This is a genomic window from Bariatricus sp. HCP28S3_F11 (assembly GCF_052065395.1).
Lineage (GTDB): Bacteria > Bacillota > Clostridia > Lachnospirales > Lachnospiraceae > Allocoprococcus.
Map to the genome: position 1 here is coordinate 1 of NZ_JBQHUC010000008.1, position 111,751 is coordinate 111,751.

The window sequence follows — 111,751 nt, forward strand, 5'->3', positions numbered from 1 at the left end:
CTCATGCACGGTTTGAGGTGGCAGGCGATGGAAACGGAAACTACCGCGCCATCGCTTGACCCTACCCGAACATGCCCAGGTAGTGGGAAATGTATAGCCGAACAGCAAGGGTGTCCATCGTGAGGTGGAATCTGAAGGAAGCTGCAGGCAAATCTCTGGTCCGACGAACAGAAATCACATATAAGGCTAGGCTACGAGAGATAAGTTGGCTTAATTCAACAAAGTCTAATAACTACCACTTTTGTAGTAGCAGAGTAAATGTGGCGGATATATGGAGAGAAAGAGCGTGCACCTTAAGCGTGGAGGTCTCACAGAGGTTCCATTAGCCTAGTAACAACGAACTGTGAGAAGTCAGCCGAGCCTATAGTAGTGAAGAAGTTTCTGTAATGGAAATGGAGCAAAGGGGCGAACAATCAATAAGTTTGAGTATGTCGCGTATTGCAGAGATGACAACATCTGCCGTAACCAATCGGGTAAAAGGTGGTCAAATCAAGCGAGACGGAAAGGAATGAACTGTTTCTTTGTATCCTTGGAGCGATCGCACAGGATGAAAGCAGAGCCATCAGCGACCGGATCCGTCGGTACTGTATCAAAGTTATTATTTTTCGAATGAACATGAACTCATCATAGAGAGGGAACTATGGGAGCGGGGCAAGATCATGGATGAAGATGTTAAAGTGAAGCGGATAAATCGTTAAGAACATGTGCTGTTTCTTGAATAAAATGGTCTGTTATGATAAGATGGAAACAAATTTATCGGTGGAATGATTGATGAGAATGAAAACGGAAGGAGAAGCTATGAACAACAAATGTTTTAAATATCTCCCGGATGGATCACAGTCCTACCTTTCGCTGAATGATTATATTGTAAGTTTTGATCGTGATTATAATAAGAGTGATTTGCCATCGCTCCGGGCATTGGATGGTATTAAAGGAAGTGATATCTATGCCTATCGTCATCTGGCTGACGAAGTGAGCAGCGAATTTCCTGCTTTTCATGATGTGGAAGATCATAATATTGCAAGTTTTCTGAATGAACAGCTCGTAGAATCCGATGAGAACCGGAAGAAAGCGGAAAGAATTTTGGATCGTCTCAGCCTGGGTCTCGCTTGCATGATCTTTTCCTTAAAAGAAGGAACAGAAGGCCGAAAGAAGAATGAACTTACGGAAGCTGACTGGCGCTTCTGGGAATCTTGTACGCATGTCTTTTTTGTCGGGAGAGTTGCCGCAGGAGAAACCGGAGCATTTCTGGAGCATAAAGTCATGGAATATCTGAAATATTTATCTGAATTTCAGAAAACAAAATGGCAGTTTCCGACGATACGTTTTTGTTGCAATGAGACAGTCAAGACGATTTCTCTGATGGGATGTGCGAAGGCGCAGGGGATTACCGGAGAGACGGTGTATGTCTTTGATTTTGGAAATACAGCGATCAAGCGCGGCAGAGCGATCCGTAAGGGAGAGGATTATGAACTGGCAGAACTCTCGAACCGGCTGCATGAGGATTTCAGCAGTATGCCGGATACGATCGGAACTGCCGAATGTATTCATAAAGTAATCGTAGATACGGTCTGCGATACAATGAAAGCATTCGGGGAGGATTCCGAAAGCTGCGAGGTCAGTATCTGCATGGCTAATAATCTTCTTGATGGGAAGATTGCAGACAGAGGGTACTACAAAAGTCTCAGACTTCTGGCGGAATTTTACGGGGAATATCTGGAAAATGAACTTTCTGAAATTTGCGAAAGACAAGTGACGGTCTTCATTACAAATGATGCCCAGGCAGTCGCAAATCTGTTCGGAACGTATTCGCCGAATGCGGCAGTAGTCACGCTGGGGACCAGAATGGGGATTGCGTATCCATAAAAACGGTCATGAGACCCGGATATCCTTTCACAATTCTATTGATTTTTAGAACAATGTTTAGTATTATAGTTTTTAGTTGTAAAGCATATCAAGATCGGGCTTTGTACCGGTCCAGATATGTCAGGAGGTAACAGTATGAAGGAAATGACAAAGATCGCAGTGGATGCGATGGGTGGAGATAACGCACCGAAGGATATCATAAAAGGTGCAGTCGAAGCTGTGCAGAAGCGCGACGATATTCAGGTAATTCTGACAGGAAAAGAAGAAGTCATAGCAGACGAACTTGCCGGATATACTTACAACAAAGAACAGATCACCATTGTGAACACGACAGAGGTGATTGAAACCGCGGAACCGCCGGTCATGGCGATCCGAAGGAAGAAAGACTCATCCATAGTGGTCGGGCTGAAACTTGTGAAGGAGAAGAAAGCAGACGCGTTTGTTTCGGCAGGAAGCTCCGGAGCAGTGCTGGCCGGAGGGCAGCTTCTGGTAGGACGCATCAAGGGAGTCGAAAGGCCGCCCCTTGCACCGCTGATTCCAACGGAGAAGGGATTTGCTCTTCTGATCGACTGTGGAGCGAATGTGGATGCAAGACCATCGCATCTGGTACAGTTCGCAAAAATGGGTTCCATTTACATGAAACACGTGATGGGTGTCAAGAATCCAAAGGTTGGAATCGTGAATATCGGTGCGGAAGAAGAAAAAGGGAATGCGTTGGTGAAGGAGACATTTCCGCTTTTGAAAGAATGCAGGGATATCAATTTCACGGGAAGTATTGAAGCGAGAGAGATTCCGCATGGTCAGGCCGATGTGATCGTCTGTGAAGCGTTCGTCGGCAATGTTATTCTGAAACTGTACGAAGGAGTCGGTTCTGTTCTGATCAGTAAGATGAAGAAAGGAATGATGACGAGCCTCCGCAGCAAAATTGGCGCACTTCTGGTGAAGCCGGCGCTGAAATCCACGATGAAGGATTTTGATGCCAGTGAATATGGAGGCGCTCCGCTGCTTGGTCTTAACGGACTGGTTGTGAAGACGCATGGAAGTTCCACTTCTAAAGAAGTCTGCAATTCTATTTTACAGTGCGTGACATTTAAGGAACAGCGTATCAATGAAAAAATCAAAGAATGTATTCAGGCTGGTGAAGAACCGGTTAATATGTAAGGAAAGAAAGGGCAACAGTTATGGAATTTGAGAAATTAAAAGAAATTATCGCCGATGTATTAGGATGCAACCCGGATACAATTACTCCGGACACAACATTTGTGGACGATCTGGGAGCAGATTCCTTGGATATTTTCCAGATTATTATGGGAATTGAAGATACTTTTGATATTGAAATTGATAACGAAGATGCGGAGAAGATTGCAACTGTCGGTGACGCAGTTGAGCAGATTAAGAACGCAATTAATTAGGCATAATAAAGGAAAAGCCCGTAATAGGGCTTTTTCTTTTAGAAGAGGATAATATGAGCAGAAATTTAAAAGAATTGGAGAAAAAAATCAGTTACAGTTTTTCGGATGAAGGTCTTCTGAAACATGCGATGACGCACAGCTCTTATGTGAACGAAAAACGCCTGAAAAAGACAGACTGCAATGAAAGGCTGGAATTCCTGGGGGATGCAGTACTGGAACTGGTCTCAAGTGAATATTTATTTTTCGAAAATCCAAAGATGCCGGAAGGGGAGCTGACGAAGCTTCGTGCCAGTATGGTATGTGAAAAGGCGCTTGCTTTCTGTGCGCGTGATCTGGATCTGGGAGATTTCCTTCTGTTGGGAAAGGGAGAAGATGCAACCGGGGGAAGGAAGAGGGATTCAATCACTTCGGATGCGCTGGAGGCCTTGATCGGCGCTATATATCTGGATGGTGGTTTTGCTAATGCAAAAGAGTTCATTTTGAACCATGTGTTAAATGATCTGGAAGGAAAAAGACTCTTTTATGATAGCAAGACTATCTTGCAGGAACTTGTCCAGGGAAATTCAGAGAAGGGAATCTGTTACGAGCTTGTCGGTGAAGTGGGACCGGATCACAATAAATCCTTCCAGATGGAGGTCCGGATCGGGGATACGACTTACGGACAGGGAATCGGCCGCACCAAGAAGGCTGCGGAACAGGAGGCTGCTTATCAGGCGATTTTGAAACTGAAAAACAGAAAGGCTTAGCAGGTGAAGCATGTATTTAAAAAGTATAGAGATACAGGGATTCAAATCGTTTGCGAATAAGATTGTATTTGAGTTTCATAACGGTATTACTGGAATCGTGGGTCCAAACGGGAGCGGAAAGAGCAATGTATCGGATGCCGTTCGTTGGGTTCTTGGAGAACAAAGAGTTAAGCAGCTTCGCGGAGGAAGTATGCAGGACGTTATTTTTTCGGGGACAGAGAACAGGAAACCGCTCAGCTATGCGTCGGTTGCCATTACACTGGATAATTCGGATCATAAACTGCCGGTGGACTTTGAAGAGGTCAAGGTTACGAGAAAACTGTATCGTTCAGGGGAAAGCGAGTATCTGATCAATGGAAGCGCCTGCCGTCTTAAGGATATTAATGAGATGTTCTACGATACGGGTATCGGTAAAGAAGGATATTCGATCATCGGGCAGGGACAGATTGATAAGATTCTGAACGGTAAACCGGAAGAACGAAGAGAACTCTTTGATGAAGCGGCTGGTATCGTAAAGTTTAAACGACGGAAAAATATGTCTCTGAAAAAGCTGGAAGAAGAGCAGCAGAATCTGGTTCGTGTCAATGATATTCTCGGAGAGCTGGAGAAACAGTTCGGGCCTTTGCAGAAACAGGCAGAGACAGCGAAGATTTACTTGAAGAAGAAAGAAGAACTGAAGCGGTACGACATCAATATGTTTCTTATGGAAACGATGCGTCTGAAAGAGCAGATGAAAGATGTGGACCAGAAGCTTACAATTGCAAAGAATGAGCTTGATGAGGCAAATCAGCAGTATGAGGATATGAAGAACGAATACGAGCTCATTGAGAATCAGGTAGATGAGATCGATGCGTCTATTGAGAAGGCAAAGAGTCAGTTGAATGAGACGACACTCTTGAAGCAGCAGCTGGAAGGCCAGATCGAGCTCCTTAAGGAGCAGATCAAGAGTGCCCGCATGAATGATGAACATTATGAGAAGCGGGCCAGAACGATTGATCTCGAACTGGAAGAACGTATAAAACAGAAAAAGACACTGGAAAAAGAACATAAAGAAATCGCAGAGAAGCTGTCTTCGGAAGAGGCAAGGCAGGAACAGGCTAAGACTGTACTTGTTTCAGTTCAGTCCCAGATTGCACAGATCACCGCGAAGATTGAACACCATCAGAATGAAATCATGGAAGTACTGAACGGCCGAGCTTCTACGAAAGCGAAACTCCAGCATTATGATACGATGCTGGAACAGATCAAGGTGCAGAGAGCGCAGCTTTATAAACGACTGGTAGAAGCTGAGAGTGATGCCCAGCGGCATCGTGACGAGCGTAAGATCTATGAGGATGAACTGAGACGCATTTCCCAAAAAATCGTAGATTCTGTGAATAAAGTGAAAGCTTATGAAGCTGATATTGAGAGAATGCAGAAGGAAATTGCGGATAAGAATGAAAAACTCCGGATTGGGCAGACTGCATTTCACAGGGAACAGTCCAGACTTGAGTCTCTGAAAAATATTACCGAACGCTATGATGGATACGGAAACAGCATCCGGAAAGTTATGGAGAAAAAAAGCAGTGTTCCGGGGCTCGTCGGAGTTGTTGCAGATATCATCAAAGTAGATAAAAAATATGAAATCGCTGTCGAGACGGCTCTTGGCGGAAGTATCCAGAACATTGTAACTTCGGATGAAGAAACTGCTAAAGAGATGATCGGTTATCTGAAGAAAAATAAATTCGGACGTGCAACCTTTCTCCCACTGACTGCTATCCGGCCCGGACAGGGAATCGGGAAACCGGAAGTATTAAAAGAAAAAGGTGTGATCGGAACAGCAGACACACTGGTCAGCGTGGAGCCGAAGTTTGAAAAACTTGCAGCTCATCTTCTGGGGCGAACGCTTGTGGTGGACCATATTGATACTGGAATTGCACTTGCAAGGAAATACCATCAGACTTTGCGAATTGTAACTCTGGAAGGAGATCTTATGAACCCGGGCGGTGCTATGAGTGGAGGGGCATTTAAGAACAGCAGCAATCTGCTCAGCAGAAGGCGCGAAATCGAAGAGTTTGAGAAAACAGTACTGCTCCTTGAGAACGAGATGAAGGAAGCACAGGCGGAAGTCGATGCTGCCCGTTCGAAGCGTGCGGAGCTTTATGCTAAAGTAGAAGAAATACAACAAAACCTGCAGAAGGATTATGTCGAACAGAATACTGCAAAAATGAATCTGGATCAGGTGGATGCGAAACAGAAGTACACCAGAGAAAATACAGAAGGCATGCATAAAGAGCGGGAAGAACTGGAACACCGCGTGCATGAAATCGAAGAAAACCAGGAATCTATTCAGGTAGAACTGGAAACCAGTGAGCAATTGGAAAAAGAGCTTTCAACAAAAGTCGATGAACTGCAGATGCAGTTGGAAAAAGAGCGAGCGGAAGAAAGCACTGCCGTACAAAAAAATGAAAATATCCATCTGACTTATGCAGCCCTGGATCAGAAGAATGCATTCATTGAGGAGAATCTGAATCGTATCAGTGAAGAAATTGTGAAATTTGAGGAAGAACTGGCATCCTTAGATGCAAGCAAGGGCGAGAACTCCGGTGAAATTGAAGAGAAAGAAAAGCAGATCGCAGAAATTCGAAAGACCATCGATGATTCAGGAGAACTCTTTACGGAATTGAAAACCCAGATTGAAGAATCGCGTGAAAAACGCGAGAAACTGAATCAGAAGAACAAGGCTTTCCTTGGAAAAAGGGACGAATTGTCGAAACATATGGCAGAACTGGACAAGGAAGTTTTCCGTCTGGACAGCCGGAAAACCGGCTATGAGGAAGCATCTGAAAAACAGATCAATTATATGTGGGAAGAGTATGAACTTACTTACAACAGGGCTCTTGAGATACGAGATGAAAATCTGACAGATCTGTCTATGATGAAGAAGCGGATCCAGGAATTGAAGGCAGAAATTAAAGCACTCGGTTCGGTCAATGTCAATGCAATAGAGGATTTTAAAAATCTTGCGGAACGATATGAGTTCCTGAAAGGTCAGCATGACGATCTGGTCGAAGCGGAGACAACACTTACGAAGATTATCGAGGAACTGGATGAAGCGATGAGAAAACAGTTCACCGAGCAGTTCGGGCGTATCGCGCAGGAATTCAATCAGGTTTTCAAAGAACTATTTGGTGGAGGAAAGGGTACACTGGAGCTGATGGAGGATGAAGATGTTCTGGAAGCGGGCATCCGGATCATCGCACAGCCACCGGGCAAGAAACTGCAGAATATGATGCAGCTTTCCGGTGGAGAGAAGGCGTTGACCGCGATTGCGCTGCTTTTTGCGATCCAGAATCTGAAACCATCGCCCTTCTGTCTGCTGGATGAGATCGAAGCAGCACTGGATGATTCCAATGTAACCAGATTTGCACAGTATTTACATAAACTTACAAAATATACACAGTTCATTGTGATCACGCATCGTAGAGGTACCATGACGGCGGCAGACCGCCTCTACGGTATTACCATGCAGGAGAAAGGCGTGTCTACGCTTGTGTCTGTCGATCTTCTGGAAAATGAACTGGATCAGTAGGAATGGGAGGCATTATATGGCTGAAGAGAAAATGGGATTTTTTAAACGACTTGTGTCCGGGCTTACTAAGACCAGAAACAATATTGTATCGGGCATTGACAGTATTTTCCACGGATTTACCAATATTGACGAAGACTTTTATGAAGAGCTGGAAGAAATTCTGATCATGGGAGATCTGGGAGTAAAGGCCACTTATGCGATTCTTGAGGATCTGCGCAAAAAAGTTAAAGAGCAGCACATCAAAGAGCCGATCGCATGTAAGCAGCTTCTGATCGACAGCATCAAAGAACAGATGTATGTAGGAGAGACGGCTTATGAATTTGAAGAAAGAACATCGGTAGTTCTGGTGATTGGAGTAAATGGGGTTGGCAAGACGACAACCATTGGAAAGCTAGCGGGAAAACTGAGAGACCAGAACAAAAAAGTTGTCCTTGCGGCAGCAGATACATTCCGTGCGGCAGCCGGTGAACAGCTGAGAGAATGGGCAAACCGTTCCGGGGCCGATCTGATCGGCGGGCAGGAAGGAGCGGATCCGGCAGCCATCGTTTATGATGCGGTCCAGGCTGCTAAAGCGAGAAAGGCCGACGTACTGCTGTGTGATACGGCGGGAAGACTTCATAATAAAAAGAATCTGATGGAAGAGCTGAAGAAGATCAATCGTGTGCTGGAGAGAGAATATCCGGAAGCGTACCGCGAGACTCTGGTCGTGCTGGATGGAACGACCGGTCAGAATGCACTTGCACAGGCCAGAGAATTCAGTGAAGTTGCAGACATTACCGGTATCATTCTGACGAAGATGGACGGTACCGCAAAAGGAGGAATTGCCGTTGCGATTCAGGCAGAACTCGGAATACCTGTTAAATATATCGGAGTGGGAGAATCCATTGATGATCTGCAGAAATTTGATTCAGATCAGTTTGTAAACGCTTTATTTACGACAGAAGAAGGAGAAGAGACATGTTAACGTTAGAGAAATTTGAAGAAGCAAGCGAGATTGTAAAACGGGTCACCAAACCTACCAAACTGGTTTACAGTGAGCATTTAAGCGCACAGACCGGAGCTAAAGTATATCTGAAACCGGAAAACATGCAGTATACAGGTGCCTATAAGCTCAGAGGCGCTTATTATAAGATCAGTACCTTGTCAGAGGAAGAACGCGCCAGAGGACTGATCGCTGCATCCGCAGGAAACCACGCACAGGGTGTCGCATATGCCGCAAAAGCCTTTGGATGTAAGGCTACCATCGTTATGCCGACCGTTACCCCACTCATCAAAGTCAATCGTACCAAGAGTTACGGAGCGGAAGTGATACTTCACGGAGATGTCTATGATGATGCCTGTGCAAAGGCTTATGAGCTGGCGGAGGAGCACGGCTATACATTTGTTCATCCGTTTGATGATCTTGATGTTGCAACAGGACAGGGAACGATCGCGATGGAAATCGTGCAGGAACTTCCGACGGTCGATTATATCTTTGTGCCGATCGGCGGAGGCGGACTGATCACGGGTATTTCTACACTTGCGAAAATGCTGAATCCTAAGATCAAAGTGATCGGTGTGGAACCGGCAGCAGCAGCCAGTATGAAAGCGGCCGTAGCGGCAGGCCATGTTGTGACTCTTCCGAGCGCAAATACGATCGCAGATGGTACCGCTGTAAAAACAGTTGGTGAAAAGACGCTTCAGTATGTTATGGAAAATGTAGACGATATCCTTACAGTAGAAGATGATGAACTGGTCGGTGCATTCCTTGATATGGTCGAGAATCACAAAATGGTTGTCGAAAACTCAGGACTTCTTTCTGTGGCTGCTTTAAAACAGATGGATCTGACAGGCAAAAAGGTTGTTTGTATCTTAAGCGGCGGTAATATGGATGTCATTACCATGTCATCCATCGTACAGCATGGATTGATTCAGAGAGACCGTATTTTTTCTGTATCCGTACTTCTTCCGGATAAACCGGGTGAACTTGTGCGCGTCGCAAAGACAATTGCTGATGAACAGGGAAATGTAATTAAACTGGAGCATAATCAGTTTGTCAGCATTAATCGAAATGCTGCCGTTGAACTCAGAGTCACCATGGAAGCATTTGGAACGGAACACAAAAACAGAATTATTCAGGCATTGGAGCGAGAAGGATTCCGTCCTAAAACAATCAGTGCCAAACTCTATTAGATAAGGGATGAGAATCATGAAACAAGGCAGAATGCCGAAAGTCGGTGAGTGTTACAGACATTTTAAAGGGAATCGTTATCGCGTACTTGCAATTGCAAAGCATACAGAGCGTGCAGAAGAGCTTGTCGTCTATGAAGGACTTTACGGAGAACATCCGGTATTTGCACGACCTTTGGAAATGTTTCTGGAGCAGGTCGATAAGAGAAAATTCCCGGATGCAGATCAGGAATATCGGTTTGAACTGGAGGAAGAGACCGCAGTGGCGGATGAGGAGGAACAGAGTCTGATCATGCGATTTCTTGATCTGAGCAGCAACGAAGAAAAACTGCGGTTCCTTCAAAAATATAAAACAGAACTCACAGATGAATTCCTTTCCGCCGCTGCGCAGAGTATGGATTTTACAGAAAATGCACAGACGATGGAAATGCGATACCAGCAGTTGGTAAAATACATCAAGACATTGATGAAGTATGAAAAACGGATGTAGCAGAAAAAATAATCTAGCCTATTGACAATAAATGTATCGTTGTATACAATGATACAAAAATGGGCCAGGTTTACTTGGGTCAGATTTTATATTGACCCCAACAAAAAATATAGTTTTCAGGAGCAGAATTATGGATAAATATTCACTGAGGGGACAGGTTTTTCAGGAGATCCGCGAGGACATTCTGAAAGGCAAATTTAAGGAAAATGAAGAATTACGAGAAGCAACACTGGGTAAGGAACTTGGAGTCAGCAGGACGCCGGTTCGGGAAGCACTCCGTCAGCTGGAGCTGGAGGGGCTGGTTCACATTATTCCGAACAAAGGGGCCTATGTGACGGGCATTACGGAGAAGGACGTGCATGATATTTATATGACGCGTTCCATGCTTGAAGGCCTATGTGCACGTTGGGCGGCTGAGCACATTTCAGAGGAGCAGATTCAGGAAATGGAAGAAGTCCTGCTTCTTACAGAATACCACTTGGATCGTGGAAATGCCGAACAGCTTGCAGAACTTGACGGAAAGTTTCATGAGGTTCTTTATGACGCAAGTCAGAGCCGGATACTCAGACATATTCTTTCTGATTTTCATAAATATGTTCAGGTGGCAAGAAAACGATCCGTGAAGAAAGAAGACAGGGCAAAAAAATCTCTGGAAGAACACCGGGAGATCCTGAATGCACTACGGACCGGAGATGCGGACCGTGCAGAAGAACTGGCACATATTCATATCCTGAATGTTATGGAGAATCTTCATATTGAGCAGGAATAACAGGCAAAAGAAAGGAAGAGTAAGCATGAGCAAGATTCAGATGACGACACCAATTGTTGAGATGGACGGAGATGAGATGACAAGGATCCTGTGGAAGATGATCAAGGAGCATCTTCTTCTTCCGTATATTGATTTGAAGACAGAATATTATGATCTGGGCCTGAAACACAGAGACGAGACAAACGATCAGGTTACTGTGGATTCTGCAATCGCAACGAAGAAATATAAGGTTGCAGTAAAATGTGCAACGATCACTCCGAACGCAGCCCGTGTGAAAGAGTATAATCTGAAAGAAATGTGGAAGAGCCCGAATGGAACCATTCGTGCGATCCTTGACGGTACTGTATTCCGTGCACCCATCGTTGTAAAAGGAATTGAACCTTGTGTAAAGAACTGGAAAAAGCCGATCACGATTGCAAGACATGCTTACGGGGATGTTTACAAAGGTTCTGAAATGAAGATCCCGGGTGCCGGAAAGGTAGAACTGGTTTATACCGCAGAGGACGGAACCGAGACGAGAGAGCTGGTTCATAATTTTACCGGATCCGGAATTGTTCAGGGCATGCATAATATTGATCAGTCAATCGAGAGTTTTGCAAGAAGCTGTTTTAACTATGCACTGGATACGAAACAGGATCTCTGGTTTGCAACGAAAGATACGATTTCCAAGAAATACGACCATACCTTTAAAGATATTTTTCAGGAGATTTTTGATGCAGATTACAAAGAGAAGTTTGAAGAAGCCGGAATCGAGTATTTCTATACGCTGATCGACGATGCCGTAGCACGTGTGATGAAGTCTGAAGGCGGTTATATCTGGGCATGTAAGAACTATGACGGTGATGTGATGAGTGACATGGTTTCTTCCGCATTCGGATCACTGGCCATGATGACTTCCGTGCTGGTATCTCCGGAAGGATACTATGAATATGAGGCAGCACACGGAACGGTACAGCGGCACTATTACAAGCACCTGAAAGGAGAAGAAACATCTACTAACTCCGTGGCAACGATCTTTGCATGGACGGGGGCACTCAGAAAACGTGGTGAGATGGATGGAAATCAGGAGCTGATGGATTTTGCCGATAAGCTGGAAAAGGCAACGATCGATACAATTGAAAGCGGAAATATGACTAAAGATCTTGCACTGATCACGACGCTTCCAAATCCGACTGTATTGAACAGCGAAGATTTTATCAAAGCGATCGCTGAGAGATTGTAAATAAAAACAGGAAAAACGCGCCGATAAGGCGCGTTTTTAACAGTTATTCAGCCAGCTCTTCCCATTTTTCATAGAGCTCTTCCAGCTCTTCTTCATTTGCAGCCTTTTCCTTTGCCAGTTCCTGACACCGGACGGAATTGGTATAGATTTCTTCCTGCATAAGAAGCGTATCGATCTCCTGGTTTCGTTCTTCCAGCCGGGTAATGCGTTCTTCCGTCTTTTTCAGTTCGTTCTGACGCTTCCGGATTCTTGCTTGTTCTTCTTTCTGTTCCTGCCAGCTCATTTTGGACTGGGACATTGAAGAAGTGCCTTCATTCGTAGATTGCTTGTCTGAAATATTGCCACCGGCGTATGCCGTCGTGAGTTCCTCTTTCTTTTCGAGATAGTAATCGTAGTTTCCAATATAATTTACAAAAGTATGGTTCACCAGGTCAAGAATACGCGTGGCTGTCTGGTTGATGAAATAACGGTCATGGGACACATAAAGTACGGTTCCGGTGTACTCATTCAATGCATTTTCCAAAATTTCTTTCGAAGCGATGTCCAGGTGGTTCGTAGGCTCGTCCAAAATCAGGAAGTTCGCCTCGGAGAGCATCAGCTTTGCAAGAGATACTCGTCCGCGTTCTCCGCCGCTCAAATCACCGATCATCTTAAATACATCATCGCCTGTGAATAAAAATGCAGCTAGAACATTCCGGATCTGTGTATTCGTAAGTGTCGGATAATCATCGGAGATCTCTTCAAAGATCGTTTTTTCCATGTGAAGTACGTGATGTTCCTGATCGTAGTAACCGATATGTACATTGGTTCCCAGTGTAAAGCTTCCCGAATCCGCCGCGATCACATTGTTCAAAATCTTAAGCAGTGTCGTTTTCCCTGTTCCGTTATCGCCTACGATGGCTACATGTTCACCTCGCTTAATCTCGAAGCTGACATCCTGAAAAAGGACCTGGGGAGCAAATGATTTTCCAAGGCCTTCAACGCGAAGCACGTCGTTCCCGCTCACACAGGAAGGCTCCAGGCTTAAATGAATATCGGTATTCAGCTCAACCGGTTTTTCAACAGGTGTGATTTTGTTTAACAGCTTTTCCCGGCTTTCCGCACGTCGGATTGATTTCTCCCGATTGAAGGAACGAAGCTTTTCGATGACTGCCTCCTGATGCTTGATTTCCCGTTGCTGATTCAGATATTCTTTCAGCCTTGCGTCTCTGAGCTGCTGTTTCTTCTGGGCATAATCTGAATAATTTCCCATATATGTCATCAGTGTACCGCTTTCAATCTCCAGCACTTTCGTTACGACACGATTCAAAAAATAACGGTCGTGGGAGACGATGAGCACTGCACCGGAGTAATTCAGCAGGTAGTTCTCAAGCCATGCGATTGAATTCATATCCAAGTGATTGGTAGGCTCATCCAGCAGTAAAATATCCGGTTTCGTCAGCAGAAGTTTGCCGAGGGAAACACGTGTCTTCTGGCCGCCGGAAAGGGCGTCCACCGGTTTCTGAAATTCATCCTCAGTAAACCCAAGGCCTTTAAGAACACCGACCAGTTCGCTTTTATAAGAATAGCCGTCAGCACGTTCAAATGCAGCGGTAAGTCTATGATAAGTGTCAAGTTTCATCTGAAGTGCGTCACCGGTCAGCGTACTGATTTCCAGTTCCAGTGCACGAATCTGACGTTCCATTTCGATAATCTCAGATTTGGCGGTGCGGACTTCTTCGTAAATGGTATTCCCGCTCATCAGGTCCTGGTGCTGGGCAAGATAGCCCATTGTTTTTCCTTTGGTAAGAATTACATCACCGTCATCACTATTCAATTCACCGACGATCATTTTCAAAATTGTGGATTTCCCGGCGCCGTTCAGACCGACCAGCGCCGCTTTCTCACGGTCTTCTATATGAAAGGAGCCTTTATTCACAATAACCTGCTCCCCAAAGGATTTCGTTAAATTGTGGCATGCCAGTATCATTTTCAAACCTCCTTATACTGTAGAAATAGGTACTGTCTACCTCATTATATCGGAAATACAATAAAAAACAACTATTAAGTTTGACTTTTTTATGTCATTTTTATATAATGAAATTTAGAATAAGAATGGAAGGTGGATGTCAGGTGGAAGAAAGAGAAATATCTCAGGCAGTAATCAGAAGACTTCCGAGATACTATCGTTATCTTGGCGAATTGCTGGAACACGGTGTGGAACGAATATCCTCCAACGATTTGAGCAAGAGAATGAAAGTAACTGCATCCCAGATTCGTCAGGACCTTAATAATTTTGGTGGATTTGGACAACAGGGATACGGGTATAATGTAAAATACTTATATACGGAAATAGGGAAAATTCTGGGACTGGACAACCAACATAACATGGTCATTATCGGTGCCGGTAATCTTGGACAGGCACTGGCTAATTATGCAGCATTTGAAAAAAGAGGTTTTGTATTAAAAGGATTATTTGACGTGAATCCACGACTTGTGGGAATTACGATCCGCGGTGTGGAGATCCGGATGATGGATGAACTGAGTGATTTTATTCAGAAGAATGATATTGAAATCGGAGTACTTGCGATTCCGAAGACAAGAGCCATAGATGTTGCGAATGTTCTGGTTGATAATGGTGTGCGGGCGATCTGGAATTTTGCACATACAGATTTGAATCTTCCGGATAATATTATTGTTGAGAACGTGCATTTATCGGAGAGTCTGATGAGACTTTCATACAATATAACACGTTATAATATGGAACATACAGATAATTCATAATTCGACAGAATGTGTTACACACATTTTGCCTGAATCGGCGTAATGAGAGAAGAGTTCCGGCTGCGGGGCTCTTTATTGCGTATTGGAAGGTGAGAATATGAAATATATATTGACGGCTAAACAGATGAAAGCGGCGGACGGAAGAATGATCCATGAGATCGGGATTCCTTCGCTGGTACTGATGGAACGTGCGGCGCTTCAGTGTATGGCTGCAATGAAAGAAGAGCAGATTGATCTGTCCTATGCACTGGTGGTATGCGGCTCCGGCAACAACGGTGGAGACGGATTCGCGGTGGCAAGACTGCTTGCCGAAGAAGGAAAAAGGGTCGATGTGTGTTTTGCCGGAAAATTGGAATCCAGGAGTGAAGAAACGAAGCAGCAGATGCATATTCTGGAAAATCTGGGCGTGTCTGTAGGAAACACTTTACCGGAGAAGGAATATAGTGTTATTATAGATGCCGTATTTGGAATCGGGCTTTGCCGAAATATCGAAGGACATTACCAGAATGTGATTGAACAAATGAACCGGTATCAGGGATACAAAGTTGCGATTGATACTCCGTCCGGAATTTCCGCTGACACCGGGGAAGTACTGGGATGTGCGTTCCGGGCTGATTTGACAGTCACGTTTGCATACGCTAAGGCAGGTCAGGTTTTCTTTCCGGGTTCCGAGTATGCGGGGAAAGTACTGGTAAAGGATATCGGCATTACGGATCCGGGCTTTGAAAACCGGGACGATCTTTATTTTATGCTGGAAAAACAGGATGTGATTTCCAGGATGCCGGAGAGAAAGCCGGATTCCAATAAAGGAAGCTATGGAAGGGTTCTTCTTATTGCCGGAAGTAGGGGAATGTCGGGGGCAGCGTACTTAAGTGCCCATGCGGCGTACATGGTAGGCGCAGGCCTTGTACGGATATACACGGAAGAATCCAACAGACAGATTCTTCAGCAGCTTCTGCCGGAAGCTATTATCACGACTTATGATGAGATGGCCTTAGATTGTTTCCGGGAACTTCCAGATCTGCTTCAATGGGCAGATGTGGTCTGCATCGGATGCGGACTTGGAATTTCAGAGTATTCGCGGAGACTTTTTAAAATGACGCTGGAAATGAACCGGAAGCCGTGTGTGATTGATGCGGACGGTCTCAATCTTCTTGCGGAATTTACCGAAGAAGAGCGAAGAAAATGGGCGCGCCAGAAAGAACAGTATGTGCTGACACCTCATATGAAAGAAATGTCAAGATTGACAGGATATCCTGTTGCAGAACTAAAGAATCATAGGAACGCTCTTCTACGTGAGTTTGTTGAAAAAATGCAGGTCGTTTGTGCCATGAAAGACAGCAGAACACTCGTCGCAGCTTGCGGACATCCGACGTTTCTGAATTCATCCGGAAATGCAGCAATGGCGAAGGCCGGTTCCGGTGACGTGCTGGCAGGAACGATTGCCGGCCTGATGGCTCAGAACCTCCCGACTTTTGACGCGGCTGTGTTGGGAGTATATCTGCACGGCCTTGCCGGAGATACGGCAAGAGAAGAATGTGGATCCTACAGTGTGCTTGCTGAAGATCTCATCCGGGGGCTTGGCAGAACACTAAAAACTTTGGAGGAAAACTTGAAATGAAGACATATAACAGACTGCGTGCAGTGATCGATCTTGATGCAGTAATGTATAACATGCAAATGATGTATCGTAATATTAAAAACGATGCGCGGATGATCGTTGTCGTGAAAACGGACGGATACGGACATGGTGCCGTACCGATTGCAGAAATGTTAGAAGATGTGGAGTACGTATGGGGATATGCTGTGGCAACATTGGAAGAAGGGATCCTGCTTCGAAAAGCTGGGATTGGAAAACCGATTCTTTGCCTCGGATGCATTTTCCCGGATCAGATGGAAGCGATGATTCGGCATCAGATCCGTATGACGGTCTATGACGGTGAACTGGCAGCTCTGGCATCGGCAAAAGCAGAAGAACTGGGAATGAATGCAATCTTTCATATTAAGATTGATACCGGAATGTCCAGACTCGGATTTGCGCCGGATGACGTAAGCGTGAACGCAATCGAAAAGATCAGTCATCTTCCATGTGTAGAGCTGGAAGGAATGTTTACACATTTTTCGCGGGCTGATGAGAAAAATAAGGAGATCACAGATCAGCAATTTACTTCATATATCCGGGTTAAAGAAGAACTGGAGAAAAGGGGTATCCATTTTCCACTACTTCATGTATCAAACAGTGCTGCGATCATCGATCAGCCGGAATTGAATCTGAATCTTGTGAGAGCGGGCATATCTACTTACGGTATGTACCCTTCTGAAGAAGTGAGAAAAGATTCGGTTCCATTGAAACCGGCTATGGAATTGATTTCCCATATCACATATTTGAAATGGATTGAAAAAGGGACTGCCGTCAGCTATGGTGGAACCTTTGTAGCGGATCGGAGAATGCAGATTGCAACAGTACCGGCCGGGTACGGTGACGGGTATCCCAGGAGTCTGTCCAATAAAGGATATGTTTTGATTCATGGGAAGAAAGCGCCGATCGTTGGAAGAGTCTGCATGGACCAGTTCATGGTTGACGTGACAGATATTCCTAATGTGAAGTTTGAAGATAAGGTTACCCTGATTGGTGAAAATGAAGGGGTGTATCTTCCGGTTGAAACGTTAAGTGAATTATCCGGAAGGTTTAATTATGAATTTGTCTGTGACATCAATAAACGTGTTCCCCGGGAATATATTCGCGGCGGAGAGGTAGTAAGGCAGATAGATTATTTTGAATAGAATATTATAAGAATGAAAAGTATGCATGGAATACTTCTGATGAAAGATGGGAATACTTCTTGTATCTTGAAATCGGAGAGTGAATGAAGTGCAGGTAAGACGTGGAGATATCTATTATGCAGATTTAAGTCCGGTAGTCGGCTCAGAACAAGGAGGCATCCGTCCGGTGCTGATCATCCAGAACGATATAGGCAACAGGCACAGCCCAACTGTAATTTGTGCAGCTATAACATCCCGAATGAATAAGGCAAAACTGCCTACACATGTTGAAATCGATTCGGGACGGTACAAAATCGTGAAGGATTCTGTAGTCCTGCTGGAGCAGATACGCACAATCGACAAGCAGCGACTGAAAGATTTAGTCTGTCATGTGGACCGGGAACTGATGAGAAAAGTTGATGAGGCATTGTGTGTCAGTCTGATGCTTCATACATAGTAAAGGAGAAACTGAAATAATTATGGAAGAAGGCAATAGTTTACTTCAGAAAATGAGAAGAGTCTTTTCGGAAAATGAAGATCAGGAGCGGGTGGCTGAAGAAATTATAGAGAAGATTGAGGAAGGCTATCAGAAAGGTGTTCTTGCAAAGCGCGAAATGAAGATGATCTGTAATGTTTTCGGATATATGGATTCTGAAGCAAAAGATATCATGACCCATCGTAAAAATATTGTGGGCCTGGACGGAAATACAACACTTTCAGATGCAATCAGATTTATTCTTGAAGAGAATAATTCCAGGTTTCCGGTCTATGAGGAGGATATTGACAATATTATCGGGATCGTCCATCTCAGAGATGCCATGAAATGTTATCTGGATGATTCTTTAAGAAATGTCCGGATCAAGGATCTGAAAGAGATCATCCGGCCGGTAAGCTTTGTCCCTGAGACAAAAAGTATCGATAAGTTGTTTCAGCAGATGCAGAAAGACAAACGGCATATGGTCATCGTTCTCGATGAATACGGACAGACCGTGGGAATTGTTACGATGGAGGATATCATCGAAGAGATCGTCGGCAATATTCAGGATGAATATGATGAAGAAGAGGAGCTGATCACAAGTCAGCCGGACGGTACATATATCGTAGACGGAATGGCACAGCTTGAAGATCTGGAAGAAATACTGGGCATTAATTTTGAAGAAGAGGATTATGACACGATCAATGGTTATCTGATCGATTGCCTTGACAGAATTCCCTCTGAAGACGAAAAATGCACGGTACAATTTGAAGGATATGTGTTCCAGGTACTGTCAGTTGATAACAATACCATCCGCAAAGTACGGATTATGAAGATGAAGTAACAGTTGGTTCTTGTCAGGAACCGAAAAGAGTGCTAAAATAAAATGATTAATATTTTAGTGAATACTATACGAACAGAGAGGTAAATACAATGTCTGGACATTCAAAGTTTGCGAATATCAAGCATAAAAAAGAAAAAAATGATGCTGCGAAGGGAAAAATCTTCACGAAGATCGGCCGTGAGATTGCAGTTGCTGTAAAGGAAGGCGGCGGAGCTGATCCTGCAAATAACAGCAGACTTCGAGATGCAATAGCAAAAGCAAAGGCAAATAATATGCCGAATGACAATATCGAACGAAGCATCAAGAAAGCAGCGGGAGATGGAGACGCGAACAATTATGAACATATCGTTTATGAAGGATATGGCCCGAACGGTACAGCAATCATTGTCGATGCGCTGACTGACAATCGTAACCGTACCGCGTCAAATGTACGAAGCGCTTTTACGAAAGGAAAAGGCAATATCGGAACCTCCGGCTGCGTTTCCTTCATGTTTGACAAGAAGGGACAGATCATTATCGATAAGGAAGAATGTGAACTGGATGCGGATGATCTGATGATGCAGGCACTGGATGCAGGTGCAGAAGATTTCTCAGAGGAAGAAGACAGCTTTGAGATCCTTACTTCACCGGATGATTTCAGTGAGGTCCGTCTTGCACTTGAGGAAGCAGGAATCCCGATGGCAAGTGCGGAGGTGACCATGATCCCGCAGACATGGGTGACACTGGAAAGTGAAGAAGATATCAAAAATATTCAGAAGACCTTAGATCTTCTTGAGGATGATGACGACGTGCAGGAAGTGTACCACAACTGGGAAGAATAATTCCGGAACGGAGGAATCAGATATGACTCATAACACAAAGGAAGAACTGGAGAGATTGTTCGAACTGGCTGTTCCTCTTGCGAAGGAATTTAACAAACGTACATATTCTGATTTGTTCCAGAGCAAATATGAGGAATTTAAGCCCCTTTTTGATGCAATCGAACGGGAGTGTGCAGAAGCTGATAATCCGGATGAGGCGGTGGAAGAGGTAGCATCCGTGATTCCCGATGCCATGCATCAGATTCTGGAAAAAGCCGGATCCAAACGTAAGAAAGAACAAATTCTGATGAATTACAATATGGGAATGGTGTCTTTCATTATCCCGATGATGCGTTACGGCAGGACACCTGTGTGTGAGAAAGTCGTAGACCGTATGATTGTTTTGTGGAACGATAACGGGCTGGAGATGGATCTTGGCAAATCATCATATGAAGATATTGAGGGCGGATTCAAAGCACGGATGTGCTATATAACCACTGCAGTCTGTGAGGGCCTCGGCAAGCCGGATCATTGTTATGAACTGGAAACACTGAGAAATTACCGTGACGGATATCTGGCAAATTCCGAAGGTGGTATGCAGATCATTCGAGAATACTATGATATAGCGCCGACTATTGTTAAGAGGCTTGGACGCAGCACAGATGCGGGAGAGGTTTATCTGGAAATCTGGAAACAGTATCTTGAACCATGTGTCAGGCTGATAGAGGATGGAAAACCGGCAGAGTGTAAGGAAGTGTACATCGATATGGTACGCACTCTGAAGACAAAATATTTATATTCTTAGGGGGACTCAACATGAGCGATTACAGAATTGAGACGAAGTGTATTCAATCAGGATATACACCGAAGAACGGCGAACCGCGTGTTCTGCCGATTTATCAAAGTACAACATTTAAATATGACGACAGCGATCAGATGGGAAAATTGTTTGATCTGGAAGCTTCCGGATATTTCTACACAAGGCTGCAGAATCCAACCAATGATGCTGTCGCAGCAAAGATCTGTGATATGGAGGGCGGATATGCAGCGATGCTGACGTCATCCGGACAGGCGGCAAATTTCTACGCAATCATGAATATTGCGGAAGCAGGAGATCATATTATCTGTTCTTCTGCCGTATATGGCGGTACATACAATCTTTATGCACATACCATCCGCAAGATGGGCATCCAGGCAACTTTCGTTGATCCGGACTGCACACCGGAAGAACTTGATGCAGCTTTCCGGGAGAACACGAAAGCTGTTGTCGGTGAGACGATTGCCAATCCGGCACTTACTGTACTGGATATTGAAAAATTTGCCAAAGCAGCACATGCACATGGAGTCCCGCTGATCGTTGATAATACATTTGCAACACCGATCAACTGCCGCCCGTTTGAATGGGGCGCGGATATTGTTACACATTCCACCACCAAATATATGGATGGTCATGCATCCTGTGTCGGCGGTGCGATCGTTGACAGCGGTAACTTTGACTGGACAAAATATGCGGATAAGTTCCCGGGACTTACCACTCCGGATGAGACATATCATGGGCTGGTTTATACGGAGCGTTTCGGTAAAGGAGCATACATTACAAAAGCGACTTCCCAGATGATGCGAGATCTTGGATCTATCCAGTCACCGCAGAATGCGTTTCTTCTCAATATCGGCCTGGAGACACTGCATCTTCGTATGCCCAGACATTGCGAAAATGCGCTGAAGGCTGCTGAGTTCCTGAAGAGCCAGGAAAAAGTTGCATGGGTGAACTGCCCATCTATGGAAGGTGATAAATATTATGATCTTGCCAAGAAATATATGCCAAACGGTACTTGCGGTGTCATTACATTCGGTCTGAAAGGTGGTCGCGATGCAGCTGTGAAGATGATGGACAGTCTTAAGATGATTGCGATTGTGACTCATGTCGCAGATGCGAGAAGCTGTGTTCTTCATCCGGCAAGCCATACACATCGTCAGATGAATGATAAAGAACTTCTGGAAGCAGGAGTACAGCCGGATCTGATCCGTTTCAGTGTGGGCATTGAAAATATTGACGATATTATTGATGACCTGAAACAGGCACTGGAAGCAGTATAGTTAATAAAATGATTTAGGGAGATTGTGAAAAAGCAGTCTCCCTTTTTGTTGCCATGCAGATGAGAAAAATGATCCCGCGAACCATTTTTGAGTATAGTATTTCCTTCCCCTGTGCATACTTTTATTTGCAGAGAACCGTGTTCTGAATGAAATGTGTATAGAAAGAGAGGGAGCAATAATGGAAGACAGTGATGTGAAAGAATATCAGATACGTAAGCGATCCAACATGAGTGAGACAGAGGCAAATGACAAGAAAGAACCGGAAAATCTATCGGAGGAAGACATTCATATCCGGGAAATGGGAACACTTCCGCTTGAAGAAGGTCATGCACACCGGATTGAACTTCTGACGGTGATAGGAGAAGTTGAAGGACATGAAGCGGTGTCCGGAAATACGAAGGCAACCAAATATGAACATCTTCTACCTAAGCTGGCCCAGATCGAAAATAGTGAGGAAGTTGACGGAGTACTGATCCTTCTTAATACACTCGGAGGTGATGTGGAGGCAGGATTAGCCATTGCAGAAATGATAGCTTCCCTCAGTAAACCGACCGTTTCGCTGGTACTTGGCGGCTGTCATTCTATTGGAGGGCCACTGGCGGTTTCGGCGGATTATTCTTTCATTGTTCCGAGTGGCACCATGATCATTCATCCAGTCAGAACCAGCGGTATGTTTATCGGTGTCATGCAGAGCCTTCGAAATATGGAGAAGACGCAGGATCGGATTACCGGATTTCTGGCTGCCCACTCAAAGATGAGTCAGGAACGCATTGAAGAACTGATGCTGGATCCGACACAATTGGTAAAAGATGTAGGTACGATGCTCGACGGAGAGCAGGCCGTGAGAGAAGGTCTCATTGATGAAGTAGGCGGAATCAGTCAGGCTTTGAAAAAATTGCATGAAATGATCCGGGAAAAACAAAAAAAGTCTGATGAAAATTAAGTAATGACACGAACGGCGGCTAATGCTATAATAGTATAGTATGTATAAAATCAGCCGATTATTAAACCGGCAAAGATAAAAGGGGTATATTTGATAAGGGGGAAGTTTTATGGCTTCAAAAACAGAGGGAAAGAAAAAAACGTCAAGGACTTCCACCTCTTCTAAATCGAAGGGGAGAAGTCAGACAAAAAAGAAAACAGGGAATACCGGGGGAGCAAAAAAGACAAAAACAGCTGCAGCTGCCTCTCAGAACAGTTTTATTGCAGGAGAGATTCTGATTTGGGTGACATTGGCAGTGAGTATTCTCCTTGTAATCAGTAATTTCGGGCTGGCAGGATTTGTCGGAGCGAAGATCGCTGGAGTGATGCAGAAATATATCGGATGGATGGCGTATGTATTTCCGATCCTGTTATTTTGCGGAGTTGCTTTTGTGGTTTCTAATAGAGGAAATTCGGTTGCATATATAAAAATATCGGCCGCCGCCGTACTTACAATTCTGTTGTGTGTGCTTCTCCAGCTTCTGAATGACAGAGGCGGACTGATTGGTGAAGGTATTGCAGATCTGATGGTGCCTGCGATCGGAGTGGCCGGTACATATGTTGTCGTAGTGATTCTGATGATCATCTGCATTGTGTTGATCACAGAACGCTCTGTTTTACGCGGAGTGAGAAAGGGAAGCGAGAAGGCTTATGACCGCGCGCGTGAAGATATGCAGCGTCACAGAGAAGAATCTATCGAGAAGAAGATGCAGAAGGAGCAGATTCGCGAACAGGAAAGGGAACAGAAGCGGATGGATCACCAAGTCTCCGGTGTGTCGTTTAATACCACACTGGACAGGAAGCTGGAAGAGCCGAAAACCGAATCGGAAACCGATAAGAAAGAACAGAAAAAACGCACATCGAGAGTGAAAGCAACAAAGCGTTCGAAACAAGATGTTAACACGGTGATTGCAGGGGCGGAAGAGGCAGCAGCGAAGCATATCATGGAGCAGACTGGTCAGATTGCACTTGACGATGTTGTAATTAACCGTGCAATGCCGCTTTCTGCAGTAGAGTTGAAACCGGAGCCCGAACCGGAACCGTCTGTAAATCCGGCTGAGCATGTCCCGGATTTCCTGAAAGATGCGATGGAAGAAGCAAAGGCAGCATCCGGGAAAACACAGCCGGAGACTGTTTCAGAAAGAATCACAGCTCAGGATCATACGGCGGATGTTCCTCAGAATAAACGCAATTCATCAAAAATGAAGGCAGATGTCTCGAAAGAAACAGCGGATGTGGAACAAATCATATCACAGACACAGATGCCGAAAGAGTACAGCTTCCCACCCATTTCTCTTCTTAAGAAGGGATCAGGAAGCGGCGGGGATTCCGATAAGCATCTTAGAGAGACTGCCATGAAGCTTCAGAAGACACTCCAGACATTCGGGGTCAATGTTACAATTACGAACATCAGCTGTGGACCTTCTGTTACCAGATATGAACTGCAGCCGGAAATGGGCGTGAAAGTCAGTAAAATCGTTGGCTTGGCCGATGATATCAAGCTGAATCTTGCTGCTGCCGATATCCGAATAGAAGCACCGATCCCGGGAAAAGCGGCGGTTGGAATCGAAGTTCCGAATAAGGAAAATTCTACAGTCATGCTGCGTGATCTGCTGGAGTCTGATGAGTTTAAAAAGAATAAATCAAAAATTGCATTTGCTACAGGTCGGGACATTGCCGGAAAGGTTGTTGTGTCTGATATTGCGAAAATGCCGCATCTTCTTGTAGCAGGAGCAACCGGTTCCGGAAAATCCGTCTGTATCAATACATTGATCATGAGTATTCTTTATAAAGCAAAACCGGATGAAGTAAAACTGATTATGGTAGACCCGAAAGTAGTAGAACTAAGTGTCTATAACGGGATTCCGCATCTTCTGATCCCGGTTGTAACGGATCCCAAGAAAGCGGCAGGTGCGCTGAATTGGGCGGTTGCAGAAATGAATAAGCGGTATCAGCTTTTTGCTGAATACAATGTAAGAGATATCAAAGGTTTCAATGACAGAGTAGAAAATATCAAAGATATTGACGATCCTGATAAGCCGCAGAAGATGCCGCAGATCGTGATTATCGTAGATGAGCTTGCAGATCTCATGATGGTTGCACCGGGAGATGTGGAAGAATCGATCTGCCGTCTTGCCCAGCTTGCACGTGCAGCCGGAATCCATCTGGTACTTGCGACACAGAGACCATCGGTTAATGTCATTACCGGTCTGATCAAAGCAAATATGCCGTCAAGAATCGCATTTTCCGTCTCATCGGGGGTCGATTCCAGAACGATTATTGACATGAACGGGGCAGAGAAACTTCTCGGAAAAGGTGATATGCTTTTCTATCCGGCAGGATATCAGAAACCTGTGCGTGTTCAGGGAGCATTTGTTTCTGACAAAGAAGTACAGAATGTTGTCGAGTATCTGAAAGAAAACAGTGGCAAGATCACTTACAACGAAGATATCCAGAACCACGTTAATCTGAATCCGTCGGCTGCTCAGGCATCCGGAGGAGCGGATGACCGGGATGTTTATTTCGTGGAAGCAGGCAAATTTATTATTGAGAAAGATAAAGCATCGATCGGCATGCTTCAAAGAGTATTCAAGATTGGATTTAACCGTGCAGCACGAATTATGGATCAGCTTGCAGAAGCTGGGGTTGTAGGCGAGGAAGAAGGAACAAAACCAAGAAAAGTGCTGATGTCGATGGAAGAATTTGAACAATATATAGAAGAATACGTTTAGAAAAACGGAAGGAGACGAAAGACAATGAAATGTATGAACTGTGGAGCGCAAATCCCGGACGATCGTCTGATCTGTCCCCGATGCGGCCGGGAAATACAAATCGTGCCTGACTATAATCCGCTTGATGACGTACTCGCAGCTCAGGTAAAAGGTGCTGTAACGGAATCATTTGATCCGGTAGGACACGCAAGGGACGGAAGAAGGAGTACCTCGGAGAGAACTTCAGCCGGTCAGGTAAGCAGCGGGAAAGCCAATCCTCGCAGAAATACGGGAAAAGGTCGTAGCGGTAATTTGACTCCGGAAGAACTCAGAGATCGAAAGAAGAGAATAGAACGAAAGAAACAGATTGCAAAGAAAAAGAAAATCCGAAAACGAATCATTTTATTTTCCGGGGTTATCCTGGCTTTGATCGTCGGTGTAATTGTATATTTGAATTCTTATACCGGTAAAGTGAATAAAGGCTACCGGATGTTGGAAAACGGCAAATACAAGGAGGCACTTCTTTGCTTTGAAAAGGCTGTTTCTAAAAATGAGAAGCGTGGTGAGGCCTATGAAGGACTTGCGAAGGTCTATCTGGCACAGAATGATACAGAAAGCGGAGAAAAGGTTTTTCTGAATGCAATCAAAGAACAGCCTTCGAACACGGAAATTTATCAAAAAGCGATTCAATTCTACATAGATACGGATCAGAAGATGAAGGTGTCCGTTCTTCTTGATCAGTGTACAAGTGAACAGGTTCTCTCAGCATGTAGTGATTATATTTCGGAAGAACCGGAATACAGTCTGGATGAGATGAAAGAATATGAAGAAATTCAGGCATTGGAACTTACCGGCACAGGAACGGCCATCTACTATACGACCGATGGAACCGATCCGACTCAGAATAGTCTGAAGTATACGGAACCGATTCGGCTTGACGAAGGAGTAACGGAGATCAGAGCAATTTCCGTAAACGAAAAAGGAATTCCCAGTCTGGTTGCCAGGAAGACCTACACGATCGAGTTTCCGATTGAAGATGCGCCGTCTGTGACGCCGTCAACGGGATCGTATGATACCGTGCAAAGCATTGAAATCGTGGTACCTGAAAACTATGAAGGTTATTATACGACGGATGGAAGTGATCCGGATCCATCGTCTTCCACTACGGTGAAGTATACAGGTCCGATCACGATGCCTGAGGGAAGTATTACCTTTAAAGCAGTGCTTGTAAATAAAAAAGGACGGATCAGCGATGTCACGATTCGAAAATATGAGTTGATTTTATCAGAATAAAAGTAGAAGAAGTACTTGATATTTAATTGTTTATAATTTATCATAAAGAGAGTAAAACAATTAGGAGGCATAAGCAATGTACAAGATAACAAAAGCTGAAAAATTAGCTGATAAGATTTATCTTATGGATGTTGAAGCTCCTCGTGTTGCAAAGCATTGTGAACCGGGGCAGTTTGTAATCGTTAAGATGGATGACAAAGGGGAAAGAATTCCGCTTACGATTTGCGATTACGACAGAGAAGCAGGAACCATCACGATTGTATTCCAGTCAGTTGGCGCTTCTACAGAGAAGATGGCATCATTAAAAGAAGGGGATTATTTCAGAGATTTCACAGGTCCGCTTGGATGTCCATCAGAATTTGTAAAAGAAGATCTGGAAAGCCTGAAGAATAAGAAAATCTTATTTGTTGCCGGTGGTGTAGGTGCTGCACCTGTTTATCCGCAGGTTAAGTGGATGAAAGCACACGGAATCGATGTAGATGTTATTGTCGGAGCAAAGACAAAGGACATGCTGATTCTTGAGAAAGAAATGGAAGCCGTTGCCGGAAATTATTATCCATGTACAGATGACGGAACATACGGACATGCCGGAATGGTAACAACCAAGATCGAAAAACTGATCGAAGAAGGCAATAAGTATGACGTTTGTGTAGCAATCGGACCGATGATCATGATGAAATTTGTCTGCCTGCTTACCAAGAAACTGGAGATTCCTACCATTGTAAGTATGAATCCGATCATGGTAGACGGTACAGGAATGTGCGGCGCATGTCGTCTGCATGTTGGTGATGAGATCAAGTTCGCATGCGTAGACGGACCGGAATTTGACGGACATCTTGTAAACTTTGACGAAGCAATGAAGAGACAGCAGATGTACAAGACTGAAGAAGGCAGAGCATTGTTAAAATTACAGGAAGGTGACACACATCACGGTGGATGCGGTCATTGCGGAGGTGACGAATAATGGCAGACGTATTAAAGAAAGTACCTGTAAGAGAACAGGATCCGAAGGTACGTGCAACAAATTTTGAAGAAGTATGTTATGGATATAATCAGGAAGAAGCTACAGCAGAAGCTTCCCGTTGTATCAACTGTAAGAATGCACAGTGTGTAAAGGGATGTCCGGTAGGAATCAATATTCCTGGATTCATTCACGAAGTAAAAGAAGGCAATATTGAGGAAGCTTATAAGATTATCGGACAGTCTTCCGCACTTCCGGCTGTTTGCGGACGTGTATGTCCTCAGGAATCACAGTGTGAAGGTAAATGTATCCGCGGTATCAAAGGTGAGCCGATCTCAATCGGTAAACTGGAGCGTTTCGTAGCTGACTATGCGCTGGAACATGATATCAAACCGGTTGGAGCAGAAGTCAAGAACGGACACAAAGTAGCTGTAATCGGCTCCGGTCCAGCAGGTCTTACCTGTGCCGGCGACCTTGCTAAATTAGGTTACGATGTAACTGTATTTGAAGCACTTCATGAACTGGGCGGTGTACTGGTATATGGTATTCCGGAATTCCGTCTTCCGAAACAGAAAGTTGTTGCTAAAGAAATCGATAAAGTGAAAGAGCTCGGTGTTAAATTCGAATCCAACGTTGTAATCGGCAAATCTACAACGATCGATCAGTTAATCGAAGATGAAGGATTTGAAGCAGTATTCATCGGTTCAGGAGCAGGTCTTCCGAAATTCATGGGTATTCCAGGAGAAAACGCGAACGGCGTGTTCTCAGCAAATGAGTACCTGACAAGAAGTAACCTTATGAAGGCGTTTGATGATTCTTACGATACTCCGATTGTAGCAGGAAAGAAAGTTGCTGTAGTCGGTGGTGGTAACGTAGCAATGGATGCTGCAAGAACAGCACTTCGTCTTGGCGCAGAAGTACATATCGTTTACCGTCGTTCTGAAGAAGAACTTCCGGCACGAGTAGAAGAAGTACATCATGCAAAAGAAGAAGGTGTTCAGTTTGATCTTCTTACTAATCCGGTAGAGATCCTTGAAGAAGACGGATGGGTAAAAGGAATCAAGTGTGTACGTATGGAACTTGGTGAGCCGGATGCATCCGGAAGAAGACGCCCGGTAGCTGTAGAAGGTTCTGAATTTGTGATCGATGTTGACACAGTTATCATGTCACTTGGTACTTCTCCGAACCCGTTGATTTCTTCTACAACAGAAGGTCTGGAAGTTAACAAGTGGAAATGTATCGTAGCAGATGAAGAAACCGGAAAGACCTCCAAAGAAGGTGTTTATGCCGGCGGTGATGCTGTTACAGGTGCAGCAACTGTTATCCTTGCAATGGGTGCTGGTAAAGCAGGAGCAAAAGGTATTCACGAATTCCTTTCAAACAAATAATCTGAATGATTCATAATCGTGATCAAATGAGTCTCTCTTCAAAAGAGAGGCTCATTTTTTACAAGGTGAGTATAATGGACAATTTATCGGAAAGAATAAAATCGGAACTTCTTGAAAAAGCAGATCCAAAGTACAGGGAATTTTATTCGGGACTGGTGCCGGGAACAGAAAATATTATGGGAGTACGCATTCCCGAGCTGCGTAAAATTGCAAGAAGTGCCGCTAAAGAGGATTGGAGAAATTATTTAGAGAAGTATTGCCCTGACACCTACGAGGAAGTGATGATCCGTGGTATGATTATCGGGTACGCAAAGATGGATGATGAAGAAAGAATGCAGTATCTGAACCGGTTTGTACCCGAGATCGACAACTGGGCCGTCTGTGACAGCTGCATGAGCACTTACAAATTCATGCAGAAAAAACCAGAAATATGGTATTCTTATCTGCGGCAGAAAGTCGAGGAGGGTACCGAGTTCAGCATCCGTTTCGGTGTTGTTGGGCTTATGGATTATTTTATAAATGAGGAATACATAGATCGTTTGTTGAAAATCTTTGATAAGATTCAACATGAAGGATATTATGTAAAAATGGCAGTTGCCTGGGCGATTTCCATGTGCTATGTGAAATTCCCCGAAAAAACCAGAGCATTTCTGGAGCACAACCATCTGGATACATTTACACAGAATAAAGCAATCCAGAAAATAAGAGAATCCTACCGGGTTTCTCAAGAGGAAAAAGAAGAATTAAAGAAATTGAAAGTACCGAGCAGGAAAGAGGAAAAGAATGAAGTTTAAATATATTTTATTTGATCTGGACGGGACGATTACAGAATCCGGTCCTGGAATCATGAATTCGGTGGCGTATGCGTTGGAGAAAATGGGGTATGAGGAAAAAGACAGAGAAAAATTAAAAAGATTTATCGGTCCGCCACTCACCGATTCGATGATGAAATACTATGGAATGAGTGAAGAAGATGCCGCGAAAGCTGTCAGGTATTATCGAGAATATTATACAGAAAAAGGTATCTTTGAAAATTCTGTATATGACGGATTTGATGAGAGTATAAAAAGATTGAAGGAACAAGGACTCATATTGGCAGTGGCAACTTCGAAACCGGAACCGTTTGCGAGAAGAATTGCAGAGCATTTCGGATTTACCGGGGATTATGCCTGCGTGTGTGGCGCAACCATGGATGAGGCGCGTATCCGGAAAGCTGATGTGATCCGATATGCGCTGAATACGTTAGAAATCACGGAAGAAGAAAAGCATCAGGTACTTATGGTCGGAGACCGGGAGCACGATGTCCTAGGAGCAAAAGAAAACGGATTATCCTGTATGGGGGTCTTATACGGGTACGGTGACCGGAAAGAACTGGAAGAAGCCGGAGCGGACTATATTGCCAAGACAACTGCAGAAGTAGCAGAAATCATCTTGAACGCATAAATTCCTACCAATTTTGTATTGAATTTAGTACAATTATTTTAGTTATTCTTATTGCGTTAAATATTTAACAGATATATAATATGGTTAAAATATTAACAAAGAAAAGGAGATGCTAATAATGAGCAGATTTACTTTACCAAGAGATGTATACCATGGAAAGGGCTGCCTGGCAGAACTGAAGAACTTAAAAGGGAAAAAAGCCATCCTTGTAGTAGGCGGAGGTTCTATGAAACGCCAGGGCTTCCTTGATAAAGCTGTAAGTTATTTAAAAGAAGCAGGCATGGAAGTCAGACTGTTTGAGGGTGTGGAGCCGGATCCGTCTGTAGAAACCGTTATGAAAGGCGCAGAAGTTATGCGCGAATTCGAGCCGGACTGGATCGTATCCATGGGCGGAGGTTCTCCGATCGATGCTGCAAAAGCAATGTGGGCATTCTATGAATATCCGGATACGACATTTGAAGAGCTTTGCATTCCGTTTAATTTCCCGGAATTAAGACAGAAAGCAAAATTCTGTGCTATCCCGACAACATCCGGAACTGCTACAGAAGTAACAGCATTCTCTGTAATTACCAACTATCAGACAGGCGTGAAATATCCGCTTGCTGACTTCAATATTACACCGGACGTTGCAATCGTTGATCCGGAACTTGTTGAAAAACTTCCTGTTAAACAGGTTGCTTACACAGGAATGGATGCACTTACCCATGCTATCGAAGCCTATGTATCTACATTGAACGGACCTTTTACAGACCCACTTGCGCTTCAGGCAATTGAAATGGTGTTTGATTATCTTCCGGCTTCTTACAACTGTGATATGGATGCCAGAGAACAGATGCATTATGCACAGTGCCTTGCAGGTATGGCATTTTCCAATGCTTTACTTGGTATCGTACATTCTATGGCACATAAGACAGGTGCTGCATTCTCAACAGGACATATTCCACACGGATGTGCAAATGCAATTTATCTGCCGTATGTAATCAAATACAATGCACATGACAAAGTCGCGGCAGGACGCTATGCAGAAATAGCACGCAGAATGGGACTTCCGGGAACCTCTGAAAAAGCTCTGATTAACAGCTTATGTGAAAAGATCGATGCATTTAACGTCAAACTGAATATCCCGAAGACTCTGAAAGAATTCGGAATCAATGAAGAAGAATTCAAAGAAAAAGTTGCTAAGATTGCCGAGCTTGCAGTTGGAGATGCCTGCACAGGATCCAACCCAAGAGCGATCGATCCGGAAGCAATGGAAAAACTTCTGACATGTACATACTACGGAACAGAAGTAGATTTCTAATTGAACATTGCGATTGAAACATATAAAAGAGAGGTACAGTTTTAAAGAGATCTGTATCTCTCTTTCTGTCTTGGAACATATTGTTATCGTTATGCAACAACTGAAGATTTTACATTGCCAGCCTATATGGTTTCATGTATAATATGATTGGGCAAAAATAAAATGATACATATAGGAGGAAACGAGTATGTCAAAGAGGGAAGACATCCATAAAGTACTGATCATCGGTTCAGGGCCGATCATCATCGGACAGGCGTGTGAGTTTGACTATTCAGGCACACAGGCATGTAAGGCACTCAGAAATCTGGGGTATGAGATTGTACTTGTTAATTCAAATCCGGCTACAATTATGACAGATCCGGAGATTGCGGATGTTACGTATATTGAACCGCTGAATGTGGAACGGCTGGAACAGATCATTGCGAAGGAAAGACCGGATGCACTGCTCCCAAATCTTGGAGGACAGTCCGGACTGAATCTTTGTTCCGAGCTTTCACAGAAAGGAATACTTGATAAATATAATGTAAAAGTAATCGGTGTACAGGTAGACGCAATAGAACGTGGGGAAGACCGTATCGAGTTCAAGAAGACAATGGAAGGCCTTGGAATCGAGATGGCAAGAAGTGAGGTTGCCTATTCGGTTGATGAAGCACTTGCGATTGCTGATAAACTTGGTTATCCGGTGGTCCTTCGTCCGGCTTATACGATGGGCGGCTCCGGCGGCGGACTTGTATACAATGTAGAGGAATTGAAAACGGTCTGTGCTCGTGGCCTTCAGGCGAGTCTTGTAGGACAGGTGCTGGTCGAAGAATCGATCCTCGGCTGGGAAGAATTAGAGCTGGAAGTGGTGCGTGACTCTGAGAATAACATGATCACCGTATGTTTTATAGAAAATATAGACCCGCTGGGTATCCATACAGGTGATTCATTCTGTTCCGCACCGATGCTTACGATTTCCGAAGAAGTTCAGAAACGTCTTCAGGAGAAGTCCTATAAAATCGTGGAATCCATCCAGGTCATCGGTGGAACCAACGTGCAGTGGGCACATGATCCGAAGACCGATCGTGACATTATCATTGAGATCAACCCGAGAACATCCCGTTCTTCCGCGCTTGCTTCCAAAGCAACCGGATTTCCGATCGCTCTTGTTTCAGCAATGCTGGCAACCGGCCTCACGCTGAAAGACATTCCTTGCGGAAAATACGGCACATTGGATAAATACGTACCGGACGGCGATTATGTCGTGATCAAATTCGCACGCTGGGCATTTGAAAAATTCAAAGGTGTGGAAGATAAACTGGGCACCCAGATGCGCGCCGTCGGTGAAGTCATGAGTATCGGTAAGACTTACAAAGAAGCGTTCCAGAAAGCAATCCGAAGCCTGGAAACAGGGCGCTACGGACTGGGGCATGCGAAAGACTTCGACAGCAAGTCAAAAGAAGAACTCCTGAGACTTCTGATCACTCCGTCCAGTGAAAGGCATTTTGTGATGTATGAGGCACTCCGGAAAGGTGCAACAGTAGAAGAAATTCATGAAATTACGAAAGTAAAACATTATTTTATAGAGCAGATGAAGGAACTCGTGGAAGAGGAAGAGGCTTTGATGCAGAATAAAGGCCAGCTTCCTTCTGATGAAGCGCTGATCACGGCAAAGAAAGATGGATTTTCCGATAAATATCTGAGCCAGATTCTGGAAGTTCCGGAAGAAGACATCCGGAACAAGCGAATCAGTCTCGGCGTGGAAGAGGCATGGGAGGGCGTTCATGTAAGCGGTACCAAGGACAGCGCATATTACTACTCCACCTACAATGCCGAAGATAAGAATCCGGTAAATAATGACAAGCCGAAGATCATGATCCTCGGCGGCGGACCGAACCGCATCGGACAAGGAATTGAGTTTGATTATTGCTGTGTACATGCGTCCCTTGCACTGAAGAAGCTTGGATTTGAGACGATCATTGTCAACTGTAATCCGGAAACTGTTTCTACGGATTATGATACCTCTGACAAACTGTATTTTGAGCCGCTTACACTGGAAGATGTACTCAGCATTTACAAAAAAGAGAAACCGGTCGGTGTAATCGCACAGTTCGGAGGCCAGACACCGCTGAACCTGGCTGCGGACCTGGAGAAAAATGGTGTGAAGATTCTCGGAACTGCTCCGTCTGTAATCGATATGGCAGAAGACCGGGATTTGTTCCGTGCAATGATGGAGAAGCTTGAGATCCCGATGCCGGAGTCCGGAATGGCGGTTACGGTAGACGAAGCACTCGCTATTGCTGAAGAAATCGGTTATCCGGTAATGGTACGTCCTTCCTACGTACTCGGCGGACGTGGAATGGAAGTCGTTTATGACGCAGAAAGTATGGTAGAATATATGCAGGCTGCAGTCGGTGTGACACCGGACAGACCGATCCTGATCGACCGTTTTCTCGGACATGCAACCGAATGCGAAGCCGATGCAATCAGCGATGGAACCCATGCATTTGTTCCGGCAGTTATGGAGCACATCGAACTTGCAGGTGTACACTCCGGTGATTCTGCATGTATCGTTCCATCTAAATACATTTCCGAAGAAAATGTACAGACGATCAAGGAATACACCAGAAGGATCGCAGAAGAAATGGGTGTCCGCGGCCTTATGAATATGCAGTATGCGATCGAGAACGGCAAAGTATATGTGCTCGAAGCAAATCCTCGCGCATCCCGTACGGTACCGCTCGTATCCAAAGTATGCAACATCCGTATGGTGCCGCTGGCCATCGATATCGTGACATCCGAACTGACCGGAAGACCGTCACCGGTACCGGCACTGAAAGAGCAGAACATTCCGTATTACGGAGTCAAAGAAGCCGTATTCCCGTTCAATATGTTCCAGGAAGTTGACCCGGTACTCGGACCTGAAATGCGGTCTACCGGAGAAGTGCTCGGACTCTCCAGATTTTACGGAGAAGCCTTCTTCAAAGCACAGGAAGCTACCCAGACCAGACTTCCTCTGGAAGGCACTGTACTGATCTCCGTAAATGATAAGGACAAACCGGAAGTTGTCGATTTGGCACGTGAATTTACAGAAACCGGCTTCAAGATCATCGCTTCCAGACACACCTGCGAACTTCTTCGCGAAAACGGAATCGAGGCGGAGATGATCAACAAGCTGCAGGAAGGAAGACCGAACATGCTGGATCTGATCACAAACGGAAAGATCGATCTGATCGTGAATACCCCGATCGGAAAAGACCGGATCTGGGATGACAGCTACCTGCGAAAAGCGGCAATCAAGAAGAAAGTACCGTACATGACGACAATTGCGGCAGCAAAGGCAACCGTAAGCGGAATCAAATCCATGAAGAAGCAGGGATGCGGAGAAGTCAGATCCCTTCAGGAACTTCACTGTATGATTCATGATAAATAAATAGATAGTATAAAGGTATCGGTAGTTTTACTGATACCTTTTTTCTGCTATAATTAGTTCCGGACTATATGAAAAAGGATGGTAAAATATGAAAATTACGTTACTTACAGTAGGTAAAATAAAAGAAAAATACTTGAAAGACGCAATCGCAGAATATTCAAAACGGCTGAGTAAATATTGCAAGCTGGAAATCATCGAAGTGGCAGATGAAAAAACTCCGGATAATGCAAGTGAAGTTGTAGAAAATGTAATACGGGATAAAGAAGGAGAAAGACTTCTGAAATATGTCAAAGATGATGCATTTGTGATTACGCTAGAAATTAAAGGGAAAATGATGACTTCTGAGGAATTGGCAGAGAAGATCGATACTCTGGGAATACGCGGAGTCAGTCATATTATGTTTATTATCGGCGGGTCGATCGGACTCGGGGAAGATGTGATAAAACGGTCGGATTTTGCGCTTAGTTTTTCGAAAATGACGTTTCCGCATCAATTGATGAGGGTGATTCTGCTGGAGCAGATTTACCGGAGCTACAGGATTATTTCGGGGGAGCCGTATCATAAATAATAGCGAGAAAATCTACTATAAAATTTGATTATACTGCCCAATCCTTGTCAGGTTTCTCCCTCTTTTTTGTACATTTTACACCTTGTTATTTAAAAAAATGAGACTATAATAGAGAATGTTAAAAGATTAACAAGCGAGGAGGCATTTGTAATGGCAAGACTTAGAATGATGCGTGCACCACAGAAATATGTGCAAGGAAGAGATGCTCTTTTCAAATTTCATGAAGAGATGAAAGAACTGGGAGATAAATGGTTATTTATCTGTTCAAAAAGTGGGCATAAGATGTGCCATGACAAAATTGAAAAGAGTTTTGATGGAACGGAGGATCTTCGCGTTTATGAAATCTTCGGTGGAATTTCCAGTACCGGTGAGATTGAAAGAATGCGTAAACTCGTAAAAGAGAATGGAATCAATGTTGTTGTGGGTGTTGGTGGAGGATCAGCAATCGATACTGCAAAAGCTACAGCATATTATGAAAAATTACCTGTTGTGATTGTTCCTACCGTGGTAGCAACGGATGCTCCTTGCACAGGACTTTCCGTAATATATAACGATGATGAAACGTTTAACAGTTATTTGTTCTATCCAAAGAATCCGGAAGCTGTCATTGTAGATAGTGATATAATTGCAAAAGCACCTGTGAAATTCCTGGTTGCAGGTATGGGGGATGCACTTGGTACTTATTTTGAAGCAAGAGCATGTGAAAGAACAGATGCGCCAAGCCTTGAATTTGGCGGAATTACCAGATCTGCAATGGCGCTCTGCAAGCTTTGTTATGAGACATTGAAAGAATATGGAGCAGCAGCAAAACATGCATGTGAGAATCAGGTAGTAACCCCTGCGTTGGATGCAATTATTGAGGCAAATGTATATTTGTCAGGTGTGGGCGCTGACAACGGAGGACTTGCAGTAGCCCATTCATTTTACAATGGTCTAACAGCACTTGGAGGACACAGTGCACCGCATGGTAATTGTGTTGCATTTGGAACGTTGGTACAGCTTGTCCTGGAAGGTGCTTCAAAAGAAGAGTTCAAAGAAGTACAGGATTTTTGCCGGGAAGTAGGACTTCCGGTTACGCTGGAAGAAATTGGAGTGACTACCAAAGAAGAAATCAAAGTAATTGCAGAAAAATCTTGTGTGGAAGGAGAATCCATCCATAATATGGTAGCAGATGTTACTCCTGCACAGCTTTATGATGCGATTGTTGTGGCTGATTCTTTGGGAAGAGCGGTATTGCAGAAGAATTAATTGAAAGAAATACAGACGAAAAGAGAGGAAGCGCATTCAATATCATTAAGTAAAGATATTGGGGCTGCGCTCCCTCTTTTTTCTCTGTTTTCAGCATTACAGAGGCGTGTGGCTATGAGTAACTTTACATAAAGATATGATTATATATAGATATATTCTATATATAAATAGAAATTAATAATTGGACTATAGAGTGCCGTAATGATATGATTTTTTATGACAAAAAATAATCATAAAGGAGATTAAAGGAATGGAGAAAAAATTCAACACAAAAGAAGTTGTCATTGTAGCTATGGTTGCTGCTGTAATTGGAGTAATTTATACATTGCTCGATTACGCTTATATGCCACTATCTGCTGTATTAGGAACTGTATTCATGGAACTTACGTTCGGTATTTATTTGCTTTCTGCTTCAGTGCCTATGTATCTGGTAAGAAAACCTGGGTTTGCTATTTTTGGGGGCCTTGTAACGGCTGGTGTTAACCTTTTACTTGGAAGTCCATATGGCTTACAGTTGGTTCTGGCAGGACTTTTGCAGGCAATCGGAATGGAAATTGCATATGCAATTGGAAAATATGACGGATCCATTAAAACAATGGTAATTGGTTCTATTCTTTCCGCAATATTGGTATTATGCAGAGATACATTTTTCTGGAATTCACCATGGGGCTATGGAATTACAGTTGCTATCGGAGTAGTTGTTGTTCGTTTGTTAAGCGCAACAGTTATCGGAATTCTTTTAGTTAAGATAATCGCTGCAGCATTACAGAAAACAGGAGTATTAAAAGGATTTGCATGTGTAAAATAGAGAATACAACAAATAAAAAAATTCTTGAATTACAAAATGTGACTTACACGTATGAAGGAGAGAAGCTTCCAGTTTGGAAGTTTCTCTCTTGTGCCTTTTTTGAAGGAAAAATACATGCAATTAGTGGCCCAAGTGGGTGCGGTAAAAGTTCTATTTTGTATTTGATTAATGGATTAATTCCACACATGTATGAAGGAAAACTGGAAGGAAAGATTCTCTTGGATAATGAGAATATTACAGATATGCTTCCGCGATATCGTTGTGAGAAGATTGGGTTTGTAATGCAGAATCCGGAAAGTCAGTTTTGTACTTTTACAGTAGAGGAAGAATTAGCATTTGGAATGGAAAATCTAGGTGTTTCACAAGAAAAAATGGGAACCAGAATCAAGGAAGTGCTGAAATATATTGGAATGCAAGGGTATGAAAAAACGGAATTAGACAACTTATCTGGTGGTCAAAAACAGAAGATCGCCATTGCTTCCGTTCTTGTTACAAAACCGAAAGTACTTCTTTTAGATGAGCCGACAGCAAATCTTGATCCGGAAAGCAGAAGGCAGATTTTTGATCTTATTGTAAGATTATCAAAGCAGGAAAATATTACAGTAATTATTGTCGAACACAATATTATGGAAATCATTGATGAAGTGGATTATTTTTACGCTCTTGATAAAGAAGGAAACTTAGAAATAAACTGTCAAAAAGGTGATTCGAAAGTTCTTGATTGGAAGAAAAAGAATTCTTTTGATTTTGAAATAAAAATAAAATCATCTATTATAAGAAAAGAATCCCCGATTGTTGAAATCAATAATCTTGCATTTGCTTATCCTATACCGGGAAAGAAAAAAGAAAAAGGAAAGGCCATTATAAAGGATTTTAATTTAAATATTTATAAGAATGAGCTTCTTGCTATTGTAGGGGAGAACGGTGTAGGAAAATCAACTCTTATGAAATTGATTTTTAAAGTGAATACGCCGGATAGTGGAACAGTGTCTATTTTGGGAAAACAATTAAAAGCTTATAAAAATAAAGAATTGTACAACAAAATCGGTTTAGTTTTTCAGAATCCGGAGAACCAATTTGTCACCAATACTGTTTGGGATGAAATGATGTTCAGCCTAAAAAGAATAAAAATCTCTAAAGAAGAAAAAGAACAACTTGTGCAAAAAATGTTGGAACAATTTCATCTGGAAGAAGAAAAGGAAAAAAGCCCATTTGTTTTAAGCCAGGGACAGAAGCGACGATTGAGTGTTGCCAGTATGCTGCTTACAAATCAAGAAATTTTATTTTTAGATGAGCCTACATATGGTCAGGACTTTGAAAATAGGCAGGAACTTATGAAAGATATGGAGAAACTTCTCGAACGAGGAATAACGATCGTTATGATTACGCACGACTTACAGTTGGTAAAGCAATATGCGACAAGGGTAGTAGAAATCAAAAACGGAACGATTGTGAAAGATGTCTCTACGTCAGATTTTTTTGAGATTAACAGAGGATAAAATATGTTTGCTTATATTGAATTAGATTCGTTTTTACATCGTAGAAATCCAATGATTAAACTAGTTGTGATAGCATTTATGACGATTTTGGTGTGTTTATCATACTATCCGGTTTTTCCGATTCTAACGTTTATCTTGGCTTTTTTTACTATTTGGATCGGTGGAAGGATTCCAATCGACAATCTGATTAGAAGATTATTCATGTTTATTGTCATTAGTTTTTTATTTATGCTGTCAATGCTAATATTAAGAGGATTTGATAATGAACCAGGAATCATATTAACTTTAGGGATTCTTAAATGGACAGAAAAAGACATTGTGCATGCAATCACTTTGGGATTTCGAATTCTTGCACTTGTTACAATGTCTATGGGATTTGTATTAACAACTCGTCCACGAGATTTAGTACTTAGTCTGATTATGCAATGTAAAATATCAATTCTTCATGGATATGCAACAATGGCAACCTATCGGTTCCTTCCAGAACTTCAGTCTCAGGTTGACACGATTCATTTGGCACAAGAAATCAGGGGGATTCCGTGGAATAAAGGCATTATTTCGAGATTTTCTTCCCCCTTCAGAGTAGCACTTCCCCTGTTTTGTGTTGCTGCAAGAAGAGGAGAACGAATAGCTTGTGCAATGGAAAGCCGTGGACTAGGAAGAGAGAATGAACGTACGTTTTATAAAAAAATCTGTATCGATAAAACAGACTGGATATTTTTAGCCGTATCGGTATTGATATATGCTGCAATTGCATTTATTTTGATGAAATTGGATTTATTTAAGTTTAATATTGCATCAATAAAATAAAGGAGGATCATAAACTATGCCATACAATCATCCAAACATAAAATATGGATTACCACATGAAGAATATCCAAGAGAAAGAATCAATGAGTGTATTGATTCTTTAAAAGAAGTCATTGATTTGAAAAGAGAACCGGTTGGAATCACGCTTCTTTTTACAAAAGAAGACTATGAAGAATACCCAATTGAAGAAACAACTGTTGCAACTACATATTGCGTTATGGTAAAGCAGGCGGTTGTTCAGGAGAAAGGGATAAAATGTAGATTAGAGCATCATAAATGCGATGGTGCAACAACGGCTTTTGCATTGGAGGAGAGTACAGAGAAAATTGAAAGCGGTATGGAGTATTTCTCTTATAATTTATATTCATCAGTAGCAGTAGCGAGAAGAATGCGTGAAGGAATAAAGAGCCTTCATAGAATGCCTGTTTCCACATATGGGCTTGCGATTGTACCACTTCGAGAGTGCACAAGAACACCGGATGTTATTATTGTAATGACGAACAGTTTGCAGACGATGCGATTGATTCAGGGTTATGAGTATTTCACAGGCAAGAAACCAATGATCGATATGGGGGCAATGCAGGGAATGTGTTCTGAACTGACAGTATCTCCATACCTTACAGGTGAAATGAATGTAAGTGTTTTATGTCCAAGTACCAGAATGCTTTGTAAATGGGATGAAAATGATATGGGAGTGGGAATACCGTTTGAATTGTTTGAAATGATTACGGAAGGTGTCGTGGCAACGAAACCAAATTACTAAAAACTAATCTGCAAAATCAAATGGAATGGGGCTGTCGGGATATCCGACGCCCCATCTACGCTTCACTAATTTATCGAAAATTTAAAATTTCAGAAAAAAACAGGAACTATTTATTTTTTTTCATGGTAAAGCTTCCGGTACTTACTTTAAATGCATTCATAATATTTCTAAAGCTTGCAACCGCAGTGAGCAGATAACCGATAATCAGATCACCGTAATAACTTCCCATCAAATCAGATTCAATCAGAACATCTTTCATGCTGACGTATGCATCAAAAAATGTAATATCATAATCTGCCTTGAATACATCATATATTTCCCACGACCAGGAAACATTATTTGCAAAATAAATCATGACGATCATAATAATTACGGAACCTATGACCCCTTTCTTATCCAGACGTCCGCCAAGAAGTTCATATCCTTTCATAGCACAGATTCCGATGACCGCACCTGCTATTCCTGCAATGTATCCGAGCTTATAGATCAGTACCCACAGAATACAGCCAAGAAGCGAACCCAGAAAAGCTCCAACAAGACCGGCTACAAGATTACTTTTCCGTGCAATGACAGACTGCTGATTTTGCCGGAGCGAATCCAGAACTTCATCCTTGCATTTCTGACAAAGATTATGTGGCCTGTCATTAATCTCATAACAATCTACAGGTTCTGCGAATGTTCCGCAGTACTCACATCCTGAGGTATATTGATTGCTAATTAGATAATCAATTACAGGATTGATGAATGTATTCAATATGTCCGGAGCATTTTTAGAATGTGCAGGTCCTTTGAATTGCAACAGAAGATACTTATCATATGCAGTTGCTTCTGTGATGAGCACTGATGATTGGCTGATCCTGCAGGAAAACTATAATCCAGAACAGAACCTAAAATATGAAAGTCTGTTTACCATCTATTACCGCGAATGAGAGTCCTGGTGAAAGTGGCATTTATATGGAGGTGGAAACCAGAAACAGGCATTTTCACGTGGGAGTCGGATGCTTTATAGAAGCGTATTGTGATGGAAAAAATATACTTCGTAACCGTATATTCCATGCTTTTGGAGAACAGGCAGTTGAATTTGCGGATTTTAAAGCAGAAGAAGGAAGATGTGTGGAACTTGTAAAATTCGTTTCCATGTATACGGAAATGGGCTGTCCGGAAGAAACGCTGCAGGAAGCAGTTTATAGAGAACTGAGTGGATTTGAGAAAGAGGGATATAGTGCAGAACTTTCCCGCCATTTAGAAGTATACGAGCGCATGTGGCAGCAGGCAGATGTACGAATTGTAGGTGACTGGGAGCTGGATCGGGCAGTCCGTTTCAATATTTTCCATTTGATGAGTACGGGAAATAAACGATGTGATCGTGTAAATTTGGGAGCCAAGCTGCTGTCAGGCGAAGAGTACGGCGGACATGCTTTCTGGGATACAGAACTTTTTATGCTTCCTTATTTCGCCTTTGTTTTTCCGAAAACGGCACAAAATCTAGAGAATTACCGATTTCATCTGCTGGATGCGGCCCGGGAAAATGCAGTTAAAAATGGTTTTAGGGGCGCACAGTATCCCTGGGAGTCCGCAGATGACGGTACGGAGCAATGCCCGGACTGGACGATCGAATCGGACGGGAACTGTACCCGATGCTATGTGGCGGTTTATGAGCACCATGTGACGGCAGCGGTTGCATACGGAATTTACAACTATGCAAAAATAACCGGTGATCAGGAATTCTTGTTTTCAAAAGGAGCAGAGATTCTGACAGAAACAGCAAGATTCTGGACAAGCCGATATAACTACATACCAGAGAAAAACCGCTACGATATTCTTCAGGTTACCGGACCGGATGAATGGCATGAACCGGTTGATAACAATGTTTATACAAATTATTTGGCACGATGGAATCTTCGTTATGTCATTTCCCTTGTGCGTAAAATGATAAATGAAGATCGGGAAGCGTACATTTCGCTTATTCAGAAAACCGGCCTTACAGATGACGAAATCGAATTCTGGGATCGGGTGCAGCAGAATCTGTATCTTCCAAAAAAAGAAGGGACCAGACTTCTGGAGCAGTTTGAAGGATATTTTGATTTGGAAGAAGTGCTGATTGAAGAGTATGATGAGAATGACTGGCCAATCCGGCCGAAAAAGCTGAATGAAATGAGCAAGAGTCAGACTCAAATCATCAAACAGGCAGATGTGGTTATGCTTCTATATCTCATGGGGCAGGAGTTCGACAAGGAAACGTTGAAGGAAAACTATGATTATTATGAGAAACGCACACTGCACGGATCGTCCTTAAGCCCAAGTATTTACGCCATAATGGGACTTAGAACAGGAGATACTTCCAAAGCGTATCGCTATCTGCGAAGATCTGCATTTATCAATCTTCTGGATTTGCAAAAGAATACGAGAGAAGGGATTCATGCGGCTAATACCGGTGGAGTATGGCAGACAGTTGTTTTTGGGTTTGCCGGTGTATCGGTAGAAGAAGATGGAGTCCTAAGCATTTCTCCAAAGATGCCGGAAGAATGGGAGTGTCTTACGTTCCGGCTTCATTATCGAGGTGCCTGGCTGGAGATCATTGTGAATCATGATAATCATGTGAAGGTGACGAAATTGGACGGTGATCCGATTGCTGTGCGCATAAATGGGGTTGCTCACGAAATGTAAGAAAATATAGAAATGAAATGTCAAAGCTGACTGCCCGTGGAATTAAGAGAGATCATATACGTTGTTATGGATTTGCATTTCAGGGGAAGAAGGTTTTTAATGGGAAATAGATTTTTTCATAACTATATGGATTTATATCTTTTTTCGAAATATTGATAGACATTATCTATAAATGGAAGTGTATATTACTATTACCAATTGGACTCTTTATAGGAATCGTGATAGCATAGAGCAGATGGAGGTATAACATGAAAAGACTGTTAATTGTATCACATTGTATTCTGAATACTGCGTCCAAAGTGGCAATGGATGAAAAAGAGCTTCAAGAGGAATACAGACTTAGACGTACCTTGATGACAAAGGTAATGGAAGACGATATTCAACTTTTGCAGCTCCCCTGCCCGGAATTCATCCTGTATGGCTCAAGAAGATGGGGACACGTAAAAGATCAGTTTGATCATCCGCATTTTCGTAAAGAATGCCGCAAGATGTTAGAACCGGTTCTCATGCAGCTGGAGGAATATCTAAGATATCCGGATGAGTACCAGGTGCTGGGAATCGTATCTGTGGATGGAAGCCCAAGCTGCGGTTATGGTCTTACCTGCAGGGGAAACTGGGGCGGAGAATTATCCGGAAATATGGATGAAGTTTCAGTTAAGGTGGGTACTTGTAAAGGCGTGAAGGAACCGGGAGTATTGATGGAAATTCTGGAAAAAGAATTAAAAGAACGGGAACTTCAGGTACCGATTTACAATATGAAAGATACAATTCAGTTGTTAGACTCCGTTTCTGGTAAGGAAACAAGCAAAAAGAATTGTTGAAAAAACCAGAACAGTAACATACATCTATAGGATGAGAAAGAAGGAGAAACAACTATGAAAAACAGAAAAGTGTATGTAACAGCATTTTGCGGAGTGTGTGTGGCGATGAATATCGTTCTCGGTATCATTACAGCAGCACTTGGAATTCCGCTGTACCTTGATACTTTGGGAACGGTTCTTTCTGCAGCGATTCTTGGACCGGTTCCGGGTATGATCGTGGGATCATTAAGCAATATTATTACAGGACTTATGTACAGTGTTACAGATATTCCGTTCTTCCTTGTAAATATGGCGGTAGGTCTGGTCGTTGGTCTTGTTGCCAAGAAGTTCACATGGTCTATTATCCCGGCAATTGTAACAGGTCTTGCATTAAGTGTGATCTGTCCTGCAATCGGAACACCGATCGGTATTTATGTATATGGTGGTCTGAACGGTTCTGTATCAGATATGCTAGTTACAGCATTAGTACAGGGAGGAAAGAGTATTTTCCAGGCATCATTCCTGAGAAATATCGCTTCTAACCTGATTGATAAGGTTGGAACCTGTATTATCGGCTGGGCACTGATTAAGGCAATGCCGGCGCGATTCCTGGATAATTTCAAAAAAGAGCAGTAAGGAATAAGAATGATTAAGATAAAAGACTTAATACACAAATATACAGTATGGGAGTCCGAAACCGAAAAAAGCAAAAAGACAGTATTGGATGGGATATCATTAGATATCCCATCCGGTCAATTTGTGGCAATATTAGGTGCAAATGGTTCCGGTAAATCGACGCTTGCCAAACATCTGAATGTGCTTCTGTTACCGGATGAAGGAACGGTCTGGATTGATGGAAAGAAAACGGAGGACAGAGCAGCTTTATGGGAAATTAGAGAAAAAGTCGGTATGGTTTTTCAGAATCCGGACAACCAGATCATCGGAACCAGTGTGGAAGAAGATGTGGCGTTTGGGCCGGAAAATAAGAATCTGGAACCGAATGAGATCCAGAAAAGAGTGACAACCAGTCTGAAAGAAGTCGGACTTCTTGAAAAGAGAAAAGCCTCTCCTTTCCGGTTGTCGGGAGGGCAGAAGCAGCGGGTTGCCATTGCCGGTGTTCTGGCAGGTCTGCCAAAATGTATTGTTCTAGATGAACCGACAGCCATGCTTGATCCGAAATCCAGAAAAGAAGTTTTACAAGTGGTACATGAATTAAATAAACAAAAAGGAATAACCGTGATCCTGATCACCCATCATACGGATGAGGTAGTAGATGCAGATCAGATTATTGTGATGGACAAGGGACACATTATAAAAAAGGGAACTCCAACAGAGATTTTTCAGGATCTGGAGCTGCTTCGAAGCGTAAAAATGGATGTGCCACAGGTGACGGAACTTGCGCAAAGACTCTATCAGGACGGTGTTCCCCTGGAACTTCCGGTTCTGACGGAGGAACAGTTTTTGGAACAGATGATGAAAATAAAGAACCATATGGAAGGGGGAATCCGAAAATGATGGAAGTAAGAAATCTCACATTTACATATGGGAAGAAGACTGTAAATGAATGCAAGGTTCTGGATGATATTTCGTTTGAAATCAGAGAAGGAGAATTGATTGGCCTGATTGGCTCTTCAGGATCTGGGAAAACAACATTGATCAAACATTTGAATGGACTTTTGAAAGCTGATTCTGGAGATATTCTGTTTCATGGACAAAGTATTTACGATAAAAAATATGTATTATCTAAATTGAGGAAAGAGGTTGGTCTTGTTTTTCAATATCCCGAACAACAGCTTTTTAAAAACACGGTACTTGCGGATGTCAGTTTCGGCCCGCTGAATATGGGATTGTCGCACGAAGATGCGGAAAAATCGGCAAAAGAGAGTCTGGAACTGGTCGGAATTGATTCGGACTATTACTATGTAAGTCCTCTTGAATTATCCGGAGGACAGAAGCGCTGTGTCGCCATTGCAGGTGTTCTTGCGATGAACCCGAAGATTCTTGTTATGGATGAGCCTGCTGCCGGACTGGATCCGGGGACCCGCAGGAGTATTTACCAGCTGGTAGAAAGAATCAAAAAGGAGCGGCAGATTGCAGTTGTTCTTGTGTCTCATCATATGGAGGATGTGGCAGAATATGCGGATAGAGTGCTTGTGCTTCATGATCACAGGCTTGTAAGACAAGGAACGGTCAGAGAGATTTTCAACCAGATTGATTATCTGAAAAGCATTGGAATCGGTGTACCTCAGATCACAGATGTTACAGAGAAACTTCGTCTGTCCGGTTTTCCGATTGAACATGCGGCTATTACTGTGGATGAGGCTGAAAAAATGATTCTCGAAGTGCTTCAAAAAAGGAAAGGAGAGCGCAGATGATACGAGATATTACGATCGGACAGTATTATGCAAATACCTCGGTTGTCCATAACATGGATCCCCGTACAAAATTGATGGGGGTACTGGTTTATGTGCTTACTCTTTTTCTGGTGAAAAACCCCCTTCTGTACCTGGTATATCTTGGAATTGTTTTCGTATTATATCACGTTTCAAAGGTTCCGCTTTCATTTATGCTGAAAGGACTGAAGGGGATAATAATTCTGCTGATTTTTACGTTCTGCTTTCGCTTGATTTGTACACCAGGGAATGTAGTAGCAAAGTTCTGGATTTTTCAAATCACGGAAGAAGGAATCATAAAAGCCATCAGCCTTACCTCCAGAATCGCGTTAATGATTCTGGGTGCATCTTTGTTATCCTATACAACAACACCAAAGGAGATGGCAGATGGACTGGAAAAAGCACTTTCTGGATTGGAGAAGTTTCATATACCGGTGCATGACATGACGGTGATCGTCATGATTGCGTTTCGCTTTATTCCGATTCTTCTGGAAGAGATCAACGTTCTTATGGATGCTCAGGCGGCCCGGGGTGTAGAATTTGAAAAATGCTCTGTTTTGAAAAAGTGTAAAAATGTGCTGACGCTTCTGATGCCATTATTCATGTCAACAGTAAGAAGATCATCTGATCTGGCGATGGCGATGGAAGCAAGAGGATATTCCGGAGATAAGCCAACTTCTAAAATGTACCCGTTGGTGTATCAAAAGCGGGACAGGATTGCATATGTTGTTTTGTTCTTCTTTGCTGTTCTGATGACCAGCTTACGAATCTGTCACGTCTGATCGAGTAATGATTCCAATTGGACAATCTTGAAACTCTGTAGTAAGATGAGAGTTAGAGGCAGTAAAACACGGTGTATTTTGTTTGAAGGAGCATCTGTATTATGAGAGAAAATTATCTTAGTATTGGAGAAATGGCCCACATTAATAACACAACAGTCCCGACACTCCGATTATATGATTCGCTTGGACTATTAAAACCATACTATACCGATCCAGAAACCCATTACCGATACTATGATATCAAACAAAACGCCCGCTTTGACATGATTCAGTATATGAAAGAACTGGGGATGGAATTAAAGGAAATCCGGGAAGTCCTGGATTCGGAAGATTTGCGTAAGATTGAATCGGTTCTTATCAGGAAAAGAGAACAGACCATACAGGATATCGAACATTTGAAAATCCAGCGAGATGCAATCGATCGAGCCATCGGCAGTATTGAAAGATACAGCAAATCTCCAAGCAGGGGAACGATCACATTGGAATATATACCGGCCAGGCGGATCTATTCGATGGAAACGGATGTAAATTTCTATGATCATGATATCGATACATATGAAAAAATTCTCAAGCAATTAAAACATAAACTGATCGATCATGACGTCCCGCCGGTTTATTATTGCAATGCCGGTACTCTTATGAAAAAAGAAGATTTCATCCGGAAGCAATATATTTCCAATAAGATTTTTGTATTTGTAGATGAGCATTTTCCATTGATTCATCAGACAGAAGTGATAGAAAACAATATGTATGCCTGCATTTATCTGGATGAGTTTGATTCAGAAAAAGAGTATGCCGAGCTGCTGCTTAGACATTGTAAAGATGAGCAGTTTGAAATTACAGGTGATTATATTTGTGAAGTGCTTACAGAGTTTAACGTTTTTGATTGTGAAAAAAGGTCCATGTATCTGCGCCTGCAGGTTCCTGTAAGTTTCTCAAAATAGTACAAAAATAATTAATAAAATAATTTTAGAAGCCTCCTTGACTCTCACCTTGCATGAGACGATATCATGTAAGTAAGTTAATAAGTGATGAACAATCAATCAAAGGAGGTTTTTCTTATGGAAAAAATTAAAGTTGTTCAGTATGGTTGTGGTAAGATGAGTAAATACACGCTTCGTTATCTTTACGAAACAGGCTGTCAGATCGTAGGTGCCATTGACACGAATCCGGCTATTGTAGGAATGGACGTAGGCGATTATGCAGGACTTGGAATCAAAACAGGAGTTTTGATCAGTGATAAAGCAGACGAAGTGCTCGATAATACGGATCCGGATATTGCGGTTGTGACTTTGTTCAGTCTGGTGAGTGACTGCTTCCCGCATTATATGAAGTGTCTGGAAAGAGGAATTAGTGTCATTTCCACCTGTGAGGAAGCTACTTATTGTTGGACGACTGATCCGGTTCGTGCAAATCTTCTTGATGTAACAGCAAAAGAACACGGATGTACATTTGTAGGAAGTGGTATGGAAGATATTTTCTGGGTAAATATGGTAGGCATGGTTGCCGGAGGGTGTCATAAGATTGAGAAAATTGAAGGTGCTGTAAGTTATAATGTAGAAGATTACGGACTTGCACTTGCAAAAGCGCATGGAGTAGGACTGACTCCGGAAGAATTTGAAAAGCAGATCGCTCATCCGGAAGAAATCGAACCTTCTTACGTATGGAATTCAAACGAAGCCCTCGCTTCCAAGATGGGATGGACGATCAAGAGCCAGACACAGAAATGCGTTCCGTATTTCCATGACAGTGATCTGTATTCATCTACGCTGGGTGATACCATTCCGAAAGGAAACTGTATTGGAATGGCTGCAGTTGTAACAACCGAGACATTCCAGGGACCGGTCATCGAAACCCAGTGCATTGGTAAAGTCTATGGACCGGATGATGGAGATATGTGTGACTGGAAGATTACCGGCGAACCGGATACAGAATTTCATGTTGTGAAACCGGCAACCGTTGAACACACCTGTGCAACAATTGTAAATCGTATTCCGTCTGTATTACGTGCACCGTCCGGACTGGTAACAATGGATCAGCTGGAGGAGATTGCATATCCTACTTATCCGATGGAATTCTATTTGAACAAATAAACCATAAATGAAAAATCACCACCATATCAGAGCTTATACTCGGAAATGGTGGTGATTTTTTTGCAAAATTCTGTTACAATGCAAAAGAAAGATAAAGATAAAGGCAGGTATACATACCAATGAAGATTATCATTTCCCCTGCAAAACAGATGAAAGAGAATCACGATTTTATGGCAGCCACCTCACTCCCTGTGATGCTAGACCGCACGGAACGAATTCTCCGTCAGATGAAACAGTTTGACCGGGCAGAATTGAAGAAGCTCTTCCGCGCAAATGACAAGATTACGGAAGAGAATTTCCAGCGTTACCAGAATATGGATCTTAGAAAAGGCCTGACACCGGCTGTCCTTTCGTATAATGGACTTGCATTCAACAACATGGCGCCGCAGGTCTTTACGGACGGGCAGTGGGAGTATGTAAAGAAGAATCTGAAAATTCTAAGTGGGTTTTATGGAATATTGAATGCAACTGACGGTGTCGTCCCCTATCGTCTGGAAATGCAGACAAGAGTTGGAATTGACGGAGCTAAGGATTTATATGATTTCTGGGGAGACAGTCTTTACCGGAGAATTGCGGATGAAGTGAGAGAGGATGTATCAGAGGGAATAGAACCGATCATCCTGAATCTTGCATCAAAAGAATACAGTCAGGCTGTGGAACCGTTTGTTGAAGCAAATATCCGATTTGTCACATGCGTCTTTGCAGAGTATTCCGGTGATAAATTGATCACCAAAGGAACGAAAGCGAAGATGGCAAGAGGTCAGATGGTCGCTTTTCTCGCGAATGAACATGCACAGGATCTGAATGTCGTGAAGCAATTTTCTGGTATGGGGTTCCGGTATAGTGAAGAACATTCTTCAGAAAAAGAAATGATGTTTATTCAAGTTTAGTTAAAGCTCTGCAATTGTTAACTTTTATAGAATTACAGGTTGACAATCAGCCCGCGTTTGTATATACTGTGAACATACAAAAAGAAATGGAGGCATATTGATATGCAAAAATCAAAATTATCAGTTCAGGATATATGCAGTATTGCAATCATGGCGGCGCTGACGGCGGTTATGGCACAGATTTCGATTCCGATGCCGATGGGGGTTCCGATGACGATGCAGACCTTTGCGATTACACTTGCCGCTGTCATCCTTGGATCTAAAAAAGGTGCACTTTCCATTCTGGTCTATGTACTGATGGGAGCAGTGGGAATTCCGGTATTTGCGGGATTCAGTGGTGGAATCCAGAATTTGATCGGACCGACAGGCGGATTCATCATTTCCTTCCCAATCATGGCATTTATTATCGGAATCGGAGTGGAACACAAAGATAAAAAAGGAATGTTTACGTTGATGCTGATTCTTGGAACGGTTTCCAATTATGTTGTTGGCGTTATCATGTTCTGTATCATTGCGAAAGCGCCGGTATGGACAGGAATTTCAGCCTGTGTTCTTCCGTTTATTCCTACGGCGATTATTAAGGCGGTTCTTGCATCTGTGCTTGGACTTCAGATTCATAAAAGACTGGGAGCGGCATTACAATGGAATTAAGACCACATCATTTATTATGCACGCAGGCATATAGCGGGAAAGGGTACAACGAGGAAAATGACACCGGAAATGCTGGAGGACATCTGTGAGGGGTGCAGCTGGTATCCGGTCAGTGCATGCCGTAGAATTCTTGTGGGAAAAATGTCGAAAGATAGAATCATAAATTAAGCCGGGGACATGATTTTGGAATAGAATCATGTCTCTTTTTCTTATATATAAAAATTTATAGAGATTTTATGTGACTATGGTAAAAGAAAATGATAGAATAATGTCAGTATAAAAAATGAATAAGGCAGGTTATAACAGGATGGACAGTGAACTTAGATTCGCAATCCTTATTGATGCGGATAATATTTCAGATAAATATATTAAGACGATACTGGACGAGACAGCGAACAGCGGTATCGCCACATATAAGAGAATTTATGGAGACTGGACGAGCCCGAGGCTTGCATCATGGAAGAATGTACTTCTGGAGAATTCAATTATACCGATGCAGCAGTACAGCTATACTACCGGCAAGAATTCGACCGATTCGGCGATGATCATCGATGCGATGGATATTCTGTATTCCGGAAATGTAGACGGGTTCTGTATTGTATCGTCAGACAGTGATTTCACCCGTCTTGCTTCGAGACTGAGAGAGTCTGGTATGCAGGTGATCGGAATGGGAGAGGAGAAAACACCTCAGCCTTTCATTTCGGCATGCAATCAATTCAAGTATCTGGATCTGATCTGTGCCAGCCAGCAGGAAGAGGAAATGTGTGAAAAGGCAGACGACGCGAAGAGTACTGAGAAAGTTCATCAGAAATCTTCACAGAGCAAACGAAAGAAGAAAGACTTAAAGCGGGTACGAAGAACGATCAATGCAATCATCGAGAAGTTTTCTGATGATGAAGGGTGGATTTATACCGGGAAATTAGGAGATCAGCTTTCCAAGAGGATGCCGGATTTTGATGTACGTAATTATGGATTTTCCAAGCTCACACCATTTATTCGTTCTCTTGGGGATTATGAAGTTAAGAAATTACCTTTAGAAAATGGTCAAAAACAGATCTGCTGCAGAATCAAAACAGAGAAGCAGAAGAATGGAAAAGAAAAGGAGTGATTCATATGTTAGAGATTGTTTGTTTAATATGGCTGTGGCGTGTAAATGGTAAGAATGCCGCAGCAAATGGGCAGAGCCCGAGAAAATATCGTATTATGACACTTGCGCTATGGTTCGGAATGGAATTTACCGGATGCTTCGCAGGGGCGATCCTCATGGCTTTGTTGTTCCCGAATGATGATCCTTTCACAGGTGCGTTTATTTTAGGCTGTGTCGGAGCAGTGATCGGAGGATACATGTCTTATGTGGCAGCGAAGAATTCTCCGAAAGTGGATCAGACGTCACAGACATCCAATCCGTGGAATCAGGTACAGAACCAATGGAATCCTTCTCAGAATAACCAGGGCTATCGTTTAAACAGAGAGCCAAACGACCAGGATCAGGCGCAGAACCAGTGGAATCAGGCGCAGAATCCATGGGATGCCCAGCAGCAGAATGAAGCTGTAAAACAAAACCCGGTCAATGATGCCGACTGTCTGGAAATGCCGGCGACAATTCATATCATTTCAGAAAAGGGAGGATATGAGGGATGTCAGGATTCGTTTTTCCTTAACGGAAATCCGATCTGTATGCTAGGACCTGGAAGTGAGTATGCATTTTCGACGAATGTGAAAAAGAATACGATTACGATAGGAAGTCCGGTACAGCCCGCAGAAGACAGCGAACATTGTGTACGGTTCATCGCATCTGAGATGGGATATATTGAAATTCATACATCAGCAGGAAAAATGCTGCCGGAAAAATTCAAAAACTTCAAATAAAGCAGATATATAAAGCCAGTGACCAACATATATTTACAACAAAATGGTTAATGGCAGAACTATGAGACGGGAATCAGACCAGAATGGGAAAATGCTGGGATATCGAATTGCGGATGCGGCAAATATGCCGAAAGATGTTATGCTTGGTGTCCCCATAGTGACCATGACAGGGCAGTTGGAAGTAAACGTTGAGAATTATCGCGGGATTCTGGAGTATACAGATATCCTGATACGCATAAAGAGTAAATGCGGACAGATTAGGATCACCGGAAAAAATCTTCAGATTGCTTATTACACAAATGACGAGATGAAAATCACGGGACGAGTGGAGAAGGTTGAGTATCTATAGCAGAAAGGGCTGAAAAGTGTATGCTGATTGCCGTTTTACAATATATTTCCGGATATCTCAGAATCAGGGTGGAAGGATATTCGCCGGAGCGTTTCATCAATCTCTGCAGTTATCATGGAATCTATCTATGGAATTTAAAACCGTGCGGACACGCATACGAAATGAATATCAGTGTCCGTGGATTTCGCGAATTAAAGCCTGTTATACGCAAAACGAGAACGAAGGTTGTGATCATGGAGCGGGCAGGCTTTCCTTTTTTTTTACACAAATACCGAAAACGGAAGCTGTTTTTCGGTGGAATCTTCTTCTGTATTATCTTTGTTTATGTCATGTCGCTTTTTGTATGGAATATCCATATCGACGGGAATCTTTCGCGGACAGACGAGACCATGCTGGAATTTTTGGAATCAGAAGGAATCTACCATGGAATGTTAAAATCGAAAGTAGACTGTGACCAGATCGTTAGGGATATCCGGAAGGAATACGATAATGTAATCTGGGCGTCGGCATATGTAACCGGAACACGTCTCATGATCCGTGTGAAAGAAAATACAGACCGGGTCATGGAGGAAACAGAAGACTCTGAGCTGGATCGTGCAAATGGACAGCCGGCAGATATTATTGCGGAAAAGGACGGAATCATTCTTGAAATCATAACGCGGGAAGGTGTTCCAATGGTTCACGAGGGAGATTCGGTACAAAAAGGAGATATCCTTGTGAGTGGTACAGTTGAAATTCTTAATGATGCAAAAGAAGTCATTGGATATCAGTACCATCAGGCTGATGCTGATATTACTGCGCAAACAGTATATTCCTATGAAGACAGTCTGCCGATCACTTATGAGATAAAAAAAAGGACAGGAAATAAGAAATATGTATGTTGGATAGAAACGGATCAGTATTTATTCAAACTGGGAACCGGAAAGAATGAATTTGCACACAAAACATATACTACACTTGAGAAGCGTTTTTGTATTGGTGAACATTTCTGGCTTCCTGTCACTCTGGGCATGGATGTGATCGAGGAATATCAGCCGGTCAATAAAAAACATCAGGAAAAAGAGTATCAGGAAAAATTGTCTGCTGATTTTCAAAAATTCTGTCTTAATTTAGAGAAAAAAGGGGTTCAAATTTTGGAGAATAATGTTAAAATATACAGTGATACTGCGCGTGCATCTGCCAGGGGTACTCTGACACTTGCAGAAACAATTGGCTCGAAACACCTGACTGCAAAAAAGGAGCTGCCATCAAGTGATGCTAAAGATACGCAACAGGAAGGAAATTGAGATATGGGAATTCTTGAGACTGAAATCGAGATACCGGCAGAACACGAACGGAATGTCTTCGGACAGTTCGATGTTTTTGCCAAAAAGATAGAACGTACATTACATGTGACGTTAATCGCACGAGACGGAAAAGTGAAGATTCTTGGTGATGAGCGTAATGTAGAACGTGCAGAGAGGACACTTACCCAGCTTACAGAATTGTCTCGCCGCGGGAATGTTATACAGGAACAGAATGTAGACTATACCCTATCACTGACAATGGATGACAGCACCGAAAGTGTCCTGGAGATTGACAAAGATTTGATCTGTTATACACTTCAGGGTAAGCCGATCAAACCGAAAACGCTTGGACAGAAGAAATATGTAGATGCCATTCGGGAAGATATGATCACCTTTGGTCTGGGCCCTGCAGGAACAGGAAAGACTTATCTTGCGATGGCAATGGCAATCACCGCATTTAAGCAGAATGAAGTGGGCAGGATCATTCTGACGCGGCCTGCAATCGAAGCTGGTGAGAAGCTTGGCTTCCTTCCGGGAGATTTGCAGAGTAAGATCGATCCCTACCTGCGTCCACTTTATGACGCATTGTACCAGATCATGGGTGCGGAGAGTTTTCAGAAGAATTCGGAGAAAGGCTTGATCGAAGTTGCACCGCTTGCCTACATGCGTGGAAGAACACTGGATAATGCGTTTATTATTCTGGATGAGGCACAGAATACAACTCCGGCTCAGATGAAAATGTTCCTCACACGAATCGGTTTTGGCTCCAAAGTGGTGATTACCGGTGATTCGACACAGAAAGATCTTCCATCCGGTCAGACATCCGGTCTGGATGTGGCAATCAACGTAGTAAAGAATATCGATGGAATTTCCATCTGTCAGTTGACCAGCCGAGACGTTGTTCGGCATCCTCTGGTACAGAAGATCGTCAAAGCATATGAAGATTATGAACAGAAAACGGAACTTAAGAAAAAGAGAAGCAAGGACAGAAGGAAACGGTACGAAAGATGAGAATTTATTTAGAAAATGAAGGAGATCTGGAATTGGATCTCAATTATCAGGAAGTCGCCCAAAGAGTCGGGGATGCCGTCCTGGATTATGAACAGTGTCCGTATGAATCCGAAGTGGAGCTCCTTTTGACCATGGATGAAGAGATCCGTGAGATGAACCGGGAATTCCGGGATATAGACCGTGCAACAGACGTGCTCTCTTTCCCGATGATCGCATATGAGTCTCCCGCGGATTTTGCATTTCTGGAAGAAGATGAGAGTTGTTTTGATCCGGACACCGGAGAACTGATGCTTGGAAACATTGTCATTTCCAAACAGAAAGTGGTCGAGCAGGCAGAAGAATACGGACATACGGTCGAGCGGGAATATGCATTTCTTATCGCGCACAGTATGCTTCATTTACTGGGGTACGATCACATGGAAGAAGAGGAACGTGCGGTGATGGAGAAGAAACAGCGGGAAATTCTCGACGGACTGGGAATAACCCGATAATCTGGAAATGAGATAAATGAGGTGCTATATGGCAAAAAAGAAACAATCGAAAGGCGGAGGATTTCTTGCACAAGGAATCATCCTTGCATCGGCAGGTATCATCACAAAAATCATAGGTTTCATATACCGGATCCCGATGCTGAATTTTATGGGGCTCGATGGACAGGGATATTACGATATCGCTTTCCAGGTCTACACAATTGCTCTTACAATATCATCCTACAGCTTACCGCTCGCTGTTTCCAAGCTGGTTTCTGCCAGAATGGCAAAAGGAGAAAGAAAAAATGCATATCGTGTTTTCAAGGCAGCTATGCTTTTTGCCTTTGTGGCAGGAGGATTGATCACACTGGTCGTACTATTAGGGGCAGATACGATTGCAACAAATATTATGGGGGCGAAGCTCAGTTCCTATGCACTTAAGGTACTGGCACCCGGACTTCTGATCGTATCGATCATGGGTGTACTGCGAGGATATTTTCAGGGACTCGGAACCATGATTCCGACTGCACTTTCCCAGATACTCGAGCAGATCGTGAATGCGGTAGTCAGCGTTGTCGGTGCTGCGATGCTTTTGAAGTATGGAGAAAGTGTAGCAAAGACCCAGGGCAACGAACTTCTGGCGGCTGCATATTCTTCGGCAGGCGGTACCCTTGGTACCGTGGCAGGTGCTCTGATGGGCCTTGTATTTCTGGGATTCAGTTATTGTGCTTATAAGTCTATTCAGAAGAAACAGCTTCGCATGGACCGATCAAAGCACACTGAGGATTATAAGACGATCTTCAAGTTGTTGCTTCTTACGATCGCACCTGTCATCTTGAGTACGACCGTATATAATTTAAGTAATGTCGTTGACAGTGCCATGTTCAACAAGATTATGACAGCGCAGGGATTTTCGGAAAAAGAATGTGTTACCTTACTTGGTAAATTAGGTCAGTATTATACTTTATTCAATGTTCCTCTTGCCGTCGCAAATGCGCTTGGATCTTCCATGATTCCGGGGCTGGTCCGTGCGTATGAGAGCCATGAGCGCAAACTGGTACATAACCGGATTTATATGGCGGCCAGATATACGATGCTGATTGCAATCCCAAGTGCGGTTGGATTCTTTGTACTCGGAGAACCGATCATGAATTTCATCTGGCCGAGCGTGGATAATTCGATGCAGAACATGATCTGGAAGATCGGTGCGATCTCGCTGATTTTCTATTCACTTTCCACCATTACAAATGCCGTACTTCAGGGACTGAACCGAATGATGAAACCGGTGAAGAATGCAACGGTGTCTTTGATCCTTCATCTGGTCTCCCTGTTTATCATGATGGTCGTATTTAAGTGGGGACTTTATGCAGTGATTGTAAGCAAGATCGTTTTCTCACTTAGCATGTGTATCATGAATTCGCATGATATCCGTGAAGCATGCGGATATGTTCAGGAACGCCAGCGAACCTTTGTGATTCCGGGAATCGCAGCCGGTATCATGGGAATCGCGGCATACCTCGCACACCTGGTACTCGATATTTTTGTTGGCGGAAGATTTGCGACGTTAGTTGCACTGTTCACGGCTGTGATTGTCTATGCCGTGTGCCTGCTGAAAATGGGAGGACTTACGGAAGATGAACTTTTATCCATGCCGAAAGGCGCAACACTGATCAGCATTTGCCGTAAACTTCATTTATTGAACGACAGTGCATACTAAGATTGTATAATTCTGTGAAAATGGTTGATACTGTATACAAAAAGGAGTTGTCCTTATGGGAAAAAAATATGGTATTGGCCTTTTCACAATCGCTTTAGTTCTTATGGCTGTGGTCACTTACGGATATCGGGCAGAATATCGATATTCTCAGGAACTTGTGGAAGAAGGGGAAAAAGAGCAGACTGAAAACAGTATCAGTCAGCAAAAAACGGTAAGTACACAGGGAGATGCTCAGAAAGATGAACTGTACTATCTGAAAGATTTGAACGGTTACGTTGTCGTCTATATGAACGATAGAACAACGGTTTATGAATATACAAATATTTTGATTTCTGATCTGCCCGATACGTATCAGAATGAAATCAAAAATGGAATGATCATCGAAGGAACGGAAAAACTCTATGGATTTCTGGAAAATTATTCCAGCTAAAGTTCGCCGGACCTCCGGATGACATAACAGAAAGGAACAAAAGAAAATGGATGAAAAAAAAATTGCCCGTATTAACGAGCTGTATCATAAATCAAAGGCAGAAGGATTGACGGAAAAAGAAAAAAAAGAACAGCAGATTCTGCGCCGTGAATATATTGAAGCATTTAAAATGAGCCTCCGGGGGCAGCTGAATAATATTTCGATTCAGGAAAAGGATGGAACAATCACAAACCTCGGAGAAAAGTATGGAAACAAAAAAGCAAATTAGGACAGAAATTTTGAAAAGAAGATCCGCACTTTCTAAAGATGAAGTAGCGGATAAGAGTAGAGCAATCTGCCGGAAAATTGTTTCCTGTGAGCAATTTGTACAGGCAGAGAGCATCCTTCTTTATCTTGATTTTAATCATGAGGTGGAGACCGGTCTGATCTGGGAAAAAGCGCAGAAAATGGGAAAACATGTCGCTGCTCCCAGGCTCATCGGCTCACAAATGGTATTTGCCCGGATCCAGTCGGAAAAGGACCTGATCCCTGGTAAATGGGGAATCTCGGAACCGAAAAAGAACTGCCCTGTTATCCGTGAACATGACAGCAGGACAGTTGTTATTATGCCGGGAGTCGCATTTGACTGCAGCAGGAACCGAATCGGTTACGGCGGCGGTTACTACGACCGGTATTTCGCCGGATATGATTCAGTTTATAAAATAGCTGCTGCATATGACCTGCAAATCGTGGAACAGGTTCCGGCAGAACCGTTTGATCTGAAACCGGACTGTATCGTGACAGAATCTCATATTTATGCAGGATAATGCAGTCTCTCTTCGGTGATATCATTCAGAACTTCATCGAGGTATTTTCTGGCAAGATAATTTGCCATTCTGAGATTCATATCCAGATAATTTCCGCAGTCCTTCGCACAGGAACCCGGTATATCTCCGGTATATTCTGCTATAAAGGTAAACATTTCCTTCATCAGTGGCACGATATCTTCGGATTCGTAATCGCCGGTCAGAAGGAGATAAAAACCGGTCCTGCATCCCATCGGACCGAAGTAAAGTGTCCGATCTCCATAAACTTCATGATTTCTAAGGAAGGTGGCACCTAAGTGTTCAATGGTATGAACTTCAGCCGTATTCATAACCGGTTCTTCATTCGGATTGGTCATACGAATGTCAAAGGTGGTCACAGGGCAGTCACCGGCAAAATCTTTCCTGGAAACGTAGAGCCCCGGAATCAGTCTGAGGTGGTCTATGGTAAAACTGGTAATTTTCTTCATGATAATCATTTCCTCCATATACATCATTTTGTATTCAATTATAACGTGGAATGATAAAAATAACAAGTAGGCGAACAGAGAACAAAAGAGAGTCAGGAGGCATAAAAATGAAACTCTATTTAATACGGCATGGTGAGACCGACTGGAACAAGACACGAAGACTTCAGGGACAGGTGGATATTCCCCTCAATGACTTCGGACGAAAGCTTGCCCGCGAAACAGCGCCGGCACTTCAGACTGTTCCCTTTGAGGTGGTCTATACGAGTCCGCTTCTTCGGGCAAAGGAAACGGCAGAACTTGTGATCGGGGGCCGGAAGATCCCGATGATCGAAGACACAAGGATTATGGAGATGGGATTTGGTGAATATGAAGGATTGATCTGTAAAGGACATGATTATAATATTCCGGATCCGGCATTTCGGAATTTCTTTCTGGCACCGGAGAAATATGACCCTCCGCAGGGAGGAGAGTCCTTCGAACAGCTTTCTGAACGGCTGCATGCATTTCTGGAAGAGATCTTTCATAAGAAAGAGCTTGCAGATAAAACGATTCTCGTCTCCACGCATGGTGCGGCTTTATGTGGTATGCTGCGTCTGATCAAGAAAGCGCCAATCGAACAATTCTGGGGCAGCGGAGTCCATAAAAATTGTGCAGTTACCGTTGTGGAAGTAAAAGACGGCAAGGCTCATATACTGGAAGAGGCTGTTACATATTACCGGGAAGAGGTTGCAGACTGGTAAAAGAAAAACTTAGGAATAAATAAAACCGGGAGAGCATGTATTATTTTACATTCTCTTCCGGTTTTTTCTATTTATTCAGGGGCGGCGCAGGATTCCCTTACCGCGAGAGAGCAGGGGAGCTGGATCTTCATCGCAGTACCGGACTGCTGCCGGATGATATGATGCAGAATCGACGCACCGTAATGTCCCATATTATAAGCAGGCGCATGGATCGTTGTGAGCGGCGGCGTCGTAAATTCGGCGATGCTGATATCATCAAACCCAATCACCGAGATGTCGTCCGGTATTCGGTATCCGTATTCCGTAAGTGCCTTGATCGCACCCATGGCGATAGGATCGCTGGCTGCAAAAATCGCCGTCGGAAGCGTTTTGCTTCGGATCAAATCACAAGTCATCTCATAGCCGGAATCAATTCGGAATAATCCCTCCCTGAGATATGGTTTATAATGAATCTGATGCTCCTCACAATAGCTCACGAACACCTTTTTGCGGTAATCCGGATAAAGCTGTTCAGGGCTGACATATTCCTTGCCGGTCAGGAAACCGATTTCCTTGTGACCAAGTCCGGTCAAATAATCCATCACAAGCTTTACCGCATGTTCAAAATCGATCATGATTGTGGAGATATCCGGATTTTTAACCGGCATATCAAGAAACAGAATCTTTGGATTTAAGCTTACCAGAGATTCAACTTCTGTTTTACTGAATTTGCCGATACAAATAATGCAATCTACGTCTTTTAACGCGTCAAAATAATTGACATCACTCTTATATGTTCTTACCACCTGTATATTATGTGAAATGCAGTAGTCCTCGATTCCCTGGCGGATCAGGAGATAGTAGCTGTCCTCAAGTTCCTGCTGGGAAGAAAACCACTGGACGATCCCCATGGTGAACGCCGTCTTCACGGAAACGCGATTTCTTTTAACATAATGCATCTTATTGGCAGTATCCAGAACCTTCTGACGTGTCTCCGGTGAGACGTTGAGTGTCTCGTCATTATTTAAAATCCTGGAAACAGCCGCTGCCGAAACATTTGCCGCTGCAGCGATATCTTTAATGGTTGCCATAAAAGTCCCCCTTGATATTTGCAAGTTTACTATATTTTACTATTATAGCAAACTCAAATGGAAAATGAAAGATAAAGATTGCGTACAAAAGGATATTTCCGTACTTATCCTTCACTTTACACAAAAATCAAGCAGTAAATTTGTGCATAAATTTTAGTAAATTTATATTGAATATTTACTAAATATGTTGTATGATTTAGTTAATCAAAAATGTACGAAATAAACGGAGGGAACGTCATGAGACAAATCAATCAGATTGTGGAAGAAATGAAAGCCGGAGCTTTTCGAGAACTGTTAAGAGATATTTACGTAGACGAGGGAGTGATTGGATATCAGGAAGAACGCTATGTGAGAGCGCTTGGCGAATATGTGAAGATCTTCGGAGAACAGGAAGTAGAAATCTACAGTGCTCCGGGACGAAGCGAAGTAGGCGGCAATCATACCGATCATCAGCACGGCATGGTTCTGGCAACTTCAATTAATCTGGATGCCATCGCGATCGTAAATAAGAACGAGGATTCCAGCGTGAACGTTTACTCAGACGGTTACGGAATGATCGAACTATGTGCTGACGAGCTGAAAAAACGTCCGGAGGAAGAAAGCACTTCAGCCGGTCTGATCCGCGGTGTGCTTGCCGGACTGAGTGAAAGAGGATATAAAGTCGGCGGATTTAACGCGTATGTGACAAGCGATGTGCTGAACGGTGCAGGAATGTCTTCCTCCGCAGCATTTGAGACGATCATCGGCACCATCATATCCGGATTATATAACGATATGGTGATCAGCATGGTTGAAATCGCGCAGGTGGGACAGTATGCAGAGAACGTATACTTTGGAAAACCTTGCGGACTGATGGATCAGACAGCATGTGCAGTCGGCGGACTGATCCACATTGATTTCGCAGATCCGGCAAAACCGATCGTAGAGAAAGTAAATGTTGACTTTGAAGAACACAAATACAGCCTTTGCATCGTTGACACAAAGGGATCTCATCACGATCTTACCGATGACTATGCAAAGATTCCGGAAGAAATGAAGCTCGTTGCAGAATTCTTCGGAAAAGAATTCCTTCGTGAAGTTCCAAAAGCAGATTTCTATGCAAATATTGCTGCACTTCGCGAGAAGACAGGAGACCGCCCGGTGCTTCGTGCGCTGCATTTTTTCGAAGATAATGACAGAGTGACAGATCAGGTAAACGCACTAAATAACGGAGATTTCGAAGGCTTCCTGAAAATGATCAAACAGTCCGGCGATTCATCTTTTAAGTATCTGCAGAACATTTATACCAACAAGGACGTACAGAATCAGAGCATGTCCATTGCACTTGCAGTCAGCGAAATGACTCTGAAAGATCACGGAGTATGTCGTGTACACGGAGGCGGATTCGCCGGAACGATTCAGGCTTTTGTACAGAATGATTTCGTGGAAACTTACCGCGCAGCACTGGATGCCGTATTCGGAGAGGGCGCATGTCATGTACTGAAAGTGCGTAAATACGGCGGAATGAAAGTAATGTAATAATTCAGCATAAAGAAGTTGGAAAGGAAGAAAAAGAAATGATTTATGAAGCGGTTGCGAAACTGATGCAGTATGGTAGAACAACAGGACTGGTAGCGGCAGAAGATGAGATTTACGTTACAAACCAGGTGTTGGAAGCACTCAATCTGTCCGAGTATGAGAAACCGGAACAGATCCCGGAAGAAGTGGAACTTGAGGACATTCTGAAAGAGATCACCGATTACGCAGTAAGCCGGGGTATGATCGAAGATTCTGTTGTTTACCGTGATCTGTTCGATACAAAGATTATGGGAAAACTGGTTCCGGCTCCAAGTACTGTAATTGCAAATTTCAATGAACTCTATCAGGAAGGACCAAAATGCGCGACTGATTATTTCTATAAATTAAGTCAGGACAGTGATTACATCAGAAGATACCGTATCAAAAAGGATCAGAAATGGCTTACTTCCACAGAATATGGTGAACTTGAGATCACCATCAATCTATCAAAACCGGAAAAGGATCCGAAAGCAATCGCTGCGGCAAAGACGGCGAAACAGAGCGGATATCCGAAATGCCTTCTCTGTAAAGAAAATGAAGGTTATGCAGGCCGTGTAAACCATCCGGCCCGCCAGAACCACAGAATTATTCCGGTTGTAATCGACGACAAAAACTGGGGATTCCAGTATTCACCATATGTGTATTACAATGAACACTGTATCGTATTTAACGGCGAGCATGTACCGATGAAGATTGAGGAAGCTACATTTGCAAAACTCCTTGATTTCGTAACACAGTTCCCACATTATTTCGTTGGTTCCAATGCTGACCTCCCGATCGTAGGAGGATCCATCTTAAGCCACGATCATTTCCAGGGCGGCAATCATGAATTTGCCATGGCAAAAGCTCCGGTTGTAAGAGAATGTACGATTCCGGGATTCGAAGACGTCCATGCAGGAATTGTAAAATGGCCGATGTCCGTTATCCGTCTTCAGAGCCGTGAAAAAGAGCGCCTCATCAAAGCGGCAGCCCACATCCTGGAAGTCTGGAGAGGATATACAGACGAAGAAGCATTTATCTTCGCTGAGACTGACGGAGAACCGCACAATACGATCACTCCGATCGCACGTATGAGAAACGGACAGTTCGAGCTGGATCTGGTTCTAAGGAACAACATCACGACAGAAGAGCACCCGCTGGGTGTATACCATCCACATGCAAAACTTCATCATATCAAGAAAGAGAATATCGGCTTGATCGAAGTGATGGGACTTGCCGTACTCCCGGCGAGACTGAAACAGGAAATGGAAGAGCTTGCCAAAGCGATCCTTGCAGGAAGCGATATCCGTGCAGATGAAATGCTGGAGAAGCATGCTGACTGGGTTGAGGAATTCCTTCCGAATTACAGCGAGGTGAATGAAGGAAATATTATGGATATTCTTCATGAAGAGATTGGTAAGGTATTCAGTCAGGTGCTGGAAGACGCCGGAGTTTATAAGCAGACAGAGGATGGACAGAAGGCATTTGATCGGTTTGTAAGTAGTTTGTAAGAGGGGAATTAGTTTGTAAAGGGACGCCCCGCCCAATTCCATATTGTATTCCGGACACGCTTGCGCTCGGGAAAAAACGCAGCGGTACTATGATGCCAGGTTGTCGCCTGCCCGGCGACTCCTGCCATCAAGTGCCGGCGTTTTTTACGGTCCGGAATACAACATGGGATTGGGCGGGGCTGTGCTTTGCAAAACTTTAGGAGTAAGGTTGTTTGAGGGACGGATGGCGCCTTACGGCTTATCCTGGGAAAATATTAAGATGATAAGTTGTGAATGATAATTATTATGTACTTTTAGAAGAAAATATGAATTAAGTACGGTATAAGCAGGGATGTTTGGTTGATGATAGAAAAAGCATGTTCAACATGTAATAGTTAATAATTTGAGTTTCAGGCGATTTGTGATGTCCGTTTTGGAAATGAGGATACGATATCAAGACCGTATATTGCGTTTTTGGGTGTTCTTGTGTATGTATTAGGGATTGTGACTATTTTGAATCCGGATGGAGTTCATTTTTTCCTGAGCCGGTGGAAATATAATAATCCGGAGTTGTCTGAGCCCGGGCGATTGTTGGAGCAGATAGGCGGAGGTTTTATCGTTGTGATCGGTATAGGGATTATGACGGGTGCTTTATTACTTCTAGTATAACGTCCAGTTATTTTCGAGATGCTATATTAGTATTGTAATCTGTAGAGACGGAGTGTATAATTACAATTAATTTGAGAGAATTTGAAAGAGAGAGGTGAAAAGATGAGAAGATAATCGACTTTTGTGAGCATGAAAATGGATTTTTTCCGAAATGATTTTTTCATTTCGCATTTTTTCGTGTTGCCAAAAGTGGATTATGTTCTCATAACCTCTCTTTTTTGGTGCGATTTTGTGAGATTTTAGACTGGTTGTGGGGCTGTCCTTTAGGGCGATACGGGATCGGAGGGTTAATTATGGCACAGATCAGTGTGAATGATCTTACTTTTTATTATGAAGGAAGTCCGGACAATATATTTGAGCATGTTTCATTTTCTATTGATACGAACTGGAAACTTGGGTTCGTCGGGAGGAACGGGAAGGGGAAAACGACTTTTTTGAATCTTCTGCTGGGAAAGTATGAATATCTGGGGGCGATCAACAGAAGTGTTGTTGTTGATTATTTTCCTTACCAGGTAAAGACGGAGGATTTTAAGAAAACGGCTTTTGAATTGATCGAGGCGTGGAAACCGGGATGTGAGGAATGGAGAGTGTTTTGTGAGCTGGATAAGCTTGGAGTGGATGGCGAAGTGCTATATCGTTCGTTCGAAACGCTGAGCTTTGGCGAACGAACGAAGGTGATGCTGGCGGTTCTTTTTTCCAGGGAAAATGATTTTCTTCTGATTGATGAGCCGACGAATCATCTGGATCAGGATTCCCGGGAAATTGTAAAGAAATATTTTGTCGGAAAGAAGGGATTTATACTGGTTTCCCATGACAGGGATCTGCTGGATGCCTGCATCAATCATGTTCTGGTTTTGAATCGGAAGACGATCGAGGTGCAGGCGGGAAATTTCTCAAGCTGGTGGGAGAATAAGAACCGGAAGGATGCGTTTGTAAGGCGGGAAAATGAAAAGCATAAGAAAGAGATCCGGAAATTGAAATCTGCGTCTGAGCGGACTCGGGAGTGGGCGGACAAAATTATGACAGAGGCAGTCCGGCAAATATGTCAAATTGCTTTTGATGAGCTTGATATTTTGCGGATCACCGGGCTGGTATATAATCCAAACAATGCATCCAAAAAAGTCCTTGAGAAAAATGGATTTGCAATGGAAGGCACGATGAAACAGGCCGTTGTGAAGGATGGGAGTATTTATGATCTCTGTATTTTGGGGAAACTGAGGTAGAATAGTATGGACAAAGAAATTCCATTCAAACACCCAGATAAACGGCGTGAGAGCATTGATCATACTGTTGTGCTGCACCGAGTATTTGAATCGACATCTGCCGGCCCGAAAATACCGATACACGAATTATTTGCCGTTTGCCTGATTGCTGTCATCAATGAAGGAATCAAACTTACCAGCCGAAAAAGGAGAGAATATAATCACACAAAATAATAATCCGTATTACTCCGTTATATTGAATGGTATTTCAGCTATCATACTCCCGTCTTTGAACTAGTCAGCCCCGCCCATCTGTCCCATCTATGCCAGGACCGTAAAAAACGCCGGCACTTGATGGCAGAAGCCGCACAAAATGCGGCGTCCTGGCATCATAGTACCGCTGCGTTTTTTCCCGAGCGAAAGCGTGTCCAGGTATAGACGGGACAGGTGGGCGGGGCGTCCCTTAGTCCAAATCCCCTCTAATCTTCATCATCCCCCGAAGCCGTATAAGTCTGACGTTTTCTCGCCATCTCATCGCTTGCAAGGTATTCATCATAAGTCGTGATCTTATCGATCATCTTACCTCCCGGCATAATTTCCATAATACGGTTTGCGGTAGTCTCAACGATCTGGTGGTCACGGGAAGCGAAGAGCAGTACTCCCGGGAATTTTTCCATTCCGTTGTTGAGTGCGGTAATTGCTTCCATATCCAGGTGGTCAGTCGGCTCGTCCAGAATCAGGACATTCGCACCGGAAATCATCATTTTCGAGAGCAGACAGCGCACTTTCTCGCCTCCGGAGAGCACTTTAACTTTCTTGACACCGTCTTCACCGGCAAAAAGCATTCTTCCGAGGAAGCCGCGTACATAGGTCACATCCTTGACTTCGGAATACTGTGTCAGCCATTCCACGATAGTGTCATCGTTGTCGAATTCTTTCCCGCTGTCTTTCGGGAAATACGCCTGCGAAGTGGTAACACCCCATTTATAGGTTCCCTCATCCGGTTCCATTTCTCCGATCAGGATCTGGAAGAGTACCGTTTTAGCAAATTCATTTCCACCGACAAATGCGACTTTATCGTCATGATTGAGTGTGAAAGAAATATTGTCCAGAATTTTCACACCGTCAATTGTCTTGGAAATTCCGTCGACTGTAAGCACTTCATTTCCGATCTCACGATTTGGCTTGAAATCGATATAAGGATATTTGCGGCTGGAAGGGCGGATCTCTTCAAGCTGAATCTTCTCCAACGCGCGCTTTCTGGAAGTCGCCTGACGGGATTTGGAAGCGTTGGCGCTGAATCGGGAAATGAATTCCTGTAATTCTTTGATTTTTTCTTCCTTTTTCTTGTTCGCTTCTTTCATCTGACGAATCAAAAGCTGACTGGATTCATACCAGAAATCATAGTTTCCGGCATAAAGCTGAATCTTTCCATAATCAATGTCTGCAATCTGTGTACAGACTTTATTCAGGAAATAACGGTCGTGGGATACAACAATCACAGTATTATCAAAGTTGATCAGGAATTCTTCCAGCCATGCGATCGCATCCAGGTCCAAATGGTTGGTCGGCTCGTCCAGAAGCAGAATATCCGGTGATCCGAACAGGGCTTGCGCAAGAAGTACTTTGACCTTCTGTGCACCGGTCAAATCCTTCATCAAAGTATAATGAAGCTCTGTCTCAATACCAAGTCCATTCAGAAGTGTAGCTGCATCGGATTCTGCCTCCCACCCGTTCAGCGTGGCAAATTCGGCCTCCAGCTCGCTTGCTTTGATTCCGTCTTCATCGGTAAAATCTTCTTTTGCATAGATGACTTCCTTTTCCTTCATGATCTCATAAAGGCGCGCATTTCCCATAATGACTGTGTCCAGAACCGGATACTGGTCATATTTAAAGTGGTCCTGCTGCAGGAATGACAGACGATCCCCCGGTGAAATGATTACTTCCCCGGAAGTCGGTTCAAGCTGTCCGGAAAGAATTTTCAAAAAGGTTGACTTTCCGGCTCCGTTCGCTCCAATCAGGCCATAGCAGTTTCCTTCCGTAAATTTAATATTTACATCTTCAAACAATGCCTTTTTCCCGACACGGAGCGTTACATTACTTGTGCTTATCATAAAGTTTAATCTCCTTCATATAAAAATATCTGATTTTAGGTAGTCCACGCATAATCGTAACATGCCTTGATGAATAACGCAAGTTAATTCATGCAGATTGTTCATATACCGTGAAAGAGGAAAATGACTTTCTTTTGTTGCAAAAAAACGTTTCCATTTCTAAACCAATATGATAAGATTATAGAAAAAGTAAACGTTCGGAGGAAATGAATATTATGACATACTCCAAAGAAATGGTAGATCTGAAATTTGCGAAAAGTGCATACTGGAATTTCCTTTTATGGGGGATCTGCTCTTCACTTGGAATGACGATATCGACCTTCGTTGATGCACTTCTGGTCGGAAATCTGGTCGGAAGCCAGGGGCTCGCCGTGACAAATCTTTCTACTCCGGTCTTTCTGGCATACGCATTGTTTGGGCTGACACTTGGAGTGGGTGCCAACGTATACATAGGGCGCCTGCTTGGTTCCTCCAATGTTGAAAAAGCAAACCGGGCTTTTCATTCTGTACTTGCAATTGGGCTTGGCATCAGTATCTGCTGTCTGATTCCTGCAGTTCTCCTTCGAAAGGAGCTGTTGGGGTTTTTGGGGGCAGGAGGAGAGTTGTATTCTCTCGCCGAACAATATTTGATTGTGGTATTTTGTTCTGCACCGGTTTTTATCATGTATCATATTCTTTCTGTTTCCGTGCGGACAGACGGTGACCCGAAACTTGCAGCATCAGCTTCCGCAGTCGTGATCTTGACGAATCTGACCTTGGATATTCTGTTTATGAAGGTGCTGAACCGGGGAATTATAGGAGCATCTTCTTCTTTATGTATTGCAGAAGGACTTGGTCTTATCGTACTGATGTCCCATTTCTTGAAAAAGCAGTCCTTGCTCCGGTTGGGACTTGTTACTCCGAGAATGAAGGAACTCCGCAATTTTGTTGTTAACGGATTTGGTGTGGGGTCGGCATATATTTTCCAGGGACTTGTCATGCTTGTTTTTAATATGCTTCTATTATTATATGGCAAGGAACAAGGCGTTTTGCAGGTAGCGGTATTCGGAGTGATCTATACCATCAGCATGGCACCGTTCGCAGTATTTGACGGGGCCGGTAATGCGCTGGCAGTCGTGACCTCTATTTTTGCAGGCGAGCGGGACAGCGAAAGCATGATTGCGATCCTGCGTCAGGGTATGAAAGCAGCTGTGATCGCGGGAGGAATTTTCGGAATAATCTGTATCCTGTTTGCGAAAAATTTGGCCGGCTTTTTCGGCCTGGATCTGGCGGCGGTGCCATATGCAGAATCGGCAATCCGGATATTTGCATTCAGCATTATTTTCACAGGGATCAATATGGTAGCAACGGCCTTCTGGCAGGCAATCGGACGGGCGAAGCTGGCAGGTGCCATGTCCACATTGCGCAATTTTCTTCTGATGCTGATTTTTGGAAGTCTGTTGATTGCCAGATGGCAGATCAAAGGACTTGCTCTTACTTATGTGTTGGTGGAAGGAATCGGCACGCTTTTTGTTGCAATCGTACATAAATATCAAAGTTCTTATCCTTATATAACCGAAAAATATCATGTAGTGGGACATGTCTTTGAAAATAATTATCCAATCCATGCCGAGAGTGTGGAACACATTTCTTCAGATCTGGATTCCGTTTGTGAGGAATGGGAAATCAGCCCGAAACAATCGTTTTTTATTCATTTTATTGCCGAAGAACTTCTACTCAACATCATTAAGTTCGGACTCAGGGAAAAAGGTGAAAAACGTTATGTTGCCATTAAGCTGCTGGAGAACGAAGACGAATATATCATTCGTATACGGGATAATGTCCATACATATAACCCCTTTGATTCCAGCGGGGATGAGATTGATAATGGTGTATTAAAACTGATCACAAAAAAAGCAAAATACTATTATTATCAGCGAAAACTTATTTTTAACTATTTATACTTAATAATATGATTTGGAGAATGGAATTGTGAATTGTAATTTTGTATTTCAGGATGACCAGGAACTGCACAGACTAACCGTACAGAACAGACTGCTCAGAGAGTATGAGCTTCCGGTTTTGCGACGGATTCTTTCCGGTAAATCCGATGTCCGGATTCTGGATATCGGCTGCAATGATGGTCACAAAACAGTAAACCTGTTTTCGGATTTTCCCGGTGTACAGGTAATCGGACTTGAATATCTCGAAGATCTGGCTGCAAGGGCAGTTTGCCTTCATGGGAATGATCATTTTACTTTTTGCCGGTGCGATGTGGAAGAACGTGATTTTGCACAGATCCTCACTGATGTAATGAAAACCAGAAAGATTGAGGCATTTGATGTGATCTATCTTTCTTTCGTACTGATGCATCTTGCCAATCCCCAAAAGCTACTTGTTATCCTTCAGCAATTTCTTGCCGAGGATGGGAGGGTGGTCATTGTCGAACCAAGTGATCGCACATCCAGGCTTGTTCCGGATGAAGAGGATCTGTTGGGAACGTTTCTGGAAATTCTATCCAGTGATCCGCTGGCCGGAAACAGAACCTGTGGATATGATCTTCCAAAGCTGCTTGCATCAAGCGGGTACCAAGATATAATTATAGAACAGGAAGCAATCTCCTGTAAACCGGAAGAACTTGCTAAAAAACAGGATATTTTTGAAACCTTTTTTTCCTATCTCCCGCAGGATCTGGATATTTTATGCGAGCAGAACCCGGAGAATCCCCAATATAAAGAATGGAAAACATGGATGGATCTTCATTATGAGACTTTAAAACAATCTGTTTGTCAGAAAAATGCAAAGATTTCCATGGGACTTCTGATCGTATCTTGTACCAGGAGGTAGTAGATGGAAAATATTTTAGTCGGAAAGGGACCGGAAAAAGAACGATTCTATTTAAAAGAGCTACAGGAAGAAGATTTGGATATGGCTGTCACGCTCTGTGACCGGTGCGTGGGTGTAAACCTATATCCAAGGAAAGAACTTGCTTCTGCAATTCAACGTAAAAATCATTTTTTTTATCTTCTTCTTACGTCAGACGGGAAAGCGGCGGGATATATTTATTTTTTTACCACTGTCATAAAGGAATTATCGACACGTGCCAGACTGCCGGAGGATCAAATCGCAGCAGTTTGTTCAAATAAGGAAGGGGTAATCGGAAACATTCAGTCAATTGGTGTCGCGGATGCTTTCCGCGGGAAAGGACTCTCTGTTTCTTTATTGGAGTTCAGCCTCAAAAATCTTGCAGAGCTCATGGCAGATACTGCATTTATTGTATGCTGGAAGATCGGGAAAAGAGTCCCGCTTCGCGCATCACTTGAAAAACTGGATTTCTGTTATCTCAGCGATGCGCATAAAGTCTGGTATGATCTTCCGGATTTAATCTGCCCGTATTGCGCAGGACGATGCAAATGCGACGCGGCGGTATACTATAAACCACTCACAAAGGAGGATGCACTATGAAAATGAAGCTGTTGCCTAAATTTATACTATCCCTTGGGGCAATGGGAGCCGTCTTAACTGTAACGATCTCTTTTTTCAGCTATGAAACGTCAAAAAAATCATTAGAAGAAATGTATGCGAAACAGGTGACGGTAGGAAGTGAAAGTATTGCTACGATGCTTTCAGTGGATGATGTCCGGGATATAATCGGTGAAAACGGCGATGAGACAGAAGCATATAGAGAAACGGAAGCGCTTTTCAATCAGTTAAAGGAAGACGGTGAGATTACTTATTTGTCTCTGGTGGTTCCGGATGAGGACAGCGTGACATTTTACATAGATGCAATGGTGGAAGAAATGGGAGATGATCCGGCAAATCAGATTCCATATGGTTCCGATATTCTGTATACGGATGCAGCTCAGGATGAAAAGGACCTGGAGAAATATGAACTGATCTGGGATCTCTATTCAGAGAATAAGGGAACAGACACACCGGTCATAACAGATAACTCTTATGGATACAACTATACTTCCGTTTCTCCGGTTCTGGATGAGAATGGAAATGCGATTGCGGAGATCCAATATATCCTTGATATGCAGAAGGTACGTGGGGAACTGAATTCTTTCCTTTATAAGATGCTGCTGATCGCTTTTCTGAATATCGTTGTTGTAATCATGCTTTACGTCGTATTTGTACGCAACAGTATTACAAAGCCGGTAAGTAAACTCGCTCTATTTACCAAAAAGATCATAGAATCCGGAGAGTTTAACAGGCAACATTTTGAAATGAAGACCGGGGATGAAATCGAAGATCTCGGTCACTCATTCAATTATATGCTTGAAGAACTGGAAATCTATATCGATAATCTTGCCAAAGTTACAGCTGAAAAGGAACGGATCGGTGCAGAACTGAGTGTGGCTACCCAGATTCAGGCGAGCATGCTTCCATGCATTTTCCCTGCGTTCCCGGATCGCCCTGAATTTGATGTCTATGCCACGATGCAGCCGGCAAAAGAAGTCGGGGGAGATTTTTATGATTTCTTCCTTGTGGATGAGGACCATCTTGCTCTTGTCATTGCTGATGTGTCCGGCAAAGGAGTTCCGGCAGCACTTTTCATGGTCATTGCCAAGACTTTGCTGAAGAATAGTGCACAGACCGGCGCTTCACCAAAAGAAATTCTGGAAAAGGTGAACAACCAGCTCTGTGAAAATAATGATGCAGAAATGTTCGTTACAGTATGGATTGGAATTCTGCAGATTTCCACAGGAAAGATTGTCTGTGCAAATGCAGGCCATGAATATCCGGCAATCCGCCATGCCGGAGGATGTTATGAACTCGTGAAAGATAAACATGGTTTTGTTCTGGCCGGAATGGAAGGTGCCAGATACCGTGAGTATGAGCTTCAGCTTAAACAGGGCGACGGCCTGTATGTATATACGGATGGTGTGGTCGAAGCGACCAATGCGAATCAGGAGCTTTACGGAACAGAACGGATGCTGGCCGCACTGAACATAAATCCTCATGCAATACCAGAAGAGCAGCTTCCTGCTGTGAAAGCAGATATTGATTCGTTTGTCGGAGATGCACCTCAGTTTGACGATATCACAATGCTTGGCCTGTATTATCGGGGACCGGCAGGAAACAGTCAATAAAAATGGTTCAGAATGGTCATAAACAGTTATATTCGGCCTGAGAATAAGGAGGAAACGATGAAAAAGAGACTACTGGCACTACTATGTGTGACGATTTTGGTTGGGAAAAGACATCGGACACCTGGTCTTTGACAGCATCCAAAAAGTTATCGGATACCAAAGTCTATTATGCGGACGGTGTCGTTTACAGCGATTATTTCTATGTATATTGCCTGATATTATTTAATAATGACTATGATGTTCTGTGGAACCGGGTAAGTGTAAATGAACTCATAGAGGAAGATCCTGTGGATCCGGGGAAAGAAGATCCGGGTACCGATCATCCCGGAACGATCACTCCGGATCCGGATGATAACATCATCATCAAGATTGTACACACGAATGACATTCATGCACGAGTGACCGACTCAAGTGAAGGAATCGGTGTAGAACGCCTTAAGACGATTATTGACAGCTGGACTTCAGATGCCGCAATGAGCACCGTGATCGATTCGGGAGATCTTTTTCACGGACAGCCGATCGCAACGCTGTCAAAAGGCGAATCCATAGCGAAAATTACAAAAGCACTGGGATACGATCTGATGACAGCGGGCAATCATGATTGGAGCTACGGAAAAGACAGGTTGAAAGAGCTGGCGGAAATGGCTGACATTGAAATGCTTTGCGGCAATGTCGTAACAGACAGCGGCGAATCATTTTTCGAAGATGAATATGCGGTATATGAGTCTGATTTATCGGATGGACCAAGCGTAAAGTATGGGGTTTTTGGTACCATAGATCCGCAGCTTTACACTTCTACGACTCCATCCAATGTAGAAGGTCTTACCTTTACAGATCAGGTCGCATATGCGAAAGAAAGCGCAAGACATCTGAAGGAAGATCTCGGATGTGATATTGTCATCGGGCTGACCCACACACTGGGTCCGGAGGAACTTGCAGGCCAGGTGGACGGAGTGGATATCTGGCTTTGCGGACATGAACATATCAATCTGGACGGAGACTGGTACAATCTGAGAATCGGAGAAACGAATCTGGGAAGAGTCGTGGCAGATGCTTATCTGCTGGAGACCGGAGCCGATGTAGCTTTTGAAAATGCAGGCGGTATCCGAGCTTCCATAAAAGCCGGTGATGTAACTTATGGGGATATCATCGGTGTCAGCCCTTATGGAAACTATATTGTAACAAAGAAGCTCACAGGTGCGCAGCTTCTTGACGTGTTTGAGACTTCACTTGACATCCAGGTTCAGTGTATTGAGGCATACGAAAGAGGAGATGACAGTGCATGGCCGTCATCCAGCGGGAGTTATCTTCAGTTTGGCGGTGTAACCGTGGAGTATGATCTGTCACAACCGGCAGGCAGCAGAGTCGTAAGTGCCAAAGTTCAGGGTGAACCGCTGGATCTTGAAAAGCTTTATACGGTTGCAACGAATAATTATGCCTCCGCATCCAATTATTATGACTCATTGGCAACTGCCGAAGAAACCGGTCAGTTCCGTGCATGTGACGAGGCACTGGTATCCTTCTTTGAGCAGGATGAAGAAGCCATTGCCAAGACTCTTTCTAATCAGGCTATGATTCCGGCAGAGAAATGTCAGCATACCGATACTGAAATACGGGATCAAAAAGATGCAAGCTGCACAGAAGAAGGATATACCGGAGATGTGTACTGTAAGAATTGTGGCGAGTTAATCGAAAGCGGAGAACCGATTTTGAAGACGTCTCATACATATAAAGACGGTATCTGTACCGTATGCAAGGCAAAGAATCCTTCTGCAAATCCGTCCGAAAAGGAAAAGACGGATACCCAGGATTCCGCTGCCAGCCCTAAAACAGGTGATGAGAATCACGCGGGAGTATTCGGCGCGATGCTTCTTCTTTCAGCAATGACGATTGTGGCTTTTCGAAAGAAAAAAAGTATGGTATCATAGTCCTTGATCAAATGAATTTAGTATAATTTGAAAGGGGCGATTTCTTGATTCAGGCAGGATTAGTATTAGAAGGCGGCGCGACGAGAGGAGTATTTACATCCGGAGCACTGGATTACCTGATGGAACAGGATCTATATTTTTCGAATGTGGTTGGTGTCTCTGCGGGTTCCTGCAATGCGGTCGATTATGTGTCAAAACAGATCGGACGAACGAGGGACTGTATGATCCACCAGGGAAAAGATTACAATTTTTACTATGGACTGAAGGGATTCGTAAAGGAGAGGAGTGTCCTGGATATGGATATGATCTTCAATAAATTTCCGAATGAACTGATACCGTTTGATTTCGATACTTTTTTCGAATCCGATATAAAATGTGAGATCGTAATAACAAATTGTGTTACAGGAAAAGCAGAATACAGGACCGAAGAAAGTGATCGTGAAAGACTGATGAAATTATGCCGGGCCAGCAGCAGTATGCCACTTGTTTGTCCGATTGTCACACTGGACGGAGTTCCATATTTAGACGGAGGTCTTGCGGACTCTGTACCGATCCTCCATATGCAGAAACAGGGGATAAAGAAGAATGTTCTGATCTTGACACGGCCGAAAGGATATCGTAAAAAGCCGGTATCTAAGGGCCTCGCACGTGTCTACAAAAAGATGTACAGCAAATATCCGGAAGTGGTACAGACCTGCATCCTCAGAGCCAAACGCTATAACCAGACGATGGAATATATTGATAAACTGGAAGAAAAAGGAGATATTTTTGTCCTTCGGCCTCAGATGAAGCCGGTATCACGTCTTGAAAAGGATCAGGATAAACTGGCTGCTTTCTATGAACATGGTTATACGTTGATGAGAGAAATGCTTCCTGATATGCTGGAATACCTGGGAGAAGTAATGGAAGACGGGGATCGGAAAGATGACGAATAAGAAAATCTCAGATTCTATCGTAGAAACGATCCATATTGTGCGCCCACAGCATCTGAATTCTGTAGGGAGGCTGTTCGGTGGTGTCCTGATGCAGTGGATTGACGAGGTTGCCTGCCTTGTTGCAAAGCGTCATTCTCATACCGGGGTAACCACAGCTTCTGTGGATAATCTGAATTTTATCATGAGTGCGTATCAGAACGACGTACTGGTTCTTATTGGTAAAATAACATTTGCAGGACGGACATCCATGGAAGTACGTGTAGATACTTATAGAGAAGACATTGACGGAACAAGACATCCGATCAACCGTGCATACCTCACGATCGTTGCTCTGGATAAAAATGATCAGCCAACCGAGGTCCCGGGTTTGCTCATTGAGAGTCCGTCTGAGCAAATGGAATGGGAGAGCGCGAAAAAACGCAGAGAGATGCGGATCTTTCGGCGTCAGGAAGGGTTTTAATTGTCATGCATAAAAAAAGGTCCACTGGACCTTTTTTTAGTGCCTTTCCGGAGGCCCCCCGTTTTTCTGCATCATCTGAATCATCTGAACCATCCGGTCGATCTGCATTCTCTCCTCCTGTGACTTTCCTTCTTTTAGGAGATCAAGTATCAATGCGATTTCCTCCTGCGTGAACCGGATGCCCTTTTTATTCGCTCCTGTTATGAGTGTCATCATCACCGGAACCAGCGCTTTCCCGCTTTTTCCCTGAGTCTGCATCACTGCAGCTTTGATCAGTTCCAGTTTCACCGGATCGAGTTTCTTCATTGCAGGATCGTTCATCCATTCGTCCATTTGAATCCTTCCTTTCTGCCTGGAACGCATTCATCATTCCCATCATATCTGCCATGTCTGACATTCCGGAAGACTGCATCATTTCTTCCATATTTACAGACTGCATCATCTGCATCATTTCCACTGCCTGTTCCATATTATCAAACATTTCACAGGCCTCCTTGGTCAGATAAGGTCTTAGATCATCCATAAGAGTATGGATATCCAGCTTTTTTTGCCGCAGCCGCCTTCTGCGGCTATCATAATAAGGAGGTTGGAAATAGTAAATGGCATTCTGTAGTTCACTGAGTTTGGCATAAATACCAGCCATACGCTGTAAATCCGGCGGAAGATAGGGAATCATAAGCTTCATGGTCTGCAGCAACTCTGTTGTGACCATCAAGTCAAATGGTGTCATTTTAAGAGGCGGCTTTTTTTCCATATTCACTCCCCGGATACAACGTTATCAATATATATGATAAAAAGTAGCTTTTCAGAACCTCTTAAAAAAAGATAAGCCGATTCGTCGGCGATTTTACGAATATATGGAGAGAGATTATGTATAGTTACAATAAAATAGAAGTATTTCTTGTGAAAAGAGCATTATAGTAATTCAGCATATACTGATACTAAAGAAAGAAAGGACAGAATAATATGTATTCCAAAATCATGATTGATGGCAATTCCATTTATGAAATAGATGAAGAGTGTTTGAGGCAAAAGGAAAGAAAGAGACGAGAAAAAGAACAACAAAAAAGAGAAGAAAATCCAAAAAAGCAAAAGAATGTAAGAAACTTAACAAAATGAGTACACGTAATATAAGGGATGCCATATTAAGGCATCCCTTATAGTTTTATCTTAGTCTAGCATCCGCAGCCACAGTCCCAGTTGTTGTTTCCGTTACAGCAGAAAAGAAGAATCAAGATGATCCAAAGACAACTGTTGTTTCCGCAGTCATCTGAACGTCCGCTTCCGAATCCGCATCCGCCGCAGCAGAAGAGAAGAATGATGATCAGAAGGCAGGAAGAGATTCCACCTCTGTTACATCCGAACGTAGAAGCTGAATTTTCGCAGCCACAGCCGCAGTTTGTTGCACTTAAGTCACTCATGTTTATACCCTCCAACAGGTTTCTTTACACTTTATCATATGTATCAAGGCTTGCCAGTGTTTCGAAGAAAACAAACATTTTTTGACGTGTTTGAATATTCTATATTAAAGAAAGAATGACTCGAGGAAATCGATGTATGTATAACCTGAAAAGAAATGTACATTACTGGTGTCAGGATACAATTTCAGGAAACCTGACCGGGAAAGGGATCAATATCGCAATCCTGGATACCGGTATTGCACCTCATCCTGACCTGAAGGATCATATGATTGCCTGGAAAGATATGGTTCATAATAGAGAAAAGCCGTACGATGATAATGGACACGGCACACATGTATCCGGAATCCTGTCCGGAGATGGGCGGAGCAGCCGTAAGACCATATCGGGAATCGCGCCGGAATCCGGAATCATGGCAGTGAAAGTGTTGAACAGTAAAGGAGACGGAAGAATCGCTCATGTGATTGGAGGTATCCAATATATCTTAAAAGAACGAAACCGGTATCGAATAAGGATCGTCAACATTTCCATCGGAACAGCACCGCATCCGGGAAATGCAGATGAAGCAGAACTAGTGTCCTGGGTAGATCGGTTATGGGACGCAGGATTGGTTGTTGTCACCGCAGCCGGAAATCTGGGGCCGGACACCTGCAGCATCACCCTTCCCGGAATCAGCCGCAAAGTAATTACGGTTGGTTCTTGCCTGGGACAGTCATTTTCTAATGAAGTTCCTCAGCAGGCTCTCCTTTATTCCGGCTGTGGACCAACCGAAGAATGTGTCAAAAAACCGGATATCACAGCACCCGGAAACGGGATCTATTCCTGCAATTACCGCTATCCGGTGTACAGTCGAATGCCTTATCTCAAAAAAAGCGGTACTTCCATGGCAACTCCGGTTGTTTCCGGAAGTGTTGCGCTTCTTCTGGAAAAATATCCGGACATGAAGAACACTGAAGTGAAATTGCGTCTTTGGGACAGCTGTGATGATCTGGGACTTCCGGAAAACAGACAAGGACACGGGCAGATCAATATAACCAAATTACTTACGTAAAAAAATTTTAGATTGTCAAGAAAAAACACTTGACACCAAAACGGAAATATTATATGATATCCGAGGTGATAAGTGATGGATGAAATTCTGAAGCAAACATTATTATATGATTTTTACGGTGAACTTCTGACGGATCACCAAAAGGAGATCTATGAACAGGTTGTTCTGGAAGATTATTCGCTAAGTGAGATTGCGAAGGATGCAGGGATCAGCCGCCAGGGTGTGCATGATATGATCAAGCGTTGTAACAAGACACTGGAAGGTTATGAAGAAAAGCTGCATCTTGTGGAGAAGTTCATGTTTATCAAACAGAAAGTTCATGAGATCAATTTATTACTGGAAGATTACGAGGATCAGAATGAGGCTGAACTGATACAGAAAGTCAGAAAGCTCTCAGGCGAGATTATAGAGGAGTTATGATATGGCATTTGACAGCTTAACTGAAAAACTTCAAAATGTATTCAAGAACCTGAGAAGCAAAGGTCGTCTTACGGAAGACGATGTCAAGACCGCACTCAGAGAAGTGAAGATGGCGCTCCTTGAGGCGGATGTGAATTTCAAAGTGGTAAAGAAATTCGTGAAAGATGTTCAGGAACGTGCAGTAGGACAGGACGTGATGAATGGCCTGAACCCGGGGCAGATGGTGATCAAGATCGTAAATGAAGAACTGGTAAATCTGATGGGATCCGAGACAACCGAGATCAAGCTCCAGCCGGGCAGCGCGAAGACAGTCATTATGATGGCAGGTCTTCAGGGTGCTGGTAAGACGACAACGGCGGCAAAGCTCGCCGGTAAGTTCAAACTCAAGGGCAAGAAACCACTTCTGGTCGCATGCGATGTTTATCGTCCTGCTGCGATCAAGCAGCTACAGATCAACGGGGAAAAGCAAGGCGTGGAAGTTTTTTCCATGGGCGAGAATCAGAAACCTGCGAACATTGCCAAGGCTGCGTTGGAACATGCAGCGAAGAACGGCAACAATCTGATCATTCTGGATACAGCCGGACGTCTTCATGTAGACGAAGATATGATGGCGGAGCTTCAGGAGATCAAGAAAACCGTGGAAGTGCATCAGAGTATTCTGGTTGTGGATGCGATGACCGGTCAGGATGCCGTCAATGTAGCGGATCAGTTCAATAAACAGATCGGGATCGACGGTGTGATCGTTACGAAGCTCGACGGTGATACCCGTGGCGGTGCGGCGCTTTCTATTAAAGCCGTGACCGGATGTCCGATTCTCTATGTCGGCATGGGTGAGAAACTTTCAGATCTGGAACAGTTTTACCCGGATCGAATGGCATCACGTATACTCGGTATGGGCGATGTGCTAAGCCTGATTGAAAAGGCAGGTCAGGAAATCGATGAAGACCAGGCCAAGAAGATGACCGAGAAGCTCAAGAAGGCACAGTTCGATTTTGATGATTATCTGGAAAGTATGAAACAGATGCGTAAGATGGGCGGTTTCGGAAATGTAATGAGCATGCTTCCGGGACTGGGAGCGATGGGCGGCAAAGGAAAGATGCCGGATATCGATTCCGACGAAGCGGAGCGTAAAATGGCCCGTGTGGAGGCAATCATTTACTCTATGACTCCTGCGGAGAGAAGCAACCCGGATCTTTTGAATCCTTCCAGAAAGCGAAGAATTGCAGCCGGAGCAGGTGTGGACATTGCCGAAGTAAATCGCACAGTCAAGCAGTTTGACCAGATGCGCAAAATGATGAAACAGTTCCCGGGAATGATGGGAGGAAAAGGCGGAAAACGAGGCAAATTCAGAATGCCGTTCTAGCCGTTATCAGAAGATATATACGCCTTGTGCGTTTATATACACAATATTAGAAAATAATTCAGGAGGTGACATAAAATGGCAGTAAAAATCAGATTAAAAAGAATGGGACAGAAGAAGGCTCCTTTCTATAGAATCGTTGTAGCTGATGCAAGATCTCCAAGAGACGGAAAGTTCATCGAAGAAATCGGAACTTATGATCCGAATCAGGATCCGAGCGTATTCAAGGTAGATGAAGAAGCAGCTAAGAAATGGTTAAACAACGGTGCTCAGCCTACAGAAGTAGTTGGAAAGATTTTTAAAGCAGCAGGTATTGAGAAATAGGCTGCTTCGCGGAGGTGCGAGTGATGAAAAATTTAGTAGAAGTAATTACGAAAGCACTTGTGGACAATCCGGAAGGCGTTGTAGTTACCGAGAAACAGGAAGGCAAGACAACCGTTATCGAAGTGCATGTATCCGACAATGATATGGGCAAGGTAATCGGTAAGCAAGGCCGTATTGCAAAAGCAATCCGTTCCGTTGTTAAAGCAGCTGCGGCAAAAGAAGACAAAAAAGTTGTAGTTGAAATTATGCAATAATAACCGTAAGAAAATGAACGCAGGTAAGGTTTTATCTGCGTTTTCTTTTCGTAATCAACATGAAAGCAAGGGAGAAAACGATGCAGCAAAATGAATATTTACAAGTAGGCGTCATCACCTCGACCCATGGTATACGCGGAGAAGTAAAGGTGTTTCCGACAACCGACGATCCGTCACGCTTTGAAGACTTGAAAGAAGTCGTTCTGGATACCGGTAAAGAATACCGGAAACTCGCAATCGAAGGTGTAAAATATTTCAAACAATTCGTAATCCTTAAATTTAAAGGAATCGATAATATAAATGATATAGAAAAATATCGAAAGATGCCCCTTCTGGTGTCAAGAGAAGACGCTGTAGAACTGGAAGATGACGAATACTTTATGGCTGATATTCTGGAAATGGATGTATATACAGATGGGGGAGAATTATTCGGAACGCTCACAGATATCCTGGAGACGGGCGCCAATGATGTGTATGTGATCGATACCAAAGAACACGGAGAAGTGCTGATCCCTGCGATTAAAGACTGCATTCTGGATGTGAATACCGAAGAAAATAAAATGACGATTCATCTGATGGACGGATTGATTTCATAGGACAGGAGAAAAACGTATGAGATTTCACATTATGACTTTATTTCCGGATATGGTATTAAATGGTCTGAATACGAGCATCATCGGACGTGCAGCCGAGAAAGGAATTCTCCAGATTGAAGCCTGGAATATCCGGGATTATGCGTTTAACAAACACAACAGTGTCGATGATTATCCTTACGGTGGCGGTGCGGGAATGTTGATGCAGGCAGAACCGGTTTTTCAGACTTATAAGGCAATCTGCGGTGAAATCGGGGCTTCCGATGACAAGAAACCGCGCGTTGTCTATCTATCACCCCAGGGCAGACCGTTCAACCAGTCCATGGCAGAAGAATTTTCCAAAGAGGAAGAACTGATCCTTCTCTGTGGCCATTATGAAGGAATTGATGAACGAGTTCTGGAAGAGATCGTAACAGATTATGTATCGGCAGGCGATTATGTTCTGACCGGAGGCGAGCTCCCCGCTATGATGATGGTGGATGCCATATCCAGACTGATTCCGGGAGTCCTTCACAATGATGTGTCAGCAGAATTTGAAAGCTTTCAGGATCATCTCCTGGAATATCCGCAGTATTCCAGACCGGAAGTATGGCACGACAAGCAGGTACCTCCGATCCTCCTTTCCGGTCATCATGCAAACGTAGAAAAATGGCGCAGAGAACAATCCGTAATCCGGACTGCCAAATGGAGACCGGATCTTCTGAAACATGCACTCTTAACAGAAGATGAGTGGAAAATTGCCAGAGAAATACGTGATAAAAAGAAAATAAACGAATAAATAATCTACTTGGCTGTAAACAGTGTCATATGGTATAATATTTTCAGGTATAATTCTTTGTGTCTGGAAAGGGGGACTCTATATGATGGAACAGAAAATAGAGAGTCTGAAACGTGCATTAAAAGAAAGTAAATACACGGTAGCACTCTGTGGTTCCGGTATTCTGGAAGAGGAAGGGTACATGATGCTCAAAAAACCGGAGAGAGCTTATGATATCGAAACCCGATATGGTGTGTCACCGGAATACATTTTTTCTGATGGGTATTACAGCACAAGACCTGATAAATTTTTTGAATTTTACAGGAATGAAGTGCTCCTGGATATTGAGCCGGGAGATTCTCCGAGAAAACTGGCAGAACTTGAAAGAGCCGGAATGATCGACTGTATTGTAACGAGCAATATTTACAACCTGTCAGGGCGTGCAGGATGCAGAAATGTCGTCAATCTGCACGGAAATATTTACGATAACAAATGCCCGCACTGCGGAAGAAGTTATTCGGTCGATTATATAAAAAATACTGTCAAAGTTCCTCGATGTGAGAGCTGTGGATCCGTGATCCGGCCCATGGTATCGCTTTTCGGAGATATGCTGGACGGACAATTGATTGCCAGAACAGCTACAGAGCTTGAAAAGGCAGATGTTCTTCTGATTCTTGGAACTACACTGGATTCTGAAGTATTTCATAATTATGTAAAATACTTTGACGGAAGCCGACTTATCGTCGTTCATAAGGAACCACATCTGAAAGACAGATACGCAGACCTGGTTATTTGTGATGACCCGAAAAATGTGTTGAATGCACTATGATTTCACAAAAAACCCTTGCATCCTTTGCTGTGTTGTGGTAAAATGTAGCATGTTGTGAGAAGAAAGAGATGGTCCTCTGGTACGAATTACGTATTTATGAACGTCAAAATATGAAGGAGGTCACACATGAACGAAATTATTAAAAACATTGAAGCAGCACAGTTAAAAGCAGATGCTCCGGAATTCAGAGTTGGTGATACTGTAAAAGTATACGGTAAAATCAAAGAAGGAAACCGTGAAAGAATTCAGGTTTTTGAAGGAACTGTTTTAAAAAGACAGGGCGGCGGAGCAAGAGAAACATTTACAGTAAGAAAGAATTCTAACGGAATCGGTGTTGAGAAGACATGGCCGCTGCACTCACCAAACGTAGAAAAAGTAGAAGTTGTTCGTAAAGGTAAAGTAAGACGTGCAAAACTGAACTACTTAAGAGATCGTGTAGGTAAGAGAGCAAAAGTAAAAGAGTTAGTAAAATAGTAAATGCTTTAGAGGGACAAATACAAATGGGTACTTGTCCCTTTTTCACACTATAGAATAGGATTTCTGATATTTACAAAAGGGGAGAACTATGCACAGAGATTTGCAATTCGGGAAAGAGACGAAAAGGCGGGCCAGTTTTGAATGGGTTCCGGGAGCTTTGAAATGGCTTCTGCAGATCATCATCGTATGTTTTATGGCGTTTGTATTTGTGTGGTATTTCGGACAGCGAGTCAGCAACATCGGGGATTCCATGAGTCCGATCATTAAGAACGGGGATATCGTTCTGGTAAATCGCATTCTCTACGACGCAAGTACACCCAAAAGAGGAGATGTGATCGTATTCAAACCGAACGGAAATGAAATGCTTCATTCATACATTAAGCGAATCATTGCACTTCCCGGTGAGACGGTGAAAATCGAAGAAGGAAAGATATTCGTTAATGGGAAAGAGCTGGAAGAGGAATATGAAACCAGTGCAATTGTCGATGCCGGGCTTGCGTCTGAAGAAATCACTCTTGCAGGAGATGAATTCTTCGTACTGGGAGACAACCGCGAGAGCAGTACAGACAGCAGAATGCCTGAAATCGGTAATGTGAAACGTTCTGAAATCGAGGGAAAGGCATGGTTTATCATAACCCCCGGGAAGCGTTTTGGATGGATAGAATAGAAAGAAGTGAGGATGAAGTATGAATTTTCAATGGTATCCTGGACATATGACAAAGGCAAGAAGGATGATGCAGGAGAATATCAAATTGATCGATCTGGTAATCGAACTTGTGGATGCAAGAATCCCCATGAGCAGCCGGAATCCGGATATTGACGAACTGGGACGAGGCCGTGCCAGACTGATCCTTCTAAATAAAAGTGATCTTGCAGATGACAGATGCACAGATGAATGGGTAGCATATTTTAAAGGAAAAGGATATTCAGTTGTAAAAGTAAATTCGAGAAAAGGCGGCGGAATGAAAAGCATTCAGAATGTGATTCAGGAAGCGTGCCGTGAAAAGATCGAGCGGGACCGGAAACGAGGAATTTTAAACCGTCCGGTTAGAGCTATGGTTGCCGGAATTCCGAACGTCGGAAAATCTACATTTATTAATTCTCTTGCCGGAAAGGCCTGCGCCAAAACCGGAAACAAACCGGGAGTCACAAAGGGAAAACAGTGGATACGCTTGAACAAAAATGTCGAGCTTCTCGACACACCGGGAATCCTCTGGCCGAAATTTGAAGACCAGACAGTAGGTCTCCGACTGGCTTTAATCGGCTCCATTAAAGATGAAATCATGAATATTGAAGAACTGGCAGCTGAACTTTGCGGATTCATGAAGAAAGAATATCCCGGAAGATTAGCTGAAAAATATGCGGTAGATGAAGTGGAAGATAATTATCAGATGCTGGAACAAATTGCAGAAAGCCGTCATTGTCTGGTTCGCGGGAATGAACTTGACACGAAAAAAGCAGCTTCCATGCTTCTGGATGATTTCAGGAATGGTAAGATCGGACCGCTTACGCTTGAATTTGTAAAGGAGTATGAACATGAATCATAATACAGAGCAGGAACTCGTTAACGCAGCGGATACTGTTAAAAAAACTTCCGGTTTCTGGAAAGAACTGGGCAGCTGGATCCTTTATTTTTTATTTGTCATCGCAATCACATATCTGATTATTACATTTGTCGGTCAGCGCACCAAAGTTGACGGACATTCCATGGAACCGGCGTTAAGCAATGGAGATAATCTGATCGTAGACAAGCTGTCCTTCCGATTCCGTGATCCGCAGCGGTATGAAGTAATCGTATTCCCATACCAGCACGCGGAAAATACATATTATATCAAACGCATCATCGGGCTCCCGGGCGAAACTGTCCAGGTGAAGGACGGAGCCGTATATATCAACGGTGAACAGCTGGACGAACATTTCGGAGCCGAGCCGATGGTAAATGCCGGAATTGCGGCGGAGCCGATTACGTTGGGTGAAGATGAGTATTTTGTATTGGGAGATAACAGAAATCACAGCAGCGACAGCCGGGAACCAAGCGTCGGTGTCTTAAAGCGAGACCAGCTCATAGGGCGTGCATGGGTTCGGATCTATCCGTTCAACAAAATCGGAGTGGTAAATCATGGATAAAAAAAGCATCAGAGAAATTGAAGAAGAATTCAAACAGACTACGGGGGACCGAAATGCGCTTTATTTGCGTTATGCTGATGATGACCGCGCCGGAGTCATTCGCCTGATTGCGAAATACAGGAAACAGGATGAGAAATGTAAAAAAGAACAGGATCGCCTGGAGGCGATGTGCTGTTATGAGAAGGAATACAGCAGCTACGGCATAGTATGCGGTATCGACGAAGCCGGAAGAGGACCACTGGCAGGTCCGGTCGTTGCCGGTGCGGTGATTCTTCCGAAAGATTGCCGCATCCTATATCTGAACGATTCCAAACAGCTCTCTGCTAAGAGAAGAGAATGTCTTTACGATGAGATCATGGAGAAAGCGATTTCGGTCGGTGTCGGTATGGCAAGCCCGGCAAGAATCGATGAGATCAATATTCTTCAGGCAACTTATGAAGCAATGCGTAAGGCAATCGACAATCTGAACTGCGTACCGGATGTCCTGCTCAATGACGCCGTTACCATACCTGAAGTTTCTATCAGACAGGTGCCGATCATCAAGGGGGACGCAAAAAGCCTTTCCATAGCCGCAGCAAGCGTCATTGCGAAGGTCACAAGGGACCGGCTCATGATCCAATACGATGAAGTGTTTCCGGAATATGGTTTTAAGGATCACAAAGGATACGGATCCGCCGCACATATCGAAGTGTTGAAACGTCTCGGTCCGACACCGATCCACCGACAGACATTCATTAAAAATTTTTTTGACTGATCCGCTAGAAAGAGAGCGGCGTGATCAGCTATCTGAACACACAGGTTGTACTTGCGGGAAACCAGATCTGATGCGATATGAACAAACAAAAGGAACACAGAGATCATCATTCAAACAGACGAAGAACAGGAGCTGATTATGAACTCCTTGCAGGAGATTTTCTGAAAAAGCAGGGTTATCGGATCCTTCAGTATAATTTTCGCTGCAGAAACGGCGAGATTGATATCATCGCAGAAAACGGATGTGATTTGATATTCTGTGAAGTGAAATACCGAAGTGGTTCCCAATCTGCGATTCCGCTTGAAGCGGTGCATCCAGAAAAGCAGCGCCGGATTTCCAAAACGGCACTGTATTATCTTACAAAGACGAATCAGACAGAACGATTCTGCAGATTTGACGTGATCGGAATTACGGATCAGGAAATAACTTGGGTAAAAAATGCATTTGATTTTACAGGAGTGTAAGAATGAAAATAGGATTACATTATAAAGATAACAGAAAGGTATTTGAAGAAAAAGAAATCGAACAGGTTCCTTTTCTTCAGTATCCGCTTTTTGAAAATACGAACATCGTGAATCACGGGATTTCTACACGTCTTGGTGGTGTGAGCAAAGGAATCTACGCGACAATGAATCTCAGCTATACCCGTGGTGACGCGGAGGAGAATGTGCGTGAAAACTATCGCAGAATCGGAAAGGCAATTGGCGTTGATCCTGCCCGTATGGTTTGTTCACGCCAGACACATACTACCAATGTCCGGATTGTGACGGAAGCAGATGCCGGAAAAGGAGTGACGAGAGAGCGGGATTATGATAATGTGGATGGCCTTGTGACCAATATCCCCGGCATCTGCCTTGTAACGTTCTATGCAGACTGTGTTCCGCTTCTTTTTGTTGATCCGGTCAAACGTGTCATCGCATCCAGTCATTCTGGGTGGAGGGGAACTGCCGCGAGGATGGGTCAGGTAACCGTAGATATCATGCGAAGCAAATTCGATTGCAGGCCGGAAGATATTCTTGCGGCAGTCGGGCCTTCCATCTGTCAGGATTGCTATGAAGTAAGTGAAGATGTCATTCAGAAATTTCAGAACGCATTTGATGAAGCAGACTGGAATGATCTATATGATCGAAAGGAGAACGGAAAATATCAGCTGAATCTATGGAAAGCAAATGAGATTGTGCTTCTTCAGGCCGGCATTTTACCGGAGCATCTGGCCGTGACGAATCTCTGTACCTGCTGTAATCCGGATCTTCTGTTTTCACACCGTGCATCGAATGGAAAACGAGGAAATCTGGCAGCATTTCTTGCATTAAAGGAGGAGCAATAGCATGCAGTTACGTAATCCTGTTTTATTTCTTGCCGAATCGACGGATCTTACAGTTAACGCAGAAGAAGCGGTTGAAAAAATCAGTACATTTAACAAAATACTTGAGACAAAAGGACCGGAAGTCCTTTCATTCGCGATCCGTGTGCTTCTGGTCCTTGTCTTCTTTTATATCGGGCATCGCCTGATTGGCTGGGTAAGGAAGATCGTCCGTGGCTCCATGAAACGCGGTAATATTGATACCGGTGCATGCCAGTTCGTGGATTCCCTGTTGAAATTCGGGCTCCATATTCTTCTGGTTCTGTATCTGGCTAATGAACTGGGCATCGAATCCACATCCACAGCAGCTATTATTGCCTCCGGTGGTATGGCAGTCAGCCTTGCACTGCAGGGAAGTCTCTCCAATCTTGCAGGCGGAATGCTGATTCTCCTTTTGAAACCGTTCGTAGTCGGGGATTATATTATGGAGGACAGTCACGGCAACGAAGGAACGGTGAAGGAAATACAGATTTTTTATACAAAGCTTTCAACGGTGGACAATAAAACGATCGTCATTCCGAACGGTACACTTGCAAATACCAGTCTGACCAATTTTTCCGACAAAGAATATCTCAAACTGGATCTACGGGTAGACATTTCCTATGATTCTGACTTGCGTAAAGCGAAAGCGCTCCTTTACGACATTCTGGATAAGGACGAAGATGTTGATAAAGAAAGGGAACACATTGTATTCGTACATGATCTGGGAGAGAGTTCTGTCGTATTAGGAGTGCGTGCATTCGTGAAGACGGAAAAATACTGGCCGACGCGATGGCGACTGCTGGAAACGATCAAACTGACCCTGGATGAGAACGGTATTGAAATTCCGTTTGCACAATTAAAAGTACATATGGATAAATAGTTTGACAGCTTTTGTGTGAGAGATTATAATAAACGGGAAATTTAACAGGGAGAAGATACGATGAGAGTGATAGCAGGGAAAGCACGGCGTATACAACTGAAGACGATTGAAGGGATGGATACCCGTCCGACTACGGACCGGATCAAGGAGACTCTTTTCAATATGATTTCACATGGGCTTTGCGACTGCACCTTTCTTGATCTTTTTGCAGGCAGCGGTGCAATCGGTATCGAAGCTCTGAGCCGAGGTGCAGAAAAAGCGGTATTTGTAGAGAAGAACCCCCGTGCGGCAGCGTGTATCAGGGAAAACCTGGAACGGACGAAGCTTTCCGGTCAGGCTGAAGTGATTATAAGTGATGCGCTAGGAGCACTTCGAAAATTGGAAGGAAAGAAAAGATTTGACTATGTATTTATGGATCCGCCGTACAATCATCTGTTGGAAAAGCAGATGCTCGAATATCTGGCTGATTCTTCACTGCTTGCTTACGACGCACTGATTATCGTAGAAGCATCTCTTGAAACGGATTTTTCCTATCTCGAGGGGCTTGGTTTCTCTTTGATTAAACGAAAAGAATACAAAACAAATGCACATGTTTTTGTGCAGCGCAAAGGAGAAGACCAATGTTAAGAGCAATCTATCCCGGTAGTTTTGATCCGGTTACCTTCGGGCACCTCGATATCATGACAAGAGCCTGTAATATTGTGGACGAACTGATTATCGGTGTGCTGCGGAATAAAGCAAAAATGCCGTTGTTTTCTGTAGAAGAACGTGTTAAAATGTTAGAAGAAGTAACTTGTAATCTGCCGAACGTCAGAATTATTCCTTTTGAAGGACTGCTTGTCGATTTCGCAAAGGAGTTGGATGCGAAAGTTGTCATTCGAGGACTTCGTGCGATCACAGACTTTGAATACGAACTGCAGATGGCTCAGACGAACCAGAAGCTGCAGTCAGATATAGAGACATTATTTCTCACCACCAGCCTGGATTATTCATATCTGAGCTCAACAACTGTAAAAGAAGTGGCAGCCTTTGGCGGAGATATTTCTCAATTTGTGCCGGAAGCTGTAGCTGACAGAATGAAAGATAAAATGCCGTAAATCCAAACGGCAAGAAGGAGAGTGTAAATTATGAGCAGCCGTATTGAACAGATTATTGAAGAAATTGAAGAGTACATCGACAGTTGTAAATTTCAGCCCTTATCTACAACTAAAATTATTGTAAATAAGGATCAGATGGATGAACTTCTTCGCGAACTCCGTATGAAAACTCCGGATGAGATCAAGCGCTATCAGAAGATTATCGCAAACAAAGATGCGATCCTTGCCGATGCCCAGTCTAAAGCAGAAAGCATGATCGAGGAAGCGCAGATCCACACCAACGAGCTTGTAAGTGAACATGAGATCATGCAGCAGGCATATTCTCAGGCAAATGAGATCGTAATGGCGGCCACAGAGCAGGCTCAGCAGATCCTGGATAATGCAACGAACGATGCAAACGATATCCGCATCGGTGCGATGCAGTATGCGGATGATCTTCTTGCAAATGCCGAAAGCATCATTGGTCATACGCTGGACAGTTATACGACGAAGTATGACGGACTTGTGAATTCTCTGCAGGAATGCTACGATGTTGTACGTAACAACCGCGCAGAACTTGAAATACCGGATAAATCTGCTCGAGGACTTGAAGCAGAATTCGGTACAGAAGAATTACCGGAAGAATAATAAGGGGAGCACGGCAATTCATCAACGATACAATGTCACAAAGGCAAAAGATAAAAGGCTGGTTACCAAAGCGGTAATCAGCTTTTCTGTTATGTAGCGTGCCATGGAGAAATCGGTTTTCGCAGTCATACATCTGGTCTGAAATACAGCACAGATTCCACCAAAAGAAATAAGTGCCATCATAAGAGCATACCGGATTGGAAAGAGAAACCGGCTATTTGCCAGCATGCTGATACCGGCTGTGATTTCTATAGAGGGAAGAATCAAATTGCACCAGATCAAATTTCTGCAAGGAATCTCCTTGAGCAATGCAAGCGCAATGGAGCAGACGATGATATATCCGCCTATTTTCACAATTCCTTCACAGCTCTCTGTAATACAGTCATCAAGAAGTTCCAACATCGTTTCCGGCTTCGATGAGAGATCCGCCATAATTTTGGATGCTCTCGGGGTACTGGTTCTACCGTAAAAGTTGCGAAAAATGAAACTGCAGATTACCGAGGATGAGACCAGAATCATAAGACTTATCAAAGCCAGATCTTTTCGCTTCAGCGTTTGCATGCATACATAGCTAATGACGAACATCGGACTGGTGTTGTTACAAAAAGACAACAGATATTCACCTTCTTTTTCGGAAATATATCCGGATTTCACAAGACTTACGGAGGTTCTTGCACCCATTGGATATCCGCAGAAAAAGCCGGTCAGAACGGCAAGAGAAGAAGCCGGCGATATCTGAAATAATGCACCGGTTACCGGATGCAAAAGAGAAGATATTGCTTCCAGAGCACTGCTTCCTGTAAGCAGACCGGTGATAACCATGAACGGAAACAGGGTGGGAAGAACCGTTCGAAACCATAGAAGAAGCCCCTCTCTGGCACCTGCAAATACTACTCCCGGGAAAGTAAGCATCAGAACAAAAAGTGTGATCAGGAATAATGTGTTGAGATTATGCTTCATAAAACCTCAAAATACAAAATCTTTTCTTCACAATATACGGGACAATATCACAGTTTATTCCATTTCCGGATCCAGTGAAAATAACATAAGATTTCGCTATTACGCATAGATTCATAAAAAAACGGAGATGCGTCTGGATGCGTAAAAACAAATCCGGCCTTTTCCTTCTGTATCTACTGGGTGCTGCCTTTCTTGTTATGATTCTTAACACAAATCTGAAGATGAAGGCACGTCTGACAAAACTGAATGATACGACGATATTTTCGGATGAATTCCGCTCTCATGAAATCGGTGAGGAGAATCTCAAGATACTGAAAGAGATGCAGCCGGAGGACCGGGGAACATCCGCAGCGCTGATGATGCTGGGGGGATTTGAAAACGGGGAGGAAAAGCTGTGGACCTCCAGGCCTGCCTGGAGAGCGTACAGGGACGCCTGCTGTGCAATCTGGAATGAAGCAATTTATTTTCCGGTGCCGAACTCAACTGTACATGAGGAATATCAGGTCCATTTTACGGATTCCTGGATGAACGAACGCACCTATGGTGGAAAACGAGGACATGAGGGTACTGATCTTATGGCCTCGAAAGATGTACCCGGTCTGTATCCGGTTGTCAGTATTTCGGACGGCACTGTTATGAATAAAGGCTGGCTGGAAAGGGGCGGATACCGTATCGGAATTCTGTCTGCTCAAGGCGGCTATTATTATTATGCACATCTGGATTCCTATGCGGATCTGGAGGAAGGAGACACTGTTTGTGCGGGAGATCTCATCGGATTTATGGGAAATACTGGTTATGGGGAAGAAGGGACAAAAGGAATGTTTCCGACGCATCTCCATATCGGTATCTATTTATATCCTGGCGAAAATGAGATCAGTGTGAATCCGTACTGGATTTTACGAACATTGGAAGAGAAAAAACTTTCCTGTTCATTCTAACTATGTTATACTTAAACGATATGGAGGAAAGATTCATGATACAATTGCCAGAAAGATTTGAAGAAAAGATGCAGTGCCTTCTGGGCTCTGAATTTGAGGAATATATCCGCTGTTACGAGGAGCCGCGTTATTATGGGCTTCGGGTTAATACACGAAAGATCTCTGTGGAGGACTTCCTGAAAATTGCACCATTTCCGCTGACACCGATCCCGTGGATTGAAAATGGATTTTATTATGACGGGGAGCAGGTCGCGCCGGCGAAACACCCCTACTATTTTGCAGGGCTGTATTATCTGCAGGAGCCCAGCGCGATGACACCGGCCAATCGGCTTCCTGTATCACCGGGAGAACGTGTGCTGGATGTATGTGCAGCCCCCGGCGGAAAAGCAACGGAACTTGGAGCAAAGCTTATGGGAGAAGGGGTACTGGTTGCCAATGATATCAGCAGTTCCCGTGCAAAGGGGCTTCTTAAGAATCTGGAAGTATTCGGCATCGGGAACATGCTGGTCCTCAGTGAAGAACCGGGTAAGCTGGAGAACTATTTTACCGGATATTTTGACAAGATTCTTATCGATGCTCCCTGCTCGGGAGAAGGGATGTTCCGCAAGGACAGGAAGATGGTAAAAGCCTGGGAAGAACATGGCCCATCCTTTTTTGCGAAACTCCAGCGAAGTATCATCACCCAGGCTGCACGCATGCTGAAGCCGGGAGGCATGATGCTGTATTCAACATGTACCTTCGATCCGGAAGAGAATGAAGGTACGATCATGCATCTTTTGAAGGAATATCCGGAATTTGAAATTCTTGAGATGAAAGGATATGAGGGCTTTGCAGAAGGAATCCCATCGGCAATAGACGGAGGAATTCCCAAACTGACGAAAACCGTACGCATTTTCCCGCACCGCATGAGAGGCGAGGGGCATTTCCTGGCACTTCTGCAAAAAGGACAGGCGGATACAGAACATGATGCCGATCATTATCCTTCCGCAAAGGGGGGCAGGAAAATTCCGGAAGAGCTTTCTGAATTTTTTGCGGATGTCGCATGGAATCTGAAGCCGGAACGCCTTGATATCCGCAATGAAAGGGTTTATTACATGCCGGAGGATCTGCCTGATCTAAAGGGAATCCGTTTTCTGAGAAGCGGCCTTCTGCTTGGAGAACTAAAGAAAAAGCGTTTTGAGCCAAGCCAGGCGCTTGCCATGAATCTTTCGATGGAATCATATGCCCATACCTTGGATCTAAAAGCGGAAGATACACGTGTACAGCGTTATCTGAAAGGTGAGACCATCGACGTAGATGATCTTGTTTCTTCCCGGGCAAAGGGATGGCATCTTGTCTGTGTGGACGGATATCCGCTTGGATGGGGCAAGCTTGCAGGAGGAACACTGAAGAATAAATATCTGCCAGGATGGAGGAATCAGTCTGCATGATCCGGTTAGACAAATACCTTGCCGACATGGGTATGGGTACACGAAGTGAGATTAAGAAAGCAATTCGTCAGGGAATGGTAAAAGTCGATGACGTGACGGTGAAAAAACCGGAACTGAAGGTTGATGCCGATACGCAGAAAATCGCGGTGAACGGAAAAGAAGTTGTGTATCGCCGGATGGAATATTACATGATGAACAAACCGGCCGGAGTGGTCTCTGCGACAAAAGATCCAAAAGAGAAAACCGTGCTTGATCTGTTCAAAGAACAGCGGAGAAAGGATCTCTTTCCCGTAGGAAGACTGGACAAGGATACGGTAGGACTGCTTCTTGTCACCAACGACGGAGAACTGTCGCATCGCCTCCTGGCGCCCGGAAAACATGTCGATAAGATTTATTATGCAAAAATAGACGGAGAAGTTAATTCTGAAGATGCAGATGCATTTGCACAGGGAATAGATATAGGAGACGAGAAGCTGACCCTTCCGGCCAGACTTGAGATCCTGACTTCCGGGAAAGAATCCGAGATCCGTCTTACTATTCAGGAAGGACGTTTTCATCAGGTCAAAAGAATGTTCGAAGCTCGGGGCAAGAAGGTGATCTATCTGCGGCGAGAGTCCATGGGAACACTTGTACTGGATCCACAGCTCAGAGAAGGAGAGTATCGTCCATTGACCGAGGAGGAACTGAAGAAGTTATGTTAGAAGAAATGGAAGCCGTGATCTTTGACCTGGACGGAACATTGGTTGATTCCATGTGGGTCTGGGTCGAAATCGACAAAGAATATATTGAGAAATACGATCTTCGTGCGCCGGAGGATTTTTACGAACAGATGGAAGGGAAAAGTTTTACAGAGACAGCACAGTATTATCTGGATGTCTTTCCCGAACTTCCGCGCACGATCGAGGAAATAAAACAGGAATGGTATGAGATGGCACTGCATAAATATACGCATGAAGTCAGGCTGAAAGACGGTGCAAAGGAGTTCCTGCATGGAATCCACAAAAACCGGATCCGTACCGCCATAGCGACCAGCAATGACCGGAAACTGGTTCTGGCCACACTGAATGCTCTGGGAATCCAGAATGATATTGATGTAATCTGCACATCCTGTGAAGTGAAGAAGGGCAAACCGGCCCCGGACGTGTATCTGGCTGCTGCAAATAATCTTGGCATTGCGCCGGAGAAATGCCTGGTGTTTGAAGATGTACCGATGGGCATCCTTGCCGGGAAAAATGCCGGTATGAAGGTGTGTGCTGTAGAAGATGCATTTTCCAGCTGGCAGGAAGAGAAGAAACGGCAGCTTGCCGATTATTATATTCACAGCTATCATGATATAAAAAATCAAACATTCGAGGTATTATAAATGAGTCAGGGATTTTTACCAATTAACAGAAAGGAAATGCAGGACAGAGGATGGGATCAGGTTGATTTTGTCTATGTGTGCGGAGACGCTTACGTGGATCATCCCTCATTTGGTCATGCCATCATTACAAGGCTTCTGGAATCACACGGATACCGGGTTGCAATCCTGTCACAGCCGGACTGGAAAACGCCGGACAGCATTTGCGAATTCGGGGAACCGCGTCTGGCCTTTCTGGTTTCTGCGGGAAATATGGATTCCATGGTCAATCATTATACCGTTTCAAAGAAAAGGCGCCATCAGGATTCCTACACTCCCGGAGGCGTGATGGGAAAACGTCCCGATTATGCCGCTGTGGTTTATGGGAATTTGATCCGCCAGCGTTATAAAAAGACTCCGATTATTTTAGGGGGAATCGAAGCAAGCCTTCGAAGACTTGCCCACTACGATTACTGGTCAGACCGTCTGAAACGCTCCATCCTTCTGGATTCCGGAGCAGATCTGATTTCCTATGGAATGGGGGAACGCTCGATCATTGAGATTGCAGAGGCACTGGATGCCGGACTCGATGTCAAAGATCTGACCTATCTTGACGGAACTGTCTGCAAAGTGAAGAGTCTGGACAGCATTTATGATGCAGTCATGCTGGAATCCTACGAAGCAATGAAAGAAGACAAGCTTCTCTATGCCAAGAGTTTCTACACCCAGTATCAGAATACGGATCCCTATTCCGGCAAACGTCTGGTGGAACCTTATTCTGACCATCTTTATGTGGTTCAGAATCCACCGGCGAAACCACTTACCCAGCAGGAAATGGATGATGTGTACAGCCTTCCCTATATGAGAACGTATCATCCGTCCTATGAAAAATTCGGAGGAGTACCGGCGATCAGTGAAGTGAAATTCAGCCTGATCAGCAACAGAGGCTGTTTCGGCGGCTGCAATTTCTGCGCACTGACTTTCCATCAGGGTCGTATCATTCAGACAAGAAGCCATGAATCTTTAATTGAAGAAGCAAAGGGATTTACAGAAGACCCGGATTTCAAAGGCTACATTCACGATGTAGGTGGACCAACTGCAAATTTCCGTGCACCCGCCTGCAAGAAGCAATTAAAATACGGCGCCTGTCCGAACAAACAGTGTCTGTTCCCGGCCCCTTGTAAAAACCTGATTGCCGATCATACAGACTATACGGCTCTGTTAAGGAAATTAAGAGAACTGCCGAAGGTGAAAAAAGTTTTCATTCGTTCTGGAATCCGGTTTGATTATCTTCTGGCGGATTCGGACGACACGTTCTTCCGGGAACTCTGTCAATATCATGTCAGCGGCCAGCTGAAAGTCGCACCGGAACACGTATCGGATGATGTTTTGAAGATGATGGGCAAGCCGGAACATGCCGTATATGAAAAATTCACAAAAAAATATGAGAAGCTGAATCAGAAAATGGGATTGAAGCAGTATCTGGTTCCCTATCTGATGTCTTCGCACCCAGGATCTACACTTAAAGATGCAGTATGTCTTGCAGAATATCTGAGAGATCTTGGGTATATGCCCGAACAAGTACAGGATTTCTATCCGACACCGTCCACGATTTCTACATGCATGTACTATACTGGTGTAGACCCGCGTACCATGAAGCCGGTCTATGTGCCAAAGAATCCGCATGAAAAAGCGATGCAGCGGGCATTGATCCAGTATCGTAACCCTCAGAATTACGATCTGGTCATGGAAGCACTGAAGAAGACAGGACGTATGGATCTGGTCGGATTCGGAGAAAAATGTCTGATTCGTCCCAGAAAACTGCGTTCTGAAAAACAGAATACAGAATCAAAGAAAAAGAAAGATTCAAAGAAAAATACGGATATGAAAAAGAAAACCGTTCCCACAAAGAAATCAAACGTAAGAAAGAAGAGGTGATACGATGAAGATAGCAATTGTAACCGGAGCATCTTCCGGGCTCGGCCGTGAATTTGTCAGACAGATTACACGTCTCTATAAGAATCTGGATGAGATCTGGGTGGTTGCGCGAAGAGCCGAAAGGCTGGAAGAACTGAAAGAAAAGCTTCCAGTGTATATCCGTGTCTTTGCAGGAGATATGGAAGAGGATCTAATTTACAAGCAGGTGCTGAACCGCCTGGAAAATCAGAATCCGGATGTCCGAATGCTGGTAAATGCAGCCGGATTCGGGAAAATGGGAACGATCGAAGAGATTGCAGCCGAAGATAAAAAACTGCAGCTCCGCATGATCGATCTGAATTGCCGGGGACTTACCGAGATGACTCTGACTTGCCTTCCTTACATGTCAAAAGGGAGCCGGATCATAAATGTGGCCAGTGCTGCTGCGTTCTGCCCACAGAGCGGATTCGCGGTATATGCAGCCACAAAATCCTATGTACTCAGCTTTTCCAAAGGGCTTGGTGCCGAAGTCAGAAAGAAAGGAATTATTGTCACAGCTGTCTGTCCGGGACCGGTAGATACCGAATTCTTTGATGTAGCAGGGACCAATAACAGTCTGATGAAAAAAAAGGTTCTCAGTGATGCACCTTCCGTAGTGAGAAAGGCTCTTATCGATGCCAGAAACCGCAAATCTATGTCTGTCTACGGAATCCCGATGAAAGCGGCACAGGCTGCGGCCAAGCTGCTTCCGGATCACATGATTCTGGCAGCGATGGAAAAACTCGGATAACTTCACAATGAATCAATGATATAAAAAGTAAGGCGGGATAACAAATGAAAATACATAAGGGAGAAGCAGGATATCTGAAAAAAAGAAAAGTTCAGCTTATGATCGAGCTGATTCTGGAGGCATCTTTGATCGGAGGGCTTCTTATTGCCGGATATCTTCTGAACCATACAAGACTGAATATATTTACACTGGTAGCCATCCTTGCATGCTTACCGGCATGCAGAGCACTGGTCAATCTGATCATGCTCCTTCCGCACCATTCCATGGATGAGGCGACAGAGCTTGAGATTTCCGGTGTGACGGAATACCTGACGATGCTCTATGACCTGGTCATCACCAGTGAACGAAAAGCGATGCCGGTTGATGCAATTGCCATTTCAGGTAAAACGATCTGTGGATATGCCCGAAACAAAAAGGTCGATACGAATTACTGCGCAAGGCATATCAAGTCCATACTTGCACAGAATAAAATTGAGAAAGTAACCGTTAAGATTTTCCATGATTATGTTGCTTTTCTTAGCAGAGCTGAAGGAATGAATAACATTGCCGCAGTTGAACGCGCAGATCAGCAGCGTCTGGAAGATGATATCAAGCAGATTATAATGGATATTTCTCTGTAGAAGGAGACCGTCATGCAGAAAATCATCGTTTCACCAAACGAGGCCGGACAACGTCTTGACAAATTACTGACCAAACACTTAAGCGAAGCTCCAAAAAGCTTTTTCTATAAAATGCTTCGGAAGAAAAATATTAAATTAAATGGAGCAAGAGCTCAGGGAAATGAAAAACTGAAAGCCGGAGATGAGATCACACTCTTTCTTGCGGAAGAAACCATACAAAAATTTTCAGGCAAAAAAGAGACGATTCAGAATGAATTTCTGCGTCTGAAAGAGCAAAAAACTCCATTTCAGGTTCTGTACGAGGATTCAGAGGTTCTTCTTGTCGGCAAACCTTCCGGGATGCTTTCTCAGAAAGCAAAACCACAGGATATTTCACTCAACGAATATGTGATTGCGTACATGCTCAAAAGCGGATCGCTCTCCTTAGAAGAACTAAAAAGCTTTAAGCCCGGTATCTGTAACCGTCTGGATCGGAATACAAGCGGCCTGGTCGCTGCGGGAAAGACACTTCGCGCTTTGCAGCAGCTTGGGGAAATGTTTCGCTTAAGAACGATGAAAAAGTACTATCTTACCATTGTAAACGGTGAACTTACCAAAGAAACACATATCCACGGATGGCTGGTGAAAGACGAACAGACCAATAAGGTAAGAATCAGTCAGACAGAAGAGCCCCGGATGCAGGAAATTGAGACGGCTTATCGTCCCCTTGCCTCAAACGGCAGACAGACACTTCTTGAAGTACATTTGATCACCGGAAGGACCCATCAGATCCGTGCACACCTTGCATCTATCGGGCATGCAGTGATTGGAGACTATAAATACGGTTCGTTCGGAGTCAATTCTTATTTCAAAAAGAGCTATCACTTAGAAGCACAACTCCTTCACGCATGGAAGATGGAGTTCCCGATCTGCGATGGAGCCCTTTCGGGATTATCCAGCAAAACAGTGACTGCTCCGATTCCTGAAATGATGGAACAGATTATAAAAGGAGAACATCTGGCATGGCAACCTGGAATTCAAGAGGACTGCGCGGTTCAACGCTAGAAGATTTTATTAACCGTACCAATGAACGCTATCTGGATCAGGGGCTTGCCCTGATCCAGAAGATTCCCACACCGATCACACCGGTACGAATGGACAAAGAAAACCGTCATATCACGCTGGCGTATTTCGACCAGCGCAGTACCGTAGATTATATCGGAGCTGTACAGGGGATTCCTGTCTGCTTCGATGCCAAGGAATGTAATACCGATACCTTTCCGCTTCACAATATCCATGAGCATCAGGTCACATTCATGGAAAATTTTGAGAAACAGGACGGAATTTCCTTTATCATAATTTATTACAGTGCAAAAAACGAACTCTATTACATGCGCTTTCAGGAACTGAAACATTTCTGGATGCGAGGGCAGGAGGGTGGTCGAAAAAGTGTGAGGCAAGAAGAACTGAATCCTGCATTTTTCATGCAGTTAAAAGGCGGAATCTATGTTCCGTATCTGGAAATGATACAAAAAGACCTGGATTTACGAGAAGATACACCTTGACAATTAGTGGGAAAATCCTTATAATACAACAAGGCTTTGTTTAACGTGGTAGCACGCTAAAGTGAATGAACACATCATGCCTATGGCATATCTGAAGAAAGAATAAAATCAGAACATAAAAAGGAGTTATCAATTTATGAAGCAGTTATTACATACCCCGGAGGGCGTCAGAGACATTTATAAGGATGAGTGTGCCAGAAAGCTTGCGCTGACAAACCGCCTCCATAAAGTACTCCATTTATACGGATATCATGATATTCAGACACCTACATTTGAATTTTTTGACGTATTCCGCAAAGAGATCGGAACGATTCCTTCAAAGGAATTATATAAATTTTTTGACCGGGAGGGGAACACACTTGTACTAAGACCGGATATGACACCGCAGATTGCGCGAGTTGCCGCAACCCTTCTCGGAGAACATGAATTCCCGGCACGCCTATGCTATGTCGGAAATACTTTTATCAATCATTCCAGCTACCAAGGAAGATTGCGGGAAAGCACCCAGATTGGAGCTGAATTTCTGGGGCTTGACAGCGTAGATGCCGATGCCGAAATGCTCGCATTGGTGGTGGACTGCCTGAAAAAGGCAGGGCTCGAGGAATTCCAGATCAATGTCGGAAATGTCGACTTCTTCCAAAGTCTGATGGAAGACGCACACGTGGATGAAGAAACCGAAATACGCCTACGGGAGCTGATCGCAAACCGGAATTATTTCGGAATGGACGAATTGCTGACAGAAGCAGAGGTAAAGCGCAGCACCCGGGAAGCGCTTTCCGCCCTTTCCGAGCTTGTAGGCGGCGTGGAAATCCTGGAACAGGCAAAACGGATCGCACCGAGTTCCAAAGCACTCAAGGCAGTCAAGCGTCTGGAAGCTATCTATGAAGTACTGAAAGCTTACAATGTATCTGATTATATCAGTTTTGACCTGAGTATGTGTGGAACATACGGATACTATACCGGAATCATTTTCCGCGGCTATACATTCGGAACAGGCGATGCCATCGTAAAAGGAGGACGTTACGATCAACTGGTAGAAAAATTTGGAAGGTCCATGCCGTCGATCGGATTTGCCATCGTGATCGATGATCTGATGAACGCACTGCAGCGCCAGAAGATCCGGATTCCTCATGGTCAGAAGAATACGCTCATCATTTACGATGAAGGACGGCAGAAAGATGCTGTACTGCTGGCGCGCGAATTCCGAAGCAAAGATAAAAACACAGAATTACTGATGAAAGAAGAGGACCGTTCGGTCGAGTTCTATATCGACTACGGTAAACGAACGCTTGCTGGAGGACTTTTGTATCTTCAAAATACCAGTCAGATACGAATGTTCAATCTTCAGACCGGTGAACAGAAAATAATAAAAAGTAGGGATTAACGATGAAGGACATGAGATATTTAACATTTGCCCTCTGTAAGGGACGACTTGCAAGACAGACGCTGGAACTGTTAGAGCAGATGGGAATTACCTGTGACGAGATGAAGGATAAAGATTCCCGGAAACTGATTTTTGTAAACGAAGAACTGAAACTGAAATTCTTTTTATCAAAAGGGCCGGATGTGCCAACCTATGTAGAATATGGTGCGGCAGATATCGGTGTTGTCGGAAAGGACACCATTCTGGAAGCCGGCAGAAAAGTGCATGAAGTACTGGATCTCGGATTCGGGAAATGCCGGATGTGTGTGTGCGGTCCTGCCGAAGCCAGATCTTGCCTGGATAACCACGAACTGATCCGGGTTGCAACGAAATACCCGGCGATTGCAAAGGACTATTTCTACAACACCCGACATCAGACTGTGGAGATCATCAAGCTCAACGGTTCTATTGAACTGGCACCAATCGTCGGACTTTCCGAAGTAATCGTTGACATCGTGGAAACCGGATCTACTCTGCGTGAAAACGGTCTGACGGTGTTGGAAGAGGTTTGTCCGCTTTCTGCGCGTATGATCGTCAATCCGGTCAGTATGCGTCTGGAGAACAAACGAATCAAAGAACTTCTGATGAATATGCGTACGATTTTGAAAGGAGAAGAATAGACGATGAGAATACAAAAGCTGAATAAAGATACGAAACAGAATCTTCTTGAGGATCTTCTGAAAAGAAGTCCGAACAGCTATGGACAGTATGAAGCAAGCGTACAGTCCATTCTGAACGAAGTGAAAGAGAAAAAAGACGAAGCTGTGTTTGCTTTTACCAGAAAATTCGACGGAGCTGAGATTTCAGCGGACAACATTCTGGTGACCGAAGCAGAGATCGAAGAGGCCTATCAGGAAGTGGATGCTTCCCTGCTGGATGTGATCCGCAAAGCCCGTAACAACATTGAAAATTTCCATGCAAAACAGCGTCAGAACAGCTGGTTCGACAGCAAACCGGATGGAACCATCCTTGGACAGAAAGTCACACCGCTTCAGAGAGTCGGAGTCTATGTACCGGGCGGAAAAGCAGTCTACCCGTCTTCCGTACTTATGAACGTCATGCCTGCAAAGGTTGCCGGTGTGGATGAGATCATTATGGTTACACCACCAGGTAAAGAAGGAAAGATCAGTCCCAATACGCTGGTTGCGGCAAAAGAAGCAGGAGTCGATAAAATCTATAAAGTAGGCGGGGCACAGGCAATCGGAGCCCTTGCGTACGGAACGGAATCCATTCCAAAAGTAGATAAGATCGTGGGCCCGGGAAATATTTATGTGGCACTTGCAAAGAAGGCGGTCTATGGACATGTAAGCATCGATTCCATCGCCGGCCCAAGCGAGATTCTGGTGATTGCCGATGAAACTGCAAATCCAAGATATGTAGCCGCAGACCTGTTGTCTCAGGCGGAACATGATGAACTGGCTTCTGCGATCCTGGTTACTACAAGCGAGGAACTTGCAAAAGCTGTTTCCAACGAAGTGGACGGATTCCTGAAAGTTCTTTCCCGGTCTGAGATCATTGCAAAATCTCTCGACAACTATGGTTATATTCTGATTGCAGATACGATGGATGATGTGATCGATGTGGCAAATGAGATCGCTTCCGAACATTTGGAGATCCAGACTAAGAATCCATTTGAAGTGATGACTAAGATTCGTAATGCGGGAGCGATTTTCATCGGAGAATACGCAAGCGAACCTCTTGGAGATTATTTTGCGGGGCCGAACCATATCCTGCCGACCAACGGAACGGCCAAATTCTTCTCACCGCTCTCCGTAGACGATTTTGTGAAGAAGTCCAGTATTATTTCTTACTCCAAAGATGCCCTTTCCAGGGTTCACAAAGATATCGAAGCCTTTGCAAAAGCAGAACAGCTTACCGCACATGCCAATTCCGTACATGTTCGTTTTGAAAATGAGGAGGAATAGAATATGCCGGATCGAAGTGCAATAGTTGAAAGAATTACAAAAGAAACACAGATTACCGTCGAGCTGAATCTGGACGGACAGGGTATGACTGATATTTCCACCGGAATCGGTTTCTTCGATCATATGCTTTCCGGTTTTGCCCGTCACGGACTTTTCGATCTTAGAGTCAACGTGAACGGGGATCTCGATGTGGATTGTCACCATACCATCGAAGATACCGGAATCGTACTCGGACAGGCGATTCAAAAAGCACTGGACGATAAGAAAGGAATCAAGCGTTACGGACATTTTCTGCTTCCGATGGACGAGACACTGGCTCTTTGTGCTATTGATCTCTCCGGCAGACCGTACCTGAATTATGATGCATCCTTTACATCCGAACGGATCGGGGAGATGGACACCGAAATGGTGCGCGAATTCTTCTATGCCGTTTCCTACAGTGCGGCCATGAATCTTCATCTGAAAATTCTCGACGGAGTCAACAATCATCACATGGCAGAAGCTCTGTTCAAAGCATTCGGAAAAGCTCTGGACATGGCCTGCATGGAAGAACCAAGAATGAAAGAGGTATGGTCTACGAAAGGAACCCTATAAGAAACGACGGAAAAGGAGTTTAACATGAGTTATAAAAGATTAATTCCCTGTATTTTTATCAATAAAGGGAAAGCAGTAAAATGGTTTGACAATATGGAAATTGTATCCGACGATGTGGTTGCGCTTGCAAAAGAGTACAACAATCACGGCGCGGATGAACTTCTTGTGTTTGATCTTTCCGACTCCGACGAAGACCACGACGAATCCATCGATCTGATGAAAAAGATCAATCGTGTCATTCATATTCCGATGGTCGCAGGCGGAAATGTGAGACGTCAGGAAGATGTAAAGAAGATTCTCTATGCGGGTGCTAAACGCGCCATGCTGAATTTCTCCAAGCCGGATGCCGGAAAACTGATGGAAGAAGTTTCCAAACGATTTGGAAAAGATAAAATCGCAGTGTCTTTAAATGATTTTGATGCACTTTTTAAACAGCAGCATACCATTCAAAACTACAGCAGCGAGATCATTTTCATGCACAGACTGGATCTGGATTCGGTCATGAATATCACGGATATACCATGTGTTGTGGTTACCGATACACTGGAAGAACCGGAGCTTCTTAAAATTCTGAAATGTCCGGGTGTCAAGGGACTCTCCGGACGCTATGTAAGCCAGAAAGGAATGGATTTCACCGCCTATAAGGAAACTTGCGCTAAGGAAGGAATTCGAATGACATCCTTCGAAAGCAAGATGGATTTCTCCGAATTCAAACTAAATTCGGATGGATTGCTTCCGGTTATCGTACAGCACTATAAGACATCCGAGGTGCTGATGCTGGCCTATATGAACCAGGAGGCGTTTGAACAGACGGTGAAATCCGGAAGGATGACCTATTTCAGCCGCAGCCGTCAGAGCCTCTGGACGAAAGGGGAGACTTCCGGTCATTTCCAGTATGTCAAATCCCTCACCATCGACTGCGACAAAGATACCTTGCTCGCAAAGGTGGATCAGGTGGGAGCAGCCTGCCATACCGGCAATCCGACCTGTTTCTTCCAGCCGGTGGTCGGAAGCGATTATGATGAGACCAATCCGCTGCAGGTATTCGAAAGTGTATATCAGACAATTCAGGACCGCAAGATTCATCCGAAAGAAGGTTCCTACACGAATTATCTTTTCGATAAAGGAATCGATAAGATCCTGAAAAAAGTAGGAGAGGAAGCAACCGAAATCGTGATTGCGGCCAAGAATCCGAATCCGGAAGAGATCAAATACGAGATCTCAGATTTTCTTTACCATGCAATGGTGCTTATGGTAGAGCGCGGTGTAACCTGGGACGATATCGTACAGGAACTTGCAGACAGATAAATAAAGAAAGGCGTTAAAATCATGTTAGAAGAAAAGAAATTAAAAGATGAAGAACTGGATCAGGTGAGCGGTGGAGAAAAGTGGTATGAAAGCTATCCGATACAGACAGGTTCTGAAGAACAGTCTTCCCAAACAAATAATATCGATTCCGCCGGTGCAAAGTCAGCTTCTGCGGAAAAGGCAAGCATAAGAATACTTTAGTAATCAAGCTCATAGAAACCGACACCCCGGCATATATTTTTCTAAGATATATGCCGGCTTTTTTTACATAATAATCATTATTCTTCCCTGATTGAAAGGAGCGTTCCACCATGGCAAATACTCAAAAGCAAAGAGAAGAACTACTGCGTGCGGCCAGAAAAACGGGGATGACCGGGAGTGCCCCGGCTGTCCATCCTCGCTATCGGGCGATCTACCGGAATCTTTACGGAGAAGAAGCTGTACATACACCGTCCGGAACACTGGGGACCCGGATTCTGCTGAGTCTGATCTTTTTTGCCGTGTTTCTTTCTTCCGACTACAACAACCAGCACATCTGGAAATTCTCACAGACAGAAATCATAAAAGAAATCCAGGCACAGCCGGATTACAGAAGCTATGTAAATCAGTTTCTGAATCTGTGAATTGACTTTTGGGCTGTGAGAATTTATCTTAAAAGAAGATAAGACTCCCACCGCTATAGGTGGCGAGTTGCAGCAAGTACGCCGAGGCGTACTTGAAAGTATACACCAGAACGAAAAAAGGAGTCGTATGAAAAAATGCTGATGATAAACAAACGAACGTATCACGGAGAGGATCTGAAATTCTTTGCAATGTGGTCCATGCTGATCGACCATGCCGGCGCCGTACTGATTGAAAATACTTCCCTTTATCAGATTACCGGCTTCCACATGCTGGCTGTAACGTGCCGGCTGATCGGTCGGATCGCATTCCCGCTCATCTGTTTTCTGCTGATTGAAGGTTTCTGCCACACCGGTGACCGCAGGAAATATTTGATGCGCATGGGTTTCTTCGCCCTGATTTCAGAAATTCCTTTCGATCTTACCTTTTTTGGCCGGTTGGATCTGCAAAAGCAGAATGTTTTCTTTACCCTCTTTACCGGAATCCTGCTTCTTTACGCGCTTGAGAAGGCAGAAACATGGGAACATTCGCCTCTGATCCGAAGTTTCATGATAGCGGCATCGACCCTGGCGGGATGTGTGGCGGCCACGGCGGGACGATTTGATTATTCTTATATGGGCATTCTTCTGATTGCAGCCTTGTATCTGTTCCGGAATGACCGTAAAAAGCTGTGTATCGCCGGAGTCGTTCTTTCTCTTTATGAACTGACAGCAGCTCTCGCATTCATTCTTGTCAGAAAATACAACGGTGAAAAGGGGGACGGGATCCTTCCCCGAAACTGGTTTTATCTGTTTTATCCACTTCATTTGCTGGTTCTGTCGGCATGCACTTTTTTGTTAAAGATATAATTTAAAAACGATTCGTTCTGTTTCGTATGGAGTTTTTTTGTACAATATGCTATACTGAAACAAGCGCAAAGCAATTACGCCGAGGCGTAATGAAACGGATGGAGAAAGATAGAAATGAACGACCAATTATTCCGCAAAAAAAGTATGGAGAAGATCACTTTCCCTGAAAATCTGAATGATTATATCCGTGTCGCAAGTCCCGGTGTCTGGATGACGCTGTGTGCCGTCATTCTGATCCTGATCGGCGTGTGCTGCTGGGGCGTGTTCGGTAGACTTGACACAACCGTGCGTACTGCGGCAGTTTCTGACGGAACGCGAACCGTTTGTTATATTTCAGAAGAGAATATCGCTTCCGTGGAAGAAGGAATGACGGTAACCATCGATGATACAGATTACCGGATTACCGCGCTATCCTCCGAACCGCGCCAGATGACCGAAGATGATACATTCTTTTCTGCACCGGACAGGTTATGGAGCAGACTCCTATGGATATGCTGCTTGGAAGTGGAGAGAATTTGAGCTACACCCAGAATGTCCAGACACTGGATTTATACGAGACAGGAAGCCGAGTAGTGAAGGCATTTGGTACCCGCCACCGATTCTTTCACTTTGAATTCTTCCGTCTGGATGAAAACAAAGAAGGACTTGGGCTCAAGGGAGATCTCCTGGGACTGGAAGTCAATATGCGGGCTCCGGGCGGTTACATTCCCCCAACCGATGTGGCGGATCTGTGGCGTTTTATTGATGAGATACCGTATTGGACGGCAGAAAAACACGGATTAAAACGCGTATCCGTATCATGCGGCCGGGATTTCCAACACCTGGCCGCTATAAATAATCCTGGGATTGCGAATGCTTTTACGGTTAGCCTCATAAATCTCTCTCCAACGAGTTCCGGTACCATAAAAATACAGGGAAATATTCCATAAACAGTCACCTGGCACAACTGTATAAGTGACAGGAACTCCAGAAGCAGCTTGATCCGCCGTCTCATAATCTTTTGCCAGATTGGATCTCAGTGCCTCGCACTCAGCATCTGATAATCCGATACTCTTCAAATAATCCCCTGCGGCAGCGGCCAGATCGACTCTGGTCAGATCCGCGCTTTCGGAAGAACCTGTGATCATTCGCAGTGTGGAATCAATGTTGCTGTTCTTTATTGCAATATATTTTTCGCTGTCTTTCTCCAGATGATAGTAGTTGATATAGGTCTGCATATAGTCCTCCACCACCTGTTCGTAAGATGCACCCATATAGCAGGCCAGCAGAGCAGAAACAAATCCTGCCCGATCCTTTCCCTCATCGCAGTGAACCAGATAAGGTCCCTCATTAACAGTGAAGAAGCGCAGTCCTTCCGCCAGACCGTTCTTGAAGTCCTCTGCCACAAAGTTTAAGCTTAAGTTCAGCGCCTTCACCTGACCGTTCTGATACAAAGACGCATAGTAGGGGGAATCAAAGCTATCCTGGGCGATATAGCCGTCAATATCCGCATCGGAGTTCGCCAGGTTCATCACCGTCTGTATTTCGTTAGCTTCCACAAATTCATCGGCATAGGCAGCACGGTTAAATTCATTATTTATGGGACTGCTGCTGCGAAACAGAGCGTTCTTGCCCAGATCACCGGATGCGATATTGCGAAAATTTGCAAAAATCTGATCGGAATCGTAGTCCGCACGTTCGTTGGTTCTCACCAGCTGATGGATGAGATACTGGTCATAATAGCCTCCCTTCTCACCCATGGAAATGGAAACTACCAGATCCTCCATGCTCTTTCCGGCGGGAAACACCCAGGTGAAAGATTTATCCTCTGCAGTTTTCTTTTCGGCAATACCATTTGCTGTGGCAAAATCTCCTGTGTTAATCGCAAGAATCAGCTTATTATCCTTATCCCGTGCCACATAAGATCCGGTGTCTACATCAGAATAGTTGGTGCATAAAGGAATCTGATACGTCTTTCCGTCAATGGTCACAGAAAGAATATCACCGTATTCATAGCCGGCTTCCAGCAGTTTCTCTGGCTCTACATCCAGAACAATATTTCCATACTTTTGAATCTCCTGAACGCCGCTTTCAAACGTCGGGTAAGAGGTTTCCGCTGCGGATGCAGGCAGAACCAATCCGACCATCAGTACGACGCTCAACAACAAGGATACTACTTTTTTCATAGGGATTTTCCTCCTTTATTTCCTCACTATAGTCTTCTTCATATTTATACGATTTAAGGCTTTTACTCAGCTTTTCAAAGTAGATAAATGTACCAAATGATTATATTATTCTTAATTTTACCATGCAAAATAATATGGTTCAAGATGAAATGATGAAAACACATTTTAGGGACTCGGGTGAGAATTACGCAACATATTGATATTATATGGTAAATATGTTATCCTTTATTCGTAACGAATGATTTAAATCAAGAAATGCGGTACATGAAAAGATTCAATACTAATACATCAGTGCAATTTGGAAATAAAAAAGATAATAGGCTCAGGAATTAAAATCAGCATCTTATTAACAGAAGATAGAAGGAGAAGATTAGTTATGAATAAATATACAAGTGATATATCGCCATATGATATTGGCAGAATGAGCTATACAGTTAGATTACTGATGCAACTAAAAGACGATGTGGATCCTTATTATCTTGAAAAAGCTGTGGATTTAGCAATGACAAGATATCCTTATTTTAAGAAATCGTTGATCCGGTCGGGAGAAGAATATCTTTTCGTCGATAATGATCAACCGATAGTTGTTTATGAGAATACAGGAAAGTCGAGAGCGCTCAATTCGCAGGAAGTCAATAATCATCTCGTTTCCGTAGACTATTCAGGTAAATCAATTGGTTTGAACATAAGTCATATGTTGGCCGGCGGATGCGGCACCTTCGAATTGATTAGAACGATTCTCTATTGTTATCTGACTGAACGTTATTCGATTCAATTTACTGTTGAAGATCTGAAACTTCCGGGAGAACCACTTAAGCCGGGGGAACGCGATTATCTGGATCCGGACAAACTTCCTGATGTAAAACCGATGGCATTTGATCGAATAAGTGACGGAGAACTGCCTCTTGCCGATTATATGGCAGCATTCACAAATCCTGAAAGAGCATTAGATTGTTATTATCATATTGAATTTTCTCAGAAAGAATTCATGGCTAAAGCGAAAACATCGGACGGAAGTCCTGCCACATTATTGTCCGCTTTAATGTTCCGTATGTTGTATAAGATGTGGGGAGATAAGAAACTGCCGATTCAATCAAAAATCATGCATAATTTCAGAAATGAGGTTGGTTGCCCGAATACAACCTGTGACATTGTTAGATCAGTCCATGTTTGTTATCCGGATAAAATGGCAGATGCTACTCTGGATAGACTTTGTACAGTCACGAGGGGGGCAGTCATCCTACAAACCCAGCCGGAGAATGCTATTTATGATGGAAAAAGAATGTTTGATCGTCTCAACAATGCAGATAGTTGTACGACGCTTGAGGAAAAGGTGGCATATTGTCAGCAGAATAAGGGCATATCAGCAAGTGTTCAGGACTCCTTTATGGTTAGCTATACCGGTTGGACAAAATGGGGCGATATGATTGATTATATCGAAACCGGTGATGTTATCACGGACGGTCATCTTATGCTGGAAGTTATGTCATTAAATGACAAAATCGGTGTGACATTCGAGCAAGTAGTAAATGATACAAGATATATTGAAGGCTTTATGCGTGAACTGGAAGCCGAAGAAATCCCATATACATTGAGCGGACCGTTTGAAAAGAATATGGCTTCGTTCAAACTTCCAAAGTAAGAATAGAAAGAAACTAAAATAGATCCACTGGATCTTTTTGGCGTATGCATGACAACTAAACCCGCGGAGTGTCGCGAAATAACCTCTTGATCAGTTATTTTGCGACACTCCGCGGATTTTTCATTATTTTAACTCATTCTTGGAATGCATATCCTATTCGGCCTTCTCAGCCTTAGGTGCCTTGATAATAAACTGTTGGACAGCGAATTGAGGGAGACGCAAACGACAAATTATTTTTCCGTCCTTTAAAGAATCGACCGCGCAGTCTGGGAGCTAATGGCAGATTGACAGCGATAATACGG

The 111,751-nt window shown here is 43.7% G+C and carries 114 protein-coding genes; 104 read left to right on the forward strand and 10 right to left on the reverse strand.

Going from position 1 to position 111,751, the window contains the following annotated elements:
* The first annotated feature begins 771 nt into the window (after positions 1–771).
* The 10 genes from ACTNBR_RS05555 to ACTNBR_RS05600 all read left to right on the forward strand — a co-directional run bounded on the left by ACTNBR_RS05555 (position 772) and on the right by ACTNBR_RS05600 (position 12,245).
* On the forward strand, positions 772–1,866 hold the full coding sequence (locus ACTNBR_RS05555) for a hypothetical protein (protein ID WP_441016972.1): 1,095 nt from the start codon (positions 772–774) through the stop codon (positions 1,864–1,866).
* A gap of 135 nt (positions 1,867–2,001) precedes the next feature.
* On the forward strand, positions 2,002–3,027 hold the full coding sequence (gene plsX, locus ACTNBR_RS05560) for a phosphate acyltransferase PlsX (RefSeq protein WP_441016975.1): 1,026 nt from the start codon (positions 2,002–2,004) through the stop codon (positions 3,025–3,027).
* 20 nt (positions 3,028–3,047) lie between these two features.
* The gene (gene acpP, locus ACTNBR_RS05565; protein WP_427806495.1) at positions 3,048–3,278 is read left to right on the forward strand and encodes an acyl carrier protein; all 231 of its coding nucleotides are present in this window, start codon (positions 3,048–3,050) and stop codon (positions 3,276–3,278) included.
* 53 nt (positions 3,279–3,331) lie between these two features.
* The gene (gene rnc / locus ACTNBR_RS05570; protein WP_441016978.1) at positions 3,332–4,024 is read left to right on the forward strand and encodes a ribonuclease III; all 693 of its coding nucleotides are present in this window, start codon (positions 3,332–3,334) and stop codon (positions 4,022–4,024) included.
* A gap of 10 nt (positions 4,025–4,034) precedes the next feature.
* Complete coding sequence (gene smc, locus ACTNBR_RS05575; protein WP_441016981.1) at positions 4,035–7,595, forward strand: chromosome segregation protein SMC; 3,561 nt, start codon at positions 4,035–4,037, stop codon at positions 7,593–7,595.
* A 16-nt stretch (positions 7,596–7,611) separates the two neighbouring features.
* Positions 7,612–8,559 (forward strand): signal recognition particle-docking protein FtsY, encoded by a 948-nt coding sequence (ftsY, locus tag ACTNBR_RS05580; protein WP_427806498.1) that lies wholly within the window; start codon positions 7,612–7,614, stop codon positions 8,557–8,559.
* Positions 8,553–9,767 (forward strand): threonine ammonia-lyase, encoded by a 1,215-nt coding sequence (gene ilvA / locus ACTNBR_RS05585; protein WP_441016984.1) that lies wholly within the window; start codon positions 8,553–8,555, stop codon positions 9,765–9,767. Before ftsY ends, ilvA begins: the two co-directional genes overlap by 7 nt.
* A 16-nt stretch (positions 9,768–9,783) precedes the next feature.
* A complete protein-coding gene (locus tag ACTNBR_RS05590; RefSeq protein ID WP_427819800.1) occupies positions 9,784–10,254 on the forward strand; it encodes a DUF1653 domain-containing protein in 471 nt (156 codons plus the stop codon).
* Positions 10,255–10,384: 130 nt separating this feature from the next.
* On the forward strand, positions 10,385–11,023 hold the full coding sequence (locus ACTNBR_RS05595; protein WP_427819801.1) for a GntR family transcriptional regulator: 639 nt from the start codon (positions 10,385–10,387) through the stop codon (positions 11,021–11,023).
* Positions 11,024–11,048: 25 nt separating this feature from the next.
* Positions 11,049–12,245 (forward strand): NADP-dependent isocitrate dehydrogenase, encoded by a 1,197-nt coding sequence (locus ACTNBR_RS05600; protein ID WP_441016987.1) that lies wholly within the window; start codon positions 11,049–11,051, stop codon positions 12,243–12,245.
* Positions 12,246–12,288: 43 nt separating this feature from the next.
* Here ACTNBR_RS05600 and ACTNBR_RS05605 read toward each other — a convergent pair whose 3' ends face one another.
* On the reverse strand, positions 12,289–14,214 hold the full coding sequence (locus tag ACTNBR_RS05605) for an ABC-F family ATP-binding cassette domain-containing protein (protein ID WP_441016990.1): 1,926 nt from the start codon (positions 14,212–14,214) through the stop codon (positions 12,289–12,291).
* A 143-nt stretch (positions 14,215–14,357) separates the two neighbouring features.
* Here ACTNBR_RS05605 and ACTNBR_RS05610 point away from each other — a divergent pair, with 143 nt between their 5' ends.
* From ACTNBR_RS05610 to ACTNBR_RS05720, 23 genes are all read left to right on the forward strand, one after another.
* Positions 14,358–15,008: a redox-sensing transcriptional repressor Rex gene (locus tag ACTNBR_RS05610; protein WP_427806504.1), complete on the forward strand. Its 651-nt coding sequence runs from the start codon at positions 14,358–14,360 to the stop codon at positions 15,006–15,008.
* 97 nt (positions 15,009–15,105) lie between these two features.
* On the forward strand, positions 15,106–16,629 hold the full coding sequence (locus ACTNBR_RS05615; protein WP_441016993.1) for an NAD(P)H-hydrate dehydratase: 1,524 nt from the start codon (positions 15,106–15,108) through the stop codon (positions 16,627–16,629).
* The gene (gene alr / locus ACTNBR_RS05620) at positions 16,626–17,792 is read left to right on the forward strand and encodes an alanine racemase (protein WP_427806506.1); all 1,167 of its coding nucleotides are present in this window, start codon (positions 16,626–16,628) and stop codon (positions 17,790–17,792) included. The genes ACTNBR_RS05615 and alr overlap by 4 nt, the downstream gene beginning before the upstream one ends.
* Before the next feature lie 88 nt (positions 17,793–17,880).
* Positions 17,881–18,228 carry a type II toxin-antitoxin system PemK/MazF family toxin gene (locus tag ACTNBR_RS05625; protein ID WP_427806611.1) on the forward strand — a complete coding sequence of 116 codons (348 nt, stop codon included), beginning with the start codon at positions 17,881–17,883 and terminating at the stop codon, positions 18,226–18,228.
* A 22-nt stretch (positions 18,229–18,250) separates the two neighbouring features.
* Positions 18,251–19,090 carry a hemolysin family protein gene (locus tag ACTNBR_RS05630; protein ID WP_427819805.1) on the forward strand — a complete coding sequence of 280 codons (840 nt, stop codon included), beginning with the start codon at positions 18,251–18,253 and terminating at the stop codon, positions 19,088–19,090.
* An 89-nt stretch (positions 19,091–19,179) separates the two neighbouring features.
* The gene (locus ACTNBR_RS05635; RefSeq protein ID WP_427806508.1) at positions 19,180–19,911 is read left to right on the forward strand and encodes a YebC/PmpR family DNA-binding transcriptional regulator; all 732 of its coding nucleotides are present in this window, start codon (positions 19,180–19,182) and stop codon (positions 19,909–19,911) included.
* Positions 19,912–19,933: 22 nt separating this feature from the next.
* Positions 19,934–20,695 (forward strand): CFI-box-CTERM domain-containing protein, encoded by a 762-nt coding sequence (locus ACTNBR_RS05640; protein ID WP_427806509.1) that lies wholly within the window; start codon positions 19,934–19,936, stop codon positions 20,693–20,695.
* A gap of 11 nt (positions 20,696–20,706) precedes the next feature.
* Positions 20,707–21,987 carry an O-acetylhomoserine aminocarboxypropyltransferase/cysteine synthase family protein gene (locus ACTNBR_RS05645; RefSeq protein ID WP_427806510.1) on the forward strand — a complete coding sequence of 427 codons (1,281 nt, stop codon included), beginning with the start codon at positions 20,707–20,709 and terminating at the stop codon, positions 21,985–21,987.
* Between the two features lie 298 nt (positions 21,988–22,285).
* Complete coding sequence (locus ACTNBR_RS05650) at positions 22,286–22,930, forward strand: ClpP family protease (protein WP_427806612.1); 645 nt, start codon at positions 22,286–22,288, stop codon at positions 22,928–22,930.
* A 109-nt stretch (positions 22,931–23,039) separates the two neighbouring features.
* Positions 23,040–25,700 (forward strand): DNA translocase FtsK 4TM domain-containing protein, encoded by a 2,661-nt coding sequence (locus ACTNBR_RS05655; RefSeq protein ID WP_427806511.1) that lies wholly within the window; start codon positions 23,040–23,042, stop codon positions 25,698–25,700.
* 24 nt (positions 25,701–25,724) lie between these two features.
* On the forward strand, positions 25,725–26,972 hold the full coding sequence (locus tag ACTNBR_RS05660; protein WP_427806512.1) for an FN3 associated domain-containing protein: 1,248 nt from the start codon (positions 25,725–25,727) through the stop codon (positions 26,970–26,972).
* Positions 26,973–27,048: 76 nt separating this feature from the next.
* On the forward strand, positions 27,049–27,936 hold the full coding sequence (locus ACTNBR_RS05665) for a sulfide/dihydroorotate dehydrogenase-like FAD/NAD-binding protein (protein WP_427806513.1): 888 nt from the start codon (positions 27,049–27,051) through the stop codon (positions 27,934–27,936).
* On the forward strand, positions 27,936–29,321 hold the full coding sequence (gltA, locus tag ACTNBR_RS05670; protein WP_427806514.1) for an NADPH-dependent glutamate synthase: 1,386 nt from the start codon (positions 27,936–27,938) through the stop codon (positions 29,319–29,321). The genes ACTNBR_RS05665 and gltA overlap by 1 nt, the downstream gene beginning before the upstream one ends.
* A 74-nt stretch (positions 29,322–29,395) precedes the next feature.
* Positions 29,396–30,115, forward strand: a complete 720-nt coding sequence (locus ACTNBR_RS05675) for a DNA alkylation repair protein (RefSeq protein ID WP_441016996.1) — start codon at positions 29,396–29,398, stop codon at positions 30,113–30,115.
* Entirely contained in the window at positions 30,105–30,764 is a 660-nt protein-coding gene (locus tag ACTNBR_RS05680; RefSeq protein WP_427819810.1) for an HAD family hydrolase, read from the forward strand. Before ACTNBR_RS05675 ends, ACTNBR_RS05680 begins: the two co-directional genes overlap by 11 nt.
* A gap of 118 nt (positions 30,765–30,882) precedes the next feature.
* Positions 30,883–32,064 (forward strand): iron-containing alcohol dehydrogenase, encoded by a 1,182-nt coding sequence (locus ACTNBR_RS05685; RefSeq protein ID WP_427806517.1) that lies wholly within the window; start codon positions 30,883–30,885, stop codon positions 32,062–32,064.
* Between the two features lie 187 nt (positions 32,065–32,251).
* On the forward strand, positions 32,252–35,476 hold the full coding sequence (carB, locus tag ACTNBR_RS05690; protein WP_427819811.1) for a carbamoyl-phosphate synthase large subunit: 3,225 nt from the start codon (positions 32,252–32,254) through the stop codon (positions 35,474–35,476).
* An 88-nt stretch (positions 35,477–35,564) separates the two neighbouring features.
* Entirely contained in the window at positions 35,565–36,044 is a 480-nt protein-coding gene (gene rlmH / locus ACTNBR_RS05695) for a 23S rRNA (pseudouridine(1915)-N(3))-methyltransferase RlmH (RefSeq protein ID WP_427819812.1), read from the forward strand.
* Between the two features lie 150 nt (positions 36,045–36,194).
* Positions 36,195–37,292, forward strand: a complete 1,098-nt coding sequence (locus tag ACTNBR_RS05700; RefSeq protein WP_427806520.1) for a glycerol dehydrogenase — start codon at positions 36,195–36,197, stop codon at positions 37,290–37,292.
* Between the two features lie 250 nt (positions 37,293–37,542).
* Positions 37,543–38,100, forward strand: a complete 558-nt coding sequence (locus ACTNBR_RS05705) for an ECF transporter S component (protein ID WP_427806521.1) — start codon at positions 37,543–37,545, stop codon at positions 38,098–38,100.
* On the forward strand, positions 38,088–39,599 hold the full coding sequence (locus ACTNBR_RS05710; RefSeq protein ID WP_441016999.1) for an ABC transporter ATP-binding protein: 1,512 nt from the start codon (positions 38,088–38,090) through the stop codon (positions 39,597–39,599). Before ACTNBR_RS05705 ends, ACTNBR_RS05710 begins: the two co-directional genes overlap by 13 nt.
* A 3-nt stretch (positions 39,600–39,602) precedes the next feature.
* Positions 39,603–40,409, forward strand: coding sequence for an energy-coupling factor transporter transmembrane component T family protein (locus ACTNBR_RS05715; protein WP_441017002.1), 807 nt, complete (start codon positions 39,603–39,605; stop codon positions 40,407–40,409).
* A gap of 16 nt (positions 40,410–40,425) precedes the next feature.
* Positions 40,426–41,172 carry a DUF169 domain-containing protein gene (locus ACTNBR_RS05720; protein ID WP_427806525.1) on the forward strand — a complete coding sequence of 249 codons (747 nt, stop codon included), beginning with the start codon at positions 40,426–40,428 and terminating at the stop codon, positions 41,170–41,172.
* Between the two features lie 106 nt (positions 41,173–41,278).
* Here ACTNBR_RS05720 and ACTNBR_RS05725 read toward each other — a convergent pair whose 3' ends face one another.
* Positions 41,279–42,013 (reverse strand): hypothetical protein, encoded by a 735-nt coding sequence (locus ACTNBR_RS05725; RefSeq protein ID WP_441017005.1) that lies wholly within the window; start codon positions 42,011–42,013, stop codon positions 41,279–41,281.
* A 113-nt stretch (positions 42,014–42,126) separates the two neighbouring features.
* Between ACTNBR_RS05725 and ACTNBR_RS05730 the strand changes: the two genes are divergently transcribed.
* The 20 genes from ACTNBR_RS05730 (at position 42,127) to ACTNBR_RS05825 (ending at position 59,386) form a co-directional block, all read left to right on the forward strand.
* The gene (locus ACTNBR_RS05730) at positions 42,127–43,839 is read left to right on the forward strand and encodes a glycoside hydrolase family 65 protein (protein WP_441042680.1); all 1,713 of its coding nucleotides are present in this window, start codon (positions 42,127–42,129) and stop codon (positions 43,837–43,839) included.
* A gap of 248 nt (positions 43,840–44,087) precedes the next feature.
* Positions 44,088–44,660: a CD3072 family TudS-related putative desulfidase gene (locus tag ACTNBR_RS05735; protein ID WP_427819814.1), complete on the forward strand. Its 573-nt coding sequence runs from the start codon at positions 44,088–44,090 to the stop codon at positions 44,658–44,660.
* 54 nt (positions 44,661–44,714) lie between these two features.
* Positions 44,715–45,275: a CD3073 family putative ECF transporter S component gene (locus ACTNBR_RS05740; RefSeq protein ID WP_427806530.1), complete on the forward strand. Its 561-nt coding sequence runs from the start codon at positions 44,715–44,717 to the stop codon at positions 45,273–45,275.
* Between the two features lie 3 nt (positions 45,276–45,278).
* Entirely contained in the window at positions 45,279–46,154 is an 876-nt protein-coding gene (locus tag ACTNBR_RS05745; protein ID WP_427806614.1) for an energy-coupling factor transporter ATPase, read from the forward strand.
* Positions 46,151–47,014, forward strand: coding sequence for an energy-coupling factor transporter ATPase (locus tag ACTNBR_RS05750; RefSeq protein WP_441017011.1), 864 nt, complete (start codon positions 46,151–46,153; stop codon positions 47,012–47,014). The genes ACTNBR_RS05745 and ACTNBR_RS05750 overlap by 4 nt, the downstream gene beginning before the upstream one ends.
* On the forward strand, positions 47,011–47,814 hold the full coding sequence (locus tag ACTNBR_RS05755) for an energy-coupling factor transporter transmembrane component T family protein (RefSeq protein ID WP_427806532.1): 804 nt from the start codon (positions 47,011–47,013) through the stop codon (positions 47,812–47,814). The genes ACTNBR_RS05750 and ACTNBR_RS05755 overlap by 4 nt, the downstream gene beginning before the upstream one ends.
* A gap of 101 nt (positions 47,815–47,915) precedes the next feature.
* Positions 47,916–48,758, forward strand: coding sequence for a MerR family transcriptional regulator (locus ACTNBR_RS05760; RefSeq protein ID WP_441017014.1), 843 nt, complete (start codon positions 47,916–47,918; stop codon positions 48,756–48,758).
* A 117-nt stretch (positions 48,759–48,875) separates the two neighbouring features.
* The gene (locus ACTNBR_RS05765) at positions 48,876–49,907 is read left to right on the forward strand and encodes a dihydrodipicolinate reductase (RefSeq protein ID WP_427819817.1); all 1,032 of its coding nucleotides are present in this window, start codon (positions 48,876–48,878) and stop codon (positions 49,905–49,907) included.
* Positions 49,908–50,026: 119 nt separating this feature from the next.
* Entirely contained in the window at positions 50,027–50,797 is a 771-nt protein-coding gene (gene yaaA / locus ACTNBR_RS05770) for a peroxide stress protein YaaA (protein WP_427819818.1), read from the forward strand.
* A gap of 102 nt (positions 50,798–50,899) precedes the next feature.
* Positions 50,900–51,448, forward strand: coding sequence for a biotin transporter BioY (locus ACTNBR_RS05775; protein WP_441017017.1), 549 nt, complete (start codon positions 50,900–50,902; stop codon positions 51,446–51,448).
* 307 nt (positions 51,449–51,755) lie between these two features.
* A complete protein-coding gene (locus ACTNBR_RS05780) occupies positions 51,756–52,556 on the forward strand; it encodes an NYN domain-containing protein (protein WP_427819819.1) in 801 nt (266 codons plus the stop codon).
* 5 nt (positions 52,557–52,561) lie between these two features.
* Positions 52,562–53,317 carry a hypothetical protein gene (locus tag ACTNBR_RS05785; RefSeq protein ID WP_441017019.1) on the forward strand — a complete coding sequence of 252 codons (756 nt, stop codon included), beginning with the start codon at positions 52,562–52,564 and terminating at the stop codon, positions 53,315–53,317.
* A 61-nt stretch (positions 53,318–53,378) separates the two neighbouring features.
* A complete protein-coding gene (yqfC, locus tag ACTNBR_RS05790) occupies positions 53,379–53,666 on the forward strand; it encodes a sporulation protein YqfC (protein WP_427806537.1) in 288 nt (95 codons plus the stop codon).
* Positions 53,667–53,686: 20 nt separating this feature from the next.
* Positions 53,687–54,952 carry a sporulation protein YqfD gene (gene yqfD / locus ACTNBR_RS05795; RefSeq protein ID WP_441017022.1) on the forward strand — a complete coding sequence of 422 codons (1,266 nt, stop codon included), beginning with the start codon at positions 53,687–53,689 and terminating at the stop codon, positions 54,950–54,952.
* A gap of 3 nt (positions 54,953–54,955) precedes the next feature.
* Entirely contained in the window at positions 54,956–55,963 is a 1,008-nt protein-coding gene (locus tag ACTNBR_RS05800; protein ID WP_427819822.1) for a PhoH family protein, read from the forward strand.
* Entirely contained in the window at positions 55,960–56,454 is a 495-nt protein-coding gene (gene ybeY, locus ACTNBR_RS05805) for an rRNA maturation RNase YbeY (RefSeq protein ID WP_427806542.1), read from the forward strand. The genes ACTNBR_RS05800 and ybeY overlap by 4 nt, the downstream gene beginning before the upstream one ends.
* Positions 56,455–56,482: 28 nt before the next feature.
* Entirely contained in the window at positions 56,483–58,150 is a 1,668-nt protein-coding gene (locus ACTNBR_RS05810; RefSeq protein WP_441017025.1) for a putative polysaccharide biosynthesis protein, read from the forward strand.
* A gap of 55 nt (positions 58,151–58,205) precedes the next feature.
* The gene (locus tag ACTNBR_RS05815) at positions 58,206–58,580 is read left to right on the forward strand and encodes a hypothetical protein (protein WP_441017028.1); all 375 of its coding nucleotides are present in this window, start codon (positions 58,206–58,208) and stop codon (positions 58,578–58,580) included.
* A gap of 46 nt (positions 58,581–58,626) precedes the next feature.
* The gene (locus ACTNBR_RS05820) at positions 58,627–58,848 is read left to right on the forward strand and encodes a DUF896 domain-containing protein (RefSeq protein ID WP_427806546.1); all 222 of its coding nucleotides are present in this window, start codon (positions 58,627–58,629) and stop codon (positions 58,846–58,848) included.
* A 10-nt stretch (positions 58,849–58,858) separates the two neighbouring features.
* Positions 58,859–59,386, forward strand: a complete 528-nt coding sequence (locus ACTNBR_RS05825) for a 5-formyltetrahydrofolate cyclo-ligase (protein WP_441017031.1) — start codon at positions 58,859–58,861, stop codon at positions 59,384–59,386.
* Here the strand turns inward: ACTNBR_RS05825 and ACTNBR_RS05830 are convergent.
* Positions 59,374–59,853, reverse strand: coding sequence for an S-ribosylhomocysteine lyase (locus ACTNBR_RS05830; RefSeq protein WP_427806548.1), 480 nt, complete (start codon positions 59,851–59,853; stop codon positions 59,374–59,376). The genes ACTNBR_RS05825 and ACTNBR_RS05830 overlap by 13 nt on opposite strands.
* 107 nt (positions 59,854–59,960) lie before the next feature.
* On the opposite strand from ACTNBR_RS05830, the gene ACTNBR_RS05835 reads away from it, so the two are divergent.
* Complete coding sequence (locus ACTNBR_RS05835; protein ID WP_427806549.1) at positions 59,961–60,593, forward strand: histidine phosphatase family protein; 633 nt, start codon at positions 59,961–59,963, stop codon at positions 60,591–60,593.
* A gap of 71 nt (positions 60,594–60,664) precedes the next feature.
* On the opposite strand, the gene ACTNBR_RS05840 is transcribed toward ACTNBR_RS05835, so the two are convergent.
* Positions 60,665–61,663: a LacI family DNA-binding transcriptional regulator gene (locus ACTNBR_RS05840; protein WP_427806550.1), complete on the reverse strand. Its 999-nt coding sequence runs from the start codon at positions 61,661–61,663 to the stop codon at positions 60,665–60,667.
* A gap of 237 nt (positions 61,664–61,900) precedes the next feature.
* Here ACTNBR_RS05840 and ACTNBR_RS05845 point away from each other — a divergent pair, with 237 nt between their 5' ends.
* From ACTNBR_RS05845 to ACTNBR_RS05860, 4 genes are all read left to right on the forward strand, one after another.
* Positions 61,901–63,181 (forward strand): galactokinase, encoded by a 1,281-nt coding sequence (locus ACTNBR_RS05845; RefSeq protein ID WP_441017034.1) that lies wholly within the window; start codon positions 61,901–61,903, stop codon positions 63,179–63,181.
* 38 nt (positions 63,182–63,219) lie between these two features.
* Positions 63,220–64,710 (forward strand): UDP-glucose--hexose-1-phosphate uridylyltransferase, encoded by a 1,491-nt coding sequence (galT, locus tag ACTNBR_RS05850; protein WP_427806552.1) that lies wholly within the window; start codon positions 63,220–63,222, stop codon positions 64,708–64,710.
* A 941-nt stretch (positions 64,711–65,651) separates the two neighbouring features.
* Positions 65,652–66,581 (forward strand): GNAT family N-acetyltransferase, encoded by a 930-nt coding sequence (locus ACTNBR_RS05855; RefSeq protein ID WP_427806553.1) that lies wholly within the window; start codon positions 65,652–65,654, stop codon positions 66,579–66,581.
* Positions 66,582–66,587: 6 nt separating this feature from the next.
* The gene (locus tag ACTNBR_RS05860; RefSeq protein WP_441017040.1) at positions 66,588–66,794 is read left to right on the forward strand and encodes a hypothetical protein; all 207 of its coding nucleotides are present in this window, start codon (positions 66,588–66,590) and stop codon (positions 66,792–66,794) included.
* Positions 66,795–67,039: 245 nt separating this feature from the next.
* Here ACTNBR_RS05860 and ACTNBR_RS05865 read toward each other — a convergent pair whose 3' ends face one another.
* The gene (locus ACTNBR_RS05865) at positions 67,040–68,674 is read right to left on the reverse strand and encodes an ABC-F family ATP-binding cassette domain-containing protein (protein WP_441017043.1); all 1,635 of its coding nucleotides are present in this window, start codon (positions 68,672–68,674) and stop codon (positions 67,040–67,042) included.
* 206 nt (positions 68,675–68,880) lie between these two features.
* Between ACTNBR_RS05865 and ACTNBR_RS05870 the strand changes: the two genes are divergently transcribed.
* The 7 genes from ACTNBR_RS05870 to ACTNBR_RS05900 all read left to right on the forward strand — a co-directional run bounded on the left by ACTNBR_RS05870 (position 68,881) and on the right by ACTNBR_RS05900 (position 77,072).
* The gene (locus ACTNBR_RS05870; protein WP_441017046.1) at positions 68,881–70,629 is read left to right on the forward strand and encodes an MATE family efflux transporter; all 1,749 of its coding nucleotides are present in this window, start codon (positions 68,881–68,883) and stop codon (positions 70,627–70,629) included.
* A 16-nt stretch (positions 70,630–70,645) separates the two neighbouring features.
* The gene (locus ACTNBR_RS05875) at positions 70,646–71,500 is read left to right on the forward strand and encodes a class I SAM-dependent methyltransferase (RefSeq protein ID WP_427806556.1); all 855 of its coding nucleotides are present in this window, start codon (positions 70,646–70,648) and stop codon (positions 71,498–71,500) included.
* Positions 71,501–71,503: 3 nt separating this feature from the next.
* Positions 71,504–72,118, forward strand: coding sequence for a hypothetical protein (locus tag ACTNBR_RS05880; RefSeq protein ID WP_427806557.1), 615 nt, complete (start codon positions 71,504–71,506; stop codon positions 72,116–72,118).
* Entirely contained in the window at positions 72,115–73,749 is a 1,635-nt protein-coding gene (locus ACTNBR_RS05885; protein ID WP_441017049.1) for a SpoIIE family protein phosphatase, read from the forward strand. The genes ACTNBR_RS05880 and ACTNBR_RS05885 overlap by 4 nt, the downstream gene beginning before the upstream one ends.
* A gap of 83 nt (positions 73,750–73,832) precedes the next feature.
* A complete protein-coding gene (locus ACTNBR_RS05890; protein WP_441017052.1) occupies positions 73,833–75,677 on the forward strand; it encodes a bifunctional metallophosphatase/5'-nucleotidase in 1,845 nt (614 codons plus the stop codon).
* Between the two features lie 44 nt (positions 75,678–75,721).
* Positions 75,722–76,612 carry a patatin-like phospholipase family protein gene (locus ACTNBR_RS05895; protein WP_441017055.1) on the forward strand — a complete coding sequence of 297 codons (891 nt, stop codon included), beginning with the start codon at positions 75,722–75,724 and terminating at the stop codon, positions 76,610–76,612.
* Positions 76,602–77,072 carry an acyl-CoA thioesterase gene (locus tag ACTNBR_RS05900; RefSeq protein ID WP_427820515.1) on the forward strand — a complete coding sequence of 157 codons (471 nt, stop codon included), beginning with the start codon at positions 76,602–76,604 and terminating at the stop codon, positions 77,070–77,072. The genes ACTNBR_RS05895 and ACTNBR_RS05900 overlap by 11 nt, the downstream gene beginning before the upstream one ends.
* Positions 77,073–77,108: 36 nt before the next feature.
* Here ACTNBR_RS05900 and ACTNBR_RS05905 read toward each other — a convergent pair whose 3' ends face one another.
* The gene (locus tag ACTNBR_RS05905; protein ID WP_427806564.1) at positions 77,109–77,378 is read right to left on the reverse strand and encodes a hypothetical protein; all 270 of its coding nucleotides are present in this window, start codon (positions 77,376–77,378) and stop codon (positions 77,109–77,111) included.
* Positions 77,260–77,826: a hypothetical protein gene (locus ACTNBR_RS05910; protein WP_427806618.1), complete on the reverse strand. Its 567-nt coding sequence runs from the start codon at positions 77,824–77,826 to the stop codon at positions 77,260–77,262. Before ACTNBR_RS05910 ends, ACTNBR_RS05905 begins: the two co-directional genes overlap by 119 nt.
* 212 nt (positions 77,827–78,038) lie before the next feature.
* On the opposite strand from ACTNBR_RS05910, the gene ACTNBR_RS05915 reads away from it, so the two are divergent.
* The gene (locus ACTNBR_RS05915; RefSeq protein WP_441028486.1) at positions 78,039–78,191 is read left to right on the forward strand and encodes a hypothetical protein; all 153 of its coding nucleotides are present in this window, start codon (positions 78,039–78,041) and stop codon (positions 78,189–78,191) included.
* A 56-nt stretch (positions 78,192–78,247) separates the two neighbouring features.
* Here ACTNBR_RS05915 and ACTNBR_RS05920 read toward each other — a convergent pair whose 3' ends face one another.
* Positions 78,248–78,493 (reverse strand): chorion class high-cysteine HCB protein 13, encoded by a 246-nt coding sequence (locus tag ACTNBR_RS05920; RefSeq protein ID WP_427806566.1) that lies wholly within the window; start codon positions 78,491–78,493, stop codon positions 78,248–78,250.
* Positions 78,494–78,629: 136 nt separating this feature from the next.
* Here ACTNBR_RS05920 and ACTNBR_RS05925 point away from each other — a divergent pair, with 136 nt between their 5' ends.
* From ACTNBR_RS05925 to ACTNBR_RS06015, 19 genes are all read left to right on the forward strand, one after another.
* The gene (locus tag ACTNBR_RS05925) at positions 78,630–79,541 is read left to right on the forward strand and encodes a S8 family peptidase (protein WP_441017061.1); all 912 of its coding nucleotides are present in this window, start codon (positions 78,630–78,632) and stop codon (positions 79,539–79,541) included.
* A gap of 75 nt (positions 79,542–79,616) precedes the next feature.
* Complete coding sequence (gene ylxM, locus ACTNBR_RS05930; protein WP_427806568.1) at positions 79,617–79,961, forward strand: YlxM family DNA-binding protein; 345 nt, start codon at positions 79,617–79,619, stop codon at positions 79,959–79,961.
* Between the two features lies 1 nt (position 79,962).
* Complete coding sequence (gene ffh, locus ACTNBR_RS05935; RefSeq protein ID WP_427806569.1) at positions 79,963–81,324, forward strand: signal recognition particle protein; 1,362 nt, start codon at positions 79,963–79,965, stop codon at positions 81,322–81,324.
* 75 nt (positions 81,325–81,399) lie between these two features.
* On the forward strand, positions 81,400–81,645 hold the full coding sequence (gene rpsP / locus ACTNBR_RS05940) for a 30S ribosomal protein S16 (RefSeq protein WP_427806570.1): 246 nt from the start codon (positions 81,400–81,402) through the stop codon (positions 81,643–81,645).
* A gap of 23 nt (positions 81,646–81,668) precedes the next feature.
* Positions 81,669–81,899, forward strand: coding sequence for a KH domain-containing protein (locus tag ACTNBR_RS05945; RefSeq protein WP_427806571.1), 231 nt, complete (start codon positions 81,669–81,671; stop codon positions 81,897–81,899).
* Between the two features lie 80 nt (positions 81,900–81,979).
* A complete protein-coding gene (rimM, locus tag ACTNBR_RS05950) occupies positions 81,980–82,495 on the forward strand; it encodes a ribosome maturation factor RimM (RefSeq protein WP_427820519.1) in 516 nt (171 codons plus the stop codon).
* 16 nt (positions 82,496–82,511) lie between these two features.
* Entirely contained in the window at positions 82,512–83,270 is a 759-nt protein-coding gene (gene trmD, locus ACTNBR_RS05955) for a tRNA (guanosine(37)-N1)-methyltransferase TrmD (protein ID WP_427806573.1), read from the forward strand.
* Positions 83,271–83,355: 85 nt separating this feature from the next.
* Complete coding sequence (locus ACTNBR_RS05960) at positions 83,356–84,078, forward strand: SIR2 family NAD-dependent protein deacylase (protein ID WP_427806616.1); 723 nt, start codon at positions 83,356–83,358, stop codon at positions 84,076–84,078.
* A gap of 126 nt (positions 84,079–84,204) precedes the next feature.
* Complete coding sequence (rplS, locus tag ACTNBR_RS05965) at positions 84,205–84,552, forward strand: 50S ribosomal protein L19 (RefSeq protein ID WP_427806574.1); 348 nt, start codon at positions 84,205–84,207, stop codon at positions 84,550–84,552.
* Between the two features lie 91 nt (positions 84,553–84,643).
* The gene (gene lepB, locus ACTNBR_RS05970) at positions 84,644–85,222 is read left to right on the forward strand and encodes a signal peptidase I (RefSeq protein ID WP_427820520.1); all 579 of its coding nucleotides are present in this window, start codon (positions 84,644–84,646) and stop codon (positions 85,220–85,222) included.
* 19 nt (positions 85,223–85,241) lie between these two features.
* Positions 85,242–86,102, forward strand: coding sequence for a ribosome biogenesis GTPase YlqF (gene ylqF / locus ACTNBR_RS05975; RefSeq protein WP_441017064.1), 861 nt, complete (start codon positions 85,242–85,244; stop codon positions 86,100–86,102).
* Positions 86,092–86,682 carry a signal peptidase I gene (gene lepB / locus ACTNBR_RS05980; RefSeq protein WP_441017067.1) on the forward strand — a complete coding sequence of 197 codons (591 nt, stop codon included), beginning with the start codon at positions 86,092–86,094 and terminating at the stop codon, positions 86,680–86,682. The genes ylqF and lepB (ACTNBR_RS05980) overlap by 11 nt, the downstream gene beginning before the upstream one ends.
* On the forward strand, positions 86,675–87,436 hold the full coding sequence (locus ACTNBR_RS05985; RefSeq protein ID WP_427820522.1) for a ribonuclease HII: 762 nt from the start codon (positions 86,675–86,677) through the stop codon (positions 87,434–87,436). The genes lepB (ACTNBR_RS05980) and ACTNBR_RS05985 overlap by 8 nt, the downstream gene beginning before the upstream one ends.
* 77 nt (positions 87,437–87,513) lie before the next feature.
* Positions 87,514–87,900 (forward strand): YraN family protein, encoded by a 387-nt coding sequence (locus ACTNBR_RS05990; protein ID WP_427806579.1) that lies wholly within the window; start codon positions 87,514–87,516, stop codon positions 87,898–87,900.
* A 2-nt stretch (positions 87,901–87,902) separates the two neighbouring features.
* Positions 87,903–88,763 carry a peptidoglycan editing factor PgeF gene (pgeF, locus tag ACTNBR_RS05995; RefSeq protein ID WP_441017070.1) on the forward strand — a complete coding sequence of 287 codons (861 nt, stop codon included), beginning with the start codon at positions 87,903–87,905 and terminating at the stop codon, positions 88,761–88,763.
* A gap of 1 nt (position 88,764) precedes the next feature.
* Entirely contained in the window at positions 88,765–89,661 is an 897-nt protein-coding gene (locus ACTNBR_RS06000; protein ID WP_427820524.1) for a mechanosensitive ion channel family protein, read from the forward strand.
* A gap of 60 nt (positions 89,662–89,721) precedes the next feature.
* A complete protein-coding gene (gene rsmD, locus ACTNBR_RS06005; RefSeq protein ID WP_427806582.1) occupies positions 89,722–90,288 on the forward strand; it encodes a 16S rRNA (guanine(966)-N(2))-methyltransferase RsmD in 567 nt (188 codons plus the stop codon).
* Positions 90,282–90,758 carry a pantetheine-phosphate adenylyltransferase gene (coaD, locus tag ACTNBR_RS06010; protein ID WP_427806583.1) on the forward strand — a complete coding sequence of 159 codons (477 nt, stop codon included), beginning with the start codon at positions 90,282–90,284 and terminating at the stop codon, positions 90,756–90,758. The genes rsmD and coaD overlap by 7 nt, the downstream gene beginning before the upstream one ends.
* A 30-nt stretch (positions 90,759–90,788) precedes the next feature.
* Positions 90,789–91,385 carry an ATPase gene (locus ACTNBR_RS06015; protein WP_427806584.1) on the forward strand — a complete coding sequence of 199 codons (597 nt, stop codon included), beginning with the start codon at positions 90,789–90,791 and terminating at the stop codon, positions 91,383–91,385.
* 21 nt (positions 91,386–91,406) lie between these two features.
* Here ACTNBR_RS06015 and ACTNBR_RS06020 read toward each other — a convergent pair whose 3' ends face one another.
* Positions 91,407–92,345: a nucleoside recognition domain-containing protein gene (locus tag ACTNBR_RS06020; protein ID WP_441017073.1), complete on the reverse strand. Its 939-nt coding sequence runs from the start codon at positions 92,343–92,345 to the stop codon at positions 91,407–91,409.
* Between the two features lie 137 nt (positions 92,346–92,482).
* Between ACTNBR_RS06020 and ACTNBR_RS06025 the strand changes: the two genes are divergently transcribed.
* The 18 genes from ACTNBR_RS06025 (at position 92,483) to ACTNBR_RS06110 (ending at position 108,161) form a co-directional block, all read left to right on the forward strand.
* A complete protein-coding gene (locus tag ACTNBR_RS06025) occupies positions 92,483–93,283 on the forward strand; it encodes a M23 family metallopeptidase (RefSeq protein ID WP_441017076.1) in 801 nt (266 codons plus the stop codon).
* Between the two features lie 38 nt (positions 93,284–93,321).
* Positions 93,322–94,713: an RsmF rRNA methyltransferase first C-terminal domain-containing protein gene (locus ACTNBR_RS06030; protein WP_441017106.1), complete on the forward strand. Its 1,392-nt coding sequence runs from the start codon at positions 93,322–93,324 to the stop codon at positions 94,711–94,713.
* A complete protein-coding gene (locus ACTNBR_RS06035) occupies positions 94,710–95,414 on the forward strand; it encodes a pseudouridine synthase (protein WP_441017079.1) in 705 nt (234 codons plus the stop codon). The genes ACTNBR_RS06030 and ACTNBR_RS06035 overlap by 4 nt, the downstream gene beginning before the upstream one ends.
* Positions 95,408–96,076: an HAD family hydrolase gene (locus tag ACTNBR_RS06040; RefSeq protein ID WP_441017082.1), complete on the forward strand. Its 669-nt coding sequence runs from the start codon at positions 95,408–95,410 to the stop codon at positions 96,074–96,076. The genes ACTNBR_RS06035 and ACTNBR_RS06040 overlap by 7 nt, the downstream gene beginning before the upstream one ends.
* Complete coding sequence (locus ACTNBR_RS06045; protein WP_441017085.1) at positions 96,077–97,990, forward strand: YgiQ family radical SAM protein; 1,914 nt, start codon at positions 96,077–96,079, stop codon at positions 97,988–97,990. It abuts the gene before it with no gap.
* Positions 97,991–97,994: 4 nt separating this feature from the next.
* Positions 97,995–98,759 (forward strand): SDR family NAD(P)-dependent oxidoreductase, encoded by a 765-nt coding sequence (locus tag ACTNBR_RS06050; protein WP_427820531.1) that lies wholly within the window; start codon positions 97,995–97,997, stop codon positions 98,757–98,759.
* 44 nt (positions 98,760–98,803) lie between these two features.
* On the forward strand, positions 98,804–99,379 hold the full coding sequence (locus ACTNBR_RS06055; protein ID WP_427806592.1) for a hypothetical protein: 576 nt from the start codon (positions 98,804–98,806) through the stop codon (positions 99,377–99,379).
* 12 nt (positions 99,380–99,391) lie between these two features.
* On the forward strand, positions 99,392–100,423 hold the full coding sequence (locus ACTNBR_RS06060) for an RluA family pseudouridine synthase (RefSeq protein ID WP_441017088.1): 1,032 nt from the start codon (positions 99,392–99,394) through the stop codon (positions 100,421–100,423).
* Positions 100,381–100,923, forward strand: coding sequence for a Holliday junction resolvase RecU (locus ACTNBR_RS06065; RefSeq protein WP_427806594.1), 543 nt, complete (start codon positions 100,381–100,383; stop codon positions 100,921–100,923). The genes ACTNBR_RS06060 and ACTNBR_RS06065 overlap by 43 nt, the downstream gene beginning before the upstream one ends.
* A gap of 136 nt (positions 100,924–101,059) precedes the next feature.
* Positions 101,060–102,307 (forward strand): ATP phosphoribosyltransferase regulatory subunit, encoded by a 1,248-nt coding sequence (gene hisZ, locus ACTNBR_RS06070; protein WP_441017091.1) that lies wholly within the window; start codon positions 101,060–101,062, stop codon positions 102,305–102,307.
* An 11-nt stretch (positions 102,308–102,318) separates the two neighbouring features.
* Complete coding sequence (hisG, locus tag ACTNBR_RS06075) at positions 102,319–102,966, forward strand: ATP phosphoribosyltransferase (RefSeq protein WP_427806597.1); 648 nt, start codon at positions 102,319–102,321, stop codon at positions 102,964–102,966.
* Between the two features lie 3 nt (positions 102,967–102,969).
* Entirely contained in the window at positions 102,970–104,271 is a 1,302-nt protein-coding gene (gene hisD, locus ACTNBR_RS06080) for a histidinol dehydrogenase (RefSeq protein WP_427806598.1), read from the forward strand.
* 3 nt (positions 104,272–104,274) lie between these two features.
* On the forward strand, positions 104,275–104,865 hold the full coding sequence (gene hisB / locus ACTNBR_RS06085; protein WP_441017094.1) for an imidazoleglycerol-phosphate dehydratase HisB: 591 nt from the start codon (positions 104,275–104,277) through the stop codon (positions 104,863–104,865).
* A 24-nt stretch (positions 104,866–104,889) separates the two neighbouring features.
* Positions 104,890–106,173, forward strand: coding sequence for a bifunctional phosphoribosyl-AMP cyclohydrolase/phosphoribosyl-ATP diphosphatase HisIE (gene hisIE, locus ACTNBR_RS06090; RefSeq protein ID WP_427806600.1), 1,284 nt, complete (start codon positions 104,890–104,892; stop codon positions 106,171–106,173).
* 21 nt (positions 106,174–106,194) lie between these two features.
* The gene (locus ACTNBR_RS06095) at positions 106,195–106,374 is read left to right on the forward strand and encodes a hypothetical protein (RefSeq protein ID WP_427806601.1); all 180 of its coding nucleotides are present in this window, start codon (positions 106,195–106,197) and stop codon (positions 106,372–106,374) included.
* A gap of 110 nt (positions 106,375–106,484) precedes the next feature.
* On the forward strand, positions 106,485–106,796 hold the full coding sequence (locus ACTNBR_RS06100; protein WP_427806603.1) for a hypothetical protein: 312 nt from the start codon (positions 106,485–106,487) through the stop codon (positions 106,794–106,796).
* Positions 106,797–106,931: 135 nt separating this feature from the next.
* A complete protein-coding gene (locus ACTNBR_RS06105) occupies positions 106,932–107,642 on the forward strand; it encodes a TraX family protein (RefSeq protein ID WP_441042681.1) in 711 nt (236 codons plus the stop codon).
* A 114-nt stretch (positions 107,643–107,756) separates the two neighbouring features.
* Positions 107,757–108,161 carry a hypothetical protein gene (locus tag ACTNBR_RS06110; RefSeq protein ID WP_441017097.1) on the forward strand — a complete coding sequence of 135 codons (405 nt, stop codon included), beginning with the start codon at positions 107,757–107,759 and terminating at the stop codon, positions 108,159–108,161.
* Positions 108,162–108,439: 278 nt separating this feature from the next.
* On the opposite strand, the gene ACTNBR_RS06115 is transcribed toward ACTNBR_RS06110, so the two are convergent.
* Complete coding sequence (locus ACTNBR_RS06115) at positions 108,440–109,807, reverse strand: tyrosine-protein phosphatase (protein WP_441017100.1); 1,368 nt, start codon at positions 109,805–109,807, stop codon at positions 108,440–108,442.
* Between the two features lie 376 nt (positions 109,808–110,183).
* Between ACTNBR_RS06115 and ACTNBR_RS06120 the strand changes: the two genes are divergently transcribed.
* The gene (locus ACTNBR_RS06120; protein ID WP_441017103.1) at positions 110,184–111,449 is read left to right on the forward strand and encodes a hypothetical protein; all 1,266 of its coding nucleotides are present in this window, start codon (positions 110,184–110,186) and stop codon (positions 111,447–111,449) included.
* Positions 111,450–111,751 lie beyond the last annotated feature (302 nt).

Coding starts and splice junctions, on each gene's coding strand:
- ACTNBR_RS05555 (WP_441016972.1), top strand. CDS start 772: ATGAGAATGAAAACGGAAGGAGAAGCTATGAACAACAAATGTTTTAAA.
- plsX (WP_441016975.1), top strand. CDS start 2,002: ATGAAGGAAATGACAAAGATCGCAGTGGATGCGATGGGTGGAGATAAC.
- acpP (WP_427806495.1), top strand. CDS start 3,048: ATGGAATTTGAGAAATTAAAAGAAATTATCGCCGATGTATTAGGATGC.
- rnc (WP_441016978.1), top strand. CDS start 3,332: ATGAGCAGAAATTTAAAAGAATTGGAGAAAAAAATCAGTTACAGTTTT.
- smc (WP_441016981.1), top strand. CDS start 4,035: ATGTATTTAAAAAGTATAGAGATACAGGGATTCAAATCGTTTGCGAAT.
- ftsY (WP_427806498.1), top strand. CDS start 7,612: ATGGCTGAAGAGAAAATGGGATTTTTTAAACGACTTGTGTCCGGGCTT.
- ilvA (WP_441016984.1), top strand. CDS start 8,553: ATGTTAACGTTAGAGAAATTTGAAGAAGCAAGCGAGATTGTAAAACGG.
- ACTNBR_RS05590 (WP_427819800.1), top strand. CDS start 9,784: ATGAAACAAGGCAGAATGCCGAAAGTCGGTGAGTGTTACAGACATTTT.
- ACTNBR_RS05595 (WP_427819801.1), top strand. CDS start 10,385: ATGGATAAATATTCACTGAGGGGACAGGTTTTTCAGGAGATCCGCGAG.
- ACTNBR_RS05600 (WP_441016987.1), top strand. CDS start 11,049: ATGAGCAAGATTCAGATGACGACACCAATTGTTGAGATGGACGGAGAT.
- ACTNBR_RS05605 (WP_441016990.1), bottom strand. CDS start 14,214: ATGATACTGGCATGCCACAATTTAACGAAATCCTTTGGGGAGCAGGTT.
- ACTNBR_RS05615 (WP_441016993.1), top strand. CDS start 15,106: ATGAAATATATATTGACGGCTAAACAGATGAAAGCGGCGGACGGAAGA.
- alr (WP_427806506.1), top strand. CDS start 16,626: ATGAAGACATATAACAGACTGCGTGCAGTGATCGATCTTGATGCAGTA.
- ACTNBR_RS05630 (WP_427819805.1), top strand. CDS start 18,251: ATGGAAGAAGGCAATAGTTTACTTCAGAAAATGAGAAGAGTCTTTTCG.
- ACTNBR_RS05635 (WP_427806508.1), top strand. CDS start 19,180: ATGTCTGGACATTCAAAGTTTGCGAATATCAAGCATAAAAAAGAAAAA.
- ACTNBR_RS05640 (WP_427806509.1), top strand. CDS start 19,934: ATGACTCATAACACAAAGGAAGAACTGGAGAGATTGTTCGAACTGGCT.
- ACTNBR_RS05645 (WP_427806510.1), top strand. CDS start 20,707: ATGAGCGATTACAGAATTGAGACGAAGTGTATTCAATCAGGATATACA.
- ACTNBR_RS05650 (WP_427806612.1), top strand. CDS start 22,286: ATGGGAACACTTCCGCTTGAAGAAGGTCATGCACACCGGATTGAACTT.
- ACTNBR_RS05655 (WP_427806511.1), top strand. CDS start 23,040: ATGGCTTCAAAAACAGAGGGAAAGAAAAAAACGTCAAGGACTTCCACC.
- ACTNBR_RS05660 (WP_427806512.1), top strand. CDS start 25,725: ATGAAATGTATGAACTGTGGAGCGCAAATCCCGGACGATCGTCTGATC.
- ACTNBR_RS05665 (WP_427806513.1), top strand. CDS start 27,049: ATGTACAAGATAACAAAAGCTGAAAAATTAGCTGATAAGATTTATCTT.
- gltA (WP_427806514.1), top strand. CDS start 27,936: ATGGCAGACGTATTAAAGAAAGTACCTGTAAGAGAACAGGATCCGAAG.
- ACTNBR_RS05675 (WP_441016996.1), top strand. CDS start 29,396: ATGGACAATTTATCGGAAAGAATAAAATCGGAACTTCTTGAAAAAGCA.
- ACTNBR_RS05680 (WP_427819810.1), top strand. CDS start 30,105: ATGAAGTTTAAATATATTTTATTTGATCTGGACGGGACGATTACAGAA.
- ACTNBR_RS05685 (WP_427806517.1), top strand. CDS start 30,883: ATGAGCAGATTTACTTTACCAAGAGATGTATACCATGGAAAGGGCTGC.
- carB (WP_427819811.1), top strand. CDS start 32,252: ATGTCAAAGAGGGAAGACATCCATAAAGTACTGATCATCGGTTCAGGG.
- rlmH (WP_427819812.1), top strand. CDS start 35,565: ATGAAAATTACGTTACTTACAGTAGGTAAAATAAAAGAAAAATACTTG.
- ACTNBR_RS05700 (WP_427806520.1), top strand. CDS start 36,195: ATGGCAAGACTTAGAATGATGCGTGCACCACAGAAATATGTGCAAGGA.
- ACTNBR_RS05705 (WP_427806521.1), top strand. CDS start 37,543: ATGGAGAAAAAATTCAACACAAAAGAAGTTGTCATTGTAGCTATGGTT.
- ACTNBR_RS05710 (WP_441016999.1), top strand. CDS start 38,088: ATGTGTAAAATAGAGAATACAACAAATAAAAAAATTCTTGAATTACAA.
- ACTNBR_RS05715 (WP_441017002.1), top strand. CDS start 39,603: ATGTTTGCTTATATTGAATTAGATTCGTTTTTACATCGTAGAAATCCA.
- ACTNBR_RS05720 (WP_427806525.1), top strand. CDS start 40,426: ATGCCATACAATCATCCAAACATAAAATATGGATTACCACATGAAGAA.
- ACTNBR_RS05730 (WP_441042680.1), top strand. CDS start 42,127: ATGGAGGTGGAAACCAGAAACAGGCATTTTCACGTGGGAGTCGGATGC.
- ACTNBR_RS05735 (WP_427819814.1), top strand. CDS start 44,088: ATGAAAAGACTGTTAATTGTATCACATTGTATTCTGAATACTGCGTCC.
- ACTNBR_RS05740 (WP_427806530.1), top strand. CDS start 44,715: ATGAAAAACAGAAAAGTGTATGTAACAGCATTTTGCGGAGTGTGTGTG.
- ACTNBR_RS05750 (WP_441017011.1), top strand. CDS start 46,151: ATGATGGAAGTAAGAAATCTCACATTTACATATGGGAAGAAGACTGTA.
- ACTNBR_RS05755 (WP_427806532.1), top strand. CDS start 47,011: ATGATACGAGATATTACGATCGGACAGTATTATGCAAATACCTCGGTT.
- ACTNBR_RS05760 (WP_441017014.1), top strand. CDS start 47,916: ATGAGAGAAAATTATCTTAGTATTGGAGAAATGGCCCACATTAATAAC.
- ACTNBR_RS05765 (WP_427819817.1), top strand. CDS start 48,876: ATGGAAAAAATTAAAGTTGTTCAGTATGGTTGTGGTAAGATGAGTAAA.
- yaaA (WP_427819818.1), top strand. CDS start 50,027: ATGAAGATTATCATTTCCCCTGCAAAACAGATGAAAGAGAATCACGAT.
- ACTNBR_RS05775 (WP_441017017.1), top strand. CDS start 50,900: ATGCAAAAATCAAAATTATCAGTTCAGGATATATGCAGTATTGCAATC.
- ACTNBR_RS05780 (WP_427819819.1), top strand. CDS start 51,756: ATGGACAGTGAACTTAGATTCGCAATCCTTATTGATGCGGATAATATT.
- ACTNBR_RS05785 (WP_441017019.1), top strand. CDS start 52,562: ATGTTAGAGATTGTTTGTTTAATATGGCTGTGGCGTGTAAATGGTAAG.
- yqfC (WP_427806537.1), top strand. CDS start 53,379: ATGAGACGGGAATCAGACCAGAATGGGAAAATGCTGGGATATCGAATT.
- yqfD (WP_441017022.1), top strand. CDS start 53,687: ATGCTGATTGCCGTTTTACAATATATTTCCGGATATCTCAGAATCAGG.
- ACTNBR_RS05800 (WP_427819822.1), top strand. CDS start 54,956: ATGGGAATTCTTGAGACTGAAATCGAGATACCGGCAGAACACGAACGG.
- ybeY (WP_427806542.1), top strand. CDS start 55,960: ATGAGAATTTATTTAGAAAATGAAGGAGATCTGGAATTGGATCTCAAT.
- ACTNBR_RS05810 (WP_441017025.1), top strand. CDS start 56,483: ATGGCAAAAAAGAAACAATCGAAAGGCGGAGGATTTCTTGCACAAGGA.
- ACTNBR_RS05815 (WP_441017028.1), top strand. CDS start 58,206: ATGGGAAAAAAATATGGTATTGGCCTTTTCACAATCGCTTTAGTTCTT.
- ACTNBR_RS05820 (WP_427806546.1), top strand. CDS start 58,627: ATGGATGAAAAAAAAATTGCCCGTATTAACGAGCTGTATCATAAATCA.
- ACTNBR_RS05830 (WP_427806548.1), bottom strand. CDS start 59,853: ATGAAGAAAATTACCAGTTTTACCATAGACCACCTCAGACTGATTCCG.
- ACTNBR_RS05835 (WP_427806549.1), top strand. CDS start 59,961: ATGAAACTCTATTTAATACGGCATGGTGAGACCGACTGGAACAAGACA.
- ACTNBR_RS05840 (WP_427806550.1), bottom strand. CDS start 61,663: ATGGCAACCATTAAAGATATCGCTGCAGCGGCAAATGTTTCGGCAGCG.
- ACTNBR_RS05845 (WP_441017034.1), top strand. CDS start 61,901: ATGAGACAAATCAATCAGATTGTGGAAGAAATGAAAGCCGGAGCTTTT.
- galT (WP_427806552.1), top strand. CDS start 63,220: ATGATTTATGAAGCGGTTGCGAAACTGATGCAGTATGGTAGAACAACA.
- ACTNBR_RS05855 (WP_427806553.1), top strand. CDS start 65,652: ATGGCACAGATCAGTGTGAATGATCTTACTTTTTATTATGAAGGAAGT.
- ACTNBR_RS05860 (WP_441017040.1), top strand. CDS start 66,588: ATGGACAAAGAAATTCCATTCAAACACCCAGATAAACGGCGTGAGAGC.
- ACTNBR_RS05865 (WP_441017043.1), bottom strand. CDS start 68,674: ATGATAAGCACAAGTAATGTAACGCTCCGTGTCGGGAAAAAGGCATTG.
- ACTNBR_RS05870 (WP_441017046.1), top strand. CDS start 68,881: ATGAATATTATGACATACTCCAAAGAAATGGTAGATCTGAAATTTGCG.
- ACTNBR_RS05880 (WP_427806557.1), top strand. CDS start 71,504: ATGGAAAATATTTTAGTCGGAAAGGGACCGGAAAAAGAACGATTCTAT.
- ACTNBR_RS05885 (WP_441017049.1), top strand. CDS start 72,115: ATGAAAATGAAGCTGTTGCCTAAATTTATACTATCCCTTGGGGCAATG.
- ACTNBR_RS05890 (WP_441017052.1), top strand. CDS start 73,833: ATGTGTGACGATTTTGGTTGGGAAAAGACATCGGACACCTGGTCTTTG.
- ACTNBR_RS05900 (WP_427820515.1), top strand. CDS start 76,602: ATGACGAATAAGAAAATCTCAGATTCTATCGTAGAAACGATCCATATT.
- ACTNBR_RS05905 (WP_427806564.1), bottom strand. CDS start 77,378: ATGAAGAAACTCGATCCGGTGAAACTGGAACTGATCAAAGCTGCAGTG.
- ACTNBR_RS05910 (WP_427806618.1), bottom strand. CDS start 77,826: ATGGAAAAAAAGCCGCCTCTTAAAATGACACCATTTGACTTGATGGTC.
- ACTNBR_RS05915 (WP_441028486.1), top strand. CDS start 78,039: ATGTATTCCAAAATCATGATTGATGGCAATTCCATTTATGAAATAGAT.
- ACTNBR_RS05920 (WP_427806566.1), bottom strand. CDS start 78,493: ATGAGTGACTTAAGTGCAACAAACTGCGGCTGTGGCTGCGAAAATTCA.
- ACTNBR_RS05925 (WP_441017061.1), top strand. CDS start 78,630: ATGTATAACCTGAAAAGAAATGTACATTACTGGTGTCAGGATACAATT.
- ylxM (WP_427806568.1), top strand. CDS start 79,617: ATGGATGAAATTCTGAAGCAAACATTATTATATGATTTTTACGGTGAA.
- ffh (WP_427806569.1), top strand. CDS start 79,963: ATGGCATTTGACAGCTTAACTGAAAAACTTCAAAATGTATTCAAGAAC.
- rpsP (WP_427806570.1), top strand. CDS start 81,400: ATGGCAGTAAAAATCAGATTAAAAAGAATGGGACAGAAGAAGGCTCCT.
- ACTNBR_RS05945 (WP_427806571.1), top strand. CDS start 81,669: ATGAAAAATTTAGTAGAAGTAATTACGAAAGCACTTGTGGACAATCCG.
- rimM (WP_427820519.1), top strand. CDS start 81,980: ATGCAGCAAAATGAATATTTACAAGTAGGCGTCATCACCTCGACCCAT.
- trmD (WP_427806573.1), top strand. CDS start 82,512: ATGAGATTTCACATTATGACTTTATTTCCGGATATGGTATTAAATGGT.
- ACTNBR_RS05960 (WP_427806616.1), top strand. CDS start 83,356: ATGGAACAGAAAATAGAGAGTCTGAAACGTGCATTAAAAGAAAGTAAA.
- rplS (WP_427806574.1), top strand. CDS start 84,205: ATGAACGAAATTATTAAAAACATTGAAGCAGCACAGTTAAAAGCAGAT.
- lepB (WP_427820520.1), top strand. CDS start 84,644: ATGCACAGAGATTTGCAATTCGGGAAAGAGACGAAAAGGCGGGCCAGT.
- ylqF (WP_441017064.1), top strand. CDS start 85,242: ATGAATTTTCAATGGTATCCTGGACATATGACAAAGGCAAGAAGGATG.
- lepB (WP_441017067.1), top strand. CDS start 86,092: ATGAATCATAATACAGAGCAGGAACTCGTTAACGCAGCGGATACTGTT.
- ACTNBR_RS05985 (WP_427820522.1), top strand. CDS start 86,675: ATGGATAAAAAAAGCATCAGAGAAATTGAAGAAGAATTCAAACAGACT.
- ACTNBR_RS05990 (WP_427806579.1), top strand. CDS start 87,514: ATGAACAAACAAAAGGAACACAGAGATCATCATTCAAACAGACGAAGA.
- pgeF (WP_441017070.1), top strand. CDS start 87,903: ATGAAAATAGGATTACATTATAAAGATAACAGAAAGGTATTTGAAGAA.
- ACTNBR_RS06000 (WP_427820524.1), top strand. CDS start 88,765: ATGCAGTTACGTAATCCTGTTTTATTTCTTGCCGAATCGACGGATCTT.
- rsmD (WP_427806582.1), top strand. CDS start 89,722: ATGAGAGTGATAGCAGGGAAAGCACGGCGTATACAACTGAAGACGATT.
- coaD (WP_427806583.1), top strand. CDS start 90,282: ATGTTAAGAGCAATCTATCCCGGTAGTTTTGATCCGGTTACCTTCGGG.
- ACTNBR_RS06015 (WP_427806584.1), top strand. CDS start 90,789: ATGAGCAGCCGTATTGAACAGATTATTGAAGAAATTGAAGAGTACATC.
- ACTNBR_RS06020 (WP_441017073.1), bottom strand. CDS start 92,345: ATGAAGCATAATCTCAACACATTATTCCTGATCACACTTTTTGTTCTG.
- ACTNBR_RS06025 (WP_441017076.1), top strand. CDS start 92,483: ATGCGTAAAAACAAATCCGGCCTTTTCCTTCTGTATCTACTGGGTGCT.
- ACTNBR_RS06035 (WP_441017079.1), top strand. CDS start 94,710: ATGATCCGGTTAGACAAATACCTTGCCGACATGGGTATGGGTACACGA.
- ACTNBR_RS06040 (WP_441017082.1), top strand. CDS start 95,408: ATGTTAGAAGAAATGGAAGCCGTGATCTTTGACCTGGACGGAACATTG.
- ACTNBR_RS06045 (WP_441017085.1), top strand. CDS start 96,077: ATGAGTCAGGGATTTTTACCAATTAACAGAAAGGAAATGCAGGACAGA.
- ACTNBR_RS06050 (WP_427820531.1), top strand. CDS start 97,995: ATGAAGATAGCAATTGTAACCGGAGCATCTTCCGGGCTCGGCCGTGAA.
- ACTNBR_RS06055 (WP_427806592.1), top strand. CDS start 98,804: ATGAAAATACATAAGGGAGAAGCAGGATATCTGAAAAAAAGAAAAGTT.
- ACTNBR_RS06060 (WP_441017088.1), top strand. CDS start 99,392: ATGCAGAAAATCATCGTTTCACCAAACGAGGCCGGACAACGTCTTGAC.
- ACTNBR_RS06065 (WP_427806594.1), top strand. CDS start 100,381: ATGGCAACCTGGAATTCAAGAGGACTGCGCGGTTCAACGCTAGAAGAT.
- hisZ (WP_441017091.1), top strand. CDS start 101,060: ATGAAGCAGTTATTACATACCCCGGAGGGCGTCAGAGACATTTATAAG.
- hisG (WP_427806597.1), top strand. CDS start 102,319: ATGAGATATTTAACATTTGCCCTCTGTAAGGGACGACTTGCAAGACAG.
- hisD (WP_427806598.1), top strand. CDS start 102,970: ATGAGAATACAAAAGCTGAATAAAGATACGAAACAGAATCTTCTTGAG.
- hisB (WP_441017094.1), top strand. CDS start 104,275: ATGCCGGATCGAAGTGCAATAGTTGAAAGAATTACAAAAGAAACACAG.
- hisIE (WP_427806600.1), top strand. CDS start 104,890: ATGAGTTATAAAAGATTAATTCCCTGTATTTTTATCAATAAAGGGAAA.
- ACTNBR_RS06095 (WP_427806601.1), top strand. CDS start 106,195: ATGTTAGAAGAAAAGAAATTAAAAGATGAAGAACTGGATCAGGTGAGC.
- ACTNBR_RS06100 (WP_427806603.1), top strand. CDS start 106,485: ATGGCAAATACTCAAAAGCAAAGAGAAGAACTACTGCGTGCGGCCAGA.
- ACTNBR_RS06105 (WP_441042681.1), top strand. CDS start 106,932: ATGCTGATGATAAACAAACGAACGTATCACGGAGAGGATCTGAAATTC.
- ACTNBR_RS06110 (WP_441017097.1), top strand. CDS start 107,757: ATGAACGACCAATTATTCCGCAAAAAAAGTATGGAGAAGATCACTTTC.
- ACTNBR_RS06115 (WP_441017100.1), bottom strand. CDS start 109,807: ATGAAAAAAGTAGTATCCTTGTTGTTGAGCGTCGTACTGATGGTCGGA.
- ACTNBR_RS06120 (WP_441017103.1), top strand. CDS start 110,184: ATGAATAAATATACAAGTGATATATCGCCATATGATATTGGCAGAATG.